A 110,549-nucleotide genomic window follows, 5' to 3' on the forward strand; every position below is an offset into this window, starting at 1 on the left:
ACCACGTGCCCCCGGTGGCCCTCGGGCGCCCTCCAATTGGTGTTATTATTGTCGGGGGGCGGGGGGGTGTTTGTTGCCTTCAACCACTTGTTCTAACCCTGTTTCTCACTCACGACGGCGTGGTGGTGGGTACCGGCAGGTCAGCGCGTCACTACTTCTTCAGGACCTCGATGGACGGGTAGTCCGGCATGCGGCGGAAGTCCAGCGCCGCCGACTTGAGGTTCTTCGACTTCGCCGCGACGCCCTTCTCGTCCCACACCGGGATCGACGGCAGGTCCTGCGCGATCATGTCCTCGGCCTTCTGGTACAGCTTGACCGCGGCGTCCTTGTCGGCGGTGGCGTCCGCCTGCGCGAGGACCGCGTCGACCTGCGGGTTCGAGTAGCTGGAGTCGTTCGAGGACCCGCCGGTCTTGTAGATCGGGTTGAGGAAGTCCTCGATGGACGGGTAGTCCGCCGACCAGTCGGACCGGCCCATGCCGGTCAGCTTCTTGCTGGTCACGATGCTGCGCCACTGGCCGAAGTCGGTGGCCGGCACGAAGTCGCACTCGACGCCGAGGGTGTTCTTGATGCTGTTGCACGCCGCGACCAGCGGTTCCTTGCGGCCACCGTCCGCGTTGGACGCGATGGTCAGCTTGCCCTTGAAGCCGGACTTCGCGAAGGCCTCCTTGGCCGCCGCCGGGTCGTACTTGCAGAACTGGCAGACGCCGGGCCGCGCGCCGGGGATCCCCTGCGAGATGTAGCCGTCGGCCGGCACGTAGGTGTCGTTCATGACGGTCTTGGTGATCTGCGCGCGGTCGATCGCCATCGAGATCGCCTTGCGCAGCTCGAGGTTGTTGTACCCGGGGACGTAGTACGGCACGGCGATGGTGCTGATGCCGAGCAGGTGGCCGGTGACGAGCCGGTCGCCGAGGTCGTTCTTGTACTTGCCGCCCGCGACCGCCGACGGCGGCAGCGCCTCCATGAAGTCGAGCCGGCCGCTCAGCAGGTCCTGGTAGGCCGTCTCCTGGCTCGAGTAGATCTTGATGTCGAGGTCCTTGAAGTGGACCTTGTCGTCACCCTTGTAGTCGTCGTTGCGGGTGAGCTTGATGTCCTGGTTCGGCGTCCGCGAGACGAACTTCATCGGGCCGTTGCCGATGGGGTGCTGCTCGAAGCCCTTGGGGTCCTTGAAGAACGCGTCGGGCAGCGGCGCGAACGCCTGGTAGCCGACCTTGATGTCGAACACCGAGAACGGCGCGTCGAGGGTGACCTGGAACTCGTAGTCGTTCTTCTGCACAAGGCCGGACATCTTGTCCGTGGCAGGCTTGGCGTTCTCGTCCTCGGGGTGGACGTCCTTGTACCCCTGGATGTTCGAGAAGAAGTCGGTGTTGAGCTGGCCGTTCGGCGCGTAGGCGCCGTAATTCCAGGCGTCGATGAAGTTGTGCGCCTTCACCTCGGTGCCGTCGTGGAACTTCCAGCCCTGCTTGATCTTGATGTCGTAGACCTTGGAATCGGTCGTGGTGATGGAGTCGGCCATCAGGTTGAACGGCTTGGCGTCCGCGCCCTTGAAGCCGACGAGCGTGGCGAACATGACCTGGATCGCCTTGGTGCCGCCGAGGTCGTTGATGTTCGTCGGGACCAGCGCGTTCTGCGGTTCGGTGCCGTAGACGCTCACTGTGCCGTCCGGGTTCGTCTCGCCGGCGCCCGCGGAGCTGCCCGACCCGCCGCCGCACGCGGCGAGCACGAGTGCCAGCGAAGTCATCACCACCGTGGGTCCCCAGAGCCTGCGCGAACGACGCATGATCCCCTCCATATCCGGTGTGTCCGAAAGGTGAGACGCACGCTATCGGGGCCGGTGAAGCTGATCACAGGACTGCGGTGTTGCAAATGTGTGACGGTCGTCGGGACCACCTGGTTGGAGCACAACCAACGTAGGAATCCGGATACTCCGGACGGCCTAGCGCGGACAGGTGGTCATCACGCGCTCACCCACGGTTTGCGTTGCGGCACAAGCCCTTTGGGGCGGCCGAACGGTCGGTCAGGCGAGGGAGAGCGCGATGCCGTCGAGGATGTCGTGCTCGCTGACCACCAGCTCCGTCGGGCCGCCGCGGGCCGCCAGTTGCTCGGCCAGGGTCTGGACCACCACCGCGCCGCCGCCGATCACGTCCACCCGGCCCGGGTGGATCACCGGGTTGGCCGCGCGCTGCGCGTGGTTCTCCGACAGCAGGCGGGACGCCAGCCGGTCGATGTCGGCCGGGCTCAAAGTGGACAGGTGGACCCGGTCACTGTCGTACTCCGGCAGTCCCAGCGCGATCGCCGACAGCGTCGTCACCGTGCCCGCGACACCCACCCACGTCTTCGCCCGGGCGACGTCGACCACGTCGAACGCCTCGGTCAGCACCTTGCCCGCCAGGTCGCGGGCGGCGGCGATCTCGTCCGCGGACGGCGGGTCGCTCTTCAGCGCGCGCTCGGTGATGCGGACACAGCCGATGTCGACCGACTTCGCGGCGAGCACCTCGGCCTGGCGGCCGTCCCACGTGCCGAGGACCAGCTCGGTCGAGCCGCCGCCGACGTCGGCCACCACGAACGGGCCGTCGTCCGGGTCCTGCTCGCCCACCGCGCCGGTGAAGGACAGCCGCGCCTCCTCGTCGCCGGTGATCACCTCGGCCTCGACGCCCAGTGTCTCGCGGGTCATGCGGAAGAAGTCGTCGCGGTTCTTCGCGTCGCGGGTCGCGGACGTGGCGACCATCCGCACCTTTTCGACGCCCTTGCGCCGCGCGGCGATCGTGTAGTCGGCGAGCGCGGCGCGCGTGCGCTCGATGGCCTCGGGGGCCAGCTGCCCGGTGGCGTCGACGCCCTGGCCGAGCCGGACGATCCGCATCTCGCGGTGCAGGTCGCGCAGGTCGACCGTGCCGTCGTGGCGCGGCGTCAGCTCGGCGACGAGCAGGCGGATGGAGTTGGTCCCACAGTCGATCGCGGCAACACGAGGCATGCGATCACCCTAGCTGGCGGGTGTCGTCGTCCCGACGGTCGTGGTCGTGGTGGTCGTCGTGGTCGACGTGACCGTCTGCCCGCACGTCGGCGGCGGCGGGGTGGTCTTCGGGGGCGGCGTGGTCTCCCCGGTGCCGGTCGGCGTCGGGGACGGCGGCGGGGTGGTCGTCGTCGACGTTTCGGTCGTGGTCGTGACCGTCGTGGTCGGCGACGGGCAGGCCGGCTTCGTCGTGGTCTTCGGGGTCGTCGTGCCCGAGCCGGTCGGCGTCGTCGTCGGCACCGGCGGGGTCGTCGTCGGGACCGGTGGCGGCGGGATCGCCGGTGGCGCGGGGAGCGCCGCCGCGTTGGGCGCACCGATCGGGACCGTGCTGTCCGGCACCTGCATGATCCCGTTGCGGTAGGCCTCGGCCCACAAGATCACGGTGTTCACGTACGTGTCGGAGTTGTTGTACCGGTAGATCGCGCCGCGCAGCTGGTCCGGGTTCGAAAGGTCGAAGCCGCCGGAGCAGAGGTAGCGGCCGGTCGCCAGTGCCGCGTCGAAGATGTTGTTCGGGTCGGACTTGCCGTCGCCGTTGCCGTCGGAGGCGTAGCCCCTCCACGTCGCCGGGATGAACTGCGTCGGGCCCACCGCGCGGTCCCACACCGGGTCTGTGTCGAGCTCGCCGTGGTCGGTGTCCGGGATCGCGGCGAAGCCGCCCTGGCCGTTGAGCTGCGGGCCGAGGATCGGCTCGCGGGTGGTGCCGTTCGCGTCGACGTACCCGCCGCGCGCGTGGTTGGACTCGATCCGGCCGATGCTGGCGATCAGGGCCCAGTCGATGTGGCACGCGGGCAGCTCGCGGCCGAGGATCTCGGCGGCGTTCTTGTACGCGGCGAGCGCGGTGGCCGGGATGCCGAGCGGGCCGTCGGGGAGTTCGTACGCCGGGAGCGGCAGCGGGGTCGGGGCGCCGGGGAGGGTGCCGTCGACGGCGATCTGCTGGATGGCCGCGTGGCCGGGGTCGTAGCCCTGGCCGAGGGCGGCGTCGCGGGTGTGGTCACCGGTGCCGCCGAGCCAGCCGAGGGTGCCGCCGCCTGCCGCCACCGCGGGGAGCACCGCGAAGATGCCGGTGATCAGGGGGAACGCCGTGCGGTGGCGGATCCCGAATCTTCGGGTGTGACTCCCGACTGCGTCAGGCAGCCGCCGCACGCGCATGTCTCAGAGCCCTCCTGGCCGGATCGGTCACCACGCCCGGGAGACAGCCTGCCGTACCCGACGCGAGGTTTCACCCCTTCGAGAGAACCGAATGGGGTTTTCGCTCACCCAGACCAGTTATCTGTTCACGACGCGCAAGCGTTACGCGGCACAGTCCCCCGTGGGCCACCCGTTCGCCTTAAGGAGCTCCAGCGTCTCGTCACCGAACGGGTTGACGCCGGGGCCGACCGCGAGCGCGTGGGCGACGTGCACGTGCAGGCACTTGACGCGGCCGGGCATGCCGCCGGCGGTGACCTGGTGGCCGAGCGGCTCGATCGCGTCGCGCTCGGCGAGGTAGGTCTCGTGGCAGCGCTGGTACTGCGCGGCCAGCTCGGGATCGGTGGACAGCCGCTCGGTCATTTCCTTCATCAGCCCCGACGCCTCGATGGTGCCGATCATCGAGTTCAGTTTCGGGCAGGTCAGGTAGTAGAGCGTCGGGAACGGCGTGCCGTTCTCCAGCCGCGGACTGGTCTGCACCACCGACGGGTGCCCGCTCGGGCACCGCGCGGCGACGGCCCGCAGCGCCCGCGGCGGCCGGCCGAGCTGCTCCGCGATGATCTCGCGGTCGGCGTCGGTGACGGGCTCGTACCGGTGCTGCTGCGTGCTGTTCACGCGCTCAAGGTTAGTTCAGCCGCCGGAGACCTGGTTCCACAGGTTCTCGTACCAGGAGCCCGCCGCGGCCGGCTGCTGTCCCTGCTGGGGCGCGGCGTCCGGGGCCTTGTCCTCGGGCAGCTGGACGATGTACGGCGTCTCGCCCGGCTTGACGTACCGCAGCCGCCGCCGGGCCTCCGCCTCGATCTGCGCCGGGTCGCTCAGCTCCGCCTTGCGCCCCTGGAGCTGGGCGACCGTCTGCTGCAGCTGGGCCTGCTGCGCCTGCTGCTCGCGGATCTCGGTGCGCTGGGCGAGGTAGGTGCGCAGGGGCACGGCGATGGTGAACGCGAGCGCGCACACCACGATCGCCACCACCGCCGCGCGGCGGGTGGTGGACATGCCGAGCACCTTCGCCGCACCGGACGCCCGCTTCGCCGCCAGGCTCCGGCGCAGCCGGGCCCGGGTCGTCTCCGCGTCGCCGGCGCGGCGCCGCGCCGCCGTCGTGCCGTCGGCGGTCCGGGGTGGGCGGGAGCCGGGGCTCCCCGCGCGCGCGGCCTCGGGGCGGCGGGCCCGCGAAGTCCCACCGGCCCGCGAGGCCCCGCCGCCTCCGCGACGACCGCGCGTCGTCCTCCCCCGGTCCGCCATGCGGGTCAGCCCTCGGCGCTGAACCGCGGGAAGGCCAGCTCGCCGGCGTACCGGGCGGCGTCACCGAGGGTCTCCTCGATGCGCAGCAGCTGGTTGTACTTGGCGATCCGCTCGCCGCGGGCCGGCGCGCCGGTCTTGATCTGGCCGACGCCGGTGGCGACCGCCAGGTCCGCGATGAACGTGTCCTCGGTCTCGCCGGAGCGGTGGCTCATCATCGACTTGTAGCCGAACGACGTCGCCAGCGAGATCGCGTCGAGCGTCTCCGACAGCGTGCCGATCTGGTTGACCTTCACCAGCAGCGCGTTGGCGGCGCGGCGGGTGATGCCCTCCTCGAGGCGGTCCGGGTTGGTGACGAACAGGTCGTCGCCGACGATCTGGACCTTGTCGCCGATCTCGGCGGTCAGGGTGACCCAGCCGTCCCAGTCGTCCTCGCTCAGCGGGTCCTCGATGGACACGAGCGGGTAGCTCGCCAGCAGCTCGGCGTAGTAGGCGGACATCTGCTCGGCGCTCTTCTTCGCGCCTTCGAAGGTGTACGCGCCGTCGCCGAAGAACTCGGTCGCGGCGACGTCGAGGGCGAGCGCGACGTCGCGGCCCGGGGCGTAACCCGCCTTCTCGATGGCCTGGACGATCAGGTCGAGCGCCTCGCGGTTGTTGCCGAGGTTCGGCGCGAAGCCGCCTTCGTCGCCGAGGCCGGTCGAGAGGCCGCGGCCCTTCAGCACCGACTTCAGCGAGTGGTAGACCTCGGTGCCCCAGCGCAGGGCCTCGCGGAAGGTCTCCGCGCCGATCGGCGCGATCATGAACTCCTGGACGTCGACGTTGCTGTCCGCGTGCGAACCGCCGTTGAGGATGTTCAGCATCGGCACCGGCAGCACGTGCGCGTTCGGCCCGCCCAGGTAGCGGAACAGCTCCAGCTCGGCCGACTCCGCGGCGGCCTTCGCGACGGCCAGCGAGACGCCGAGGATGGCGTTCGCGCCGAGGCGGGACTTCGCCGGCGTACCGTCGAGGTCGACCAGCTTCTGGTCGACGATCCGCTGGTCGACGGCCTCGATGCCGACCATCTCCGGGCCGATCTCGTCGAGCACCGCGGCGACCGCGCGCTCGACGCCCTTGCCGTTGTAGCGGCCGGTGTCGCCGTCCCGCAGCTCGACGGCTTCGTGCTCACCGGTCGACGCACCCGACGGGACCGCGGCCCGCGCCAGCGTGCCGTCGTCGAGGGCCACCTCCACCTCGACCGTCGGGTTGCCACGCGAGTCCAGAATCTCGCGCGCGCCTACCTGCTCGATGAGAGCCACGCCATGCTCCTCGGTGCGTCTTGCCTGCGATTACGGGCCCAGCCTAGCCGTCACCGCTGTTCACCCGTTGGAGGACTCACCGCCCGCGCGGACGGCCTGCCAGCCCGGCGGCAGCTCGACGGTCTCGGACGTCTGCTGCCAGAACGTCCAGCTGTTGCCGCCGAGATCGGCGACGGTGAACACGCGGGCGCCGTAGGGCTGGTCCTGCGGCGGCTCCAGCTCGCCCTCGTCGCCGAGGGCGGCCTCGACCCGGGCGTAGGTCTCGTCGACGTCGTCGACGTAGAGGATGTTGAGCTGGCCGACCGGCCCGTCGACCCCCTTGGCCTGCCAGTAGTCCGGGCCGACGCCCGCGATCTGGATCCGCGCTTCGCCCGCGCGCAGGGTCGCCTGGAACACCTCGCCGGCGCCGTCGCAGAACCGGACTTCCTCCGTGAACCCGAAGACCCTGGTCAGCCAGGCGAGCGCCGCGGTGGCATCGGCGTAGTACAGGTAGGGCGCCAGGCCCCGGTACGGGCTGCTCATGGCGGCACAGTCCATCACGTCCCGTTCGGCGGCGTGTGCAACCCCCTCTTCCGAGGTAACGTGGGAGTGACCATGACGGACGCCGCAGCTGCTTCGCAGCCTCCCGAGGAGTCGCGGTTCCATGCCTTCCGCCAGGCCGAGGATCTGGTCGGCCGCCGTCGTCCGCTGGACGCGTTGAAGGCGTTGCAGCCCCTGCTGGAGACCGAGGCGGACAAGCCGTCGGTGCACCTGCTGGCCGGGCGCGCGTACTTCCACTCCGCGCAGCTGCGCCGCGCGGAGCAGGCGTTCACGCGGGTCCTCGAACTGGACCCGACCGACCACTACGCCCGGTTCATCCTCGGCCGGACCCTGCAGCGCCTCGGCCGGTTCGTCGAAGCGCTGGCCCAGATGCGGATGGCGTCGGCGATGAACCCGGTGCCGGAGTACCTCGAGGCGATCGGCGAGGTCAAGGCGCACATCACGCTGCGCGACTCCTGACGGCACCAGGGCCGATCGGCCCCGGGCGCCTCGGACTTTCGGCTGATCGACACGGGCCCCTCGGCCGATCCGCGCGACCCCCGCGAGCGGCGAAGCTGGTTCCAGACCGAACGAGGGAGGAACCGGAAATGTCGATCTTCGCCACCCTGGGCGCCTACGCCGGGTTGCTGTTGCTGGTCCTGATGGCCGTCACGCCGTTCTTCGCCGACCGCGAGCTCTAAGGCGCGACACTCGCTTCCGCGTAGGCGTCCGCCGCGCTGAACACGTCCTGGCCGTACGCCACGGCCTGGTTGTAGAACAGGATCGCCCGCCACCAGCCCGCCGGCGTGCCGAGGTCGTCGCCGCCGGAGCACAGGTAGCGCGCCGCCGTGAAGGCCGCGTCGTCGATGTTCTGGGGGTCCGGCGCGCCGCCGTCGCCGTTGGCCCGCTCCTGGTACTTCTTCCACGTCGACGGCAGGAACTGCAGGGGGCCGATCGCGTGGTCCCACGACTTGTCGCCGTCGAGCTTGCCGCCGTCGGTGTCGTGCACCGCCGGGACGCCCGGCGAGCCGTCCAGCGGCGGGCCGACCACCGGCTTGACGACGCGGCCGTTGGCGGCGATCGCCGAAAGGTCGAAGTCCCCCCGCTCGGTCTCCACGCGGCCGATGCCCGCCAGTGTCGCCCACGACAGGTGGCACGTCGGTTTCTGCCGTTGCATCCACATCTCCGCCCGGCCGTACGCGGCGAGCACGCGCGCCGGGAGGTGCGTCTTGTCCGCGACGCGCGCCGCCCAGGCGTCCAGCTCGGCCTGGTCGGACACCGCGGGCCGGTCGACCGGCGCGGCGAGCCCGGCGCGCGGTGACTCCGCGCCGGGCTGCGGGCGCTGCTGCGGGATGGCCAGCGCCGGCTGGACCGGCGGCGGCGCGGCGGGCGCGTCCGGGTTCCGGACACCGATGGTGACGACGAGGATCACACCGGTGAGCACCAGTCCCACCGCGAGGGCCATCCGGCCGACGTACCGCCTGGGCGGGCCGCCCGGGGGCGACGACGGAGGCGTGACGGTCGGCTGAGCGGTATCGGCCACCCGATCAGGTTACGGAGCCACTCAAGGGGGTCCCCGGACAGGCTGATCAGGCAAGCGGATGGTTAAAACAGGCCCACTGCCAGCGATATCACAGATTTCGTTATCGAGTCGACGCGCAGGCCCCTGACCTGCGGTTACCCTAACCTAACTTCGCATCGACGCCCGGTTTGTCCGGTTGTCTGGTTTCGAGGCGGCGGGCGGGCACTGGACTTACAGGTGAGCCTTACCTAAAACCATCACGGAAGCAGAAACTCAGGGAGGCGGACCGGTGTTGTTCTCGAGCGCGCTGATCGGGCTGCGCGAAGGCCTGGAAGCCGCGCTGGTCGTCAGCATCCTGGTGGCCTTCCTCGTCAAGACCGAGCGGCGGCACGCGCTGCGCTGGGTGTGGCCGGGCGTCGGCGCCGCGGTGCTGCTGTCGGTCGCCGTCGGCGCGGTCCTCACCTTCACGACCGCCCAGCTGTCCTTCGAGCACCAGGAGCTGCTCGGCGGCAGCCTGTCGATCGTCGCCGTCGGGTTCGTCACCGCGATGATCTTCTGGATGCGCAAGGCGTCGAAGAGCATCGCCGCCGAGCTGCGCGGGAAGATGGACGACGCGCTGGACGTCGGCCCGGCGGCCGTGCTGCTGCTGTCGTTCCTCGCGGTCGGGCGCGAAGGGCTCGAGACCGCGGTGTTCTTCTACTCGACCGTCCAGGCCGCGCAGGAAGACACCGTGCAACCGCTGATCGGCTTCGCCATCGGCATCGCCGCCGCCGTCGTGCTCGCCTGGCTGCTCTACAAGGGCGCCGTCCGGTTCAACCTGGGCAAGTTCTTCACGATCACCGGCGTCCTGCTCGTGTTCGTCGCCGCGGGCGTGCTCGGCTACGGCCTCCACGACCTGCAGGAGGCCGCGTTCCTGCCGGGGATCGGCACGCTGGCGTTCGACGCGTCGAGCACGCTGCCCGAGACGTCCTGGTACGGCGCCCTGCTCAAGGGCATCTTCAACTATTCGCAGCAGACGACCGTGCTGCAGGCCGTCGCCTGGGTCGCCTACGTCGCCATCGTGCTGCCCCTCTTCCTCAAGCCCAGCAAGAAGACCGCGCCGGCGCCCGCCGCCGCGGCCGCCTCGAAGGAGTGACCGTGCGCAAGACCCCCTCGCTGGCCGTGCTGGCCGGCGCCGCCGTGCTGGTGACGCTGGCCGCCTGCGACAGCAAGAGCGACACCGCCGGTGCCGCGGCGGACGGCGGCCCGATCAAGGTCTCGGCGTCCGACACGGCGTGCGAGGTCTCCGCCACGACGGCCACCGCGGGCAACGTCACCTTCGAGATCACCAACAAGGGCAGCAAGGTCACCGAGTTCTACCTCTACGCCGAGGGCGACCGGATCATGGGCGAGGTCGAGAACATCGCGCCGGGCCTGAACCGGCGGCTGATCGTCGAGGTCGCCGACGCCGGCAAGTACCAGACCGCGTGCAAGCCGGGCATGGCGGGCAACGGCATCCGCGGCGACTTCACCGTCACCGGCGGCGCGCCCAAGCAGAACGACGCGAACGCGCAGAAGGCGCAGGCGACCAAGAGCTACAACGACTACATCGCGAACAACACCGCCGCCCTCGAAGAGGAGACGGGCAAGTTCGTCGGCCTGGTCAAGGCGGGCAAGGTCGACGAGGCGAAGGCCGCGTACGCGCGCACCCGCGTCTACTACGAGCGCATCGAGCCGGTCGCCGAGAAGTTCGGCGACCTCGACCCGGCCATCGACGTCCGCGAGGCCGACCTCGAGCCGGGCCAGCAGTTCACCGGCTTCCACCGGCTGGAGAAGGATCTCTTCAAGACCGGTCTGCAGGCCGACAGCCCGCAGATCGCGGACAAGCTGCTGACCGACGTCAAGGACCTCGTCGCGAAGACCAAGACGCTGCAGCTGACCGCGCTCGACCTCGCGAACGGCGCGAAGGGCCTGCTCGACGAGGTCGCGACCGGCAAGATCACCGGCGAGGAGGAGACCTTCTCGCACACCGACCTCTGGGACTTCCAGGCCAATGTGGACGGTTCGAAGGGCGCGATCACCTCGCTGCGGCCGATCCTGCAGGCGAAGGACCCGGCCCTGGTGTCCACACTGGACAAGGAGTTCGCGAACGTCCAGGGCCTGCTCGACAAGCAGCGCGCGGGCGACGGCTTCAAGCTCTACACGGATCTTTCCCAGGACCAGGTCAAGGAGTTCGCATCGGCGGTCGACGCGCTGAGCGAGCCGCTGAGCAAGGTTGCGGAGGTCGTGTCGAAGTGACGTCGGCAGAGGGCACGCGGGTTTCGCGGCGGAAGCTCTTCGGTCTGGCGGGCGCGGGGGTCGCGCTCGCCGGGGCGGGGGCCGCCGCCGGGATCGGCATCGACAAGGCGACGGGCAGCGCCGAAGCGGCGGTGAACATCGTCGGTTTCGAGGGCGAGCACCAGGCCGGCATCGTCACGCCGGCCCAGGCGAACCTGCACTTCGCGGCCCTCGACGTCACCACGAAGGATCGCGAGAAACTGCGGCAGCTGCTGAAGACGTGGACCGACGCGGCCCGCCGGATGACGGCGGGCCAGGAGGTCGTGGCGAACGGCGCGGTCGGCGGCGATGAGTACGCCCCGCCCGGGGACACCGGCGAGGCGCTCGACCTGCCGGCGTCGAACCTGACGCTGACCATCGGCTTCGGGCCGTCGCTGTTCGACGGCCGGTTCGGCCTGGCGGGCAAGCGCCCGCCGCAGCTGATCGACCTGCCGTTGTTCCCGAAGGACAAGCTCGACCCGGCCCGCAGCGGCGGCGACCTGTGCATCCAGGCCTGCGCGGACGACCCCCAGGTGGCGGTGCACGCGGTCCGCAACCTGGTGCGGCTCGGCTTCGGCGTCACCGAGGTCCGCTGGTCGCAGCTCGGGTTCGGCCGCAGCTCGTCGACGTCCCGGGCGCAGGCGACGCCGCGGAACCTGTTCGGCTTCAAGGACGGCACGAACAACATCAAGTCCGAGGACACGGACTTCCTGCGCGACCAGGTGTGGGCCTCGGCGGCCGACGGCCAGGCCTGGATGGCGGGCGGCTCGTACCTGGTGGCGCGCCGGATCCGGATGCACATCGAGACGTGGGACCGCGAAACCCTCGACGGCCAGCAGCAGATCATCGGCCGCACGAAGGGCACCGGCGCACCGCTGGGCCAGACCGCGGAGTTCGACGAGCTGGACCTCGACGTCGGCGGCGCGGGCGGCGAGAAGGTGATCCCCGAGGACGCACACGTCCGGCTGGCCTCGCACCAGGCGCTCAACGGCGTCCGGATCCTGCGGCGCGGCTACAACTTCGTCGACGGTTCCGACGGCGTCGGCCACCTCGAGGCGGGGCTGTTCTTCCTGGCGTTCAACCGGGACACGCGCAAGCAGTACGTCCCGATGCAGCAGGCGCTGTCGGCCAAGGACGCGATGATGGAGTACGTGCAGCACACGGGTTCGGCGCACTTCGCGGTGCCGCCGGGTGTTTCGAAGACCGGCTACTGGGGTGAAGGGCTCTTCGCCTAGAGCCGGTCGTCGCTAGCATCCACCGCATGGCCATCAAACTCGAAAACGTCGGCATCGCCGTCCGCGACCTCGAAGCGACGATCGCTTTCTTCACCGACCTGGGTCTCACCGTCCTCCACCGGGACACGGTCAGTGGTGAATGGACCGAGACGGCCGTCGGCCTCGATGGCAACCACGCCAAGATCGCGATGCTCCAGACGCCGGACGGCGCCGGCCGTCTCGAGCTGTTCGAGTACATCAGCCCGGAAGCGATCGAGTCCGAGCCCACTCGTCCCAACGAGATCGGCATGCACCGCGTGGCCTTCTCCGTCGACGACCTCGACGAAGCCCTCGAGATTGCCGCGAAGCACGGCTGCCGCCCGCTTCGCGGCGTGGCGACGTACGAGGACATCTACCGGCTCACCTACGTCCGCGGACCCAGCGGCATCATCGTGATGCTCGCCGAGGAGCTGAAGAAGAACTGAGCGGCACTACTCCACCTGCTCGGTCGGGTAGCGGTCGCGGATGCGGGTGTTGAAGAACCGGCCGATGCTCGGCGACGCCATCAACTCGCGGTGCACGGACTCCGGCACCAGCCGGTACCGGTAGACGCTCTCGTTCACGAACTCGATCTCCAGGAGGTGCTCCTCCCGGTCGTAGCCGATCGACGCGATCGTCGACGAGCTCACGGCGTGGCGGCGCATGTCACCCATTATCTCCTTGCCTAAAGCCTTTAGGTAAATCTACATTGGCTTTAGGAGGTGGTGCCGGTGGTTCGCGCCGGGTTGACGACCGAGCGGCTGGTCCGGGCGGGCGCCGAGCTCGCCGACGAGGTCGGGTTCGACAACGTGACGCCGTCGGAGCTCGCGCGCCGGTTCGGCGTCAAGGTCGCCAGCCTGTATTCGCACGTCAAGAACGCGCACGACCTGCGGACGCGGATCGTGCTGCTGGCGCTGGAAGAGCTCGCCGACCGGGCGGCCGCGGCGCTGGCCGGCCGGTCCGGGCGGGACGCGCTGATCGCGTTCGCCGACGTCCACCGCGACTACGCCCGGGCGCACCCGGGCCGGTTCGCGGCGGCGCAGCTGCGGCTCGACGCGGAGACCGCGGCGGCGAGCGCGGGCGTGCGGCACGCGGAGCTGATGCGCGCGATCCTGCGCGGCTACGACCTGACCGGGCCGGACCAGACGCACGCCGTCCGGCTGCTGGGCAGCTTCTTCCGCGGGTTCGTCGCCCTCGAAGCCGACGGCGGCTTCGACCACAGCCCGCCCGCGGCACCCGAGAGCTGGACCCGCCTCCTCGACGTCCTCGATTCCCTTCTCCGTGATTGGCCACGCTCGTGATCACCACCCCGCTCGACGACCTCGTCCACGGCGCCCTCGAACTCGAACAGACCCCGCGCGGCCTGGTCCCGCACCGGCTGCCGGCCCACGCGCGGGCGCAGAACACCGACCCGCGGCTCGCGATGGCCGAGGCGCAGCCCGCCGGTGTCCGCCTGCGCTTCCGCACGACGGCTCGCCTGATCGAACTCGAGACACTGGCGACGAAGGTGGAGTATCCCGGTGCGCCACCGCGGCCGGACGGCGTCTACGACCTGGTCGTCGACGGCAAGCTCGCCGCCCAGGCGACCGCGCCCGCCGGCGTGCGGTTCGCGGACCTGCCCGGGCACGACAAGGACGTCGAGATCTGGTTGCCGCACAACGAACTGACGACGTTGGTCGCGTTGCGCACGGACGCGCCGGTCACGCCCGTGCCCCCGGCCGGCCGTGTGTGGCTGCACCACGGCAGTTCGATCAGCCAGGGTTCGAACGCGGCGAGCCCGTCGACGACGTGGGCCGCGCTGGCCGCGCTCTCGGCCAGGGTCGAGCTGGTCAACCTGGGCTTCAGCGGGAACGCGCTGCTGGATCCGTTCACCGCCCGCGCGCTGCGCGACACCCCGGCGGACGTGGTCAGCGTGAAGCTCGGCATCAACGTCGTCAACGCGGACGTGATGCGGCTGCGCGCGTTCGGGCCGGCGGTGCACGGGTTCCTCGACACGATCCGCGAAGGCCACCCGACGGCGCCGCTGCTGGTCGTCTCGCCGTTGTACTGCCCGATCCACGAGCGGACGCCGGGCCCCGGCGACTTCGACCACGCGGCATTGGCAGCCGGTGTCGTCCGCTTCCGCGCCACCGGCGAACCGGGTGAGGGGAAGCTGACGCTGGAGGTGATCCGCGACGCGCTGGCGGAGATCGTGGCGCAGCGCGAGGACCCGGCGTTGCACTACGTGGACGGGCTGTCGCTGTACGGACCCGAGGACTACGCCGAGTTCCCGCTGCCGGACGAGCTGCACCCGGACGGCCCGGCCCACCAGCGGATCGCGTCCCGGTTCGCGCCACTGCTTGACTTCAACCTCCCTTGAAGTTGAAGGCTGGTGGCATGTTCACCGAAGCAGAACTCGCGTACCTCGAGGCCCAGCCGCTGGGCCGGCTGGCGACCCAGCAGCCGAACGGAACGCTGCAGGTCAACCCGGTCGGGTTCCGGTACAACCCGGACGAGAAGGCCATCGACGTAACCGGCCACAACCTGAGCGGCAGCAAGAAGTTCCGCAACGTCCGGGAGAACGGCCGGGTGGCGTTCGTCGTCGACGACCTGCCGTCGACGAACCCGTGGCGCGTGCGGTGCCTGGAGATCCGCGGCCACGCGGAGGCGCTGACGGGGGTCAACCTCCCGGACAACCACTTCGACGACGCCGTGATCCGGATCCACCCCGAGCGGATCCTGGCCTTCGGGGTCGAGGACTGGGATCGGGAGCCGCTGGAGCTGGAGCCGAACATCCGCAACGTGTGACGCCGGGCCGCCACGGGGTACTGGGGGTTCCCGTGGCGGCCGCGGCTTCCCTGCGGCGGCCGGGATCAGCGACGGCCGCCGCGAGCGGTGTAGGCCGCCGTGCCCGTGACCGCCAAGGCCACCGCTGTCCACGTGGCCGCCGGCGTCTCCGCCGGCTGCAGCATCCAGGCGACGATCCGGATCGTCGTCGAGCCGTCTTCCGGCACGAAGGGCGTTATCGCCGCCCACAGCAGCGGGAGCGTCCAGCCGAATTGGCCGCCCGCGACGGTCGCCGCCAGACCGGCCAACCCCAGCAGGCCCGCCGCGTCGCGCACGATGATCGACCCGTCGACCGTCAGCACCCCCAGCAGCTGGACCGCCAGCACCGCACCCGCGACCGCCAGGCCGATCAGCGCCAGGTGCGCGAACCGGCGGACCGGCCACCGCAGCGCCGCCGTGCGGTCGAGGTCCGGGTCCTGGCCGCTGAGCCCGGTCGCCGCCACCGCGGTGCCCGCCGTCAGCGCCAGCATGACCGGGATCGCCGACCACGAGCCGCGCGCCAGGAACCACACGCCCGCCGTGGCCGCGAGCAGCGCCGTGAACGCCGCCGGGACCTGCCGCGAACGCGCGTACAGCGTCACCCACCTCATCTCGCGTACCCCGGCACCAGCGTTTCGAGCGGGTCACCCTGGCAGGTCAGGAGCACCTGGCGCAGAGCAGCGACCCGCGCGAACCGGACCTCCGCCGGCAGCGCGCGGAACTTCGCCCACGCGCCCTCGATCGGGCCGGGCTGGCGGGCGACCCACTTCGCGCCGTACTCGGGCAACGGCTTCAGCTCGCCGGTGAAGTACGCCGCCGCGATCATGCGGGCGCCCACATCGGACAGGTCGCCGTGGCTCGGTGGCACACACCCGGGCACCCCGGCGCCGGACAACACCGCGAGCCGCAGGGTTCCGGCGTCCGCCGTGAGCAGGTCCTCGTTGTGCTGGAAGTTCAGGTAGACGACGCCGGGATCCCGAGCGGGCAGCGAGACGAGGGACGCCGACGCCATCTGTTCCTCGATCCGACTGGGCGCGCCGGGCAGCTTCGCCAGCATCGCCAGTGCTTCGCGCCCCGGCCCGGCCAGGGCGGCCAGCCTGTCCTCGTGCGCCCGGCTGACGCAGATCGGCCCGTCGCAGACCTTTTGCGCGGCAACGCCGTCGGGGACCAGGAGCCCGTCGGCGGACGCCGGGAAGACCGGCAGGGCGATCGCGGCCCCGGCCACCACCGGGAGCAGGCCGAGGAGCCGGGCCCGCACGGAGTTCGCCGCCAGCAGCAGGAAGCCCGTCGCGGCCAGCCCCGCGAACCACACCGCCTGCCCGAGGTCCACCGAAGCCGCCGTCGTCACCAGCTGGCCCCGCGGCTGCGCGAGTGGCGGCGCCAGCAAGCCGAACCGGCTGTACGGCATCGACAATGCGGCTCCTTCGAGCGTCGTCCAGGCCAGGATCGACACCACCAGGGTCAGCACGGCCAGCGCGGGCGCGGTCAGCGGGTGCGGCAGCAGCCGGCCGACCGCCAGGCCGGCCCAGCTCCCCGCCACGACGGCGAGCAGCCCGACGAGGACGACCGGCAGGAAGCTCGCCGAGACGAACCCGCCGTGCGCGAGCACCTCTACCAGGCCGACGCCGAACACCAGCAGGAACCCGAGCGCGCTCAGCAGCCCCACCGCGGCCGCCAGCCGGATCGCCCGGTGCCGGCCCGGCCGCGACGTCGTGGCCAGCAGCTCGACCATGCCGGAGCGGCTGTCGCGCATGCCCTGGACCGCCCCGGCGCCGACGACGATCGGCCACAGGAACACCAGCAGGAACCGCAGCCACAGCGCGGTGGTCGTCGTGTTCGCCGTCCACGGCGCGGGCACCTTCCACCACGGCCCGGACAGCAGGAACAGGAAGCCGAGCGCCACCACGAGCAGGGCCAGCCCGGCCCAGGGCGCGATCGAGCGCCGCAGTTCGGTGCGCAGGATCATCACCACGCCCCCTGGCCCGGCCGGTGGTCCAGCAGCGCCGAGTAGCCGCGCTCGATCGGGCTGTCCCCCACGTGCTCCGCGGTGCCGGCCGCGGCCAGCTCGTCCGGCGTCCCCTGGAACACCAGCTTGCCCTCGGCGAACAGGACGACGTCCGAGCACGCCGTCGCCACGTCCTCGACCAGGTGCGTCGAGATCAGCACGCACGAGTCCTGGCCGAGTTCCTGCACCAGTTCGCGGAACCGCACCCGCTGGGCCGGGTCGAGCCCGGCGGTCGGCTCGTCCAGCAGCAGGATGTCGGGGTCGTTGACGATCGCCTGCGCGATCCCGACCCGCCGGACCATGCCACCCGACAGCGTCTTCATCCGGTCGTCCGCGCGGTCGGCGAGACCCACCCGGTCGATCGCGCGCTGCACCGCACCCGGGATGTCCTCTTTGGACATCTCCTTGAGCCACGCGATGTACTCGACGAACTCCCGCACGGTGAACCTCTTGTAGTACCCGAAGTTCTGCGGCAGGTAGCCGATCCGGCGGCGCAACGCGCGCTGCTCCACGCCGCCGAGCAACGTCAACGTGCCCGACGCCGGGCGCAGCACCGTCGCCAGCGCCCGGATCAGCGTCGTCTTGCCCGCGCCGTTGGGCCCGAGCAGGCCGTGCACCCCCTTGCCCAGGGACAGGTCCAGCCCGTCCACCGCCATCTTCCGCCGCCCCACCCGCACCTTCAGCCCGTCCGCCCGGATCTCCCAGGCGTAGGTCGACGGCGCCACCTCGGCCGCTCCGACTGCCCGCATCTCTTCCTCCCTAGTGGTGCGCACCGAGCCGGGTGAACGCCGCCCTGCGCAGGACGACGACCACCGTGGTCAGCGCGAAGATCCCCGCCCACACCGGCAGCGCGCGGGTGCTGAGCGCGAAAGCGTGCTCCGGGACCGCGAGGCTCGGCAGCGCGATGACCGTGATCCACACCCCGAGCAGCGCGTACGCCGCCCGGCTGATCCCGATCAGCCCGCCGAGCGCGAGCGTCCCCGTGGTGAACGCCAGGCTCGGCACCAGCCAGAGCCACGGCGCGGTGCCGGTGATCCACCCGGCGACGCCGAGCGCCGGCAGGACGACGGCGAGCACCGCCACCGTCCGCCGGGCGACGAGGTAGAGCCCGGCCCGCGGGGTCGCCGTGACGACCTCGTACGCCGGGTCGAGCCCCCGCGCCCACGACGCCGCCACCCCGAGCACCGGCAGCACCGGCGCGAAGAGCTGCACGCCGGTCACGTCGTTCAGCGCGACGTGCCAGAGCTGGTCGAGCCCGAGCGCGATCAGCGTCACCAGCACGATCATCCCCAGCCACGGCACCATCGCCGGCGTGACCCAAGTGTCGAGCCACCGCAGCCGGGACGGCCGCGGCCGCGGCAGCAGTTCGACGGCGATCCGGTCCCAGACGGCGTCGACCACCGGCCGCACCGGCGCCACCGCGGCGAGCCGCGCCCGGCACGGCGCGCACGTCTCCAGGTGGGCTTCGAGGCCCCACAGCCGGTCGCCCGGGAGGTCGTCGCCCGCCGCGTACTCGGCGATGAGCCGGTCCGACGCATGGTTCATGACAACGCCTCCCGCATCGCGATCCGCGCCCGGCGGGCGCGGGTCTTGACGGTTCCTTCGGGCAGCCCGAGCAGCACGGCGGTCTCGCGGACGGTCAGCCCGTCGAGCACCATCGCCTGCAGGACCTGCCGCAGCTCCGGCGCGAGGTCGCGCAGCGCGTCACCGACGTCGTCCCCCATCGTCGCCGCCAGCGCGACGTCTTCCGCCGCCGGCACGGGCGCGACGTCGAGGACGACCTCCGCCGGCACTTCGGCGTGGTGCGCCCGGCGCCGGAACGCGTCGACCAGCCGCCGCGCGGCGATCGTCCACACCCAGCCGACCGCGGTGCCCCCGGTCGCGGCGCCCGCGAACGAACCCGCCGCCCGCCACACGGCCAGGTACGTCTCCTGCATGACTTCGGCGACGACCTGCTCGTCGGCGCACCGGCGGCGCAGGCGCACGGCGAGCCAGGGCGACGTGCGGCGGTAGAGCTCCTCGAAGGCCGCGCGGTCGCCCTTGGCCGCGCGGCGGACGAGGTGGTCCTCGTCGGCGTCCTCCAGTGGCGGATTCCTCACACCAGGCAAGACGCCGGGTGCTCGCGAACGGTTCTCACCCGATTGTGTGCTGCGTCACAGTCAGCTGGAGGGCCAGAACTTCCGCCAGCCGTCGGCTTCCAGGGTCGTCGGTTCCAGGCCGGCTTCGCGCGCGGCCTGTTCGGCCGCCCGGATGTCGTCGGCGAACTGCTTCGCCACCGCCCGCAGCTCGCCCTCCGGGTCGACGCCCGCGCGCCGCGCCGTCGCCGCGATCCGGAACAGCTGGGCGGCGGCGCCGGTGCCGGCCGGGAAGAGGTCGAGCGGGATGCCGGCGCGCCCGGAGCGCTGCCCGAGCTTGCCGGCCAGCGCCACCGCGGGCTGGCCGAGCGCGACGCCGTCCACAATGGACTTGCGTTGCTTCTCCTGCTGCTTCAGCTCTTCCCACTTGACGTTCTGGTGCTCGACGGTGTGCACCGAATCGGCGTCGGTGAACACGTGCGGGTGCCTGCCGACCAGTTTCGCGACGAGCTCGGCGGCGACGTCGTCGATGCCGAAGGGGTCGGCGGGGTCTTCGGCCGCGAGGCGCGCGTGGAAGAGCACCTGGAGCAGGACGTCGCCGAGCTCCTCGCGCAGGGCCTCGCGATCGCCCGACTCGATGGCGTCGAGCAGCTCGTAGGTCTCCTCGACGAGGTACTGCCGCAGCGAATCGTGCGTCTGGGCGGCGTCCCACGGGCAGCCGCCGGGCGAGCGGAGCCGGTCCATCACCTCGGCCGCCTCGACCAGCGGCGGCGCCGGCGTCTCGATGACCCCGGCGCCGGTCGCGATGAGCAGCGACGCCGCGGGCTCGTCCCGGGACCCGGCGAGCAGCACGACGTCCTTCAACGAAGGCGCCTCGGTGACGGCCGGGATGCCGAACGCGCTCGCGTCGATGTCCGTCGCCGCGTACACGGCGGTGGAGTCACGGAGGATCTTCAAGGCCGCGGCGGGCAGCGTCTCCCCGCGGACGATTACGACGACACCCGTGCTCACTGCTGGGCGGGCGCGGCACCGCGCAAGGGCACGACGGTGCCCTTCGTGGCGTCCTGGTTCGGCGCGAGGTTCATGCCGACAACATCCCACACGCCGTACCGGGGGTTGACGCGCAGCCCGGCGTCGGCCAGGTACGGCTGCAGCAGCCGGGTGCCGATCGAGGTCAGCTGCTGGTCGGTCGGCTTCTGGGCTTCCTGGTCGGCCGGGACGGCCTTGTCGGTGCCGCGGCTGCGGACGACGAAGACGTACCAGTCGGGCTTGGCGGGCATCCGCGCCTGGAACACGACGACGCTGTTCGCCGGCGAGCCGAAGAGCGGCGTCTGCGCCAGGGAGAGGTACTGGGCGGCGCCGAAGAGCTCGGTCATGCCCGCGTCGGAGAAGCCGCCCGCGCCGGGCATGCCGGTCTGCTGGGCCTGCTGGGCTTCCTGGCCGGCCTGCTGGACGGTCGCCTGGATCTTCCCGGGGTCGGCCGCGAACTGGTGCGCGAGGTCGAACGCGCGGGCGCGGGCCTGGGGGTCGGTCTCGCTGGTGGCGCTGATGCCGACGTAGTCCGCGCCGACGGACAGCTTCGGCAGGTACTTCTGCGCGAGCTGCATTTCGAGGACGACGTCGTGGGCGACCTCGTTCGGGTCGCGCAGCTTCGAGACGATCTGCGTGACGGCGACTGAGTCGCCCTGCCCGGTGTCGGTGACCGGGGAGGACTTCTCCTGCGCGACGAGGGCGGCGACCTTCCCCTGGTCGGCGACGAGGCCTTCCTTGCGCGCGGCGCGCTCGGTGAGCTCGTGCAGGACCGTCTGCCGGACGATCTCGCGGCCCAGCTGGTCGAGCTTGTGCTCGCGGGCGAGCTTCTGGCCGTAGGGCTGTTCCCGGACGGCCTGGTCGATCATCGACTGGACGCGGTCGAGCGAGACCGAGCTGTCGCCGACGATGACGGCGCTGCCGACCTGGCTCGGACCCGAGCCGCAGCCCGCCAGGAGAAGTGCACCGGCAACGACCGCGACCAGCGCGCGAGGGCGCCCCATGATCCGCATCACAGGCCATACCCTCTCACACCATCGCACCCGAAACGCAACACCCACGGGGTACGCGCGGCGGTAATGTCGACTTATGGACCAGTGGCTGACGATCGAGGTGTTCGACGGCGAGTCCACGGCAACGTTGTGGCGCCTGGCGCACGGCGACGCGCTGACGGAAGCGGCGCTGACGAACGGCGCTGAGCAGTGGGTTTGGCACGAGCACCGCTGGGGTGTGGTGCTGGAGATCGAGTTCGCGTCGGAGGAGCGCCGGGACGCGTTCCGGGGGCTGCCGGTGGTGACGGCGGCGTTGGACGCGGTCCCGGATCCGGCTCGCGGGTTGCTGGTGTACCCGGGGCGGGGCGGGGGCGCGGGGTCACGGATGCCGCGCCGGCCCCGGCCATTGCCGATGGCGGGCGCCGGGGCGGTCCCGGTGCCGGTGGAGTCGGTGCGGATGGGGTTGGCGGAGAGCTTGCCGCCGATGTTCAGCGAAGTCGGCTGAGCAGTTCGCGCCAGGTTCGAGCGGAGGCGGCGAGGGTGCCGCCTTCGCGGTCTTTGGTGTCCCGGACCAGGACGGTGCGGGCGAGGGCGACCTCGACACAGTTGCCACCGTTGGCGCTGTAGCTGCTCTTACGCCAGGTCAACATCGTGGTCCGCTCCCGATGAGTAGAGCTTGTTCGCCAGGTCGACGATGAACTCTGACGAAACCCACTGCGCGCCCATCTCCAGCTTGCGAGAAATCTCCCGTACGCCCCAGTTCTTCTCCGCCATGCGCTGGAGCAGCCGTTCGCCGAGCTGCCTGCTACGGATGCTCATGCGGCGAACGTAAAGCCACCAAAAGCAAGAACCCCGGCGCCACAACGGGAGTTCCCCCGAAGTGGCGCCAGGTGTCCGCCGCCCTTTACACCGTCGCCGGCTTCTTCGTCAGTTGCGTCAGCAACTTCGTGCACCAGTCCAGCAGCTCTTCGTCCCGCAGCGTCGGCGCGCCGATTCGCCCTCCCGCCGGGCCCTCCGTCGGCTTCGGTACCGACACCGTGTTCGTCACCGCCTTGAACACCGCCTTCGGGTACAGCCGCTTCAACCGGACCATCTGCGAATCCGCCAGCGGCAACGGCGCGAACCGGATCGTGTTGCCCTGGACCGCCACCTCCGTCACCCCTGCTTCACGACACGTGTGCCGGAACCGCGCCACCGCCAGCAGCCGGTTCACCGGTGCCGGGGGCTGGCCGTAACGGTCGATCAGCTCTTCGCGGACCGCGTCCAGGCCCTCGGTGTCCGGCGCCGCCGCGATCTTGCGGTACGCCTCCAGCCGCAGCCTCTCGCCCGGGACGTAGTCGTGCGGGATGTGGGCGTCGATCGGGAGGTCGACGCGGACTTCCGCCAATTCCTCTTCTTCGGAAGGCTCGGCGCCCGCGTGTCGACGGAACGCGTCCACCGCCTCGCCGACCAACCGCACGTACAGGTCGAACCCGACGCCCGCGATGTGCCCGGACTGCTCCGCCCCCAGGATGTTCCCCGCGCCGCGGATCTCCAGGTCCTTCATCGCGACCGCCATGCCCGCGCCCAGCTCGGTGTTCTGGGCGATCGTCGCCAGGCGGTCGTGCGCGGTCTCCGTCAGGGGGGCCTCCGGCGGATACAGGAAGTATGCGTACCCGCGCTCGCGCCCACGCCCGACGCGGCCGCGCAGCTGGTGCAGCTGCGCCAGACCCAGCAGGTCACCGCGCTCGACCAGCAGCGTGTTCGCGTTCGAGATGTCCAGGCCGGTCTCGACGATCGTCGTGCAGACCAGCACGTCGTACTCGTTCTCCCAGAAGCCCTGGATGATCTTTTCGAGCTTCTCCTCGTTCATCTGCCCGTGCGCGGTGACGACCCGCGCCTCCGGCACCAGCTCCCGGATCCGCCGCGCGGCCTTCTCGATCGAAGACACGCGGTTGTGGACGTAGAACACCTGGCCGTCGCGCAGCAGCTCACGGCGGATCGCCGCGCCGACCTGCTTGTCGTCGTACGCGCCGACGTACGTCAGGATCGGGTGGCGGTCCTCCGGCGGGGTCAGGATCGTCGACATCTCGCGGATGCCGGCCAGGGACATCTCCAGGGTGCGCGGAATCGGTGTCGCCGACATCGTGAGCACGTCGACGTGCGTGCGCAGCGCCTTGATGTGCTCCTTGTGCTCGACGCCGAACCGCTGCTCCTCGTCGACGATCACGAGACCGAGGTCCTTGTAGCGGATGCCGGTCTGCAGCAGGCGGTGCGTGCCGATGACGATGTCGACCTCGCCGCTCGCGAGCTGCTCCAGGATGATGTCGGACTCGGTCTTGTTCGTGAACCGGGACAGGCCCTTGATCGTCACCGGGAACGAGCGCATGCGTTCCTGGAACGTGTTGAGGTGCTGCTGCGCGAGCAGGGTCGTCGGGACCAGCACCGCGACCTGCTTGCCGTCCTGCACCGCCTTGAACGCGGCGCGCACGGCGATCTCGGTCTTGCCGTAGCCGACGTCGCCGCAGATGACGCGGTCCATCGGGACGCCGCGTTCCATGTCGGCCTTGACCTCGTCGATGGCGGCGAGCTGGTCGTTCGTCTCCGTGAACGGGAAGGCGTCTTCCAGCTCGTGCTGCCACGGCGTGTCCGGGCCGAACGCGTGCCCGGGCGCGGCCTGGCGCGCGGCATACAGCTGGACGAGCTCCGCGGCGATCTCCTTGACCGCCTTCTTGGCCTTGGCCTTGGTGTTCTTCCAGTCGGAGCCGCCGAGCTTGTTGAGCGTGGGCAGCTCACCGCCGACGTAGCGGGAGACCTCGTCGAGCTGATCGGTGGGCACGAACAGCCGGTCGCCGGGGTGGCCGCGCTTGGACGACGCGTACTCGAGCAGGAGGTACTCGCGCGTCGCGCCCGCCACAGTGCGCTGCACCATCTCGACGAACCGGCCGATGCCGTGCTGGTCGTGCACGACGTAGTCGCCCGCCTTCAGCGCCAGCGGGTCGACCGCGTTGCGCCGCCGGGACGGCATCTTCGTGTTCAGGTCCTTTGTGGACGTTCCGGCGCCCGCGCCGCGGCCGGTGAGGTCCGCTTCGCTGAGCACGACCAGGGCGCGCTCCGGCGAGACGAAGCCGTCGGTGAGGCCGCCGCAGGTGACCGTGACCATGCCCGGGGCCGGCGCGCCGGTGAGCCCGTCGGTCGCCTGGGTCGCCGGGACGTCGGCGGCCGACAGCTGTTCGACCGCGCGCGCCGCGGTGCCCTGACCGGCCACGACGAGCACCGCCGTGCCCCCCGACGCGGTGTGCGCGCGCAGGTCCGTCATCGCGCGCTCGAGCTCACCGCGGTAGGCGGGCGCGGCCTCGACCGAGACGCGGTAGACGTCGGGGTCTTCGCTGGTCAGCTGGGTGAGGGTCCACCAGGCGCGCTTGGTGTCCTGGGCGTGGGAGGCGATCTCGTCGAGCCCGCGGTAGGCGGACGCGCCGAGGTCGATGGGCGCCTGGCCGCCCGCCGCGGCCGTCGTCCACGAGGCTTCGAGGAACTCCTGGCCGGTGCGGACGAGGTCGGCGGCGCGGGCGCGGATCTTCTCGGGGTCGGTGAGCAGGACGTGGGTGCCGGCGGGCATCGCGTCGGTGAGCAGCTCCAGCTCACCTTCGCAGAGCACCGGGATGAGCGCCTCCATGCCCTCGACGGGGATGCCGTCGGCGAGCTTGGTGAGCATCTCGGCCAGGTGGGCGTCGGCTTCGTACGTCTTCGCCAGCTCCGCGGCCTTCTCCTTGACCGGCGGCGTGAGCAGCAGCTCCCGGCACGGCGGCGCGGTGACGCGCGGGATCTCGCCGGGCAGCGACCGCTGGTCGGAGACGGCGAAGGCGCGGATCTCGCTGACCTCGTCGCCCCAGAACTCGACGCGGACGGGGTGCTGCGCGGTCGGGCCGAAGAGGTCGAGGATGCCGCCGCGGACGGCGAACTCGCCGCGCTTCTCGACCATGTCGACGCGGGTGTAGGCCAACTCGACGAGCCGTTCGAGGAGGCCCTCGAAACTCTGTTCTTCGCCCACGACGAGGTCGACCGGCGCGAGCGAGCCGAGGCCGGGCGCCATGGGCTGGATGAGGCTGCGGACCGTGGCGACGACGACGCGCAGGGTGTCGTCTTCGGTCTTGAGCCGGTGCAGCACCTCGAGGCGGCGCCCGACGGTGTCGGCGCGCGGGGAGAGGCGTTCGTGCGGGAGGGTCTCCCAGCTGGGGAAGTCGGCGACTCTCGCGCTGCCGAGGAGGGCGCCGAGGGACGCGGTCAGCTCGTCGGCCTCGCGCCCGGTGGCGGTGACGGCGAGAACGGGCTTGGCGGCGCCCTGATCGGCGGCGAGAGCGGCGGCGACGAGCTGCCGGGCGGCGATCGGGCCTTGCAGCTCGAGCAGCGGCGCACCGGCGCGCTCGACCACGCCGCGCAGAGCCGGGTCGGGAAGGATGGCGGTGAGGAGTCCGGACAGTGGAGCGTCGGTCACGGTCCCAGCCTACGTGCCACCCCCGACAAGTTTCCGATCACGGCTGGTGACGGGACCCAAGCGCCCCAATGTGGCCTTGGTTGCGTCTGACGCACCCAATGTGGCCTTCGGTGCGTCTCACGCACCGAAGGCCACATTGGGTCGCTGGCGGGCCGTCAAGAGCGCAGCAGGTTCGCCACCTCCGCCAGCCTCGGCAGCTGCTCGTCGAACACCTTCGGGTCCGTGCTCGCGATCCGCAGCAGCACGTGCTCCGCCCCTTCGTACTCGCGCAGCTTCGAAGCCACCTCCGCGGCCGAGCCCGTCACCTGCATCTGGATCCCCTGGACGAACGCCGCCGGGCGGCCGTAGTTGGTCAGGCAGTACTCCTCCAGCAGCGCCTGCCCGCGCGAGACGTCGTCCTCCACCAGGACCGTCGCGAACAACGCCGGCGTAACCGGGCGCGACGCCGACGAACGGATCCGCGCCAGCCCCGACACGTAGTCCGCCGGGTCCGGCGGGTACGGCAGCCACCCGTCGTACAGCCGTCCGATGCGGGAAAGCGCCCCCGGCGTGTACGCCGCCAGCCACACCGGCGGCCCGCCGGCACGCGCGGGCGATGGAAAGACCGGCAGCGAGTCGTAGTGCAGCACCGACCCGTGGAAGGAATCCGAGCCACTCCACGCCGCGCGCCACAACCCCACGATGTCGTCCAACCGGGCGCGGCGACGCGCCCACGGGACTCCCACGAACGCGAACTCCGGCTCACTCCGCCCGGCGAACCCCGCGCCGACCGCCACCGTCAGCCGGCCGCCGCTCAACAGGTCCAGGGAAAGCAGCTGGTTCGCCGAGAGAACCGGGTCGCGCAACGCCGGGAGCAGTGCGGACGTCCCCAACGTCACCCGTGAGGTCCGCGCGGCGAAAGCACCCAGCACGGCGAACGCGTCGAGCGGGGCACGGGCGAGGGTGTCCCCCACCCACACCGAGTCGAGGCCGAGCTCCTCGGCGGTGACGGCGACGTCGACCAGCTCGGGCGCGGTCCGCCCGGCGTCGAGGATGGGCTGGTAGGTCGGTACGACCAGGCCGAATTTCGTCATGCCGGAAGCGTCGCCCACCCCGGGAATACCCTCAATTCCCCGGAGGGAATGGCCCGGCGGAGCAAGATGGACCCGTGGACTTCGGAACGACGCTCAAGGACTGGCGCACCCGGCGCCGCCTCAGCCAGCTCGACCTGGCGCTGCGCGCGGGCACGACGCAGCGGCACGTCAGCTTCATGGAAAGCGGCCGGTCGGTACCCGGCCGCGGCATGGTGCTGCGCGTCGCCGAGTCCCTCGAGCTGCCGCTGCGCGAGCGCAACGGCCTGCTCCACGCCGCCGGCTACGCGCCGACGTACCCCGAAACGCGGCTCGACGACCCGGCGATCCGGCCGGTGCTCGACGGGCTGCGGCGGCTGCTCGACGGCCACCGCCCGTACCCGGCGATCGTCGTCGACCGCTACGGCGTGCTCGTCGCCAAGAACGACGCGTTTTCCCTGCTCGTCGAGGGTGTCAAAGCCGAACTCCTGGAGGAACCGGTCGACACGCTGCGGCTCGCGCTGCACCCGGACGGCATGGCGCCGCGCGTGCGCAACCTCGACGACTGGGCCCGGCACATCCTCGAACGCCTCCGCAACGACCTGGCCCGCACCCCGGACGACCGGCTGGCCGCGCAGCTCGCCGAGCTGGAGTCCTACCTGCCACCGCAACGGCCGCCGACCGACGGTCACCTCGGCTTCGCCGTCCCGGTGCGACTGTCCACTTCGGTCGGTGAGCTGCGGCTGATCACGGCCATCACGACGTTCGCGACCGCCGCCGACGTCACGGTGTCGGAGCTCAAGCTGGAGACGTTCCTGCCCGCGGACGCGGAAACCGCGGAACGCCTTCAGACGACCAGCGCGGTGACGTGACCCGCCAGCAGTTCCGCGCTCGCCCACAGCACCGCCGCGCACACGCTGCCCGCCGCGAACCGGCGGTACGGCATCGCCGCCGAGCCCGCGACGCGCGGCACCAGCGTCCGCAGCCCGGCCAGGCAGCGCCCCGCGATCACCGCCGGGACGCCGTAGCGCGCGACCGCCGCTTCCGCGCGGTCCCAGCGGTCCTGCCCGACGCGGCGGGCGAGCCGGGACCGGCGGAGGCGCCGCCCTTCCAGGTACGCGAGCTGGTCGCCGAGGACGGCCGCGACCACGGCGACCGGCCACGTGAGTCCGAAGTGGAGTGTGCCCCGCTCGGCGAGGAAACCCATCAGCAGCAACGTCGACAGCGTGGGCAGCACGATCCCGGGCAGCAGCGCCGTCTCGGCCGCGATGATCGCGAAGCAGACGAGGTAGACGACCGGCGGCGGCGCGTCAAGCAGTGGCCGCAGCAGGCTGTCCATCCCGCGTCCTCCCCACCGTCACCGGGAGCGCCGCGCGGTAGACGAACGCGGGCGGCAGGTTGCCCCAGACGACCGGAGTGCGCTCCACGACGGCGAACCGGCTTCGCAGTGAAGCGGCGAAGCGGCGCGCGGGTGGCGTCCAGGCCGCGTGGGCGTACGCGAAGGTCGTGAAGCGGCCGTTCGGGGCCAGCGAGGCCGTGACGGCGTCGAGGATGCGGCGCCGGCGGTCCGCGGTCATGGCCGTCCACGGCAGACCCGAGACGACGACGTCGACGCCGTCCAGCGCGAGGTGCTCGGCCGAGCCCGTGACGACGTCCAGGTCCGGAAACCGCTCGCGCAGCGCGGTCGCGAAACGCGGGTTGATCTCGTAAGCCGTCAAGTGTGCTTCGGGGCGAAGCAGCGCGAGGACCGCTTCGGTGAACACGCCCGTGCCCGGCCCCAGCTCGGCGACGCGGGTCGCGCGCTCCAGGCCGAGGCCCGCCGTCATCGTTTCGGCCAGCCGCGGCGAGCTGGGCGCGATCGCGCCCGTCAGCATCGGGTGGCGGAGGAATTCCCTGGTGATCGACATGTCTCCGACGCTAGGAACGACCGGGGTCGCCGCGAATCCGTCGGATCGACCGGTCCCCCTCCTCCCAAGGGAGGACACGATCGGACCGAAGGGATGACGACCCGGCCCCGGTCCCGGCGCTACGTTCGGTGGCGTGGAACGACTCGTGAGGTGGGTGCGGCGGCACCGGTGGACGGTGGACCTGCCGCTGTACGCCGTTTTCGTCTTCCTCGCGCCGAGCTGGGCGGGCGAAGAGCCGTGGGTCACGCGCGCGATCCCGATGCTGTTCCTGCTCCCCCTGCTCGTCCGGCGCCGGTACCCGCGGACGGTCGCCGTGCTGATCATCGCCGGCGCGGTGGTGGTGTACGTCAACGAGATCTGGGCCTACGACCGCGGCCGCACCGAGCTGGCGATGGCGGTCGTGCTGTTCACCCTGGTCAAGCTCGGGCAGCGGCGGTTCGCCGCGGTGATCGCGGTCGCGGTCTTCGCGCTCGGCTGGGAGTGGGGGTTCGCCTGGGGGACCTACACCGACAACCCCACCGCGACGATCGTCGGCATCTGGCCCCTGCACATCGCCGCCTGGGCACTCGGGGAGTTCTTCCGCAGCAAGGAAAAGCTCACGGCGGAAGAAGAGAAGCGCGACGAAGCGCAGGCGCGGGCGGCGGTCGCGGAGGAGCGCACCCGGATCGCGCGGGAGCTCCACGACGTCCTCGCGCACAGCATGAGCGTGATCGTGCTGAACGCCGAGGGCGCGAAGCTGGCCCGGCACCGCGACCCCGAAGCCGTCGACCGCACGCTCGACACGATCGGCCGCACGGGCCGCACCGCGCTCGCCGAGCTGCGGCGCCTGCTCGAAGTGCTGCACGCCGGCCAGGAGGCGCGCAGCCCGCAGCCGACCGCCGACGAGCTGCGCCGGCTCGTCGAGCAGGCCGGGCGGGACGTCACCCTCGACGTCACCGGCGACGCGGCCGGCCTGCCGGCGAGCGCCGCGCTGCAGACCTACCGGATCGTCCAGGAGGCACTGACCAACATGATCAAGCACGCCCCGGCCGACGCGACCGGCCGCGTCGAAGTCGCGTTCGCCCCGGAGGAGATCCGGATCGAGGTGACGAACACCGGCGGGAAGTCGCCGCCGGCACCCGCGTTGCCCTCGTCCGGACGCGGGCTCGCCGGGATGCGCCAGCGCGTCGAGATGTACCACGGCGAGCTGGCGGCCGGGCCGCTGCCGGACGGCGGGTACCGGGTGCGCGCGAGCCTGGTGGTCGGGTCGTGACCACGCGGGTGCTGCTGTGCGACGACCAGGAACTGGTGCGCGTCGGGCTGCGGATGATCGTCGAAAGCCAGCACGACCTGGTCGTCGTGGCCGAGGCGGCGAACGGCGAGGAGGCCGTCGCGAAGGCGCGCGAGCTGCGGCCGGACCTGGTGCTGATGGACGTCCGGATGCCGGTGCTCGACGGCGTCGCCGCGACCGGGCGGATCTGCGCCGAGCTGCCGGACGTGCGCGTCCTGATCATCACCACGTTCGACCTCGACGAGTACGCGTACGCCGCGTTGCGCGCCGGGGCCAGCGGGTTCCTGGTGAAGGACGCGCCCTCGGAGGAGATGCTCGTGGCGGTCCGCGGCGTGCTGCGCGGCGACGCGATGGTCTCGCCGTCGGTGACGCGGCGGCTGCTCGACCGCTACCTCGCCGACGACCGCGACCCGGTCGACGTCGCGAGGCTCGACGTCCTGACCGAGCGCGAGAAGGACGTGCTGGGACTGATCGCGCGCGGGCTGTCCAACGGCGAGATCGCCGCGAAGCTGTACATCGGCGAGACGACCGTGAAAACGCACGTCGGGCGGATCCTCGGCAAGCTGCGGCTGCGCGACCGGGTGCACGCGGTCGTCTTCGCCTACGAGTCCGGGCTGGTCCGGCCGGGCTCGTGAGCGGGTCCGCACGGCGATTTCACCGGTTGCTGGCAGGATGAGCCGTATGCGACGTGTGCTGGGTCTCATCGGTGCGGTGTCCCTGCTGGCCGCGGCCTGTTCGGGGGCCGCGAGCGCGCCGGTCCAGAGCGTCCCGCCGGCGTCCACGCCCCCGGCCTCGACCGGGAAGTTCAAGGTCGAGACGGTGACCGCCGGGCTCGAGCACGGCTGGGACGTCGGCTTCCTGCCCGACGGCGGCATCCTCGTGCCGCAGCGGCCCGGCAAGCTCGCGCTGGTCCGCGGCGGGAAGGCGACCGACGTCAAGGCGGACTTCTCCGACGTCTACGCCAAGGGCGAGGGCGGGCTGCTCGGCATGGTGATCAGCCCGGACTTCTCGACCAGCCGCGAGTTCATCACCTGCCAGGACCACCAGGAAGGCGGCAAGGCCGTCGACATCCGGCTGGTCACGTGGAAGCTCGCCGAGGACGACACGAGCGCGTCGCGCGTCAAGGACCTGCTGACCGGGCTGCCGGTGAACCCGAGCGGACGGCACTCCGGCTGCCGCCCGACGTTCGCGCCGGACGGCGCCCTGCTGGTCGGCACCGGCGACACGGCCCGGGCGTCGATCGCGCAGGACCGGCACTCCCTCGGCGGCAAGGTGCTGCGGCTGGACGCGAAGACCGGGAACCCGTTGCCGGACAACCCGTTCATCACCTCGGCCGACCCGCACGAGCGGCTGATCTACACCTACGGGCACCGCAACGTCCAGGGCGTGGCGATCCGGCCGGGCAGCGGCCAGGTGATCACGGCCGAGCACGGGCCGACGTTCGACGACGAGGTCAACCTGCTCAAGCCGGGTGCGAACTACGGCTGGGACCCGTCGAAGGGCGGCACGGACTCCAGCTACGACGAGAGCGTGCCGATGACCGACCTCAAGCGCTTCCCGGACGCGGTGAGTCCACTGTGGACGTCCGGCAAGATCACCGAGGCGATCAGCGGCGACGCGTTCCTGACGGGCGCGCAGTGGGGCCCGAACGACGGCGCGCTGGTCGTGGTGGCGCTGAAGGGCCAGAAGCTGCTGCTGTACCACTTGGACCAGGCGGGCAAGGTCCTGGACGTCTCGCTCCCGCCGGAGTTCAACGACAAGTTCGGCCGCCTGCGCGCGGTCCGCAGCGGCCCGGACGGCGCCCTGTACGTGACGACTTCGGACGGCACGGACGACAAGCTGCTGAAGGTCACTCCCGCCTGATCATGAGAAACCCACGGCCGTGGCGTGCCGTGGGCACTTCCGCCGGGGTGGCGGATCGCGGAACATGGTGTAAGCCAAGAGTTTTCGCCCGCCCCCGACGAGTGTTGGACGCGGTCCGAAGAAAGCGTTCCCGCGGCAGCACCGCGCCGGTCCTCGATCGTCATCGCCGACCTGACGATCGGGGACCGGTTTCCAAGCGTGCTATTTCCCCAGGTGAGCCCCGCCGTTGACGTGCACCACCTGTCCGGTGACGTGCCCGGCGGCGGGGCTCGCCAAGAACGTCACGACGGCGGCGACGTCGTCCACCGTGCCCGGTCGCTTGTTCATCGTGTTCGCGATCAGCTGCTCGCGCCGGCGGTCGGAAAGCTTGCCGTGGAAGAACTCCGTCTCGCCGATCAGTCCCGGCGCGACGACGTTCGCGGTGATCCCGCGCGGGCCGAACTCCTGGGCCACGCTGACGTTCCAGCCTTCGACGGCGGCTTTGGCTGCCCCGTACGAGCCGGCGCCGCTGCGGGCGGCGATGGACCCGATCGTCACGATGCGCGCGTTGTCGGCGAGCCGCTGGCGCAGCGCGTGCGTCACCAGGGCGGCACTGACCACATTGGACCGGAGGTTCCGCTCGAACGCGGCCGCGAAGCCGGCGAGCCCGTCGCCCTCGGCGTCGAGGAAGTCCGTGTTGCCACCGGCGTTGTTGACGAGCACGTCGACGCGCCCGGGCAACTCCCCGAGTGCGGCTTCGACGGCCGCGGGATCGGCGGCGTCGAAGACGACGGGCCGCGCACCCAGGAGGGTCGCGGCTTCGGCGAGAACCTGCTCGCGGCGCCCGGTGATGGTGACCCGGTCACCGGCTCCGGCGAACGCCGCCGCGACGGCGTACCCGATGCCGGTGCCGCCGCCCGTGACCACGACTTCCCTGCTGTTCCCCATGGCTTCGACCTTAGCGCCTAGGATCGCGGAATGACCGAGATCGACAAGGTGGCGTGGATCGAGGTGGCCGACGGCCGCGTGCTGGCGGCGCGCTCGCGGGGCAAGGACAAGTTCTACCTGCCCGGCGGCAAGCGCGAGCCGGGCGAGACGGACGCCGAGACGCTGGTGCGGGAGATCCGCGAAGAGCTGGACGTGGCGATCGCGGAGGAGTCGATCGCCCCGGCGGGTACGTTCGAGGGTCAAGCGCACGGGAAGGCCGAGGGGACGCTGGTCCGCACGACCGCGTACACCGCGGAGTACTCGGGAACCCTACGGGCGAGCAGCGAGATCGAAGAGATCGCGTGGCTCGGCTACGCGGACCGGCCGCGGGTGTCGCTGGTGGCGCAGCTGATCTTCGACCACCTGCACGAGGCCGGCGCGCTGCGGTGATCGACAAGATCGCCTGGCTGCACCTGGTCGACGGCCGGATCCTGAGCACGCGATCGCGCGGCAAGGAGGTGTACTATCTCCCGGGCGGCAAGCGCGAGCCCGGTGAGTCGGACGCCGAGACGCTGGTGCGCGAGATCCGCGAGGAACTCGACGTGGCGATCGCGGAGGAGTCGATCGCTCCGGCGGGCGTGTTCGAAGCGGAGGCGCACGGCCACGCGGGCACGCTCGTCCGGATGACGTGCTACACGGCGGAGTACGCCGGGACGTTGGCTGCCAGCAGCGAGATCGAAGAAATCGTTTGGCTGGCGTACGCGGATCGGAGTGGAGTGTCGGCGGTGGACCGGCTCATCTTCGACCACCTGCACGAAACCGGCCGGCTTCGATGAGGCCGCCTCGTCGGGCAGAATCACCTGATGGACGCAGCGGCCGACGGTGCTGAACAGTTCTTCGACCTGAACATCGAACGGGTGCTGGAGCACTGGCCGGTCGCGTTCGCGATCCGTGAGATCATCGCGAACGCCCTCGACGAACACGCCCTCACGAAGACCGCCGAGCCGGTGATCAGCCGGGATTCGGCGGGCGTGTGGCACGTCGCCGACTTCGGTCGCGGACTGCGGTACACGCACCTCACGCAGAAGGAAAACGACGAAAAACGCCGTTCCGACGCCGTGATCGGCCAGTTCGGCATGGGCCTGAAGGACGCGCTCGCCGTCTTCGACCGGCACGACGTCGGCGTCGAAATCCGCTCCGCGCACGGCGACATCACCACCCGGCAGCGCGCCAAGGAGACGTTCGCCGACGTGCACACCCTGCACGCCGTGATCCGGCCGCCCGCCGATCCCCGCCGGCCCGGCACGGACGTGCTGCTGCACGGGGTGACCGAGGACGACGTGGCCGCGGCCAAGAAGTTCTTCCTGCACTACAGCGGCGACCAGCTGCTGGAGACAACCTCGGCCGGCCAGGTCCTGGAGCGGGTTTCTCCCACCGCCCCCGGTCGGATCTACGTCAAGGGGCTGCTCGTCGCGGAAGAGCCGAACTTCCTGTTCTCCTACAACATCACGGACATCAACGCGCCCCTGCGGCGAGCCCTCAACCGCGAGCGCAGCAACGTCGGCCGATCCGCGTACACGGATCGGGTCAAGGCGATCCTCAAGCAGTGCCGGTCGGCCGGTGTCGCTTCTCCGCTGGCCGATGACCTCGCCGAATTCGCCACCGGGCGGATGCACGACGAACTGAGCTGGCGCGAGATCGCCGTGCACGCGTGCACGGTTCTCGCGACCGAGGAGGACGTCGTTTTCGTGACGGCGGCGGAGCTGCAGGAGGGCACACCCCAGCTCCGCTACGCCGTCGATGAGGGATACCGGCTCGTCACCGTGCCCGCGGAGGTGTCGGCGAAGCTCGGTCAGCAGGTCGACCTGTCCGGCCGGCCATTGCCCACCCTGAGCCGCTACCGCGCGGCGTGGAACGACAGCTTCGTCTTCCAGGTGGTGAGCACGGACGACCTGACGCCTCGGGAACTTTCCGTCTTCGAACTGACCGACGAGGTCCTGCGCCTCGCGGACATCGAGCGGCCGCGGCCCGGCATCGTGATCTCGGAGACCATGCGCCTGGACGAAACGGGCCACTCCACGGTCGGCCTCTGGGAACCGGGCGAGAACCGGATCGTGATCCACCGGAGCCGGCTGGCCGGTGCCGCCGAATACTGCGCGACGCTGCTGCACGAACTCACGCACGCCGTGTCCGGTGAGCCCGACAACTCGCTGGAGTTCGAGGCCGCGCTGACCGACATGCTGGGAAAGCTCGCCCTCCGCGCGCTGCCCCGCGGCTAACCCAGCCGGAGCTTCGGCTTGTGCTCCAAGTGCGACAACCCGTTCCAAGCCAGATTGACGAGATGCGCGGCCACCTCGTCCCGCTTCGGCTTCCGGGCGTCCAGCCACCACTGCCCGGTCAACGCCACCATCCCCACCAACGCCTGCGCGTACAACGCGGCCAGCTTCTCGTCATACCCCCGAGCCGCGAACTGCTGGGCCAGAATGTGTTCCACCTGGCTCGCGATGTCGTTCAGCACGGTCGAGAACGTCCCCGTCGAACTCGCCACCGGCGAATCGCGCACCAGGATGCGGAAGCCGTCGTGGGAATCCTCGACGTAGGACAGCAACGCCGTCGCCGCCTGTTCGAGCATCACGCGGGGGTGGCCGCCGTGCAGGGTGGACACCATGCGGTCCAGCAGCAGCTGCGTTTCGCGGTCCACCACCACCGCGTAGATGCCTTCTTTGCCGCCGAAGTGTTCGTATACCACCGGTTTCGACACGTTCGCCCGGTGCGCGATCTCCTCGATCGACGTTCCGTCGAAACCCTTCTCGGCGAACAGCGCCCGAGCGACGTTCAGCAACTGCTGACGCCGCTCGGTGCCCGTCATCCGCACCCTTGTCACCGGGGCGGCCGGACGCGCCCCGGTGACCTGCTGCTCACGCTTCGAACGTCGTCTCCCCGCCACCTGGGCAGCCTAGTTGACTAGCCCTTTTCGGTCGCGATACGGGCCAAACGCTGCGGCGTCGGCCAGCGGACGTCGTGCACCCAGCCGAACTTCTCGAAGATCCAGATCAGCCGCGCGGAGATGTCGATCTGGCCGCGCTTGACACCGTGGCGGGCGGACGTCGGGTCGGCGTGGTGCAGGTTGTGCCACGACTCGCCGAACGAGAAAATGGCCAGGGGCCAGAAGTTCGCCGACTTGTCGCGGGCGGCGAACGGGCGCTCGCCGATCATGTGGCAGATCGAGTTCACCGACCACGTCACGTGGTGCAGCACGCAGATGCGCACCAGGCCCGCCCAGAAGAACGCGGTGACCGCGCCCCACGGCGACCACGAGATCAGCCCGCCCAGCAGTGCCGGCAGCAGCAGGCTGACCAGCGCCCAGAGCCAGAACAGGTCGTCGACCTTCTTGATCGCCGGGTCCTTGACCAGGTCCGGCGCGAAGCGCTCGGCGTTGGTCTGGTCGCGCTCGAACAGCCAGCCCATGTGCGCGTGCCAGAAGCCCTTCGCGATGGCCCACGGCGAGGTGCCGAACGCCCACGGCGAGTGCGGGTCGCCGTCGCGGTCGGAGAACGCGTGGTGGCGGCGGTGGTCGGCGACCCAGGTGATCACCGGGCCCTGCAGGGCGATGCTGCCCGCGATGGCCATGAACACGCGCAGCCACTGCTTGGCCTTGAACGAGCCGTGCGTGAAGTACCGGTGGTACGACACCGTGATGCCGAGCCCGCTGATCGCGTAGAACACGACGAAGATGGCGACGTCGACCCAGCTCAGTCCCCAGCCCCAGGCGAAGGGCACCGCGACCAGCAGTGCCACCAGCGGCGCGATCACGCCGAAGTACACCGACAGCTGCACGCCGATGCCGCGCGTGCCTTCGATAACGGGTTTGGGGCCCTTCGGAGCCGAAGGCTCCCCGGCGGGCTGAGAACGGTCGAGCGTGGCCGTCATACGCTTCACTTCTTCCTACGCGGGCGCCCTTACGAAGGGTGACCTAACCTACGATGCCGTAAGTTACGGTACAGGAGGTTTCGGCGGCTGGGGAGAGCCTTCGGTCGGCTCTGGGGTACCCGCCGGACCGGGCGGTAACGCATCCCCCGCGCGGACGACACCCGATCGTCGCTATCCTGACCAGGTTCGATCCGCCGTAGTGTAATCGGCAGCACTTCAGATTTTGGTTCTGACAGTTCAGGTTCGAATCCTGGCGGCGGAGCAGCAGAAGGACCCGAACCCACGACACCGGGAGGTTGGCGCTGACCGACGAGGCGACCGACCCGGTGGCGGCCAGGCGTCCCGCGCTGGCCGAGATGTCCGACGCCTGGCTCGTCGGGCGCGCGCGGGAGCTCATCGCCGCGGTCCAGCGGCAGGAGTACACCCAGCAGCTGCAGATCGTCGAGCTGATGGACGAGCTGCTCGACGAGACCCAGCGCCGCGGCGAGCCGACGATGGTGGCGCAGCTGCTGCGCGCCTCCGCGATCGCCCGGCTGATCACCAAGGGCCTGGCGGCCGAGGCCGAACCGCGGCTCGACGAGATGCTCGCGCACACCCGCCGGCACGGCCTCGCCCTGCTGCGGGCCGACGCGCACGCGCTGCGCGGCCGCCGCCTGGTGATCGCCGCGCAGGAGGACCCCGCGCTCACCGAGATCGCCCGCGCGCTGGCCATCCTCGACGACTCCGCCATCCCGAACCGGCAGGTCGGCATCCGCCAGTGGAACCGGATGCTGTGGTCGACGCTGAACGACTGCTGGATCGTGCTCAACCAGCTCGGCGTCTACGAGGCCGCCGAGGAGGTCATCGGCCGCGCCGCGAGCGCGATCCGCGAAAGCGCGAGCCCGCACGAGATCACGTTGCAGCTGATGAACCGCGTCAAGATGCTGCTGGGCTGGGGCCTGCGGCTCGAGCGCATCGACGAGTACGACGAGAGCGCCGAGAAGTTCCGCACGGCGGCGTCCATGGCCGTGGCCGCCGAAGGCCCGTTCACCGAGTCGCTGTTCCCGCGGAAGGCGGGCGTCCCGGCCGTCGACCAGGTCGGCGTCCTCGCTTCGGCGCAGGCGCTGCACAGCCCGAGCGCCGACCAGATCGACCGGCTCCGGGCGCTGCACGAAGGCACCGGCTACCCGGGCGAACGCGAGATCGTCGCCATCGCGCTGGCCCGCTGCCTCGACCAGGCCGGCCGCCGCGAAGAGGCCCTCGACGTGCTGCGGCACGCCCGCGAGTCGCTGACCGACGACACCTCGCAGCCGTCGATGCGGCTGAACATCGCCCGCGAGCTGGCCCGGCTGGACACCACGCCGGACTACGCGTCCGGCGCCAGCGAGTCGCTGATCGACTACGCGCGGCGGCTCGAGAACGAGATGTGGAGCCTGCGCGAGTCGCAGATCGCCACGCTGAACGCGCGCCGCGAGCACGAACGGCTCTCCGCCGAGCACGGCGCGATCACCCAGCAGGCGCTGCAGGACCCGCTCACCGGCCTGCCGAACCGGCGCGCGCTGGACGAGAAGCTGCGCCAGCTGGCGTCGTCGGCCGACGCGCAACCGCTCGCGGTCGCGCTGGTCGACCTCGACGGCTTCAAGGGCGTCAACGACAAGCAGTCCCACGCCGAAGGCGACAACGTGCTGCGCGTCGTCGCGAGCACGCTGCGTGACGCCCTCCGCGGTGACGACCTCGTGGCGCGCTACGGCGGCGACGAATTCATCGTCCTGCTGCCGGGCACGCCGGCGTCCGCGGCGAAGATGGCGCTCGGCCGCGCGGTCAAGTCCGTCTCGAACCTGCCCCACCACCTCTCGCACGGCGTGACGCTGTCCATCGGGCTCGTCTCGCTGCGGCCGCAGGAGCGCGGCGAACAGGTCCTGGCGCGCGCGGACGCGGCCATGTACCAGGCGAAACGCGGCGGCGGCAACCAGGTGGCGTCGGCCAACTCGATGGCCGCCGACCCGGCCGCGGCGTGGGCGGGCGAGGCCCCACCGACCGACCCCGCGTGGGACGCCGAGGACCACAGTTAGGATCTGAGCCCGACAGAAGCCAGTTTTTGGTAACCGTTGGGAGCGCCGTTGACCGGCCCGCTGAGCACGTTGATCCTCGCCGCGGGTGAGGGCACCCGCATGCGATCCGCGACCCCGAAGGTGCTGCACCCGATCGCCGGGCGGCCCCTCGTGGAGCACGCCGTCCGGGCCGCCGCCGGCCTGGCGCCCGAGCACCTCGTGGTCGTGACCGGCCACGGCCGCGAAGCCGTCGGCGAGCACCTCGCGCGGGTCGGCGAAGCCCTCGGGCGCGCGGTCGGCACCGCCGTGCAGGAAGAGCAGAAGGGCACCGGCCACGCCGTGTCCTGCGCGCTGGCGACCCTGCCGGCCGACCTGACCGGCACGGTGATCGTCAGCTACGGCGACGTCCCGCTGCTCGACACGACGACGCTGCGCGCCCTGCTCGACGAGCACACCGAGGCGAAGAACGCGGTCACCGTGCTCACCGCCGTCGTCGCCGACCCGACCGGCTACGGCCGCATCGTGCGCGACGCGGCGGGCAAGGTCACCGGGATCGTCGAACACAAGGACGCCACCCCGGACCAGGCCGAGATCACCGAGATCAACTCGGGGGTCTACGCCTTCGACGCCGCCGTCCTGCGTGACGGCCTCTCGCGCCTCTCGACCGACAACGCGCAGGGCGAGCTGTACCTCACCGACGTCCTGGGCATCGCGAACGGCGACGGCCTGCACGTCGGCGCCCTCGTCGTCGACGACCCGTGGCTGACCGAGGGCGTCAACGACCGCGTCCAGCTGTCGGTGCTCGGCGCCGAGCTCAACCGCCGGATCGTGCAGCGCTGGCAGCGCGAGGGCGTCACGGTCGTCGACCCGGCCACGACCTGGATCGACGCCGGCGTCACCCTCTCGCGTGACGTCGTCATCGAGCCCGGCGTGCAGCTCAAGGGCACGACGACGGTCGGCGAGGGCACGACGGTCGGGCCGGACAGCACCCTGACGAACATGACCATCGGCGCCCGCGCCTCCGTGGTGCGCGTGCACGGCTTCGACTCCGAACTGGGCGACGGTGTGAACGTCGGGCCGTTCACCTACCTGCGGCCGGGCACGAAGCTGGGCGAGAAGGGCAAGCTCGGCGCGTTCGTCGAGACGAAGTCCGCCGACATCGGCGCCGGCACGAAGGTGCCGCACCTGACCTACGTCGGCGACGCCACGATCGGCGAGCACTCCAACATCGGCTGCTCCAGCGTGTTCGTGAACTACGACGGGGTGAACAAGCACCGGACCGTTATCGGGTCGTATGTCCGGATGGGCGCGGACAACACGTTCGTCGCTCCGGTGCAGGTCGGTGACGGCGCTTACAGTGGAGCGGGTGCCGTGATCCGCGAGGACGTCCCGCCGGGCACACTCGCGGTGTCGGCGCCGCCGCAGCGCAACATCGAAGGCTGGGCGATCCGGCGCAGGCCGGGTACGCCCGCGGCGGAAGCGGCCCAGGCCGCGCTCGACGCCGAGTCAGCAGCAGGAACCGACGGGGAGTCGCCAGCATGAGTCCGAAGTCAGGTACGCCGAAGAAGAACTTGATGCTCTTCTCCGGACGGGCGCACCAGGAGCTCGCCGAAGAGGTCGCGAAGCACCTCAACGTGACGATCACCCCGCAGACGGCGCACACGTTCGCCAACGGCGAGCTGTTCGTCCGCTTCGAGGAGTCCGTGCGCGGCACCGACGCCTTCGTCATCCAGGCGCACACCACGCCCATCAACGAGTACGTGATGGAGCAGCTGATCATGGTGGACGCGCTCAAGCGGGCGAGCGCGAAGCGGATCACCGTCGTGATGCCGTTCTACCCGTACGCGCGCCAGGACAAGAAGCACAAGGGCCGCGAGCCGATCTCGGCGCGGCTGATCGCGGACCTGTTCAAGACCGCGGGCGCCGACCGGATCATGACCGTCGACCTGCACACCGCGCAGATCCAGGGCTTCTTCGACGGCCCGGTCGACCACCTGATGGCGCAGACCGTGCTGGCCGACCACATCAAGAAGACCTACGGCGACGCCGACATCACGGTCGTCTCGCCGGACTCGGGCCGCGTGCGGCTGGCCGAGAAGTGGGCGCAGACGCTGGGCGACCGGCCGATCGCGTTCATCCACAAGACGCGCGACCCGGACAAGCCGAACCAGGCCGTCGCCAACCGCGTGGTCGGCAAGGTCGAGGGCAAGCTCTGCGTGCTGATCGACGACATGATCGACACCGGCGGCACGATCGTGAAGGCCACCGAGGCCCTGATCGACGAGGGCGCGGCCGACGTCGTCATCGCGACGACCCACGGCATCCTGTCCGACCCGGCGACCGAGCGGCTCTCGCAGTGCAAGGCGCGCGAGGTCATCGTGACGAACTCGCTGCCGATCCCGGAGGAGAAGCGCTTCGAGGGGCTGACGGTCCTGTCGATCGCGCCGATGCTCGCCGAGGCCATCCAGCAAGTCTTCGAAGACGGGTCGGTCACGTCCCTCTTCGACGGCAACGCCTGACCACCCTTCCGCCGGGCGCGAAACTCCGCGCCCGGCGGGGGTTGCCGGCGCTAGCGTCGCCGGCATGGGGAACTTCAAGTTCGGCGTCAGCCTCCGCGAAATCGGCAGCCGGGACGCCTGGATCGCCAAGTGCCGCCGGGTCGAAGAGCTCGGCTACGACGTCATCACCGTGCCCGACCACCTCGGCACCGGCCGGTTCGCGCCGTTCCCGGTGCTGGCCATGGCCGGCGCCGTCACCGAGCGGGTGCGGCTGGGCACCCTCGTGTCCAACGTACCCTTCTACAACTTCGCCCTCTTCGCGCGCGAAGCCTCCTCGACGGCCGCGTTGCTCGACGGCCGCCTCGACCTCGGGCTCGGCGCCGGGCACATGAAGAGCGAGTTCGACGCCGCCGGCATCCCTTGGCAGAACGCCGCGACCCGGATCGGCTACCTCGAAGAGAGCCTCGGCTACCTGCGGAAACACTTCGAGGACGAAGGCATCGACCACCCGCCGCTGCTCATCGCGGGCAACAGCGACGGGGTCCTGGAACTGGCCGCCGAGCACGCGGACGTCGTCGGGTTCGGCGGGCTCCGGCAGCAGCCCGGGAAGCCGCCGGGCACCTTCAAGCTCGACAACGCCGAGGCGATGGACGAGCGCGTCGCATACTTCCGTTCGAAGACCAGCCGCGATCCCGAGTACAACATGCTGGTCCAGCACGTCGAGGTCACCGACGACCGGCAGAAGGCCGCCGAGGCGTGGCACGAGCTGACCGAGCGCAGCGCCGTGCCGGACGCCCGGGAGCTCCTCGACGCGCCCCAGCTCCTGCTGGGCACGGTCGAGGAGATCGCCGGACAGCTCGAGACCCGGCGCGAACGCTATGGCTTCTCCTACATCACGGTCTTCGAGCCGTTCTTCGAGACCTTCGCGCCCGTACTGAAAGAACTTCAGTGCCAAACCGAGGCTTCGCCTCGGGCCGGGGGCTCCGCCACCCGGACCCCCGAAAGCCCTTAGTAAGCGACGGTGAACCGCGCGCGGCGGTGCTTCGGCTGCTCGATCTCGTCGACGTACGCGATCGCGAAGTCGTCACCGCCGATGTGCGACTTGCCGTTCTCGTCGGTCAGCAGGACGTCGCCGCCGATCCGGAACTCGCCCCGGCGCTCACCGGGCGCCCAGGCCCCGAACTCGGCGGCGGGGCTGACGTAGAACCAGTCGAGGTCCTCGGGCTGCTCGCGCAGCAGAGCGAGCACCTCGGCGTGGCTGCCGGCCTCGTCCTTGTACTCGTCGGGGAATTCCGGGGTGTCGAACAGCCGCGGGCCGCCCTCGGCGACCAGCAGGCTCGCCGCACCGCCCACGAACGACAGCCGCACGCCGTTCTCGCGCGCGATCCGGACGAGCGACGGCACGGCGTTGATCAGCTTCTTGCCGTCGATCGCGCGGGCCGGGGTGGCGACCACGAACACGTCGGCGTCCTTCGCCAGGCTCGCGACGAACTCCTCGTCGTGCAGGGAGCCCTGCCGCTCGTCGACGCCCTCGGGCGCCGAGCCCGCGTGGCGCGCGACCCCGACGACCTCGTGCCCGCGGCGCAGCGCCTCGGCGCCGATCTTGCCCCCGGCGTACCCGGTGCCCCCGAAAATGACCAGCTTGGCCATGTCTGTTCTCCGTTCGTCTCGGCTGTGCCCACACTTCTTGAGCGGGGTGTGGGGGCCGCGCCCCCACAAAGCAGAGCCGATGCTAAGAACGGAAGATCACCTACTTCAACGGAAGCAACGCACCCCCGGGTAGGTGTCCAGGTCAGCCGCCCAGGCCCGCGAACTCTTCCGCGACCTTCTGCTTCACGGCGTTGACGTCGAGCGCCGCGCGGACCTCCGCGGTCGCGTTCGGCTTGGACAGCACCTGGTAGCTCGCGGTGCGGTTCGGCAGCTTGAACTTGACCGTGCAGGACATCTTGACCGTCGCGTACGGCTCGGCGTCGGCCGCCGTCGTGCAGGTCTGCGAGCCGAGCGAATCGGCGCTCACCTCGACGGAGAGGTTGATGTGCACGACGCTCTTCCCGCCCGAGGACGGCGACCCGACCACGCTGTTCGAGACGTCGACGGTCGTCGTGCAGGAGCCGACGAAGTCCTTGCAGTCGAGGTTGTCGTTCGTGACGACGGCGCTGGCCTGCACCAGCCCTTCGAACGGCTGGCCCAGCCCGCCGACGGTGTTGTCGAGGTCGGTGTGGAACCTCTTGAGCGCGTCGCCGGCGAGCGGCTCGACGCGGAACTCGGCGCCGAACTTCGGGCCGGCCTGCGGGTCGAGCAGCGCCGGGGCGAAGCTGACGACCCGGTTCGGCTTGGCCGTGGTGACGCGCAGGACGCTGGGCGCGGCGCCGAGCTGGTAGACCTCGGTGCCGTCCGGGAGCTTCGCCTTGACCGGGTCGCCCAGCCGGTCGAGGCCGGGCAGCGCCTTGCGGAGCCCGTCGGCCAGCGCCTTCGGGGCGAACCGCGCGGCCGGGTCGAGGGGCAGCTCGGAGCCGAGGGAACGCACCCAGCTCGTGCCGAACTGCGTGCCCTCGTCGATGGCGTGCGCCTTCCAGTAGTCGGCGTCGGCCTGGAGGTAGAACTGCCCCGCGGCGGCGGTCACCTGGACGACCCGGCCCTCCAGCGGCAGCCCGCCGAGCGCGTTGCCGCCGCGGGTGACGCGGAACTGCTGCTCGGCGCCATTGGTCGCGGACTTCAGGGCGAGCGCGGGCGCCTGGCCCAGCGCGGTGAGGGCGGCGTCGACCGCGGTGCGCTGCTCGGCGCGCCGGTCGGCCGTCTGCTGCCCGGCCGCGGAGACCCCGGCGGTGCCGGGGACCGCCACCTGGCAGCCGGCCAGCAGTCCGCCCAGCAGCAGCACCGCCGCCGCGGTCGTGGCCCGTCGAGCCCGCATCTTCCGCCCCCTGCTCTCCCGCTGTACCCGAGGACACCTCGGCCGGTGAAGTCCCGCCACCGGATTTGTGTCGTCACGCACCGGGGTTCAGGAGGGTTCTAGCCTGGGCCGGGCCCCCGCCGCAACCCACCGTGATGAGGTTGGTTTACACTCTTGAGGTTGTCTCGGCGAGGCGGGGCCCTTCTGGGGTGCCCGGCGTGATCGACGCGGCGGCTCGAGAAGCCCCCGTCGTCGTGCACGCCCGGAAACTCGCCGCCGAACGCAACCGCCTGAGCAAAACAAAGACCGGCTTTCCCCGCCGCAGCATGCTGTCTGTCTTGATTTGAAGGAGTGCCACACCGTGTCCGAGGTACGTCTGTCCGTCGAGCCGCGCACCGAGTTCGGCAAGGGCGCCGCGCGCCGCACGCGTCGCGCCGGCAAGATCCCCGCCGTTCTCTACGGCCACGGCTCGGACCCGCGGCACTTCGCGCTGCCGGCCATCGAGTTCGCCCGCGTCGTGCGCGAGAACGGCTCGAACGCCGTCATCACCCTGGACCTGGAGGGCGCCAGCGAGCTGGCCCTGACCAAGACCATCGTGGTGCACCCGCTGAAGAACTACATCGAGCACGTCGACCTGCTGGTCGTCAAGCGCGGCGAGAAGGTCACCGTCGACGTCCCCGTCGTCGTGACCGGCGCCCCGGCCCCCGGCGGTCTGGTCAACCAGGACGTCGACACCCTGCAGGTCGAGGTCGAGGCCCTGCACATCCCGGAGCAGTTCGAGGTCTCGATCGAGGGCGCCGAGGTCGGCACCCAGATCCTGGCGGGCCAGGTCGAGCTGCCCAAGGGCGCGACCCTGGTGACCGACGCCGAGGCGCTCGTCGTGGCCGTCAACGAGCCGCAGCGTGAAGAGACCGGCGAGGAAGAGGCCGGCGAGTCCGGCGAAGAGTCGGCCGAAGCCGCCGAATAACCTTTCCGTATGACGGAGGACCTGCCCGGGGCCGGCGAGCTGATCCTGCTCGCCGGCCTCGGCAATCCCGGACCCCAGTACGCCGGAAACCGCCACAACGTCGGGTTCATGGTGCTGGACGAGCTCGCCGCCCGGATCGGCGGCAAGTTCAAGGCGCACAAGACCGGCGGCGAGGTGCTCGAAGGCCGGCTGGCCGGCCGCCGCGTCGTGCTGGTGAAGCCGCGGTCGTACATGAACCTCTCCGGCGGGCCGGTGGTCGGCGCGGCGCGGTTCTACAAGGTGCCGCCGTCCGGCGTGGTCGTGGTGCACGACGAGCTGGACGTCGACTTCGGCGCGCTGAAGCTGAAGTTCGGCGGCGGCGACAACGGCCACAACGGGCTCCGCTCGATCACGAAGTCGCTCGGCACCCGTGACTACTACCGGGTCCGGTTCGGCATCGGCCGCCCGCCCGGCCGCCAGGACCCGGCGGACTTCGTCCTGAAGGACTTCTCGACGGTCGAGCGCAAGGAGCTCCCGTTCGAGGTGGACCGCTGCGCGGACGCGACCGAGGCCCTGGTCGGCACCGGTCTCGCGGCCGCGCAGAACGCCTTCCATGCCGGCTGACATCGGTGGCAAGGTGAGCTCATGACCCCTGACGAAGTCCGGGCGATCGCGTTCGGCAAACCCCGCTTCGGCCGGCGCGGCTACAACGAGGACGAGGTCGACGCGTTCCTCGACCTGATCGCCGAGGCGCTGTCCGGCCGCAACATCCTGACCGCCGACGACATCCACTACGTCGAGTTCACGATCATGCCGGTCGGTATGCGTTCCTACGACCAGGCCCAGGTCGACCTGTTCCTCGACGAGGCCGAGGCCGCGTTGGTGGAGCTGCGCAACCCGCGGCCGGCGGTCGAGGAGCGGCGTCCGCAGGGCCCGAAGAAGTGGTTCGGCCGGTCCTGACGCTGTGAGTCCGGCCACACAGCGCTGGGTAGTCCCGCCTCACTCGATGGCGGATACGGGCCGCCCGTCGGGGTGAGCTTCGGGGTCTGACCCTTCCGGGGGAACCCGTTCCCGGGTTAGGACGGTGTACGGGAGTTCGCACCGCCAAACCCCGGAATCGGAGAGTTCCATGTCGTTCACCGCCGAAGACCTCGCCGAGGTCACCTTCGGTAACGCCCCGATCGGCCGCCGTGGCTACGCGAAGCACGAGGTCGACGAGTTCGTCCGGCGCATCGCCAAGACGATCGCCGACGAGGACGACCTGACCGCCGCCGAAGTGCACCACGTGGTGTTCGCGAAGCCGCTGATCGGCAAGCGCGGCTACGACGAGAAGGAGGTCGACGACTTCCTCGACCGGGTGGAGGACCAGCTGGCTGCCCGCACGGGCCACGCCCCGGACCTCCCGGGCGCCCGCACCGCGTCGGAAGCCACGGCCGAGCGCGCCACCCCGCCGACCCTGCGCGCGGAGCGCCTCCAGCAGCGCTAGCCCCCAGCGCCCCATGTGGCCTTGGTTGCGTCAGACGTCCCGAAGGCCACATTGGGGCGCTCTGGCTAGGCGTCCGCGTTCTTCTTGATCTTGTCCGCGAACTGCTGGGCCGTCGCCGCGCGCTTGACCTTGCCCGACGGCGTCTTCGGCAGGCTCCCCGCCGGCAGCACCACCACCGCGTACGGCCGCATGTCCACGGCGTCGCGGACCCGCGCCGAGACCTGCTTCATCAGCTTCTTCTCGGCCTCGGCGTCGCCCGCCAGCTTCGACTCCACGACCACCGCGAACCGCTCGCGGCGGCTGCCCGCGTCCAGCCGGACCGCCACCGCGTTGCCCGCCCGGACGCCCTCGACCGACGTCGCCGCGCGCTCGATGTCCGTCGGGTACAGGTTGCGGCCGCCCATGATGATGACGTCCTTGCGGCGGCCGCAGATGACGATCTGGCCGTCCACCAGGTACCCGAGGTCGCCGGTGCTCAGCCAGCCCTCGTCGTCCTGGGTCGCGACCGGGCCCTCCATGGTCAGGTACCCGGGCGTCACGGCTTCGCCGCGCAGCCGGATCTCGCCGACCTCGCGGTCGCCGACCCGCGCCCCCGCTTCGTTGACGATCTCCGCTTCCAGCCCGTCCAGCGGACGGCCGAGCAGCGCGAACGACCGGACGCTGTCGGTCCCGCGCCGCGGGTCGCCCTCGGGCACCGGCACCGCGCGGTTGTCGGCTTCCAGCGCGTCGGCTTCGACGACGTCGAGCGTCAGCCCGGTGAACAGCGGCGCGAACGACACCGCGAGCGTCGCCTCGGCCATGCCGTAAGCCGGGAAAACGCATTCCGCGGGCATCTTGAACCGCGCCCCGGCGTCCACAAAGGTCTGGACGGCGGTCTCGTCGATGGGCTCGGCGCCGTTGAGGGCGATGCGCAGCTTCGAGAGGTCGTAGGCGTTTTCGTCGTCGACGCGGGCCATCCGGCGCCCGACGATGGCGTAGGCGAAGTTCGGCGCGGCCGTCGTCGTGCCGCCGTACTTGGTGATCAGCTCCGGCCAGATCAACGGCCCCGAAAGGAACTCGACGGGCGTGATCTTGACGAGCTCGACGCCGAAGGTCATCGGCACGGTCAGGAAGCCGACCATGCCCATGTCGTGGAAGGTCGGCAGCCAGGACACCATGACGTCGACGTCGAAGTCGAACTCCGCGCGGTCGACCATGGCCTTGACGTTGGAGTACAGGTTCCCGTAGGTGATCCGCACGGCCTTGGGGTCGGCGGTCGAGCCGCTGGTGAGTTGCAGTAGGGCGGTCTCGCCCTCGTCGGTGACGACGACGTCGGCCAGTGGCTCGGCCTTCGTGAGGTCCGTGATGAGCTTGAACCCGATGCCCTTTTCTTCGAGCACGGGCGCGAGCTGGTCGAAGGGCTCGCCCAGGAGCACGAGGTCCGACCCGATCATCCCGAGCACGCGCACGGTGTCTTCGGCCCACTCGGCGAGATCGGTGCGCGGGGTGGGCTGGTGCAGCATGGTGACGCTGCCCCCGGCGAGCCAGACGGCCTGCACGGTGGGCGCGATCAACACGGGAGCGGCGGCGAGCACCCCGACGGCGGTGCCCCGCTCGAACCCGCCGGCGACGAGCCCGCCGGCGATCCGCCGGGCTTCTTCGTGCACTTCGGCCCAGGTCCGCCGGACCGGCTCCTTGGGCTCCCCGGTGACCATGCCACGCTGCTGACCCCGCCCCGCCGCGGTGGCGACGAGCGTGTCCACGAACCTGCTCATGGAGCAGACATTACTGTCTCGCCGTCAACATCCGCCGACCAAGGCGGAAACGGGACCCGCGAGCCACCGGTCGACTTGGCGCTGCCCCCGCAGCCGCACGACGACGAGATCGGGGTGGCGGTTCTCCTCGATGACCTTGCGGACCCGCGCGCGCATGATCGGGTGGTACCGCCACGCGACGCGGACGATGTGCTCCCGGTCGGTGAAGAACGTGTGCAGCGGCCCTTCCACGTTCTCCCCGGCGATCTTCGAGCCCCGCCCGAAGCGGCGCAGCAGCGTGCGCCGGACGACCCGGGACGCCGTCAGCGCACGCGGGTGGTCGAGCCACACCAGCACGTCGAGGCGGGCGGTCATCCGCTCGCGGACCGCCTCGCCCTGCCACTCGATGGCCCAGACGTCGTTCTCCAGGTACTCGAGGACGTCGGCCTGCCAGGTCTCCCGCACCGTCCAGCCGGGCCCGTGGAAGAACGATTCGAACTCGACGTACGGCACCCCAAGTCGCTCGCAGAGCGTCCGCGCGAGGGTCGACTTGCCCGATCCGGCCGGGCCCGCCACCGCGATCCGCCGCAGCTGCCGCACGCCGAGGGGCTCGTCGGGCCCGATCACCCTGGTCATTCCAGCAGCTCGGACGTCTCCAGCCAGCGGCCCTCGACGTCCTCGATCTCGCCCTGGACGCCCTTCAGCTCCGCGTTCAGCTCCATCAGCTTCGCCGGGTCCGTCGCCGCCTCCAGCAACGATGCGTGGAGCTTCTCTTCCTTCGCGTGCAGCTGGTCCAGCTTGCGCTCCAGCCGCCCCAGTTCCTTCTGGGCCGCGCGCAGGTCCGCCGCCGACTTCTTCGCCGAAACCTTCTCCGCGGACGGTGCCGGGCCCGCCGCCGGGACGCTCGCCGCTCGGCGGTTCAGGTACTCCTCGATCCCGCCCGGCAGGTGCGTGATCCGGCCGTCGCCGAAGAGGGCGACGATCGTGTCGCACACCCTCTCCACCAGGTAGCGGTCGTGCGACACCACGACCATCGTGCCCGGCCAGCCGTCGAGGAGGTCCTCCAGCTGCTGGAGCGTGTCGATGTCCAGGTCGTTCGTCGGTTCGTCGAGCAGCAGCACGTTCGGCTCGGCCATCAGCAGCCGGCACAGCTGGAGCCGGCGGCGCTCGCCGCCCGAGAGGTCCTCGACGGGCGTCCACTGGCGGGCCGCCGGGAAGCCGAGCTTCTCGCCCAGCTGCGACGCCGTCATCTCCTGCTTGCCGAACACCACGCGCCCGGCCACCTGCTCGATCGCCTGCAGCACGCGCAGGTCGCCGGGCAGGTCGTCGAGCTCCTGGCGCAGGTGGGCGAGCGCCACCGTCTTGCCCTCGATCCGGCGGCCGGTCGACGGCTCGACGTCCCCGCCGAGCAGCTTCAGCAGCGATGTCTTGCCCGAGCCGTTCACCCCGACCAGGCCGATCCGGTCGCCCGGGCCGATCCGCCAGGTGACGTGGTCGAGCAGCTTCCGCTCGCCCACCTGGTAGGTCGTGTCTTCCAGTTCCAGCACGGTCTTGCCGAGCCGCCGCTTGGCGAACGCCTGCAGCTCGACGGAGTCGCGCGGCGGCGGCACGTCGGCGATCAGCGCTTCGGCCGCTTCGACGCGGTAGCGCGGCTTCGACGAGCGCGCCTGCGGGCCGCGGCGCAGCCACGCCAGCTCCTTGCGGGCCAGGTTCTGCCGCTTCTCCTCGGCCGTCGCGGCCAGGCGCGCCCGCTCGGCGCGCGCGAAGATCCAGTCCGCGTAACCGCCTTCGTACTGCTCGACGCGGCCGTTCGCGACCTCCCACGTCAGCGTCGCGACGGTGTCGAGGAACCACCGGTCGTGCGTCACGACCACGACGGCGATCCGCCGCGCGAGCAGGTGGTCGGCGAGCCAGCGGACACCCTCGACGTCCAGGTGGTTGGTCGGCTCGTCGAGCACGACCAGGTCGAGCTCGCCGGTCAGGGCGGCGGCCAGCGAGACGCGGCGCCGCTCGCCACCGGAGAGGTTCGCGGTCGGCGTGTCCAGCCCGATCGCGGTGATCCCGAGACCGTCCACAATGGACCGCACGCGGGCGTCGGCCGCCCACTCGTGCTCGGCGCCGTAGCGTTCCAGGACGACGTCGCCGACCGTGCTGGCGGCCGGCAGCTCGGTGCGCTGGGTGACCACCGCCATCCGCAGGTCGCGAACATGGCTCACCCGCCCGGAATCCGGCTCGGCGAGTCCGGAAAGGACTTCCAGCAGGGTGGTCTTGCCACCGCCGTTGAGACCGACGACGCCGATGCGCTGCCCGGCCGCGACGCCCAGCGACACGCCGTCCAGGAGCGGGCGAACCCCGTAGGACTTGCTCACCGCCTCCAGGTTGACCAGGTTGGCCATCCGGATCCTTTCCTCAGTAACAGAAGTCCACAGTGGACGATCAGGCGTGCACGCGCGGCGGGGCGGGCCGCGGCGCGTCGTCGCCGCCGACGACGCGGGCGCCCGGGACCGGGCCGTGCGCCACCCGGACCGTGCGGCACACCCCCGCGCCCGACAGCTCGGCCGCGACTTCGACCGCCGACTGCGCGTCTTCGCAAAGGAACGCGCACGTCGGGCCCGAGCCGGAGACCGTTCCGGCGAGCGCGCCCGCGTTGACGCCGGCGCGCAGCGTGCGGCGCAGGCCCGGGCGCAGCGAGACCGCCGCCGCCTGGAGGTCGTTGCCCAGCAGCAGCGCCAGCTGCCGCGGGTCGCCCGAGGCCAGCGCCTCGACGACCGGGGTGTGCGAGCCGATCCGCGGCGGGTTGCCGTCGGCGCGCAGCCGGTCGAGCTCGCCGAACACCTTCGGCGTCGACAGGCCGCGCTCGTCGAAGGCGAGCACCCAGTGAAAGGTGTGCCGGGAGAGCACCGGGACCAGCCGCTCGCCGCGCCCGGTGCCCAGCGCGGTGCCGCCGTAGAGCGCGAACGGGACGTCGCTGCCCAGGCCGGCGGCGATCTCGGCGAGCTCGTCACGCGTGACGTCGAGGTTCCACAGGCTCGCCAGCCCGACCAGGGTCGCGGCCGCGTCGGCACTGCCGCCCGCCATGCCGCCCGCGACCGGGATGCCCTTGCGCAGCACCACGCGGACCTTCGGCTCGCCACTGCGCCCGACGTGCGCGGACAGCGCTTCGACCGCGCGCCAGGCCAGGTTCTCGGGGCCGGTCGGGACCGCGCCCTCGCCCTCGCCGTAGATCTCCAGCCCCGGCTCTTCGGTGACGGCGACGGTCACCTCGTCGGTCAGCGACAGGGCCTGGAACACGGTCACCAGCTCGTGGTAACCGTCTTCGCGCAGGTCGTCGACCGCCAGGTGCAGGTTGACCTTGGCCGGGACCCGGACGGTGACTGGGGGCGGAACTACGGCGAGCACCCGACCAGCCTACGTGGCCGCGAAAACGCCCCGATGCGACCTGCGCATCGGGGCGGTTCCGACGGTGACAACCGGGGCTCCGCCCCGGGCCGGGGGCTCCGCCACCCGGAACCCCCGAAAGCGACGTTCAGCTCAAGCCGCGACACCCTGGGGGCCGCGGGCGGTGTGCGTCACGTGGCCGCCGCGCTCGGCGACCCACGCCAGGGCCGCGTCGGCGCGCTCGCCGCGGACGCCGAGGCGGAAGCGCCCGACCGGGGTGTCGCCGATCCGGGTCAGGCCGCCGCCGATGGTGGCGAACTCGACGTCGAAGCGGCCCGCCGCCTCGGGCAGCAGCGCGCCGACCGACGCGAAGCCGACCAGCACGACGTCGACCGAGCGGTCGTAGCGCGACGACTGCGCGCGCGTGGTCTCGATGGCGGGCAGCAGCGCCTGCGCGGTGCGGCTGGCCGGGTTCGAGATCAGGTCGAGCACCGTGCCGCGCTCGACGACGGTGCCGTCTTCGAGCACCGCGACGTCGTCGCAGACCCGGCGGACCACGCCGGCGTCCGGCGTCGTGACGACGACGGTGGTGCCCAGCTCGGAGCGGGCGCGGTCGAGCACGGTGAGCACCGAGCCCGCCTCCTCCGGGTCGACGCCGGCCGTCGGGTCGTCGGCCAGGAGCACGGCGGGCGCCGCCGCGAGGGCCTTCGCGACCGCGACGCGGCGGAGCTGACCCTCGGTGAGCTCGCCGGGACGCTGCGTCGCGCGCTGCGTCAGGCCGACCAGGTCGAGCAGCGAGCCGACCCGGCTGCGGCGCTGCGGGCCGTCGACGCCGAGCTGCTCGAGCGGGGAGGCGATGTTGCCGGCGATGGTGCGTTCGGCGATCAGCTCCGGCTTCGTCGAGACGACGCCGAGCTGGCGGCGGATCTCCCGCAGGCGGCGGCCGTCGAGGGTGCCGGTGTTGAGGCCGTCGAGCCGGACGACGCCGCGGTCGGGCCGCTCCTGCAGCGCGATGCACCGGGCGAGGACGGACTTGCCCGACCCGGCGGGGCCGACCACGCCGAACAGCGAGCCGGCCTGGACGTCGACACTCACGTCCCGCAGGGCGATGACCGAATTTCCGTTGGTGGCAAAGGTTTTGGACAGGTTTTCGACGGTGATCACGAAGGCTCCAGAAAACGGGGTGCGCGCAGTGCGCGGCACCCGGCCGCAAGCAAGGTCCGTCCGTTGTGGACGGTGCGTGAAGAAGAGGTGGACCGGCTACGACTGGCTCAGTGGGAGCGTCGACATGCGGTCACGGAGCGGCGGCCTTCGTCGACTACGCGACGCCTGGTCAGGAGCAGGGGGCGAGCTACCCTCTTCATCGGAAACGGCCTCCATCGGTCCTGGCGGTAGCACCTGCCCTGTGGAGGGTGGTTGCTGCGACTTCGGCGAGCCAGGTCTCTCAGTCGCTCGGGATGGACGCTTCCGAGTAAAGCCGATCCCGAGGAGCGAAAGCAAGCCCGTTGGCCCAGATCACACGAGTGGCGGTGTCCGAATGGCGGGATCACCGGCGTGGGAGGGGTATTTTCACCGCCTCCACTGTGGATTGCTAACGCGCGGCGGCGATCCGGGCGAAGTCGTGCACGTCCAGCTGTTCACCACGGGTCTTGGGGTCGATCCCGGCGGCGGTGAGCAGTTCCCCGGCGCGCTCGGCGGAGCCCGCCCAGCCCGCGAGCGCGGCGCGGAGGGTCTTCCTGCGTTGCGAGAAGGCGGCGTCGACGAGGCCGAAGAGCCGATCGCGGTCCTCCGACGCCGGAGCGTCACCGCGCTCGAAGGCGACGAGCGCCGAGTCGACGTTGGGCACCGGCCAGAACACCGAGCGCGGCACGGCGGCGACCTTGCGGGCCGGGCCGTACCAGGCGAGCTTGACGCTGGGGACGCCGTAGATCCGGCTGCCGGGGCCGGCGGCCATCCGGTCGGCGACCTCGGTCTGGACCATGACGAGGCCCGACTTCAGCGACGGCACCTCGGCGAGCAGGTGCAGCACGACGGGAACGGCGACGTTGTAGGGCAGGTTGGCGACGAGCGCGGTCGGCTCGCCCAGTTCTTCGCGGGTGACCCGCAGGGCATCGGCCCCGACGACCCGCAGCCGCGCGGCGGCTTCGGGGCCGCGCTCGGCGACGGTCTTGGGCAGCCGCTCGGCGAGCTTGGGATCGATCTCGACGGCGACGACGTGCGCACCGGTGGCGAGCAGCCCGAGGGTGAGCGACCCGAGCCCGGGCCCGACTTCGAGGACAACGTCGTCTTCGGTGACGCCGGCCAGCTCGACGATCCGCCGGACGGTGTTGGGATCGTGCACGAAGTTCTGCCCGAGCTTCTTGGTCGGCCGCACGTCGAGCTCGGCCGCCAGCCCGCGGATCTCGGCAGGTCCCAGCAGTTCAACCACCGGGTGAGCCTACCGAGGCGGCCGGCGCGCGTGGCCGGACGGTCGATCGCACGCGAAACGGCCCCCGTCCACGAAGGACGGGGGCCGCTCCGGAAAGGAAACTCAGGCCTTCTTGCCGCAGACCGGCCAGGCGCTGTAGCCGCCACGCGCGTCGCGGACCTTCTCCGCGATCGCGATCTGCTGCTCGCGCGACGCCTGGTTCGGGTAGGCCGCGTACGCGTCGCCGCCGTAGGCGTCCCACGTGCGCTTGTCGAACTGCAGGCCGCCGTAGTAGCCGTTGCCCGTGTTGATGGCCCAGTTGCCGCCCGACTCGCACTGCGCGATGCGGTCCCACGCGGAGCCGTCGCCGATCGCCGGTGTCGGGGCCTGCTTGGTGCCGACGTGGATGATCTTCGGCTTCGGCTGGGTGATGACCTGCTCGGAGATGCTCTCGCGGGAGACCTCTTTGCCGTTCTTCTGCGTGACCTTGTAGGTCACCATCTTCTCGCCCGGCGTGCCGGGGTCCTCGACCGTGGTCTTGCCCTTGGCGAGGTCCGGGTCGTCGACCTTCTGCTCGGGCGGGTCGATGGACTCCTTCTGGACGACCGTCGAGACGCCGGTGCGGCTGATGTGCACCTCGGCGCCGTCGGTCAGCTTGACGTCCAGGCCGCCCTCGGCCTGGTCCTCCGGGCCCAGGGTGAGCTTGTACTCGCCCAGGAACTCCTTCGTCGTGACCGCGGTCGTCTTCACCTGCTTCGGCGCGTTGGCGCCGTCGTACAGGGTGATGTTCTTGAGGGTCTTGATCTCGACGGTCGCGCCCTGCAGGGGCAGCTCGCCGTCCTTCGGCATCGACATCCACGTGCCGGGCTTGTCGAGCTCGGTCATGCCGAGCTGGCCCAGCGCGTCGCCGAGGTGGGTCGCGCGGACCCAGGAGGTGTGCTCCGCGCCGTCGACGATCATCTTCAGCTGGCGGCCGCGCTCGAGCTTGATGACGCCGCCGTCGCCGACCTCCGCCTGCGGGGACGGGGAGAGCGAGTCGTGCGCGCCCACGGACAGGCCCGCGTCCTCCAGCACCTCGCCGACGGTGTCGCCGAACGAGTGCACGGTGGTCTGCTGGCCGTCGACGTCGACGGTGATGCTCTTGTTCATCGCCAGCGCGGCCGCGCCGCCGCCGGCGACGCTGATCATGACGCTGAGGACGGCGCCCTTGAGGAACCGGCGCTTCCAGACCTTGGTCGTCTGGCGGAGACCCTCGTCCAGAGCCGCACGACGCGCTTCGGGGGAAGCGGTGCGGTCCTCCTCGAGGCCGTCCGGGATGACGATCGGCGGCAGGTACGTCGTCTCCGCGTTGATGAGGCGGATCAGTTCGTCGACGTCGACGTCGATCTCGGCCATCATCGCGTCGGCATCGGGGCCGAGCGCGGCGAGGATGTCCTGCTGCGTGATGTTCGGGTCGTCGGAGAAGTCGAGCTGGCCGTAAGCGGTGTCCTCGTAATGCCGATCGAGGACGGCCGAGCGCGCTCCAGCCTGTCTGCTACCTGTCACCGGGGATCGTTCCCTTTCACGAGGCGGCGGTCGGGGGCGCCGCCTCTACGACTGGGCGTGACGATCGGCAGCTGCTGAGCGCAGTACCGAGCGGCACGATCACGGGACAGTAACGGGTCGCGGCGGGTTGCGCAAACACCCCCCGGAGTGTCGTGATCCCCGTCACTCCATCAGGTGGACGATCAAGGAACACTGTTGTCGCAATGCGTTCAACCCGTTGTGACACTGGGGAGTCGGTAGACCCGCTCGGCGGTGGTCCGGACCGATTCGGCGACTTCGTGGACAGCTTCGCCCCTGAGCGCCGCGAGGTGACGGACGGTGTAGGCAGCGCCGAACGGCTCGTTCGGCCGCCCACGGAACGGGTGGGGGGTCAGAAACGGCGCGTCGGTTTCGACGAGGTACTGATCCGGCGGGCAGAGCCGGGCCGCCTCGTGCAGCCCCTTCGCGTTCTTGAACGTCACCGTTCCCGCGAAGGAAAGGACGTATCCCGCGTCGAGGCACTTGCGGGCCATTTCGGCGTCCCCGGAAAAACAATGGAAGATTACGGCGTTCGGCGCATTCTCTTCGGCCAGGATGCGCAGCACGTCGTCGTGGGCCTCGCGGTCGTGGATCATCAGCGGCTTGTCCAGCCGCTTGGCGAGGTCGATGTGCCAGCGGAACGCCTCCTGCTGGGCGTCGTGCGGCGAGTAGTCCCAGTAGTAGTCGAGGCCGGTCTCGCCGACGGCGACCACCCGGTCGGTCGCGGCCAGGCGCTCCACTTCGGACTTCTCGGCCTCGCCGAACTCCTTGGTCCGCGTCGGGTGGATCGCGACGGCGGCCCAGACTCGGCGGTCCCAGGTCGCCGCCTCGGTGGCCCAGCGCGCGGAGGCGAGGTCGTCCGCGACCGTGACGACGCGGGCGACACCGGCGCGCTCGGCGCGGTCGACCATGGCCGTGACATCGGCCGCGGTGACCGCGCCGCACGCGTCGAGATGGGTGTGCGCGTCCACCACCGACACCGGGAGCCGGTCCGGGACCGGCGGCAGCTCGCGCTTCTCTTCACCCATGCGTACTTCTTACTCCTTGGTGATCGGCGCCCACTCCGGACCGGTCTCGCCGAGCGCCGGGTCGAGCTTGGTGAACAGCGGCGACGGCTTCTGCAGCGGCCGGCCGACCTCGATCGGCGTCGACTCCCACTTCGCCTGCTCGGCCGCGTAGTCGCCGGTCAGGATCGGGTTGACCCGGCCGTCGATGTCGAGGTCGTCGACCTCCTTGAGCTCCGGCTGGGCGGCCCAGACGCCGGTGCCGCCGAGCGCCTCGTGCACCTTCTGCGCCGAGTGCGGCAGGAACGGCGTCAGCAGCGTGTTGGCGTCGCTGACGACCTGCAGCGCGGTGTGCAGCACGGTGTCGCGCCGCGTGGGGTCGTCCTTGAGCTTCCACGGCTCCTGGTCGGAGATGTACTTGTTCGCCGCGGTGACGACCTTCATCGCCTCGCTCGCCGCCAGCTTGAACCGGGACCGGGCCAGGTGCGCACCCGCGGTGTCGAACGCCTTGCGCGACAACGCCTTCAGCTCTTCGTCGGCCGCCGTCGGGGCCTCCGGTCGCGGGATGGCGCCGACGTTCTTGTGCGCCATCGAGATGGACCGGTTGACCAGGTTGCCCCACTCGTTGGCCAGCTCGAAGTTGGTCCGGCGGACGAACTCGTCCCAGGTGAAGTCGGTGTCCTGGGTCTCCGGGCCGGCGACCGAGATGAAGTACCGCAGCGTGTCCGGGCCGAAGTCGCGCAGGAAGTCCTCGACGTAGATCACGCGCCCGCGCGAGGTCGAGAACTTCGAGCCGCTCATGGTGAGGAACTCGCTGGAGACGATCTCGTCGGGCAGGTGCAGGCGGCCGTACTTGCCCGGCTCGCCGCCCTTGTCGCCCTCGCCGTTGTGGCCGAACAGCAGCGCCGGCCAGATCTGGGCGTGGAAGGTGATGTTGTCCTTGCCCATGAAGTAGTACGACCGGGCGTCGGCGTTGTTCCACCACTCCTGCCACGCGTCCGGGTTGCCGGAGCGCCGCGCCCACTCGACGCTGGCCGAGAAGTACCCGATCACCGCGTCGAACCAGACGTAGAACCGCTTCAGCGGCTGGTCGCGCCAGCCGTCGAGGGGGATCTTGACGCCCCAGTCGAGGTCGCGCGTGATCGGCCGCGGCCGCATGTCGTCGATCAGGTTCTTGGTGAAGTTGAGGACGTTCGGGCGCCAGTCGGTCTTGGTCGACAGCCAGTCGCCGAGGGTCTTGGTGAACGCCGGCAGGTCGAGGAAGTAGTGCTCGGTCTCGACGAACTTCGGCGTCTCGCCGTTGATCCGCGACTTCGGGTTGATCAGCTCCGCGGCGTCGAGCTGGTTGCCGCAGTTGTCGCACTGGTCGCCGCGCGCGCCGTCGTACCCGCAGATCGGGCAGGTGCCCTCGACGTAGCGGTCGGGCAGCGTGCGGCCGGTGGACGGGCTGATCGCGCCACGGGTCGTCTTGGGCACGACGTAGCCGTTGCGGTGCAGCGCCAGGAAGATCTGCTGCGTCACCTCGGCGTGGTTGCCGGTCGTGGTGCGCGTGAACAGGTCGTAGGACAAGCCGAGGCCCTGCAGGTCGGCGCCGATCTGGCGGGTGTACTTGTCCGCCGTCTCCTGCGGGGTCGAGTTCTCCTTGTCCGCCTGGACGGTGATCGGGGTGCCGTGTTCGTCGGTCCCGGACACCATGAGCACCCGGTTGCCGGCCATTCGCTGGTAGCGGGAGAAGACGTCGGACGGGACGCCGAATCCGGACACGTGGCCGATGTGGCGGGGGCCGTTGGCGTAGGGCCAGGCCACCGCGGTCAACACAGGGGTGCTCATACCTTATTAGCCTACGGAGGGCGTCACGCGCTTTGTCGAGAGGGAGGCCCGGTTGTCGGCGACACGGTTGCTCGTGCTCGGGGTGGTGCGCATGTACGGCCGCGCGCACGGCTACCAGGTCCGGCGCGAGCTGCTGACCTGGTCGGCGGACAAGTGGGCCAACGTCCAGCCCGGGTCGATCTACCACGCGCTGAAGAAGATGACCGCCGAAGACCTGCTGGAGCAGGTCGACGTCGAACCGGGCGACGGCGGCCCGGACCGCGTCGCCTACCGGCTGACGACCGAGGGCGAGCAGGAGTACCAGGTGCTGCTGTCGAAGGCGCTGTCCGACCCGTCGCTGAACCACCCCGACCTGTCGGCCGCGATCTCGCTGATGACCACCCTGCCGCGCGCGCGGGTGATCAACCTGCTCCGGCACCGGCTGGTGCACCTGGAGGCCGAGCAGCGGCAGGCGGGGCTGATGCTCGAAGAGCTGAAGGTCAACATGGGGCTCGGGACACCGGAGCACGTGGGCGAGCTGTACCGGCTGTGGGGCGGGATCACCGACGCGAGCCTGACCTGGCTGGCGGCACTGATCGCCCGGCTCGAAGCGGGCGAGTACGTGATGGCCGACGAGTCCGGCGAAGCCTTCGGCGAACCGCCTGCCGAGTAATCAAGTTTGACTAGCACATCCTTCTGGGGCAGAGTGTGCGCCTCAGCTAGTCAAGCTTGACTACTTTCGAGAGGGGATTTCATGATCACGGCACGCGGTCTCGAGCGGCGCTTCCGCCGCAAGGGCCGCACTGGGGGCGAAGTACACGCGGTGAAGGGCGTCGACCTCGACGTCGAGGCGGGCGAGCTCGTCGGGTTCCTCGGGCCGAACGGCGCCGGGAAGACGACCACGCTGCGCATGCTGACCACGCTGCTGAAGCCGTCGGCCGGCACCGCGACCGTCGGCGGCCGCGACCTGCTGAAGGACCCGCTGGGGGTGCGCGAGCGGATCGGCTACGTCGCCCAGGGCGGCGGCAGCTCGCCGGAGACCAAGGTCGCCGACGAGCTGGAGCTGCAGGGCCGGCTCTACCGGATGAGCAAGGCCGACGCGATCGCGCGCGGTGCCGAACTCGCCGAGCAGCTCGACCTGACCGGGCTGGACCAGCGGCTGACCAGGACGTTGTCGGGCGGCCAGCGACGGCGGCTCGACATCGCGCTCGGGCTGATCCACTCGCCGGGGCTCGTCTTCCTGGACGAGCCGTCGACCGGGCTCGACCCGCAGAGCCGCGCCAACCTGTGGGAGCACATCCGCCGGCTGCGCGCCGAGCAGGGCGTCACGGTCTTCCTCACCACCCACTACCTGGACGAGGCGGACGCGCTGGCGGACCGGCTGATCGTCATCGACGGCGGCCGGATCGTCGCCGAGGGCACGCCGGACGCGCTGAAGGCCCGGGTCAACGGCGACCGCGTCGAGGTCGGCGTCGACCCGGAGCAGAGTGCCGACGCCGCCGAGATCGCGGGCCGGCTGGCGGGCGCGCACGAGCTGTCCGCCGACGGCGGGGTGGTCCGGTTCCGCGTGCCGCGCGGCGACGTCGCGCTGCCGGAGCTGCTGCGCGCCCTCGACGCGAAGAGCATCCCGATGCTGTCGGTCCAGGTGCACCGGCCCACGCTCGACGACGTTTTCCTCACCCTGACCGGGCGTTCCCTGCGCGAAGCGGAGGAGGGCACCCGTGCTGCGTGACACCTGGCTGATCTTCCGCCGCGACATGAAGGCGGCGCTGCGCAACCCGACCTGGGTGCTGATCGGGATCATGCAGCCGCTGCTGTACCTCTTCCTGTTCGGGCCGCTGATGGTGAAGGCGATGCAGGCACAGGGCCTGTCCGAAGTGGACGGCTGGATGCTGCTCACCCCGGCGCTGATCGCCCAGCTGGCGCTGTTCGGCAGCTCGTTCGTCGGGTTCGGCCTGCTGGCCGACTACCGGTCCGGCGTGGTCGAGCGGTTCCGGGTGACGCCGGTCAGCCGCGGCGCGCTGCTGCTGGGCAAGGTGCTGGCCAACGCGCTGCAGGCGGTCGTCCAGGCGCTGCTGATCATCGCGCTGGCGTACCTGGCGTTCGACCTCGACGCGCCGGTCGGCGGCGTGCTGCTGAGCCTGGTGATCGTGTTCCTGCTGGCGGTTTCGCTGGCGTCGTGCTCCTACGCGCTGGCGCTGACGTTGAAGAGCGAGGAGACCTTCCCCGCGCTGCTCAACGCCGTGCTCATCCCGCTGCTGCTGCTTTCCGGGATCCTGCTGCCGATCACGGCGGGCGTCGCGCCGAAGTGGCTGTACACCGTTTCCCAGATCAACCCGTTCCGCCACGTCGTGGACGTCGAGCGGAACACCTTCCGCGGCGACTTCACGATGGACGCGTTGTTCACCGGCAGCGTCGTGGTGCTGGTGATGGCGGTGGTGTCCGTGTGGTGGGGCACCCGGACGTTCCAACGCGAAAACGCCTGATCAACCAGCGGGTTGTCACTGCGGGTCCGCCTCCGGCGACGTATGGTGTGCTCTCCACCGACGTGCCGGGGGCGGACTGTGACGGAACCGGAGAGCGAACGCGGGATCTCGCTGTCCCACCGGGAGCGGGTGACCGACTGGCACGCCGTCCGCGGGGCGGAGACCCGGTTCGTGTCGGTGACCATCAGCGAGAACGTCAACTGGACCAACTCCGCGGCCGAGCGCAACCTGGCCGGCGCGCAGGAGGCGGGCCTGCACGCCGGCGGCCGCCACTACGCCCGCCCCGGCGCGGCGCACGACCAGGCCGACCACTTCGTCCGCACGGCCAGCAGGCTCGGCGCGTTCGCGCCCGGGTCGCTGGCGCCGGCGCTGGAAGTGGCGGCGCCGAGCGTGGACGACCGGTTCATCAAGACGTGGATCAAGCACGTCCGGCACGCGGCGCGCATCGAGCGGGTGCTCGTCTACGCCGACCACGACTGCTGGGCGAACCGGCTGCACCCGGACCGCTGGGCCGACAGCGAGGTCGTGCTGTGGCTGGTCCGGCACAACGGCATCCCCGGGCGGCCGGGCTGGTTCCACTCGCGGCTCGGCGTGCACCAGCACGCGTACGGCCCGGACATCCGGGGGGTCGACGGGCCGGTGGAGCAGAACGCCGTCGTGTACCCGTTCACATTGGGTGACCTGCTGCTCTGACGTGTGGTGGTATGTCGCCATGCGCGTGACGAGCAGGGCACTCCGGACGGACGTCACGCCCGCGCGCGCTTTTTCGGTACTCGCCCACCACAACGCGTCCCGCGGGCTGCCGCCGCCGGCGATGCTGTCCGGTGACTGGTTTTCGTCGCGGGCGGTGCTCGCGCCTTCGCTCACGGTTTCGCCCCGGGGTTTTCCTTCTTGCCCGGAGGTCGACGCTCCGCCGGAGGTGATCGGTGGCGGGTGGTTCGGGTACCTGGCGTACGACGCCTCCGGCTCGCTTCCGCCGGCGGCGTGGGGCTGGGCGGACCACGTGCTGCGGTGGTCCTCTTCGGGCACCTGCTACCTGGAGTCCCTCGACGGCGGTGGGCCTTCGGTGTCCACAATGGAGTCACTACTGGCTTCTGCGCCTGGGTCGCTCTCGTGGTCCGCGGGACCCCTGCGGCGTCCCCTGCCGTCGGAGCACCGGGACGCGGTGAAGGCGTGCGTGCACGCGATCGAAGCCGGGGAGTTGTTCCAGGCCAACATCTGCAGCCGGTTCACGGGGTCGTTTTCCGGGTCCACCGCTGCTTTGTTCGCGGCCGGGGTGTCCTCTTTGGATCCACGGCGGGCGGCGTACGTCTCGGGGTCGTGGGGCTCGGTGGTGTCGTTCTCGCCGGAGCTGTTCCTGGCGCGCCACGGCCGGGCGGTCCGCTCGACGCCGATCAAGGGCACGCTCCCCCGCCGCGGGCCCGCCGACGACGGGAACGCTTTGTTGTTGCGCCAGTCGGTCAAGGACGTGGCGGAGAACGTGATGATCACCGACCTGGTGCGCAACGACCTCGGCCGCGTGTGCGAGGTGGGGTCGGTGACCGTGCCGTCGCTGCTGCGGGTCCGGCCGGCCCCGGGGGTGTGGCACCTGGACTCGACGGTGACGGGGACCCTCCGACCGTCCGTTTCGGACAGTCTCCTGCTGGAGGCGACCTTCCCGCCCGGTTCCGTGACCGGCGCGCCGAAAATCCGCGCGCTGGACCTGATCGCGTCACTGGAACCCTGCGGACGCGGGGTGTACACGGGCGCGATCGGGTTGCTGTCCCCGGCGGCGGGACTGGAGCTGAACGTCGCGATCCGGACGTTCGAGATCGCGTCGGGCACGGTGTCCTTGGGAGTGGGCGGCGGCATCACGGCCGACTCGGACCCGGAGGCGGAGTGGCAGGAGTGCCTCCACAAGGCGGCACCCCTGGAACGCCTACTTGCCGGGGTCGAGCAGTAGCTTGCCGACGGTCGCGCGGGACCGCAGGGCGTCGTGCGCGCCGCGGGCGTCCGACAGCGGGTACTCGCCGCCCGGGATCGCCTTGAGCTTGCCCTCTTCGACCAGCTGGAACAGCTCGTCGAGGGCGGTCCCGAAGACGTTGCCGGGCAGGCGGAAGACGTGCGGCAGCCACATGCCGCTGATGGTGGTGCTGTGGCCGAGCAGGTTGCGCAGCTCGACGGGCTTCGGGTTCTCCCGGCCGGCCATGCCGTAGAAGGCGAGCCTGCCGAACGGCGCGAGCGCGGCGATGCTCTGGTCGGTGGTGCTGCCGCCGACCATGTCGAGCACGACGTCGACGCGGCGGCCGTTGTTCGCCTCGAGCAGGGTCGCGGTCATGTCCTCGGCACGCGAGTCGACGGCGACGTCGGCCCCGAGTTCGAGCGCGAGGGCGCGCTTCTCGTCGCTGCTGGCGGTGGCGATGACGCGGCCGGCGCCCCAGGCCTTGGCGAGCTGGACGGCGACGGTCCCGACCCCACCGGCGGCGGCGTGCACGACGACCGACTCGCCCTTTTCGAGGTGGGCGTTCCGCTTGAGCAGGACCCACGCGGTGGTGCCCTGGACCAGCATGGACAGTGCGGTGAGGTCGTCGACGCCGTCGGGAACTCCGAAGGTGGTCGCCTCGGGCGCGACGGCCTTCTCGGCGTACCCGCCACCGCCGTTGAGCAGGGCGACGACCCGCTTTCCGCCGGTCTTGCCGACCACCTCGCCACCGGGGACGAGCGGCAGCTTCGACGGCGCGAGGTAGGAGTTCTCGGCCTGGTGGGTGTCGGCGTAGTTGACGCCGATGCGCTCGACGTCGATGAGCACCTCACCGGGGCCGGCCACGGGATCGGGCAGCTCGACCGGCGTGAGCACCTCGGGTCCGCCGAACTCGGTCACCTGCACTGCGCGCATCTGCGTTTCCCTTCCCGTGGTGGCTGTGAGACATTCTGACATATGTCTCACACGGCTGCGTTCGACCTCGCCCGCGACTGGTTCCTGGCCGGTCGCCGGGTGGACATGGGCGAGCTGGCGGAGGCGCTGTCGATCAGCCGGGCGACCCTGCACCGCCGGGTGGGATCCCGGGATCGGCTGTTGGGGGAGATCTTGTGGTCGCTGTCGTCGGCGTCGATCGCCCGCCTGTGGCCGTCGTGCGTCGGGCGAGGGGCAGCGGGGGTGGCGGACTTCGTGAGCGGGTACGTCCGGTTCGCGAACGAGTCCCCGCCGTTCCGCGACTTCCTCCGCCGGGAACCGGAGCGGGCGCTGCGGCTGTTGACGACCCGCGCAAGCGTTTGCCAGCAGCGGACCACGGCGGAGCTGGAGTCGCTTTTGGCCGGTGAGGTCTCGGCCGGGCGGCTGGAGCCGCCGTTGCCGGTGCCGGACCTGGCTTACCTGCTGGTGCGGATCGGGGAGTCGTTCGTGTACACGGACGTGATCACCGGGGACGCCCCTGACGCGGCGAAGGCGCATGCCGCGGTGACGGCGCTGCTCACTTGACCCGCGAGGCCAGCACGGCGTCGTAAAGCTCCTTTTTGGACACCCCAGCGGCCTCGGCGACTTCCGCGGCCGCGGACTTCAGCCGTTCCCCGGCAGCCACCCGCTCGGAAACCTCCGACACCAGATCCGCCACCGAAACCGACCGCGGTGCGGCACCCTCGAGCACCACCGTGATCTCCCCGCGCACGCCCTCCGCGGCCCAGTCGGCGAGCGAAGAAAGCGACCCCCGCTTCACCTCTTCATACGTCTTCGTCAACTCCCGGCACACCGCGGCCCGGCGAGACGCCCCCAGCACCGACGCGGCGTCCGCCAGCAGCGACGCCAACCGGTGCGGGGACTCGAAGAACACCACCGTCCGCAGCTCGGACACCAACGACGTCAACCACCGCGTCCGCTCCCCCGGCTTGCGCGGCGCGAACCCCTCGAAACAGAACCGGTCGCACGGCAAACCGGACAAAGCGAGCGCCGTGGTCACCGCGGACGGACCCGGCAGGCACGTCACCGGAAGAGAAGCAGCAACACAAGCCGCCACCAGGCGGAAGCCCGGATCGGACACACTGGGCATACCGGCGTCCGTCACCAGCACCACCGTCTCGCCCTCGCGTAACGATTCGAGCAGCTTGGGCAGCCGTGCCGTTTCGACGTCCTCGTAGAAACTCACCACCCGGCCGCGCGGGGTCACCTCCAGCGCGGATGCCAGCGAGCGCAGCCGCCGCGTGTCCTCGGCCGCGATGACGTCGGCTTCCGCCAAGGCCGAAGCCAGGCGCGGGGAAGCGTCGCGGACGTCGCCGAGCGGGGTGGCGGCGAGGATGAGACGGCCCGGAGTCACCCGGCCAGCCTAGGCTGATCAGCCGATCCCGACGACGCACGCCCCGCCGCGCCCGTAGGATCGCCCCCGTGACCGCCGTGCTGACCCGTGCCGACGACGAGAGCGTCCGGCCGGACCCCCTCGAGGCGCTCCGGCCGCCGACCGACCGCGAAGTGACCCTGCTCGGCCGCGGCATGCCGACCGACCGGTTGCGCGGCTGGGTCGTCACCATCGTGCTGACCGTGATCGGCGGCATCGTCCGGCTGCAGAACCTCGGCGTGCCGACGGACAAGGGCAGCCCGGTCTTCGACGAGAAGCACTACGTCCCGCAGGCGTGGCAGATGCTGCGCAACGGCGGTTACGAGGACAACTACGGCTACGAGCTGGTCGTCCACCCGCCGCTGGCGAAGCAGCTGATCGCGATCGGCGAATGGCTGTTCGGCTACAACGGCTGGGGCTGGCGGATCATGCCCGCGCTGGCCGGCACGCTGATGGTGCTGCTGGTCGTCCGCGTCGCCCGCCGCCTGACGCGCTCGACGCTGCTCGGCGGCATCGCCGGCATCCTGGTGATCAGCGACGGCGTGCTGCACCTGCAGTCGCGCATGGGCATGCTCGATATCTTCATCGCGCTGTTCGTGCTCGCCGCGTTCGCCTGCCTGCTCGTCGACCGCGACCAGGTGCGCACCCGGCTCGCGACGGCCGTCCGCGAAGGCTGGGTCAACGAGTCCGTGTGGGGCCCCAAGCTGGGCTTCCGGTGGTGGCGGTTCGCGACCGGGCTGATGATCGGGCTCACCTTCGGCGTCAAGTGGTCGGCGCTGTACTACATCGTCGCGTTCGGGCTGCTGTGCGTGTTCTTTGACGTCGCGGCGCGGCGCGCGGCCGGCGTCGAACGGCCGTGGCTGGGCACGATCCGCCGGGACGTGCTGCCCGCGCTGTGGGCGATCCTGCTCGTCCCGTTCCTGATGTACCTCGGCGCGTACTGGGCGTGGTTCGCCAGCGAAACAGCGACCGACCGGCACTACACGGAGATCAAGGACATCGCGCCGGGCATCTGGTCGTGGGTCCCGGCGTCGCTGCGGTCGCTCGCCGACTACACGGGCAACGTCCTGCACTTCCACGAAACGCTGGTCACGCCGAAGGACAACCCGCACCCGTGGGAGTCGAAGCCGTGGACGTGGCCGATGGGGCTGCGCCCGATGCTCTACAGCTACGACGGCGACGTCACCGGCTGCGGCGAGGCCCGCTGCGTCAGCGCGACGATGCTGATCGGCACGCCGGCGATGTGGTGGCTGGCGATCCCGATGCTGGGCTGGTCGGTGTGGCGCTCGGTGTTCCGCGCGGACTGGCGCTACGCGGCGGTGCTGGTGGGCTACCTCGGCGGGTACGTCTTCTGGTTCACCAACATCGACCGCCAGATGTACTTCTTCTACGCGACGCCGCTGGCCGCGTTCCTCGTGCTGGGGTTGACGTTGTGCCTCGGCCAGATCCTGGGCAGCGCGCGGCGCGGGTTCGAAAGACGCGGGACGGGCCTGCTCGTCGTGTCGCTCTACGTGGGGTTGGTGGTCGCGAACTTCGCCTGGCTGTGGCCGATCCTGAACGGGGTCGCGATCACGACGGGCCAGTGGGAAGCCGAGCGCTGGCTGCCGTCCTGGCGGTAGCTCAGCCCGCGAAGTACGCCCCCGGCGTGACGCCGACCGCGCGCCGGAAAGCCGCGACGAACGCGCTCGCCGAGCTGTAGCCGACCCGGTGCGCCACCGTCGCCATCGGTGCGCCTTGGGCCAGCAGCGGCAGCGCCGCCCGCAGCCGCACCTGCGTGCGCCACGTCCCGAACGGCATCCGGCACTCGCGGACGAACAGCCGCGCCAGCGTCCGCTCCGCCGCGCCGACGTCCCGGCCGAACTCGGCCAGACTCCGCGGGTCCGCTGGGTTCGCGACGACTGCGCGCTCGACGTCGCGAGCCCGCGGGTCGGCCGGCGACGGCACCACGATCGGCACCACGTCCAGGGGTTCCAGCAGGTCGAACGCCACCGCCTCGGCGCGCAGGCGGGCGGCCGCGGCCACGCCATCACCGGTCAGGTACTCCAGCAGCTCGCGCAGCAACGGCCGGACCACCACCATCCGCGGCGCCGGCCACGACACCGGGGACAGCTCGGGGTCGGCGTAGATGCCGCGCAGTGCCGCCCGGCCGAGCGCGCCCGTGCGGTGCTGGACGCCCGCCGGGATCCACAACGCGCGGGTCGGCGGGAGGACCCAGCCCGCGTCGCCCGCCTTCACCGCGACGACCCCGCGGGCCGACCAGACCAGCTGGTGGACCGGGTGCTCGTGCCAGGGGAACCAGGTGCCGGCGGGCAGGTCGACCTCGCCGAGCAGCATGGCCTGGCTGTTTCGCGACATCACTTGGCAGGCTATCGGCTACCGGCCACTGCCGCGCCGAAATAGCGTCGGACGCATGCCGATGAACCTGATCCACCGCAAGATCTGCAGCTCGGAGAAGTGGGCGGCGACGGTCGAGGAGCGGCTGACGCCGTGGCTGAAGCAGCGCGACCTCGGCGACGACGTCCTCGAGATCGGTCCCGGCTTCGGCGCCACGACGAACGTGCTGCTCAAGTCGGTCCCGAAGCTGACGGTGCTGGAGATCGACCCGGCGTCGAGCGAGCTGCTGCGGGCGAAGTACGGCGACCGCGCCGACGTCGTCGAGGGCAGCGGCGCGGAAATGCCGTTCGAGGACGGCCGCTTCTCCGCCGTCGTGTGCTTCACGATGCTGCACCACGTCCCGACGAAGGAGCTGCAGGACGCGATCTTCGCCGAGGCCGCGCGGGTCCTGCGCCCGGGCGGCACCTACTGCGGCAGCGACGGCCAGCTCAACCTGCGCTTCCGCCTGCTGCACATCGGCGACACGATGAACGTCGTCGACGCGGCGACGTTCCCGGCGCGGCTCGAGAAGGCGGGTTTCGAGCAGGTGAAGATCCAGCACCACCCGAAGGAGCTGCTGATCTTCGAGGCCGTGAAGCCCGGTTAGCGGCGCGGCACCTGGCCACCCGGCTGGCGCGGCACCACGCGCGTCACCGGGCCGTCGGCCGACTTGCCCGCCCGCGACAGCCACCCCTCGACCTCGCGCCGCACGGCGTTCAGCGTCGGACGGCGACGCGGCTCCGGGTCCAGCGAGGCCGCCAGCAGCCGGGCGTGCGCGCTCCGCTGGGGCAGGCGGGACACCGGTTCGGCCCGGGCCGCGGCCATCAGCGCCGCCATCGGGGTCTCGCGCGTGCCCCGCGGGGGCTGGCCGGACAGGGCGTAGCTGATCGTCGCCGCCAGCTGCCAGGCGTCCGACGCCGGCGAGGCCGCCGCGCCCATCGCCTGCTCCGGGGCCACGAAGTCCGGCGTGCCGATCATCATGCCCGTCGCCGTCATCTTGGAGTCGCCCTGGCTGCGGGCGATGCCGAAGTCGATCAGGTGGGCCAGGCCGCTCGGGTCGAGGATGACGTTCGACGGCTTGATGTCGCGGTGCAGGACGCCCTTCTCGTGCGCCGCGGCGAGCGCGCCCGCCATCGTCGCCCAGAGGCGGCCGGCCGCGACGTCGTCGAGCGGGCCCTGGCCGTCGACCAGCTCGGCCAGCGGGCGGCCTTCCAGGTACTCCATGACCAGGGCGAGCCCGTCCGGCTCCTCGGCCAGGTCGTACACCTTGACGCAGTTGGGGTGGCTGACCACGGCCAGCGCGCGGGCCTCGCGCTGCATCCGCTCGGCGGTGTCACGGTCCGGCGCGTGCGCGATCTTCAGCGCGACCGTGCGGTTGAGCTGGGTGTCGACGGCCTGCCAGACCGTGCCGAACCCGCCCGCGCCGAGCTGCTTGACGCGGCGGTAGCGGCTGCCGCCGGCGTTGCGCGAGCCGGGCGGCGGCGGGATCGGGCCCGGCGCCGCGGCCAGCGCGCCCGCCATCGGCGGCGGCTCGGGCGCGGAGGCAAGCGCCGTCTTCGGGTACGGCCGGTTGACCGGGGGCGGCGGCGGGGGCGGCGGGGTCGGGCGCGGCTGGACCTGCGACGGCGGCGGGCCCTGCGGCTCCTGCTCGCGGCGCGGCGGCGCGTCGGAGCGGTTGATCACCGACCACGGCGGCGGCCCGACCATCGCGACCGGGATCAGACCCAGCACGCTGAACGGCAGGAAGCCGAGCCAGAAGTGCAGTGCCGTGTTCGCCTCCATGCCGACGCTGAACACGAGCGTCGCGGCGAACGGGATCCAGAAGAACCGGGACGGCCACTTCGGGCCGCGGCGGAAGGCGGTCCGGCCCTGCAGCATGACGAACAGCAGCGAGCCCGCGCCCAGGACGATGAACGCCACCAGGTAGACGAAGAAGGGGAGGTCGTCGGCGCCGGTGCTGCGGGAGGAAAAGACGTCGAAGACCGTCTGCCTGCCGCCCAGGTAGTCCACCTGGGAATCGACCCAGCAGCCGCCAGGACCCCGCAGCGTCGAAAGCTCGGTCGCGGACAGGCCGGTCTTCTCCTTGGCGAACGCCGAGCGGTAGACGCCCGAGACGCCGTTGGCCAGCAGCCACGGCAGCACCAGCGCGCTGACCAGGCCGATCGCGCCGAAGACGCCCAGCGTCGTGGCGTCGTACCGGTTGCCGGTGCCCTTCCGGATGATCGACACGGCGAGCGCGCCGGCCGGCGGGATCAGCGCGACGAGCGCGCCGGCCGCACTCGTGGCCCACACCCAGTCGCCGGGGCAGAAGCCCGGGCCGAACAAGGAATGGGCTAGCGAGAGCAACGCGCTCGCGAGTCCGTTCACCGCCGGATCCCCTCACTGTCCGTGTTCACTTCGTACCTTCACGCCGCGTTTCCCCGCGGTCCAGCTTAGGACGCTCCCGGCCGCCGCGAGGTTGCCGGGTCTTCAGGCTGCCCGGAATCCGGCGAGCCCGCCGCTCCCGCGCCATGATGGGGGCCGGCGCGGATGTTCGACGTGAAGGAGCGGCAATGGGCGCGTACGCCGAGGCCTACCGGCGCAGCCTGACGGACCCGGAAGCGTTTTGGCTGGCCGCGGCCGGGAACATCAGCTGGACGAAGGCGCCGGAACGGGCTCTGGACAGCTCGAACCCGCCCTTCTACCGGTGGTTCCCGGACGCCGAGCTGAACACCTCGTACAACGCGCTCGACCGGCACGTCGAGGCCGGTCGCGGCGGCCAGGCCGCGCTGATCTGGGACTCGCCCGTGACCGGACGGCAACGCAGTTACACCTACGAGGAGCTGCGGGACACCGTCGCGAAGTTCGCCGGCGCGCTCGGCTCGCTGGGGGTCACCAAGGGTGACCGGGTGATCATCTACCTGCCGATGGTGCCCGAAGCGGCGATCGCGATGCTGGCCTGCGCGCGGATCGGCGCGGTGCACTCGGTGGTCTTCGGCGGGTTCGCGCCGAAGGAGCTGGCCGCGCGGATCGAGGACGCGAAGCCCAAGGTGATCCTGGCGGCGTCCTGCGGGATCGAGCCGGCCCGGGTGGTCGAGTACAAGCCGATCGTCGACGCCGCGCTCGGGATGACCGAGCACCAGCCCGACCACGTCGTCGTGCTGCAGCGCGAGCAGGCGCCGGCCGAGCTGGCCAAGGGGGATCTGGACTGGCGCGAGCTGACGGCGAACGCCGATCCGGCCGACCCGGTACCAGTCGCGGCCACCGACCCGCTCTACATCCTCTACACGTCCGGGACCACCGGGAAGCCGAAGGGCGTCGTGCGCGACACCGGCGGCCACGCCGTCGCGCTCGCCTACTCGATGGACGCGATCTACGACGTCCACGCCGGCGACGTCTGGTGGACGGCCTCCGACGTCGGCTGGGTCGTCGGGCACTCCTACATCGTGTACGCGCCGCTGCTGGTCGGGGCGACCACCGTGCTCTACGAGGGCAAGCCGGTCGGCACGCCGGACGCGGGCGCGTTCTGGCGGGTCATCGCCGAGCACGGCGTCCAGGCGCTGTTCACCGCGCCGACCGCGCTGCGGGCGATCAAGAAGGTCGACCCGGACGCCCGCGAGCTGGCGAAGTACGACCTCAAGGCGTTCCGGACACTCTTCATGGCCGGCGAGCGGCTCGACCCGGAGACCTACCACTGGGCGCACGAGAAGCTCGGCACGCCGGTCGTCGACCACTGGTGGCAGACCGAAACCGGGTGGCCGATCGCGGCCAACCCGCGCGGCCTGGAGCCGATGGAGGTCAAGCCGGGTTCGGCGACCAAGCCCGTCCCCGGCTGGGACGTCCGGATCCTCGACCAGGCGGGTGAGGAGCTGCCGGCCGGCCGCGAAGGCGCCATCACGGTCAAGCTGCCGCTGCCGCCGGGCTCGCTGCCGACGCTGTGGGGCGACGACGAGCGCTACCGCGAGGCCTACCTCTCCCGCTACGACGGGTACTACCTGACCGGCGACTCCGGTTACCTCGACGAAGACGGCTACCTGTTCGTCATGGGCCGCACCGACGACGTCATCAACGTCGCCGGGCACCGGCTGTCGACCGGGTCGATGGAGGCTGTGCTGGCCGCGCACCCGGCCGTCGCCGAGTGCGCGGTCATCGGCGTCGCCGACCAGCTCAAGGGCCAGCTGCCCCGCGGGTTCGTCGTGCTGAAGGCGGGCGCGGACATCGACCCGGACCAGCTGCGGGACGAGCTGGTGGCGATGGTGCGCCGGGACATCGGGCCGGTCGCCGCGTTCCGCGAAGTGTCCATTGTGGACGCGCTGCCGAAGACGCGGTCGGGCAAGATCCTGCGCAAGACCATGCGCGCGATCGCCGACGGGCGCGACGAGGCCGTGCCGTCCACGATCGAAGACCCGAGCGTCCTCGAAGCCATCCGGCAGGCCCTTCGTTAAGGACTGTTCCAAATGGCCCCGCTGGTCTGTACCTTTGGGAGGAGTCCCCGACCGGAGGTGCCCTGATGCGCTTGTCCAGAGCCGTCTTGACCGCGGCGATCGTGAGTCTCACGGCCGTCGGCGTCCCCGCTGCCGCGGTGGCCGCGCCGGCCGCCCCGGAACGCAGCGTGACCGACGTCGTCCCGGCGCCCGTCTCGGCGAAGGCCGACCCGCGGGGCGGCTTCAAGCTGACGCCGCTCACCGTGATCAGCGCCGGCCGCGGCGCCGGCCAGGTCGCGGACTACCTGCGCGGCCTGCTGCGCCCGGCCACCGGCTACCCGCTGCCGGTCGTGCCGCACGCCGCCGGCCTGCCCGCGATTTCCCTGCAGCTCGGCCACGACGCGCGGATCGGCACCGAGGGTTACGAGCTGAAGGTGTCGCGCGACGGCGTCTCCCTGAAGGCCAACACCGCGGACGGGCTCTTCGAAGGCGTCCAGTCGCTGCGGCAGCTGCTGCCGTCGGCGATCGACGCGAACCGCGTCCAGCACCGGACGTGGACCGTCGCCGGCGGCACGATCCTCGACTACCCGCGCTTCGGCGAGCGCGGCGCGATGCTCGACGTCGCCCGGCACTTCTTCAAGCCGGACCAGGTCAAGCGGTACATCGACCAGATCGCCCAGTACAAGATCAACACGCTGCACCTGCACCTCGCGGACGACCAGGGCTGGCGGATCGAGATCAAGAGCTGGCCGAAGCTCGCGACGGTCGGCGGTAAGACCGCCGTCGACGGCGACCCGGGCGGCTACTACACCCAGGCGCAGTACCAGGACATCGTCGCGTACGCGGCTTCGCGGCACATCACGGTGATCCCCGAGATCGACATGCCGGGCCACACGAACGCGGCGCAGTCGACGTACGCGGAGCTGAACTGCGACGGCAAGGCCGTCCCGGTGCGCACGGACACCGAGGTCGGCTACAGCTCGCTGTGCATCTCCTCGCCGATCACCTACAAGTTCGTCGAGGACGTCGTCCGCGAGCTGGCGGCCCTCACCCCCGGGCCGTACCTGCACATCGGCGGCGACGAAGCGCACTCGACGCCGCCCGCCGACTACATCGCGTTCGAGAAGAAGGTCCAGCCGATCGTCGCCAAGTACGGCAAGAAGGTCACCGGCTGGCACGAGATCGCGAAGTCGGACCCGCCCGCGTCGGCGGTCCCGCAGTACTGGGACTTCGGCGGCGACAACGCCTCGGTGGCGGCTGCCGCGGCGCGCGGCAGCAAGATCCTCATGTCGCCGGCGAACTACGCGTACCTGGACATGAAGTACGACCCCTCGACCCCGCTGGGGCAGGACTGGGCCGCGCTGATCGAGGTGAAGGACGGCTACAGCTGGGATCCGGCGTCGCTGGTGACCGGCGTCGGCGAAAAGCAGGTCGCGGGCGTCGAGGCACCGCTGTGGACCGAGACGATCCGGACGAGCGCCGACATCGAGTACATGGCGTTCCCGCGGCTGCCGGGCATCGCGGAGATCGGCTGGTCCCCTCGTGCCACCCACAACTGGGACGCCTACCGGGCGCGGCTGGCGAAGCAGTCCCCGCGCTGGGTCGCCCAGGGGATCAACTTCTACCGCTCCCCGCAGGTCGACTGGAAGTAGCTACGCACCGGCCAGGCGAGCGTTCATCGCTCGCCTGGCCAAGGCGTAGGCCCGGGTCCCGCCGTTGAGGACCGCGTCCGCGTTGGCCGCGCGGCCCAGCGCGTGCAGCTCGAACGCCAGTACCTCCGGGTCCGCGTCCACGTGCCCCAAGGCGACCGCTTCGACGGCCGTCTCCCGGATGAACGCGGCGAACGAGCCGCTCGCCGCGGCCACCGCGTCGTGGACCCGGCCGGGCCGCGCGTCGAACTCCGCGCCGACGTTGAAGAAGAAGCACCCGCCCGGGAACACGCGCTTTTCCGAGTAGTCCAGCCAGTTTTCGCAAATCGCCCGCAGGCGCGGCAAGCCGGGCGAGACCGCCGCGGCCGGGGTCACGACGTACGACCGGAAGATCTCCAGCGCGGCCTCGATCGTCGCGAGCTGCAGTTCCTCCTTGGAGCCGAACAACGCGAACACGCCGCTCTTGCTCAGCTCCAGTTCGGTCGCCAGCCGGCCGAGGGACAGCCCGTCGAGGCCGTCGACCGACGCGACGTCCACCGCCCGGCGCAGCACCACACGCCGGGTCGCGTCGCCGCGGGCGAGCCTGCCGTCAGCCGGCACGCCGCGCCCGCCAGCGGTCCACAGTGGACTGGACGCCGTCGCGGTAGGCCGCCGAGAGCGCGGGCGTCGCCAGCACGCGGTCCGCGAGGTCCAGCGCCGCCTCGACCCGGTCCGGCGGCAGCTGCCCGTAGTTGGCGAAGGTGATCAGGTAGACCTCGGTGATCGTCGGCCCGTCCGCGCGCTCCACCAGGTCGATCGTCCCGGCCGTCGGCACCGTGCCGGGCCGCAGCACGCGCAGGTACCAGCCGCAGCGGCCGGAGTCGATCATCAGCGGGGTGACGTCCTTGCGGCCGGTCTTCATGGCGAGCTTGAAGCACGGCTGCCGCGGCTGCGAGACCTGCACCAGCGCGTCACCCCAGGCCCAGACGTCCCCGACCCGGACGTCGTCCTCGGTGGCCCCGCGCAGCGAGACGTTCTCGCCGAAACCGCCCGGCTCCGCGTCGAGGCCGTCCGCCGCCCAGTTCGGGTAGTGCTCGACCGGGTAGACGTACACGGCCTTGTCGACCCCGCCGTGCACGGTGAGGTCGGCCTGCCGGTCGCCGTCGAGGTTCAGCTCGGTCAGCCCCAGCTCCGGCGCCGTGACCGGCGCTTTCGTGATCGCGCTCAGCACCGGCCGCTCCCGCCGGTAGCCCAGCACGCTCGGTTCGCCCACATACACGCCCGCCAGCTCCATGCCATGAAGATAGCACGACCGTTCGTATTGTTTTCTCCCTCTAGGCTGACGGTCATGGAACTGCTCGACCAGGCCCGCGCCCACGTCGACTCCGGCGCCTTCTTCACCGAACTCGCCCGGCTCGTCTCCTACCCCACGGTCAGCGACGCACCCGAAGGCCGGGAAGCGATCCAGGCGTACCTCGACGAAGTCCTGGCGCCCGCGCTGGCCGGCCTCGGCTGCGAAGTCACCGAGCACCCCAACCCGGACCTAGCGGGCGGCCCGTTCCTCCTCGGCGTCCGGACCGAAGGAGAAGACCTGCCGACGCTGCTGTGCTACGGCCACGCCGACGTCGTCGGGGAAGCGGGGCAGTGGCGCGACGGGCTGGACCCGTGGACGCTCACCGCGGACGGCGACCGCTGGTACGGCCGCGGCACCGCCGACAACAAGGGCCAGCACCTGGTCAACCTCACGGCGTTGCGGCTGCTCCTGGCCGAACGCGGAAAGCTGGGCTTCAACCTCAAGTTCCTCTTCGAAACCGGCGAAGAGATCGGCTCCCCCGGCCTCACGGAGTTCGCGGCCCAGGAGAAGGACCTGCTCGCCGCGGACGTCCTCATCGCCTCCGACGGCCCGCGCCTCGACGCGGCGACCCCGACGCTGTTCCTCGGCGCCCGCGGCGGCATCCGCCTCACCCTCGACGCCGACCTGCGCCCGGATGCCGCCCACTCCGGCAACTGGGGCGGGATCCTGCGCAACCCGGCGACGACGCTCGCCGCCGCGATCGCGAGCCTGGTCGACGGCCACGGCCGCGTCCAGGTCCCCGAGCTGCTGCCGCCGGAGCTGCCGGACAGTGTGCGCGCCGCGCTGGCCGTTGTGGTCGTCGACGCGGACGAGGGCTGGGGCGACCAAAACCTGACGCCCGCCGAGCGGCTCTACGGCTGGAACACCCTGGAGGTGCTCGCGCTCGGCGCGGGTGACCCCGCCCGCCCGGTGAACGCGATCCCCGGCCGGGCGCGAGCGGTCCTCCAGCTGCGGTACGTCGCCGGCACCGACGTCGACGGCGTCGCACCCGCCATCCGGAAGCACCTTGCCGCACAAGGTTTTTCGATGGTCGACGTGCGAGCCGACGCCACCTTCCTCGCCAGCCGGACCCCGGTCGACGACCCGTGGGTGACCTGGGCCCGCGAAGCGCTGGGCGAAGTCACGGACAAGCCCGTCGCCCTGCTGCCCAACTTCGGCGGCGGGCTGCCCAACCACGTCTTCACCGACGTCCTCGGCATGGCGACGCTGTGGCTGCCGCACTCCTACCCGGGCTGCCTGCAGCACGCGCCGGACGAGCACCTGCTCGCCCCGGTCGCCCGGGAGGGGCTGGTGCTCGCCACGGCGTTGTTCGCAGCGCTCAGTTCAGCGCCGCCGACTCCTCGTCGGTGAGCAGCCGGGAGCGGATCAGGAAGCGCACGCCTTCGGGCGCCTCCAAGGAAAACCCGCTCCCGCGGCCGGGCACGACGTCGATCGTCAGGTGCGTGTGCTTCCAGTACTCGAACTGCGGCCCGGACATCCAGACCGGCACGACAGCGCCGTCCTTGATGCCCTCGACCTCCAGGTCGCCCAGGAGCACGTCGGACGCGCCGGTGCGGAACTCCCCGGCCGGGTAGCACATCGGGGCACTGCCGTCGCAGCACCCGCCGGACTGGTGGAACATCACCGGGCCGTGGAGCGACACCAACCGCCGCAGCAGCGCCGCGGCGGCCGGTGTCAGGTCCACCCTTTGCGGCGGTCGCGTCATCAGAAGAACCCGAGCGCCTGGTCGGAGTAGGACACGAGCAGGTTCTTCGTCTGCTGGTAGTGGTCGAGCATCATCTTGTGGGTTTCGCGGCCGATCCCGGACGCCTTGTAGCCACCGAAGGCCGCGTGCGCCGGGTAGGCGTGGTAGTTGTTCACCCAGACGCGGCCCGCCTGGATGTCGCGGCCGGCGCGGTAGGCGGTGTTGCCGTCGCGCGACCAGACACCGGCGCCGAGGCCGTACAGCGTGTCGTTGGCGATCTTCAGCGCGTCGGCGTAGTCGTCGAACTTCGTCACCGAGACGACCGGGCCGAAGATCTCCTCCTGGAAGATCCGCATCTTGTTGTCGCCGGCGAACACCGTCGGCTCGACGTAGTAGCCGCCGGACAGCTCGCCGCCGAGATCGGACCGCGTGCCGCCGGTGAGGATCTCGGCACCTTCCTGCTTGCCGATGTCGATGTAGGACAGGATCTTCTCGAGCTGGTCGTTGGACGCCTGCGCGCCGATCATCGTCTCGGTGTCGAGCGGGTGGCCCTGCTTGATCTTGCGGACCCGCTCGACGCCGTCCCCGAGGAACCGGTCGTAGATGCCGGACTGGATCAGCGCCCGCGACGGGCAGGTGCAGACCTCGCCCTGGTTCAGCGCGAAGAGCGCGAAGCCCTCCTGCGCCTTGTTGTAGAAATCGTCGTTGTGCGCGGCGACGTCGTCGAAGAAGATGTTGGGGCTCTTGCCGCCCAGCTCGACGGTCACCGGGATGATGTTCTCGCTGGCGTACTGCAGGATCAGCCTGCCGGTGGTGGTCTCGCCGGTGAAGGCCACCTTGCGGATGCGGTTGCTGGAGGCCAGCGGCTTGCCCGCCTCGACGCCGAAGCCGTTGACGATGTTGACCACGCCCGGCGGGATCAGGTCGCCGATGATCGAGAACAGCAGGTGGATCGACGCCGGCGTCTGCTCGGCCGGCTTGAGCACGATCGCGTTGCCCGCGGCCAGCGCCGGGGCCAGCTTCCAGACCGCCATCAGGATCGGGAAGTTCCACGGGATGATCTGCGCGACCACGCCGAGCGGCTCGTGGAAGTGGTAGGCGACGGTGTTCTCGTCGATCTGCGAGATGCCGCCCTCCTGGGCGCGCAGGGCGCCGGCGAAGTAGCGGAAGTGGTCGATGGCCAGCGGGATGTCGGCGGCCAGGGTCTCGCGGACCGGCTTGCCGTTCTCCCACGACTCGGCGACCGCGATGGCCTCGAGGTGCTGCTCCATCCGGTCGGCGATCTTCAGCAGCGTGTTCGCGCGCTCCTCGATCGAGGTCCGGCCCCAGGCCGGCGCCGCGCCGTGGGCCGCGTCGAGGGCCTTCTCGACGTCCTCGGCGTTGCCGCGGGCGATTTCGCAGAACGTCTTCCCGGTGACGGGGGTGGGGTTTTCGAAGTACCGGCCGCTCGCGGGCGGCACGTACTCGCCGCCGATGTAGTGGTCGTAGCGCGACTCGTAGCTGACGACGCTGCCTTCGGTGTTCGGTGCGGCGTACTGGACCATCTTCCCTGCCTCGTTGCTCGGAGTGACGGTTGAGCTGGTGGCGGCGAAGGTAGGCGCGGCAACGTTGCACGCGCGTTGCAGCGCTGCGCGCCGGCTATCTACCCTGGTGAACGTGGCAGAGGCGCCCGAACCGGAGATGCTGCGGGACCCCGAGTCCTACGCGCGGCTGCTGGCGCACGTCCGCGACGCGGTGCTCCAGGGCGTCCCCGGACCGCGGCCGCCACGCTCCGTGGTCTCCGACTCGTGGCACCGTTCGCTCGCCGCCCGCGTCGACCCGGACGAGGGCGAAGCGCCGTTCGTCTACTCCGCCGAAGCCCTCTCGTCGCTGCGCGAAGCCCATCCGCTGGCCCCGGTGCTGCCGGTGCTGCGGCAGATGCTGGTGAGCATCGCCGACGACGCCGAGCACGTGATGATCGTGACCGACGCCGAAGGCCTGATCCTGTGGCGCGAGGGCGCGGTGAGCCAGCTGCTGCGCGGCGACCGCGTCGGGCTCACCGAGGGCACCCGGTGGAGCGAGGCGGCGATCGGCACCAACGCCATGGGGACGGCGCTGGCCACCGGCGAGCCGGTGCAGATCCACTCGGCCGAGCACCTGGTCCGGCGCTACCACACGTGGACGTGCGCGGCGGCGCCCGTGCGCGACCCCGAAACCGGTGTCCTGCTCGGCTCGATCGACGTCAGCGGGCCGCTGCGCACGGTGCACCCGGCGATGATCTCGCTGGTCACGGCCACGGCCCAGCTCGCCGAGGGCCAGCTGCGCGCCCAGCTCGCGATCCGCGACGAACACCTGCGGCGCGTCAACATGCCGCACCTGGAAGCCCTGCGCGGCCGCCCCGGCGCGCTGCTGTCGGCGGGCGGCCGGGTGCTGGCCGCCCAGTCGTGCCTGCTGCCGTCCACAGTGGACGTCCGGCGCGGCGGCGGGACGGTCGCCCTGCCCGACGGCAGGCTCGCCACGGTCGAGCCGCTCGACGAGGGCTACTTGCTCCGGCTCGCTTCCGGTGGTGGCGGCGGCCAGCGGTCACGGCTGCGGCTGGAGTACCTTTCGGACGGTCCGCACACGACCACTGTGGACGGTCGCGAAGTCCCGTTGACGTTGCGGCACGCCGAAATCCTGACGCTGCTCGCGTTGCACCCCAACGGCCTTTCGGCGGAGCGGCTGGCCCTGCAGCTCTACGGCGAGACCGGCAACCCGGTGACGGTCCGCGCCGAGATCCACCGCCTGCGCTCCCAGCTGGGCGCGTCGGTGGTGCAGACGCGCCCGTACCGCCTGGCGGCCGACGTCGACGCGGACTTCGCCACGGCGCGGGCGCGCCTGCGCACCGGGTCGCCGTCCGACGTACTGCGCCTATTCCGCGGGCCGCTGCTGCCCGAGTCGGAGGCGCCCGCGATCCGCGAGGAGCGCGAGACGCTGACGGCCCAGGTGCGTCAGGTGGCGCTGAACAGCGGCGACCCGGGCGTGCTGTGGTCGTTCTGGGAAACCGCCTGCGGCGTCGACGACTTCGCCGTGCTGGACGCCCTGCTGCGGACGCTCCCGGCGGCCGACCCGCGGCGGGCCGCCGTCTCGGCCCACCGCGCCCGGCTCGCCTGAGCGTCACGGCTCGAGGTCGGTCACGCCCTTGCCGGTCGCGAAGTCGAACGGCACCGACGCCTGGTCGTGGACGATCACCCAGCCGTCGCCGGCCTTGCGGAGGACGAAGGTGGCCCGGACCCACATGCCGTTCGCCGCCGTCCCGTCGCGCAGCGTGCCGCTGACCCGGCCGAAGCCGTGGCCGACGGCCAGGTCGGTGTCCAGAAGGACGGTCAGGTCGCGCAGCTCGTAGTCCACCTCGTCGAAGAGGGCGAAGACCTTCGCCCAGTTCTTCAGCTTCGCGTCGACCCCGACGTGCTGCAGCGGCGGCTCGACGTCGTAGGACACGACGTCCGGGGCGTAGAGCTTCCGCAGCGCGTCGAGGTCCTTGGCGCGCAGCCCTTCGACGATCTTGCCGATGTGCTGCCGGATTTCCGGTTCGAGTGTCATGCCGGTCTGACGAAGCGGGCCTGGTGTTTGTGACGACCCAGGTAGACACCGTCTACAGAAGTTTGATAGACAGTGTCTACAAGGTGAACCAGGGGTTACGGAGATCGGGATGAGCTACCACCGTTTCGTCGTCCTCGGCGACAGCTGCGCCGAAGGGCTCGACGACCCGTACCCCGACCGGCGCGCCTATCGGGGCTGGGCCGACTTCGTCGCCGCCCGCCTCGCCCAGGACGAGCCGGACTTCCGCTACGCCAACCTGGCAGTCCGCGGCCGGCGGCTCGACCAGATCGTCCCCGAGCAGGTCCCGGCGGCGACCCGGCTGGCACCCGACCTCGTCGCGCTGTTCGGCGGCGGCAACGACGTCATGAGCCGCGGGTGGGACGCGCGGACCGTGGCCCGGCGGGTCGACGCCGCCGTCCGCGCGTGCACGGAGATCGCGCCGGTGGTGGTCACGTTCACCCTCAGCGACGTCTCCCACCGGATGCCGCTCGGCCGCCGGATGCGGCCGCGGATCGTCGCGCTCAACGAGGCCATCCGCGAGGCCGCCGTCAGCTACGGCGCGCTGCTGATCGACCTGTGGCCCGACCAGGCGGTCACGGATTCGCGGTACTTCGGCGCCGACCGGCTGCACCTGTCCGCGCACGGCCACCGCCGGCTCGCCGCGTACGTGCTCGGCCTGCTCGGCGTCGCGCACGACCCGGCGTGGCTCGAACCGCTGCCGGGCGTCGCGGCGCCGGGGAGCAGGCGCGCCGACGTGCAGTGGCTGCTGCGCGAGGTCCTGCCGGTAGCGGTGACGCGCACGCGCAACCGGCTGATCGGCCGCCAGCCCGGCGACGGCTTCTTCCCGAAGCGCCCGGAGCTGCTCCCCATGACCCGGGACGAGGCATGGGCACCCGGCAACGCCTGATCGACACGGCATCCGAGCTGCTGGCGGACAGCGGCGTCGAGGCGGTGACGCTGCGCGGAATCGCGAAGGCGGCGGGCGTTTCGCACGGCGCACCGCTGCGGCACTTCTCCGGCCGCGCCGAACTGCTGTCCGCCGTGGCGACGCGCGGGTACGCGGAGCTGCTTTCCCGGAGGGACACGCTGCCGGGCAACTCACCACGGGAACGGCTGACGGCGGCGTGCCACAGCTACCTCGACTTCGCGCTGAAGAACCCGGCGATGTTCGAGCTGATGTTCCGCCGCGACCTGGTGGACGCGGAGGACCCGGCGCTGTCGGCGGCGGCGAGCGCGGTGTTCGACACGTTCGCGGTGCTGGTGGCGGCGGTCCCGACCCCGCTCGCCCGCTCCGGCGCCGACCTGCGCCTGGTCGCGGCCTCGCTGTGGGCAGCATTGCACGGGCTGGCCCAGCTGTGGCTGTGGGGCGGGCTGGCGGGGGCGAGTTTCGCGCCCTCACCGGAGTCGGCGCTGGCCGTCACGCTGGACGCGTACCTGGGCTGACGTCCCGCTGCACGGCGATCATGGATGGCAGCGTCGTGAAGCCGATTTCCCGGTTGACGCGGATCATGTGCGCGTTGTCGGCCCCGGTGGTGGTGCTGATCCACGCGACGGCGGGACGCTCGGCAAGCAGCCACCGCACCATGTGCGCCTTGACGCAGCGGCCGAGGCCCCGGCCCCGGTGCGCGGCCACCACGGCGGTGTCCCGCTGGTACGCCCAGTCCGGGCGGCGCGGGTGCACGCAGACTTCGGTGAAGCCGGCGATGTCCCCGGTGCGCTCGTGGACCGCGGCCACGATCCGCTGGTCGAGACCCTGTGCCCGCGCCTCGGCTTCGGTGGCGCGCACCCGCGCGGGCGTCCACTGCGGCCAGCGGTAGCCCGACTCCCCGAGTGGGGCGTCGTGGATCGCACCGCGCGCGGCAGCGTAGGACTCGAGCACAGCCACCGGCGCGGCACCGGCCCACCGCAGAAGCCGGTAGCCCGCCGGCACCGGCACGTCCCAGCGCGACCGGTCGGCCACGGCGGTCACCAGCGCCTGCCGCACGATCGTGCGGACCGGGCGGAAGCCCATCGCCGCGGCCCACGGCTCGCCCGCGGTGCCGGCGACGACCTCCCAGCCCTCGATGACCCGCCGACCCCGCTCCCGGAGAGCGGGCAGCACCGCCCGCAGCATCGCGCCGCCGATCCCCGCGCGCCGGGCGGCCGGGTGCACGACGACGTGCGTCACCCCGATCGCGCTGTTCTCGGCTTCGAGGAAGTGCACTTGGGCGAGCGCGACGAGGGCGTCGCCGCGGAAGCCCAGCCAGCGCGCGGCCTCGCCCATGCCCGGCAGGGGCCGGGTCCACCGCCCCGCCAGTTCCGCCAGGGGCAACGGGGCTTCGCCGGGCCGGTCGACGAGGTGGCTCGCCACCAGCAGGTCGTGGCAGCGGGCGAAGTCGGCCGCCGCCGGGTCGAACCGCGTGATCTCCAAGTCCACCGCTCCCCCTCCGGTCGTTCGCCCAGTCTTCCAGGACACGCCGCCCCCGGTGCGGGCGTCCGAACACCTGATCGAATACCCTGCCCTCCATGACCGAGTCAGACCCGCAGCTCGAGCGCATCCGGAAGCTGCTGGCCAAGGCCGAGGACCCGGCGGTCACCGAGGCGGAGGCCGAGGCCTACAACAAGAAGGCCGCCGAGCTGGTCGCGCGGTACGGGATCGACCAGGCGATGCTCGCCGCCGCCGGCGCGACCTCCGATGACATCGGCACCCTGAAGATCCCGATGAACGACCCCTACAGCCGCGACAAGGCGAGCCTGCTGACCTCGGTCGCCTACCCGCTGCGCTGCCGGACGCTGCTGCACCGGTTCGGCCAGAAGGTCGACAGCGTCACGGTCTTCGGCTTCCGCTCCGACCTCGGCCGGGTCGAGCTGCTGTTCACCAGCCTGCTGCTGCAGGCGAGCACGCAGCTGACGCGCGTCCGGCCGGACGGCTTCTTCCCCGGCGAGTCGCTCGCCGCCTACCGGCGCACCTGGCTGCACGGCTTCGCCCGCGCGGTGCACGAGCGGCTGTCCGAGGCCGAGCAGGAAGCGGTCCGCACCGCGGCGTCCGGCGCGAAGTCGGCCGAGCTGGTCGTCCGGGACCGCGCGCAGCTGGTGCAGCACGCGTTCGACGCCGAGTACGGCGGCTTGCGCTCGGCGGCGCCCCGGCGGCTGTCCGGCAGCGGCTACCTCGACGGCCACGATGCCGGCACACGCGCCAACCTCGATCCGTCGGCGCTCACCCGCCGGCTCAAGGCCCTGCGCTGAGCGTCGCCCGGTTGCCGGTGTCCGGCCGGTGATCTTTTCGCTTCACTGAACTCATGCGCGTTGTCGATCTTGCCGCTCGCCCCGATCTGCTCGACGCGGCACTCGGCCTCGGCGACGTCGGCGGCCAGTTCATCTACCAGGGTGCGAGCGGCCGGATGATCACCGGCGAGCGGTTCTCGCGCCACTGGGCGCGCTACTTCCTGATCGCCCTCGACGACGACGGCGTCCCGATGGCACGCGCGTTGTCGGTCCCGCTCGCGTTCCCGGCGGAAGACCGCGCCGAACTCCCGGACCACGGCTGGGACCAGGCGATCGAGTGGGCTGCCCAGGACGTGATGGACGGCCGTGAGCCCACCGCGTTGTGCGCGCTGGAAGTCGTCATCGCGCCACACCTGCGTGGCCGCGGACTGGCCGCGCCGATGCTGAAAGCGCTGAAGGCGCGGGCCGCGGAAACGGGACTGCGCAAGCTGATCGTGTCGGTCCGCCCGATCGGCAAGGAGGCCGAGCCCGCCGTCCCGATGCCGGAGTACGCGGCCCGCCGCCGCGAAGACGGCCTGCTCGCCGACCGCTGGCTGCGCACCCACGAGCGTCTCGGCGCGCGAGTCGTGAAGGTGTGCCGTTCGCCGTGACGCTGTCCGGTTCGCTCGCCGACTGGCGTGCCTGGACCGGCGTGAAGCTCCAGGAGGGCGAGAACTTCATCCCGGGCGGCATCGCCCCCGTGTACGCGTCGACCGCCTACGACACCGCGACCTACGTCGAGCCGAACGTCTGGATGGACCACCCGATGTGAAATCGGGGATCACCCTGATATCCCCACGCGAACCCACCTGCTAACTTTTGTTGGCATGTGGACCACGGGCGACGAGCTCCTGCGGCAGCTGGGCGCCCTCGGCAACCCGCACCGGCTGCGGATCATCGCCGCCCTGCGCGCCGAGCGCACCTACGTCAGCAAGCTCGCGCGCGAGCTGCGGATCAGCCGCGCGCTGCTGCAGGTGCACCTGCGCAAGCTCGAAGCCGCCGGTCTGGTCGAGTCCGGCTTCGAGGTCGGCGAAGACGGCAAGACCCTGCGGTTCTACGAGCTCACCCCGTTCTCCGTCGTGCTGACGCCGGAGACGATCGCGGCCGCCGTGCCGACGCTGACCACACCGGAATCCGTCCAGGGGGACGGCGAGGAGGGACGGACATGAACTGGCACCAGTGGCAGGAGATCATCGGCGTGACCGGGGTCTTCGTCCTGATCACCGTCGTGCTGTCGATCGCGATCGTGCAGCTGGCCTCGACCTGGCGCGCCAAGGCCGCGCTCGCCCGCGAGAGCGAATACCGGAGCCTGGCCGAGAAAGCCGTCCGGACGCAGGAGGAAACCGAGCGGCAGCTGAAGGACGTCCAGGACCGGCTGCGGTCCATCGAACACGTGCTCAAGGAGGTCGACTAAGCCTGAGGCCCTGGACCGCCGAGCGGCAACTCGGCGGCCCAGGAGGAAGAAGCACCCACTCGCCCGAGGGCGAGCTCTCATCGGATCACTCCTTCACGCAAAGGACTTTAGTTCATGCTGCCCGTAAAACCCCCGGTGGTCGAACGCGTCACGAACTGGTCGTTGCGCCACCGGCCCGCCGCGATCCTCGGCTGGCTGGCGCTCGTCGTCTTCGCCTGGGCGATCGGCACGTTCGTGCCCGGCACCGACGCGCGCTCGAGCCCCGCCGGCGACGCCGGGACCGGCCAGGCCGTCCTCGACCGCCAAGCCACCCGGGAACCGTTCTGGGAAAACGTCCTCGTACCCCGCGACTCCCCGGCGGTGGCCGACCTGGTGACGGCGTTGAAGGTCGCCGGCGTCGCCGACATCCGTTCCCCGCTCGACGACCCGGCCCAGGTCTCCGCCGACGGCCGGTCCGGACTGGTCACCTTCCGGATCCCCGGCACCGGCACGGAGATCCGGGACCACCTCGCGACGGCGACCGCCGCCGTCCAGGCCGTCGCCGCGCGGCACCCGGACGCCCACCTCGCCCAAGCCGGCGACCTCAGCGTGTCCGGCGCGGTCGACCAGAGCATCAAGGAGGACATCAAGCGGTCGGAGACCCGGTCGCTGCCGTTGACCGTGCTGATCCTGCTGGTCGTCTTCGGCTCACTGGTCGCGGCCGCGATCCCGGTGCTGCTCGCCGGCACGACGGTCGCCGCCGCGTTCGGCTTCCTGTCCCTTGTGGACAACTGGATCCCGGTCAACAGCGCCACTTCCGCGATGACGCTCCTCATCGGCATGGCGGTCGGCGTCGACTATTCGCTGTTCTTCCTGCGCCGGGCGAGGGAAGAGCGCGCCCACGGCGTCGACGAGTCCATCCGGATCGCCGCCCGGACGTCCGGGCACGTGATCGTCGTGTCGGGACTGACGGTCGTGCTGTGCGTGACCGGGCTGCTGTTCACCGGCCTCGACAACCTGCGGGGCTTGACGGTGAGCACGGTCCTGGTCGTCGGGCCGGCCGTCTTGGCCGCGGTGACGGTGTTGCCGGCCACGCTCTCCCTGCTCGGCCACCGCGTCGGCCGCGGCCGGATCCCGCGGCTCGGCGACCGGAGCACGCGCTCGCGGTTCTGGGCGGTGGTGGCCGGAGTCGTCACCCGCCGCCCGGCGCTCTGGAGCGGGGTCGCGACCGCGCTCCTGGTGTTGCTCGCGTTGCCCGCCTTCGGGATCCGGCTGCAGGACCCCGCGCCGACCGAAAGCCTGCCGCGCGACATCCCGGTGATCGACGCGGCCGCGCGCGTCCAGGAAGCGTTTCCCGGTGTGACGATGCCCGCGCACGTCGTCGTCTGGAACGAACGCGGCGGTCCGGTCGACACGCCCGCGGTCCGCCAGGCCATCGGCGAACTCACCGCGAGCACCCCGAAACCGGTCATCGTCGTCCCGGTCGGCCAGGCGCTCGTCGTCCGGATCCCGCTCGGCGGCAGCGGAAACGACGAAACCGCGAGCCGCACGCTCACGACGTTGCGGGAAAGCCTGTTGCCCCAGACGATCGGGCGGCTCGACGGCGTCGGCTACGCGGTGGCGGGCCGGACCGCGGAAGCGCACGACTTCACCGCGCAGGTGCTCGCGCGGGCGCCGTACGTCTTCGGGTTCATCCTGCTGCTCGCGTTCGTGCTGCTGTTCGCCGTCTTCCGGTCGGTCGCGGTGCCCGCGGTGTCGATCCTGCTCAACCTGCTCTCCGTCGGCGCCGCGTACGGCGTGCTCACGCTCGTGTTCCAGGACGGTTTTCTCGCGCCACTGCTGGGTTTCACGCCCTACGGCGGGGTGCTCGGCTGGCTCCCGGTGTTCCTGTTCGTGCTGCTGTTCGGGCTCAGCACCGACTACCACGTCTTCATCCTCAGCCGGATCCGCGAACGGCGGCAGGCGGGCGCATCGGCGCGGGACGCGATCGTGGAGGGGACCGCGCGCAGCTCCGGCGTCGTGACGAGCGCCGCGCTGATCATGACCGGCGTGTTCGGCATCTTCCTGAGCCTGGCGGCCATCGAGTACAAGATGCTCGGGCTCGGAATGGCGTTCGCGGTCCTCCTCGACGCGACGCTCGTGCGCGGCGTGCTGCTCCCGGCGGCCCTTGCTTTGTTCGGCGAACGGCTCTGGCGGCCCAAGGATGTAGCAAGCCTTAAAGATCGGTCCAGAACTCTTCACTTGTCCTGACGGGTTCGGTTCGGCACCGTGGATCACGTGATGCGCATAGCCGTGCTGGCCCTGCTGTGGGGCTCCGGATTCCTCTGGATCAAGCTGGCCCTGACCGGGCTGAGCCCCGTCCACCTCACGTTGGTCCGCTGCGCCCTCGGCGCGCTGACGCTGCTGGTCCTGGCCCTCGCGGCCGGCCAGCGGCTTCCGCGTGACCGCCGGACGTGGGGGCGGCTGGTCGTCGCCGCGTTCTTCTGCAACGCCCTGCCGTTCGCGCTCTTCGGCATCGGGGAACGCACGGTGGACTCCGGCGTCGCGGGCGTCATGAACGCGACGACGCCGTTGTGGTCATTGCTGATCGGCGTCCTGCTCGGCGCGGACCGCCGGCTCGGCCCGGCACGGCTGGCCGGACTGGTCCTCGGGTTCGCCGGCGTGCTGGTGATCTTCGCACCCTGGGAACAGTCAGGGCTGCTGAGCGCGGGCGCGCTCGCGTTGCTCGGCGCCGGCCTCAGCTACGCGATCGCTTTCGCTTACATGGCCCGGAAACTGCCGCCCGGCGGGGCACCGCTCGCGGTCTCGGCCGCCCAGCTGACGACGGCAACTGCGTTGACCGCCGTGGCACTACCGGTGGCGGGCCCGGCCCCGCACGTGAACCTGACGGCGCTGCTGGCGGTGACGGTCCTCGGCGTGTTCGGGACCGGCATCACCTTCTACCTCAACTACCAGGTCCTCACGGAGGAAGGCCCGACGGCGGCGGCGACGGTCGGCTACCTGCTCCCGGTGGTCTCCGTCGCCCTGGGCGCGCTCTTCCTCGGCGAACCGCTGTCCCCGCGGGTGCTCGGCGGCATGGTGATCGTGCTGGTCGCCGTCGGCCTGACGCGCCGGCCCGTTCAGGTGAAGGCCAGCTCACCCGGTGCCCTCGCGACCCCGAAGTAGTCGCCCGTGGCCAGTTCCGCGCCGGCCGTACGCCACCAGCCCGCCTGGACCTCGGTGTGGATCCCGTCGACGACCAGGGTGGCGCCGACCTGGCGGACCAGCGGGACCAGCGCGCTCAGGAACGTCGAATCCGACCACGCCTGCCACTCCGCGAGCCTGCGGTCGACGCGGACGATGCCGACCGGCAGGTCTTCGACCGCGCGCAGGTCGTCCGGGCCGAGCCCGAACTCGTCGAGCATCACCGACACCCCGAGCGCGGCGAGCGCGGTGACGTTCTCGTGGACACCGGACACCTTCAGCGCGCCGACCGGGACGCCGAGCATCAGCTGCTCCGGCGGCAGGCCGGTGTCCGAAAGCAACCGCGTGACGCGCGTGCCGAGCGCTTCGTCCGACACCTGGTGGCCGGTCAGCCCAGCGACCACCGGTAGCCGCGAACCAGCGCGCCGGCGCCACCATTCGCCCTGCCGGGCGGCCGCGCGCAGCAGCCAGTCCCCGAGCGGCAGCACCAGCCCGGTCGACTCGGCGAGCTCCGCGCAGCGTTCGTGCGGGAGCGGCGCTTCGCCCGGGCGATCCCAGTGCAGCCGGGCCTCGTACCCGGCGACCTCGCCGTCCGCCAGCCGCGCGAGCGGCCGGTAGCGCACGGCGATCTCGCCGTTCTCCCAGGCCCCGGCCATGCCCACGGCCAGCGCCTGCGTCCGGCGGTCTTCCGCGTCGGCGTCGCGGTCGAACATCTTCCACTGGCCGCGCCGCCGCACCTTGGCGCGCCGCAGTGTCTGGTCGGCCGCGCGCAGCAGCTCCGCCGGGTCGATGCTCTTGGCGGGCCGGTGGACCACGCCCGCGCTGGCCGACAGCGCGAGGCCGTGCCCGTCGACGAAGAACGGCTCGGCGAGCTCGTCGTTGATCGCGCGGACGGTGGCGTCGATGTCCGGCGTCGTCGCGGTGTTCTCGACCAGGATGCCGAACTCGTCGGCGTGGAACCGCGCGATCATCGCCTTTTCGCGGGCCATCACGGACTTCAGCCGCTGGGCGAAGTGCACCAGCAGCTGTTCGCCGACGCGGCGGCCGAGGCTGTTGCAGACCATGCCGAACGCGTCGAGGTCGACGTGGAACAGCGTGACCCCGTACTCCGGGTCGGCGCGCCGCAGCGCCGCTTCGAGGTGGGTGCCGAAGTACTGGCGGTTCGGCAGGCCGGTCAGCACGTCGTGCAGGGCCTGACGGCTCAGCTCGCCCTGCAGCAGCATCAGCTCGGTGCCGTCCTCGACCACGACGACGAAGTGACCGGGCTGGTCGTCGGCGTCGCGCAGCAGCGACGCGGTGAGCGAGATGCGGGCGACGTCGCCGTCCTTGCGCAGCAGCCGCTGGGACTGCCGGATCCGCTCCTTGCCGCCGCCGACCAGCTCCGCCATCGCCTCGCGGAGGACCTCGACGGTTTCCGGGTGCACGTGGTCGGCCAGCTGCGACCCGGTCAGCTCGCCCGCGGGGTGCCCGAGCATCTCGGCCAGCGCGGCGTTCGCGCGCACGATCCGGCCGTCGAGGGCGACCAGCGCGATGCCGCTCGCGGACGAGGTCACGACCTCGTCGAACCGCGCCTCGCTCAGCTTCAGGTTCCACTGCGCGTCCCGCACCGCCTTGAGCAGCGACAGGTGCATGATTTCCTGCTGGTCGAGGATGCTTCGCTCGTGCGCGAGCAGGAACCCGCACGAGAGCGCGCCCAGCGCCACCACGATCCGCTCGGTGAAGCGGTCCGCCGTCCGCAGTTCCGGCAGCGCCGGCAGGCCCTTCCCGAGGACGTCGAGCGTGCACCGCAACCCCGGCTCGCCGACGTAGCCGAGCCCGACCAGCCGCGCGCCGATCCGCTCCGCGGGCGCGGTGTCCGCGGAGGTGCCCCGGAGCGACTCGACGAGCGTGTCGAGCATTCCGCGCAGTTCTTCGTCGAGGAGCTCGCGGCTGAGCGAAACGACGGTCACGCCGCTGAGCAGGTAGGCCCATTTCCGGGCGAGCAGGGTCCGCGCGCGTTCGGGGTCGGGCCCCGCCGGTTGTTCCGGCCGTTCTTCGATCATCGGCATGTGGGTGCGCCCGTTCAGCTCTTTCGGCCGATACCGGCGTAGACCAGCATGTTCATCTCCGCCGCCGAGGAGATGTCCGCCGGCCCGGACGGACGCCATTCACCGCAGCCGACCAGCCCCGGTTCGACGATTTCGAAACCGCCGAAAAGCGCGGTCACCTGGGCGTGCGTCCGCAGCGTCACCTGATCGGGACTGCGGCTTTCCTTGATCACGTCCGTCGCTTCTTCGAGGTTTTCGCCCTGGTGGTCGCCGGTGACGTGGGTGATCGCGAGAAAACTGCCCGGCGCGAGCGCCGAAGCGTACCGGCCCACGAGGTCGAGCGGCCCGGATTCGTCCGGGACCCAGTGCAACATCAGCAACATCAGCAGCCCGATCGGTTTTTCGAGTTCGAGCAGCCCGCGCACCTGCGGTGAATCGAGGATCTTCTCCGGATCCCGCATGTCGGCCTGCACGATCGCCGCGTGATCGTTTCCGGCCAGGATGAGTTCGCTGTGCGCGACCGCCACCGGGTCGCGGTCGACGTACACCACGCGGCAGTCCGGATCCTGCGCCTGCGCGACTTCGTGGACGTTCGCCACGGTCGGGATCCCCGAACCGATGTCGAGGAACTGGCGGATCCCGTTGGCCGTCATGAACCGCACCGCGCGCCCGAGAAACGCGCGGTTCACGCGCGCCGCGTCGCGCAGCCCGGGCATCGCGCGCTCGATCTGCTCGCCGACCGCGCGATCGACGGCGAAGTTGTGGCCGCCGCCGAGCATGAAGTCGTAAGTGCGCGCCATGCTGGGCACGGAGATATCGACACCCGGTGGAACCCATTCCGGTGATCGTGTCACGAGAAACACCTTCTCAGCCGCGTCGGACCGGAAAGAGCTTAGCGATTCCCGAACGACCGGCGACTGCGCCATCCGCGTGAGGGCACACCACCCGATCGGGCACTGTCCCGTTCCGCCGGACGCGCCTACCGTAGGCCGTCTCCTTGGGAAATCCACACAATGGCGTAACGAGGAGTCCGCATGACCGTCCCGGAAGCCCCGGGCCGGTGGCCTTTTCTCGGGCACACTCCGGCACTGCTGCGACGACGCTTCGCATTCACCGATTCCCTGCACGAACACGGAGAAATCGTCAAACTCCACCTCGGCCCGATGCCCGCCTACTTCGTCACCAGTCCCCGGCTGGCCCACGAAGTGCTGGTCACGGCGGGCCCGAAGTTCCGCAAGGGCGTCATGTTCGACAAGTTCAAGCCGTTCGTCGGAAATGGCTTGGTGCTTTCGAACGGCGACTTCCACCTCCGGCAGCGGCGGCTGATGCAGCCGGCGTTCCACCGCGACCGCCTGGCCGCGTACGCGGAGACCATGCGGCGCGCGGCGACCGAACTGAGTGATTCGTGGCAGCCCGGCGAAGTGCGTGCGCTCGACGAAGACCTGCAGGAACTCGCGGTGACGATCGTCGGCGAGGCCCTGTTCCACACGGAAATCGGGAAGCAGGCGGTCGACGAGGCCCGGCGGTCCATTTACCTCATCATCCAGCAGGGGATGATTCGCGCGTTGTCGCCGAAGTTCGTCGAAAACCTGCCGGTGCCCGGCAACCGGCGGTTCGACGAAGCGATCGAGCGGATGCGGGAAATCGTCGTCGCCGTGATCCGCGACTGGCGCACCGAGAGCGTGGACCACGGCGACCTGCTGTCCACGCTCCTGCTGGCCGGGATGACCGACGAGCAGGCCCGCGACGAGGTGCTCACCCTGCTCACCGCCGGCATCGAGACGACCGCGCTCGCGCTGGCGTGGACGTTCCACGAGCTCGGCAGGCACGCGGACGTGGAAGCCCGGGTGCACGCCGAGGTCGACGAGGTGCTCGGCGGCCGTCCGGTCACCGTCGACGACCTGCCGCGGCTGACCTACGTCCGGCAGGTGGTCGACGAGGTCCTGCGCTGCTACCCGCTGTGGATGCTGATGCGCCGCACGCTGGCGGAGGTAGACCTCGGCGGCACGCGGATCCCGGCGGGCGCCGAGGTGATCGTCAGCCCGCACGCCCTGCACCACGACCCCGCGTCGTTCCCCGACCCGGACCGGTTCGATCCCGGCCGCTGGGAGCCGGAGCGGGCGGCGCGGCTGCCCAAGGGCGCGTTCATCCCGTTCGGCGCCGGCGGACGGCAGTGCATCGGGAACCGCTTCGCCCAGAACGAAATCGTCATCACGGTGGCCACGGTGGCCGCGCGCTGGCGGCTGGTCCCGCTCCCGGGCCGGCCGGTGCGCGTGAAGTTCACCTCCGCCGCCTACCCGGACAGCCTGCCGATGACGGCTGTCCCCCGTCGCTAGTTGGAGGTTCTTCCCCGTGCTACGCCGAATTTGCGCTGTCTTCGTGCTGTTCGCGGCCACGTTGTGCGTGCCCGCCCCGGCTTACGCGACGACGTGCGAAGACCTGTACGTCCCGGTCACGGTGGCACTCCTGCCGCAGACGATGCACGGCCGCCTGTGCGCCCCGGCCGGCGCGACGACGGTGGCGGTCCTGATCCCCGGCGGTACGTACAACGCGTCCTATTGGGACATCGGCTACATCCCGGAGACCCGCTCGTTCCGCCTCGCGATGAACCAGGCCGGGATCGCGACGCTCGCGCTCGACCGCCTCGGCACCGGGCAGAGTTCCAAGCCGTTGAGCACTTTGCTGAGCGCGTCCGTCCAGGCGACGGCGGCGCACCAGGTGGTCCAGGCGGTGCGCCCGCGGTTCGCGAAGGTGGTCATCGGCGGCCACTCGATCGGCTCGGCGATGGCGATGATCGAGGCCGGCCGCTACCGCGACGTCGACGGCGTGCTCGTCACCGGGATGACGCACCGGATGAACCTGGTCTCGGTGATCCCGACGCTGGCGGGGATGCACCCGGCCGCACTGGACCCCGCCCTGCCGGGCCGCGACGCGGGCTACCTGACGACCGACGCGGGCACCCGCTACACGGCGTTCCACACCCCGGGCCCGTACAACGACGGCGCGATCGCCTACGACGAGTCCACAAAGGACGTCTTCGCGGCGACGGAGGCGGTGGACAGCCTGACGCTGACGACGGTGGTCACCCCGGCGTCCCAGCAGATCACGGCCCCGGTCCTGCTGGTGGTCGGCAACGACCCGAACTTCTGCGGCCTGCTGGGCAGCGACTGTTCGTCCCCCGAAGCGTTGCGCGCGTCCGAAGCCCCGTTCTTCGGGACGCCGAACCTCCAGACGTACATCCTGACCGGCTACGGCCACGCGATCGACTACGCCCCGAACGCGCCGCTGTACTTCGGCGTGGTGGGAAACTGGCTGAAAACCCTGCCGTAACGGTGGATCGGACGGGCGCGACCCTCATTCGGCGACGAGGGGAGCGCCCGCCATGCCCGACTACGCAGAACAGCACGAACTTCTGGACGAATGCGTCCGCGGCACGCACCGCGACGAGTCGTTGGCGTCGCTGCGCCACTATTTCGACGACTGCACGGGTCGCTGGTTCGACCGTTACGCCGGCGGCGGCGACGAACCGTCGGTCGCGCACACGGTCACGGAAGCCGACGTCCTGGCGCTCAACTTCCTGAGCATCACCAGCCTGGCCACGGTGGCGATCGACGCGACGATGACGCACGCGCTGCGGATCAGGGAGCTGCTGGAGCAGATCCCCCCGGACCTCCCGATGCACGAGGCCCCGTGGTCGACGTACGAACCGGGCGCCCCGGCCTTCCGGCTGTGGGAACTGTTCCGCCAATGCGGAGGCAACCACCGCCCGGTGACGGCGTCGAAGCTGCTGGCCCGCAAACGCCCCCACTTGACCCCGGTGTACGACAGCCAGGTGCGCGCGGTCCTCAAGGCCCCGGCAAGCCCGTGGCACTGCTTGTGGACGTGGTTCCACACGGACCCCACGAGAGCGCGAGCGGTGGAGGAGCTGCGAAAGGAGGCGGGCGGCATCGACGACATCAGCTTGCTGCGCTGCCTCGACGTCGTCCTGTGGATGCGCGCCCGCCGCACCTGAGTAGCCATTTTGTTGACATCTCAAGGACAGTGCGCACTCGTCCCTCGTCGACGAGCACCCCCGGCCACACAATCGGTCCGTCGAGCACGAGACCACCGGGGAGAAGCGCATGCAGGTCGTGGCGGTCATGAACTACAAGGGCGGCGTGGGCAAGACGACGCTCACCGCGAACCTCGGCGCCGTCGCCGCGCGCCGCGGTCTGCGCGTCCTCCTCATCGACCTCGACCCGCAGACCAACCTGACCTTCTCCTTCTACTCGATCGACGAGTGGCACCACCAGCTCAAGGACACCGGCCGCACGATCAAGCGGTGGTACGAGGACGAACTGCCCGGGCGGGACACGCCCCTCGCCGACCTCGTCGTCACGCCGGAGCGGATCAACGCGGTCCTCGGCGGCGCCGGCGGCTGCGTCGACCTGATCTCTTCACACCTCGGCCTCATCGACATCGACCTGGAACTCGCCGCCCGGCTCGGCGGGGCCACCACCCTCGAAGGCTCGAAGCGGAAGTTCCTGGACCTGCACGGCTGTCTGCGGCGCGCACTCGCGGACGACCAATTCGCCGGGTACGACCTCGTCCTCATCGACTGCGCCCCGAACTTCGGGCTCGTCACGAAGACCGCGATCGTCGCCAGCGAGCAGATCCTCGTGCCCGCCAAAGCCGACTACCTGTCGACGCTGGGACTCGACTACCTGGTCGGCAACCTGAGGGCACTGGTGGACCAGTTCAACGACTTCGTCCACCACAAAGGCGGCGACCGGAGTCACCGCCCGATCGATCCCGGCGTCCTGGGAGTCGTGTTCACCATGGTGCAGATCTATTCGCAGCAGGTCGTCCTCGCCCAGCACAACTACATCGAGGAGGTGCGCCTGAACTCGCGGGTGCCCGTGCTGGAGAGCAAGATCCGCAACAGCCCCCGCCACTTCGGGGACGCCGGGGAAACCGGGGTGCCGGCGATGCTGCGGGCCACCGGCCGCGACGACGTGGTCAAGGAGTTCGACCAGCTGACCGACGAGGTGCTGGGCGCGCTCGGCGTGAAGCCGGAGGAGAACCGGTGAGCGACCTGAAGAGCTTCGCCGCCTTGCAGGCTCGGGTGTTCGAGTTCCTGGAGCAGCAAGACGAGGCGACCCTGCAAGCCATCGCCAGCGGTGCGGCACGGCTGGCCGTCGCCGGCGCCGACGCGGCTCCACCCGTCCGCCTCCCGGTGAACTCGCCGGGTCCGTGGCAGGTGGCGCAGGAGCTTTCGGCGCTGGCGTCCGAAGACGAGCGGCTGCGGTACCTGAACTCCGCGAAGCTGCCGGTCAAGGCGTTGCGGGACGTGGCGAGGTCGGTCGGGCTGCGCGGCTACAGCGGCCTCACCCGCGCCAAGCTCATCGCGGTGCTGGCGAGCCACGGGCCGAACGGGGCCGCCCCGGACGTGACCGAGGCGAGCACCCCGGCGCCGCCACCCGCACCGGCCGAGACGACAAGACCGGACGTCGACGTCGACGTCGCCGCCGTCGCCGCGCGCCTGCGTGAGCTCGACAGCGAGGCACTTGGCGCCGCCTACCTGCACGACCAGCGGCTCGACCGGGAAACCCTGCTGGCGGTCGCCGCCGAACTGCAGCTGACGCGCGTGACCCGGCTGAGCCAGCCGGAACTCGAGAAGAGGGTGCTCAAGCAGGCGATCGGCGCGCGGCGCAAGTTCGCCGGTCTCCGGAACTGGTGAGGCCCGTGACCGGTCAGGTGACACCGACGCGGAACGACGAGCCCGCCGGCCGCTCGATGTACTTGCTCGGCAACCGCCGGGTGACGGTCTCGGATCTGCTGGAAGCCGGCCTGCTCCGGGCCGGCGCGAGACTCCGGTTCAAGCGCAACCGGATCGGCGTCACCTACGACGCGACGGTGACGGGCGAGGGGCGGATCCGGCTGGAGCCCGACGGTGAGGAGTTCCGGTCCCCTTCGCGCGCGGCCATGGTGGCGGCCGGGATGAGGGCCGTCGACGGCTGGCGGGCGTGGGTCGTGGTCGAGCAGGATCGGCTGCTGGACGCCGTGCGCCAGGAACTGCTCGACCGGGCGATCTCGTCGGCGGCGCACCAGCAGAACGAGGATCGGGCGCGTCAGCGCATCCACGAACGCCTCAGGCAGGCACGAAGCCGCGCCGACCTGCGGGATCCCGAACGCATCTCCGTCCGCGACCTCCTGGCGCTCTGGGGGGTGACCGACCGCGGCGACCAGGTCAGCCGGATCGAAGCCGACCTGGCCAACCACGGACTGGTCACCTCGCCCAGCTTCCGAGCGGTCACCCTCGACACGGTGGTTTCGCTGACGACGCCCCGAGAAGAGCCGGCGACCGCGGAGCCCGAGATCGACGACCTTCCGGGTGGCGAAGACGAGGGCGACGAGGATCTGAACGTCCGCCTGACGGTGGGGAACCTGACGCCGCTGGACGGTGTCGACTCCGTCGGCGCGAACAGCACGGTCCACGAGGCCGTCACCAGGATGCTCCTCAACGACTACTCCCAGCTCGCGGTCCTCAACGGTCCCCGCAACGTCCGCGGTGCCGTGACGTGGCGCTCGATCGCCCAGGCGCTGCACCAGAAACCCGACGCGACCGTCACCGACGCGGTCGACACCCGCGTCGAGGTCGTCGCGTACGACCGCGACCTCTTCGACGTCCTGCCCACCCTGCAGCAGCGCGAATTCGTGTTCGTCACCGACGTGAGCAAGGCTGTGATGGGCATCGTGACGACCGCGGACGTGGTCCGTCGATACGGCGAAATGGCCACGCCGTTCTTCCAGCTCGGCGAGTTGGACCAGACCCTGCGCTGGATCTTGAAGGGTGCGCTGGACCTCGCGACGGTCCAGCCGCTCTGCAACCGGAAGATCAAGAACTTCGATGATCTCTCCTTCGGCGACTACCAGCGCATCCTCGGGAACAAGGACATCTGGCAGGAGCTGGGCTGGCCGCTGGACCGCCAGGCCTTCATCGCCCGGCTCGAAGAGATCCGGCTGATCCGCAACAAGGTCATGCACTTCCACCCGGACCCGGTGCCCGAGGACGCCATCGAACGACTGCGGAACTTCAACAGCCTGCTGCACCAGTACCGCGATCCGGCATGAGCCGTGACACGCGATCGGCGTGTCACGGCCGCGGCTCACCAGCTGACCGGCAGCTCGTGCACCCCGTAGATGTTCATGTCGGTCCGCAGCTTCACCTCATCAGCGGCAACCGCCAGCCGCAGCGTCGGGAACCGCCGTAGCAGCCCCTCGAACCCCGCCCGCATCTCGATCCGCGCCAGCTGCTGCCCGAGACACTGGTGCACGCCGTGCCCGAACGACAGCAACCCCCGCGCATTGCGCCGAAAGTCCAGGGTATCCGGCTCCGGGAACCGTTCCGGGTCTCGGTTCGCGGCCAGCAGCGACACCACGACCGTCGACCCCGCAGGGATCGTTTCGCCACCGAGCGAAAGGTCCTCGGTCGCGTAGCGGAAGAAGATGTCGGCCACCGACAGGTACCGCAGCAGTTCCTCGACCGCCCCAGGCATCAGCGAAGGGTCCGCACGCAGCGAAGCCAGCTCGGCCGGGTGCTCCAGCAGCGCGAACGTCCCCAGCGACAGCATGTTCGCCGTCGTCTCGTGGCCGGCGATCAGCAGCAGGAACGCGGCCCCGGTCAGCTCCTCGATCGTCAGGTCCTCGTGGCGGGCCAGGTCGGACAGGATGTCCTCCGTCGGCGAAGACCGCTTGCGCGTGACCAATTCGGACAGATACGTGTTCAACGCGATATACGCGCCCATCTTCTCCTCGAGCGTCTGGTCGCGGACCATGAACTGCGCCGAGTTGGCCTGGAAGCTCTCGCGGTCCTCGTACGGGACGCCGAGCAGTTCGCAGATCACCAGCGACGGCACCGGGAGTGCGAACTCCGCCACCAGGTCGACCGGCGGCGTCAAGCGGGAAAGGTGGTCCAGCTGCTGCTCGACGACCTCGGCGATGCGTTCTTCGAGCTGCTTCATCCGCTTGACGGTGAACGCGCCCGTGAGGCGCTTGCGCAGCCGGCCGTGGTCCGGCGGGTCCATCGCGATGAACATGCCCGGCAGCTGCGGGGACGGCTCGGTCGCGACGGGCATGCCGGGCGTCTCGTACGGCACGTGGACGACGTCGAGGTCCAGCCGCGAGCTGAACCGCGTGTCGGCCATCATCTGGCGTACCGCTTCGTAGCCGGTGACGAGCCAGCCCTCGTGCCCGTCCGGGAAGACCATCGGGCTGACCGGTCGCACCGAGCGCAGCCGGGTGATCTCGCGGGGCGGGTCGAAGGGGCCCGCGTCGCGCTCCATCGGCAGACCCTGCGGGATGTCGCTCATCGGAGGTCCTTTCGTGGTGGTTGTGCCGACCACCATCGCCGCGGGGCCTGACACGGCGCTGACACGGACCGGCCACCACCCCGCCCGTGGCATGATCGGCCGGGTGCACATCGGGATACTGGGGTCCTTCGAAGTCCGCACGGACGACGGCGTCGTCGCCGACGTCCCGGGCGCCCGCCTGCGCGGACTGCTGATCGCCCTCGCGCTGGATCCGGGGCGAGTGGTCCCGAAGGCGACGCTCATCGACTGGATCTGGGGCGAACAGCCGCCGGCCGACGCCGCGAACGCGTTGCAGCGCTTGGTTTCCCGGTTGCGGAAGGTGCTTCCCGACGGCGCGGTCGAGGGCCGCCCGGCCGGCTACCGGCTGGTCATCGACCCCGACGCCGTCGACGCCGTGCGGTTCGAACGCCTCGTCGCCCAGGCCGGCGACGACGTCCGGCAGCTGCGTGCGGCGCTGGCGTTGTGGCGGGGCGCGGCCATGCAGGACGTCGGCCTGACCGAGAGCGCCGCGTTCGACGCCACGGTCACCCGGCTCGAGGGACTCCGGCTGGCCGCCCTCGAAGACCGGTTCGACGCGGAGACCGACTTCGGCCAGGGCGTCGTCACCGAGCTGACCGACCTCGTGGCCGCGCACCCGGCCCGGGAGCGGCTCGTCGGCGCGCTGATGCGCGGCCTGGTCGCGACCGGCCGGGACACCGAGGCCCTGCGCGTCTACGAGCGCACACGCGAGACGCTGGCCGACGAACTGGGCGTCGACCCGTCGCCGGAGCTGGCCGCACTGCACGTCGCGCTGCTGCGCGGCGAGCTGACCCGGCGCGAAGAGCCGCGCAAGACGAACCTGCGCGCCGAGCTGACCAGCTACGTCGGCAAGGACGACGACGTCGCCGCCGTCCGCGGGCTCGTCACCGGACACCGGCTCACCACGCTGGTCGGACCGGGCGGGTCGGGCAAGACCCGGCTGGCCACCGAAACCGCCCGGACCATGCTCGGTGACTTCCCGGACGGCGCCTGGCTGGTGGAGCTCGCGCCGACCGAAGGCGACGTGGCCCAGGCGACCCTCGCCGCGCTCAAGCTGCGCGACGCCCTGCTCGGCGACGCCCCCGAAGCCGAACCCACCGACCGGGTCATCGCCGCGCTGCAGGACCGCGACCTGGTGCTGGTCCTGGACAACTGCGAGCACGTGATCGAGTCCGCGGCGGCCTTCGCGCACCGGGTGCTCGGCGAGTGCCGCCGGCTGCGCATCCTCGCGACGAGCCGCGAACCCCTCGGCATCACCGGCGAGGCGCTGTGGCCGGTCGCCCCGCTCGTCGTGCCCGCCGAGGACGCCGACCCCGCGAAGATCGAAGAAGCTCCGGCCGTCCGGCTGCTGCGGGACCGGGCGGGCGCGGTGCGCAAGGACTTCGTGGCCGACGCCCCGACGCTGGCCCGCGTCTGCCGGGCGCTGGACGGGATGCCACTGGCCATCGAGCTCGCCGCGGCGAGGCTGCGCACGATGTCCCTCGAGCAGCTCGCCAACCGGCTCGACGACCGGTTCCGCCTGCTGACCGGCGGCAGCCGCACCGCGCTGCCGCGGCACCGGACGCTGCGCGCGGTGATCGACTGGAGCTGGGAACTGCTGTCCGACGACGAACGCGCCGTCCTGGGCCGGCTCTCGGTGTTCGCCGGCGGGGCGAGCCTGGAGGCGGCCGAGCGGGTCTGCGCGAACGACGCCGTCGAGGAGCTCCTGACCGCGCTGGCCGAGAAGTCGCTGGTGGTCACCGAAGGCGACCAGGCGCCGCGCTACCGGATGCTCGGCACGATCAAGGAGTACGCCTCGCAGCGGCTCGCCGAAGCGGGGGAAACGGAGCCGGCGCGGCAAGCGCACCTCGCGTACTTCACCCAGCTCGCCGAGACCGCGGAGCCGCACCTGCGCCGGGCCGACCAGCTGAAGTGGCTCGCCACCCTCGACGCCGAACACGACAACATCGCCGCCGCGATGCGCGGTGCGCTGGCGGCGGGCGATGCGGCCGGGGCGATGCGGCTCGCCGCGAACGCCGGCTGGTACTGGTGGCTCGCCGGGCACAAGTCCGAAGGCAACGAACTGCTGATGGCGGCCACCGCCGTCCCGGGCGAAGTGGCCGAGGAGACCCGGGCGACGGTCTACGCGTTCGTCACGGGGTTCCTGACCGCGGGCCGCGAGAGCGACCAGAACCAGGCGGTCGAGTGGATCCACCAGGTGCACGAGATCGCCTCGCGCCTGGCGCACCCGCACCCGGCGGTGTCGCTCGTCGCCGCGCTGGAACGCATGGTGCAGGCGTCGGAGGCGTTCGCGTCCGCCTGGGAACCGCTGATCACCGACGAGGACCCCTGGGTCCGCGCCCTGGCCCGGTTGCAGCTGGGCAAGATGCGGATCCAGCTCGGCCGGGACGGGCGGGACGCGGAGACGTACATCGAGACGGCCCTCGCCGAATTCCGCGCGCTCGGCGAGCGGTGGGGCACGTCGTTCGCCCAGACCGAGCTGGCCGACCTGATCGCCATGCGCGGCGGCTTCGCCGAGGCGTGCGCGCACTACGAAGCCGCGATCGCGATCGTCACCGAGGTCGGCGCCGTCGAGGACGTCGTGCGGATGCGGGCGCGCCAGGCCCAGCTGTACTGGCTGGCCGGGGACGAAGAGGCCGGCGCGACGGCCATCGCGGAGGCGCAGCGGCACGCGGAACGGGTCGCCTGGCCGGAGGCGCTGACCGAGCTGGCCCTGTCGAAAGCGGAGCTCGCCCGCTGGAGCGGCGACGCCGAGCAGGCCCGCCGCCAGCTCGACGTCGCGACGTCGATGCTGGGCACCGCGGCCGAGCGGGCCCAGGTCCGGGCGGTGCTCCACGACCTGCTCGGCTACCTCGCCGAAGATCCCGCCGAGGCCCGCGAGCACCGGGCCGAGGCGTTGGCGGCGGCGGCCGAGGTGGGCCACCCGCCCCTCACCGCCCAGGTCCTCGTGGGGATCGCGGATCTGGCGCTGCGGCGTGAAGAGCACGCGCAGGCCGCGCGGCTGCTGGCGGCGAGCGCCGGCGTGCGCGGCCTGCCGGACCGGTCCCGGCCGGACCTGGCCCGCATCGAGCAGGCCGCGCGAAGCCGCCTCGGTGACGAGGGGTTCACCGAGGCGGCCGCGGAGGGAGAGCGGGCGGACTGGCGGGAACTCGCCGAGGTCACGCTCGCTTCTTGAACGTCGACCGCGCCCAGAAGTAGCCGGCGAGGGCGATGCCGAGGCACCAGGCGACGGCGGTGATCGCGTAACCGGTTGACGGGGTGCCGTTGAGCAGCCCGCGCACGGTTTCGATGATCGGCGTGAACGGCTGATACTCCGCGAACTGCCGCAGGCCCGGGCCCATCTTGTCCGCCGGGGCGATCGCGCTGCTGAAGAACGGCAGCATGACCAGCGGCACGGAAGCGAGGCCCGCCGTCTCCGGCGACTTGGCGAACAGTCCCAACGCGACGGTCAGCCAGCCGGCCGCGAAAGCCAGCAGCACGACCATGCCGAGCACGCCGAGCCAGTCGAGGAAGCCGGCGTGGGGACGGAATCCCAGCGCGAAGGCGACGCCGACGAGGGCGGCGATGGCGACCAGGTTCGTCAGGACGCTCGCGACGACGTGCCCGGTCAGCACCGCGCCGCGCGAGACGTCCATGACCTTGAAGCGGTTGATGATGCCCTTGGTCATGTCGGAGTTCACCGACGTCGCGGTCGCGCCGAGGCCGTAGCAGACGGCCAGCAGCATCAGGCCGGGCGTCGCGTAGTCGACGTAGTTCACGCCGACGTCGAACGCGTCGCCGAGCATGTAGACGAACATCAGCATGATCACGATCGGCATCAGGACCGCGTTGAACACCGAAGTCGGGTTCCGGGCGATGTGCTTGAAGTTGCGGCGCAACATGACGGTCTGGGCACTCATTTGGCTGCTACCTCCGTGGTGTGGCCCGTCAGGGCGAGGAAAACGTCGTCGAGGTCGGGGGTGTGGACGGAGAACTCTTCGGCGCCGATGGCGTACTCGTCGAGCCGGTCGAGCAGGTTGCGCAGCGACTTCGTGCCACCGTCGCCGGGAACCCGCAGGGTGAGCGACTCCTCGTCGCGGGTGGAATCGGCGATGACCCGCGCGGCGGCGTCGAGTTCGGCGACGGAGGTGAACCGCAGCCGGACGTGCGTGCCGGGGATCTGGCGCTTGAGCTCGTCGGGCGTGCCTTGCGCGACGAGACGCCCCCGGTCGAGCACGGCGATCTTGTCGGCGAGCTGGTCGGCTTCGTCGAGGTACTGGGTGGTGAGGAAGATGGTGACGCCGTCGGCGACGAGGTCCTTGACGATGGACCACATGGTGCGCCGGCTGCGCGGGTCCAGCCCGGTGGTGGGCTCGTCGAGGAAGATGATCCGCGGGTCCCCGACGAGCGTCATGGCGAGGTCGAGCTTCCGCCGCATGCCCCCGGAGTAGGTGGAGGCGGGCTTCTGCGCGGACTCGGTGAGTTCGAAGCGCTCAAGCAGGTCCGCGACGACCTTCTTCCCGTTTTTGACGGGGCTGAGATCAACCATGAGCTGCAGGTTTTCCTGCCCGGTAAGCAGTTCGTCGACGGCGGCGAACTGCCCGGTGACGCCAATGGCCTTCCGGACGGCCTTGGCATCGGAGTCGAGGTCATGCCCGGCGACGCGCACGGTCCCGCCGTCGGCCCGGGTGAGCGTGGTGAGGATGTTGACGGTGGTGGTCTTCCCGGCACCGTTGGGCCCGAGAAGCGAGAAAACACTGCCGGAGGGGACATCAAGATCGATGCCATCGAGGACGACTTTGTCTTGATAGGCCTTCCGCAGGCCCATCGCGGTGATCGCTGAGGTGGTCATGGGGAGAACTTTGAAGGCCGCCCCTGACACCAACCTGACCCCGAACTGACACGGCTCCTGTCACGAACCGCCGGCGGTCATCACCGGGAACTGCCAGGTCTGGCGGATCGCGGTGAGGGCGCCCCAAGCCGGGTCCGCCTCGGCGAGGCCGCGGCGGCGTTCGGTGGCCAGTGCGTCGAGCGAGCCGGGAGCCGACGGTTCCGCCGCTCGGTCGAGCACGTCCTGGGTCAGGTCGTCTGTGAAGATGCGACGGAGGGTGTCGTGGAAGACGAGGTCCCACGGGCGGTCGAGCCCGTGCTCGAGGTCTCGGGCGATCAGGCTCGAGGTGATCGCGGTCAGGCCACGGCCGAGGGACGCCGGCGTGACGGTCACTCGCGCGATCCTCAGCAGATCGCGGGGCACACCACCGGCGAGGCAATGGAACAGGGCGCTGAAGGGCCGTGGGAAGCCGATCACCCGTCGGTCCAAGAGCTTCACCGAGTAGTCGTAGGTCAGCGGTTCCACCCGGACGACCTCGTCGACGGCGCTGTCGAACGCGTCTTTGCGCCCGGGCCGGGCCAGGTCGGCCTCTTCGAGGGCTTCGTCGGAGACGGACAGCAAGAAGAGGCAGTCCGGCACTTCGAACACGGCTTTGACCTCGTTGAGGAAGTCGCGTGCCCGGTCGATGGGTTCGATCCGGTCTAGCTCGTCGATGCCGATCACCAGCCGTTTGTCCTGCTGGAGGAACTGCTGCGCGACCACGCCGAGGAAACCCCTCAGGTCCGCGATGAGCTCCGGATGGGTGAACGGCTGACGGTCCCTGCTGACGCTGTGGCTGCGGCCGAGGGTGAGCCAGTTCAAGCCGAGACCGGCGGTGGTTCCGGTGGTGTCGGAATGCAGGTACCGGATGCGTTGCCGGTGCGCCCGTGCTTGCTCAGGCACGACACCATGGGTCTCCGCGAGGTCGCAAACGAGGCCGAAGAGGTGGAGGAAGAATTCGCGTCGATCGAACACGGTGGGTGCGCCCACGACGATTCCGACGTTGTCCCGGCCGCGCAGGCAGAACTGCTTGAGCAGCTCCGACTTCCCGGCCCCGCGCGGTCCGGACAGCGCGATGCTGCCGTCGCCCATTCCTGCGGTGATGACCGCGAGCCGCTGGTCGGCCGGCGTTTCCGCATGGTGCTCCCCGCTGCGCACCTGGCGCAGGCTGCGCGCGCCGGCCGGGAGGTCCAGGGTCGTGAGGTACCGGCGGACCACGTGGTCGCCGAGGTGCTGCCGCAGGAACGTCAGGACGCCGTCTAGCAGCACCGACCGCCACAGGCGCAGCCGTTCCTCGCGATGCTGCTCCGCCAGCGCCACCGACGTCACGTCGCGTCCGAGCCACCGCGCCAGCAGCGCCACGGCAGTGAAGTAGGCGATCAGGACGACCAGAGCGACCAGCCACAACCAGCCCGGCGCGGCGTCGGTCCGAAAGGTGGGTCGGTGGCTGGCCGACATCGCCACCACGCCCGCGATGTCGGCGATGTTGAGCAGCATCAGCGCCACGCCGAGGGGGACGGCGGGTATCCACACGGCCAGGTGCGCCCTGATCCGGATGGCGGCGGGTTCACGCCGCCTGACCGCGGGCGAAAACGTGGCGAGCCACCAGATCAAGCGGCCGAGGAGCAAGGCGGGCAGGGTGGTCAGCACCTGAATGAAGAGCAGCCCGAAGAGGACCTCCCACAGGTTCACCTCGGCCGAAGGGCCCCGCGAATAGGCCGAGTTCAGCGCCATGCTCCAGCCGAAGAAAACCCCGAAGCCGACCAGCAGCAGCACAAGGAGGCCCCGCGCGACGGCAGCAGCACGCCGGCTCCGTCGCCCGGCTTGCGCCAGCTCATCAGCAACGGCGGCAGCGGCGGCATACGCCTTCTCGGCAGCGTCGGCCTTGATCGTGATGTCGGCTTTCCGGGCAGTGGCAGCGTCTTCGAGCGCGCCGACCGACGGCGCACCGTCCTGCTGCACAGCGGTCCGGATCTCGGCAGAGTCCAGGGCCACCCGAAGTTGCCGCTCGAACTCCCCGTCTCGTTCGGCGCTCAAAGCGTTACGCACAGCATCGAACCGTACGGCAACCGAAGACGGCGCGTTTGCCTTTTCCCGAAACGAAAAGGCCCGCACTCCGGCGAGTACGAGCAACGGTGCCTGTTCGCACAAGGTGACCACGGACGGGGGTCCGGGGGCGAAGCCCGCCGGGCGGGGTCTGGGGGCGAAGCCCGCCGGGCGGGGTCTGGGGGCGAAGCCCGCCGGGCGGGGTCTGGGGGTTGCACCCCCAGAAAACAAAACGAGCGAGGCAGGTCAGCGCTTTCCGCTGACATACCTCGCCCACTCGCGAGTGGAGCTGAGGGGAATCGAACCCCTGACCTTCTCGATGCGAACGAGACGCGCTACCAACTGCGCTACAGCCCCTTGGTCGTGCTCGTAGAGCGTATCAGTGCCCTACGAGCACCGAACACGGGGGGTCACTCGCCGACGGCCCGCCGATAAGGGCCGGTCCCGGGCTCGTCGAGCTCCTCGAACGCCGGGTCCTCGTCGTCCAGGTCGACGACCACCGCGCTGCGCCGGACGCGCGAAGTCGGCGACGGGCGCCGCTCGACCACCTCGCGCCGGACCGGCTCGACGACGTCCACGTCCTCGGCGTCGTCGACCGGCTCCTCCTCGGGAACCTCGGGAAGCGGTGCCGGCCGGCGGGGTGCCCGCGTGCTGTTGAACCGGGCCAGCCGGCGCTGCCGGATCTCCTCCTCGATCCGCACCTGGCGGCGCAGGTACACGAGGTACCCCACCAGCACGAGGTCGGCGGCCGCGTGGCCCCACCAGACCAGCGGCACGAGGAAACCCGCGATACCCGCCGTGGCCACCGCGATCACCAGCAGGATGACGACGACGCGCTGCCGGAAGCTGTACTTCGCGCGCGCCGCGATCTCGGCCGCTTCCGGGTCGAAGCCGCCGCGGCCAGGGCGGTAAGCGGCGCGTTCGGCCCGTTCCGCCCGCTCGGCGCGGGACGGCTGCGGGAGCGGCTCGGGTTCGGGCTCCGGTTCGTCGACGTCGTCTTCGAGTTCGAGCTCGGCTTCGAGCTCCGCGAGGTCGTCCTCGACCGAGGGCCGGGACTTCCCTGGCTCGTCGGACATGGCGAATTCCTCCCGGTCTTCGTTGCGTCCACTGCGTACGACCCTGGCCGCGAGCGCGGAGTCGGCCGTGCGGGCCACCTGCTGCCGCTTTCGCGCGACCATGGGCACGAGAACGACGAGCCATGCCGCGGCGAGCGCGACGATGATCACGGAGCTGGGCATCTCCCGTCACCTCCCCCGATCCTTCACCTGAAATCACGCTAGTCACAGGAGTAACAGATCGGGCGGAGGCTCGCCGGGTTCGATCACGGAAATGCCTCACCGGATTAGGTGAAACACATAGCATGTGGTAACGCGCTCACGGCCCCGGGTGGGTAATCACCCTCAGGCGTGATCGGCACGCCCCGACGAGACCAGCCGCGACACCAGCCCGGCCCCGGTCTCCTCGCGCGTGATGGCGAAGCAGTAGTGGTCCCGCCATGCGCCCGCGACGTCGAGGTACCGCTCGAACAGGCCCTCCTGCCGGTAGCCCGCCTTGGTGAGAACCCGCAGGCTGGCGACGTTTTCCGGGCGCACGGTGGCCTCCAGCCGGTGCAGCCCGCCGGGACCGAAGGCGTGGTCGGTGACGAGCGCGACGGCGGCCGTCGCGACCCCGCCGCGGACCACCTCCGAAGACACCCAATAGCCGATCCAGGCCGACCGCAGCGACGCCCGGATGACGTTACCCACAGTGATCTGGCCCGCGAGCCGCCCGTCGAGGGTGATCGTGAAAGGGAGGCACTGACCACGCCGAGCGAGCGAACGTAGCGCAGCCCACTGCGAAGGCCACGACCAGAAGGCGTTGCGTTCCGGCCACGGGCCGACGCCGGTCGGCTCCCACATCTCGAGGTGCGCCCGGTCCCGGAGCCGGATCCGGCTCCACTCGCCCGCGTCGCGCAGCCGCACCGGCCGGATCGCGACCACCCCGGCGGGCACCCGCAGCGGGCCGAGCCGGGCCGGCCAGCCCGGGTGCCGGCTTTCGACCGGGTAGGACACGCCCGACACGGCGTTCATCAGGCCCGCTGCGCCAGGAAGGTGACCTGGACCTGCTCGCCCGCGGGGACGTCGGTCAGCTCTTCCGGCACGTTGATCAGGCAGTTCGCCTCGGCCAGCGACGCGAGCAGGTGCGCCCCGGACTGGCCGAGCGGCTGGACGAGGTACTCGCCGTTGGCCTCGTCGCGCAGGAGCTGGCCGCGGAGGAACCCGCGCCGCCCTTCGGTCGAGGTGATCGGCGACAGCAGCCGCGCCCCGACGATCCGGCGGTGCGGGTTGCGCGTCCCGCGCGCCGCCCGGATCAGCGGCCGCACCAGGACCTCGAACACGACCAGCGCGCTCATCGGGTTGCCGGGGATGAGGAACGTCGGCACCGAATCGGGCCCGAGCCTGCCGAACCCCTGCACCGAGCCCGGGTGCATCGCGACCCGCGTCATGTCGATCCGGCCGAGGTCGGACAGGGCGGCGTGGACCTCGTCGCCGGTGGCGCCCCCGGCGCCGCCCGCGACCACGACAATCTCCGACATCAGCAGCCGGCCCTCGACGATCTCCCGCAGCCGCTTCGGCTCGCTCGGCACGATGCCGACCCGGCTGACCTCGGCGCCCGCGTCCCGCGCGGCCGCGGCGAGCGCGTAGGAGTTGACGTCGTAGACCTGCCCGACCGACGGCGTCCGGTCGATGTCGACCAGCTCGTCGCCGACCGACACGATCGACACGCGCGGCCGCGGGTAGACGAGGACCTTCGCCCGGCCGACCGCGGCCAGCAAGCCGACCTGCGCCGAGCCGATCGTGTCGCCGCGGCGGACCGCGACGTCACCGATCTGGACGTCCTCGCCCGCCCGGCGCACGTACCCCGCCGACGGCACCGAGCGGTGCACCGTGACCTTGGCCTGGTGCCCGTCGGTGTAGGCGAGCGGCACGACGGCGTCGGCGAGCGTCGGCAGCGGCGCGCCGGTGTCGACGCGCACGGCCTGGCCCGGCTGCAGGCGCCGCGGCTGGCGCGAGCCCGCCGCGATCTCGCCGACGACCGGCAGCTGGACGGGCTCCTGCCCGGCGGTGCGCACGTCGACGCTGCGCACCGCGTAACCGTCGATCGCGGCCTGGTCGAAGCCGGGCAGCGCGTGCTCGGCGACGACCTCCTCGGCGCAGAGCAGCCCCTGGGCCTCGGAGATCGCCACGCGCACCGGCTGGGGCCGGACGGCGGCTTCCAAGGTCATCGAGATCTGCGCGTCGACCGAGCGCAGCTCGGCTTCTTCCCCGGCCGTTTCCGGCCGCGCCGCGTCGAGGGATTCCGTCATGGGCGATCTGTCCCGATCCGTTCCGTGAGCCACGCCCGTAAAGATGGACCGTACTCGGGCGTTTCAAGCGCGAAGTCGACCGCGGCGCGCAGGAAACCACCCGGATTCCCCAGGTCGTGGCGTCCACCGCGGTGGACGACGACGTGCACGGGGTGCCCTTCGGTGATCAGCAAGGCGACCGCGTCGGTCAGCTGCAGCTCGCCGCCGCTGCCCGGCGTGATCCGCTTCAGCGCGTCGAAGATCGCCCGGTCGAGCAGGTAGCGCCCGGCCGCGGCGTAGGTCGACGGCGCGTCCTCCGGCTTCGGCTTCTCGACCATGCCGTGCACGCGCTTGACGTCTTCGTCGTCGGTGTCGGTGACGTCGAAGACGCCGTACGGCGAGATCTCGGCCTTCGGGATGTCGAACGCGCAGAGCACGCTGCCGCCGAACTGCGCCCGGACCGCGCTCATCTTCTCCAGCACGCCGGTGGGCAGCACCAGGTCGTCCGGGAGCAGCACGGCGACGGCCTCGTCGTCCGGGCGCAGGTTCGGCTCGGCCTGCGCGACGGCGTGGCCGAGGCCGAGGGCCTGCTCCTGGATGGCGGTCTCGACGGCGAGGAGGTCGGAGCCGCGGCGGACCTTCTCCAGCAGCTCGTCCTTGCCCTTGGCCTCGAGGTTCTGCTCCAGCTCGGGCTGCTTTTCGAAGTACCGGACGACGGCGTCCTTGCCCGGTGAGGTCACGATGACCAGGCGTTCCGCGCCCGCGGCGGCGGCTTCGGCGGCGACCAGCTCGATCCCCGGCGTGTCCACCACCGGCAGCAGTTCCTTGGGCACGGCCTTCGTCGCCGGGAGGAAGCGTGTCCCCAGGCCGGCGGCCGGCACGATGGCGGTTCTGAACGTCTGGGAGGTTGCGGCGCCCGTCATGGGCGCAAAGCCTAACGTGAGGTCATGCACGCGCTGGGCAATGAGCACTTGAGCAAGGCGGAGTGGCGTGAGCGGCTTACGCGCGCGCGGGCGGACCAGACGGCCGAATCGCACGCCCAGGAGGCGTCGGCGCTGGTCAGCGCGGTGTCGAACGTCACATCCGGCACGGTGTGCGCGTACCTGCCGTTCGGCACCGAACCGGGCACGGCGGCGCTCGTCGACGCGCTCGCGGCCGGCGGTGCGCGCGTGCTGCTGCCCGTCATCGTGTCGCGGACGGATCCGCTCGACTGGGCCGAGTACACGGGCGAGGCCGATCTGGTGCCCAGCAAGTTCCGCGGGATCCGCGAGCCGGGCGGAAAACGCCTGGGTAGCGCGGCCATCGGGGCCGCGGAGCTGATCTTGGTGCCCGCGCTGGCCGTCGACCACCGGGGCATCCGGCTCGGCCGGGGCGCCGGCCACTACGATCGCTCGCTGGTGTTCGCGGCGGCCGGTGCGGCGCTGCTGGCCGTCGTCCGGGACGAAGAGCTGGTCGAACGGCTGCCGGGGGAACCTCACGACGTGCGCATGAGCGGGGCCCTGACGCCGGGTCGAGGCGTGCTCGAGCTGCCGATGTGAGCAACGAGGAATTGCCTTCGGGGAATGCTTTCAAGCACAATTGGGTTAGCACTCTGGTCGGATGAGTGCCAGCAAAGGAGCCGTCAGTGCCTACGTACCAGTACGCCTGCAAAGAATGCGACCACCGGTTCGAAGCCGTGCAGTCGTTCTCGGACCCCAGCCTGACCGTGTGCCCGCAGTGCTCCGGCGCACTGCGCAAGGTCTTCAGCTCGGTCGGCGTGGTCTTCAAGGGCAGCGGGTTCTACCGCACCGATTCGCGCGACTCGAGCAAGTCGAGCACCGCCGCGACCCCGGCGAAGACCGAGACCAAGACCGAGACGAAGTCGGACACGAGCTCGGCATCTTCCTCCTCGAGTACGACGAAGACGACCGCCGCGGCCTCCTGAGGCGCGGAGTTGTCCACAACACCCCAGTTGTCCACA

109 protein-coding genes, 2 tRNA genes, 1 pseudogene and 1 riboswitch are annotated in these 110,549 nt (G+C 71.0%); of the genes and pseudogenes, 55 read left to right on the forward strand and 57 right to left on the reverse strand.

The features are described 5' to 3' along the window. Positions 1–151: 151 nt before the first annotated feature. The 7 genes from AB0J40_RS12500 to AB0J40_RS12530 all read right to left on the reverse strand — a co-directional run bounded on the left by AB0J40_RS12500 (position 152) and on the right by AB0J40_RS12530 (position 7,245). Positions 152–1,777, reverse strand: a complete 1,626-nt coding sequence (locus tag AB0J40_RS12500) for an ABC transporter substrate-binding protein (protein ID WP_364451391.1) — start codon at positions 1,775–1,777, stop codon at positions 152–154. 237 nt (positions 1,778–2,014) lie between these two features. Next, positions 2,015–2,968 (reverse strand): Ppx/GppA phosphatase family protein, encoded by a 954-nt coding sequence (locus tag AB0J40_RS12505; protein ID WP_364451393.1) that lies wholly within the window; start codon positions 2,966–2,968, stop codon positions 2,015–2,017. A 9-nt stretch (positions 2,969–2,977) separates the two neighbouring features. Further along, positions 2,978–4,156 carry a lytic murein transglycosylase gene (locus tag AB0J40_RS12510; RefSeq protein ID WP_364451395.1) on the reverse strand — a complete coding sequence of 393 codons (1,179 nt, stop codon included), beginning with the start codon at positions 4,154–4,156 and terminating at the stop codon, positions 2,978–2,980. 141 nt (positions 4,157–4,297) lie between these two features. Further along, positions 4,298–4,807 carry a DUF501 domain-containing protein gene (locus AB0J40_RS12515; protein WP_364451397.1) on the reverse strand — a complete coding sequence of 170 codons (510 nt, stop codon included), beginning with the start codon at positions 4,805–4,807 and terminating at the stop codon, positions 4,298–4,300. A gap of 15 nt (positions 4,808–4,822) precedes the next feature. Next, the gene (locus AB0J40_RS12520) at positions 4,823–5,185 is read right to left on the reverse strand and encodes a septum formation initiator family protein (RefSeq protein ID WP_364452528.1); all 363 of its coding nucleotides are present in this window, start codon (positions 5,183–5,185) and stop codon (positions 4,823–4,825) included. Between the two features lie 251 nt (positions 5,186–5,436). Then, the gene (eno, locus tag AB0J40_RS12525; protein WP_364451400.1) at positions 5,437–6,723 is read right to left on the reverse strand and encodes a phosphopyruvate hydratase; all 1,287 of its coding nucleotides are present in this window, start codon (positions 6,721–6,723) and stop codon (positions 5,437–5,439) included. 60 nt (positions 6,724–6,783) lie between these two features. Beyond that, the gene (locus AB0J40_RS12530) at positions 6,784–7,245 is read right to left on the reverse strand and encodes a VOC family protein (protein WP_364451403.1); all 462 of its coding nucleotides are present in this window, start codon (positions 7,243–7,245) and stop codon (positions 6,784–6,786) included. Between the two features lie 72 nt (positions 7,246–7,317). Here AB0J40_RS12530 and AB0J40_RS12535 point away from each other — a divergent pair, with 72 nt between their 5' ends. Beyond that, positions 7,318–7,722, forward strand: coding sequence for a tetratricopeptide repeat protein (locus AB0J40_RS12535; RefSeq protein WP_364451405.1), 405 nt, complete (start codon positions 7,318–7,320; stop codon positions 7,720–7,722). A gap of 217 nt (positions 7,723–7,939) precedes the next feature. On the opposite strand, the gene AB0J40_RS12540 is transcribed toward AB0J40_RS12535, so the two are convergent. Beyond that, entirely contained in the window at positions 7,940–8,686 is a 747-nt protein-coding gene (locus AB0J40_RS12540; RefSeq protein WP_364452531.1) for a murein transglycosylase, read from the reverse strand. A gap of 367 nt (positions 8,687–9,053) precedes the next feature. On the opposite strand from AB0J40_RS12540, the gene efeU reads away from it, so the two are divergent. The 4 genes from efeU to AB0J40_RS12560 are packed head-to-tail and all read left to right on the forward strand — an operon-like array spanning position 9,054 to position 12,758. Further along, positions 9,054–9,899, forward strand: a complete 846-nt coding sequence (gene efeU, locus AB0J40_RS12545; RefSeq protein ID WP_364451406.1) for an iron uptake transporter permease EfeU — start codon at positions 9,054–9,056, stop codon at positions 9,897–9,899. Further along, positions 9,896–11,041: an iron uptake system protein EfeO gene (efeO, locus tag AB0J40_RS12550; protein ID WP_364451408.1), complete on the forward strand. Its 1,146-nt coding sequence runs from the start codon at positions 9,896–9,898 to the stop codon at positions 11,039–11,041. The genes efeU and efeO overlap by 4 nt, the downstream gene beginning before the upstream one ends. Then, positions 11,038–12,294: an iron uptake transporter deferrochelatase/peroxidase subunit gene (efeB, locus tag AB0J40_RS12555; protein WP_364451411.1), complete on the forward strand. Its 1,257-nt coding sequence runs from the start codon at positions 11,038–11,040 to the stop codon at positions 12,292–12,294. The genes efeO and efeB overlap by 4 nt, the downstream gene beginning before the upstream one ends. Before the next feature lie 26 nt (positions 12,295–12,320). Beyond that, a complete protein-coding gene (locus tag AB0J40_RS12560) occupies positions 12,321–12,758 on the forward strand; it encodes a VOC family protein (RefSeq protein ID WP_364451414.1) in 438 nt (145 codons plus the stop codon). A 6-nt stretch (positions 12,759–12,764) separates the two neighbouring features. On the opposite strand, the gene AB0J40_RS12565 is transcribed toward AB0J40_RS12560, so the two are convergent. Continuing rightward, complete coding sequence (locus AB0J40_RS12565) at positions 12,765–12,977, reverse strand: KTSC domain-containing protein (RefSeq protein WP_364451416.1); 213 nt, start codon at positions 12,975–12,977, stop codon at positions 12,765–12,767. Between the two features lie 66 nt (positions 12,978–13,043). On the opposite strand from AB0J40_RS12565, the gene AB0J40_RS12570 reads away from it, so the two are divergent. From AB0J40_RS12570 to AB0J40_RS12580, 3 genes are read left to right on the forward strand one after another with little or no spacing between them, the layout of a single operon-like run. Next, positions 13,044–13,613, forward strand: coding sequence for a TetR/AcrR family transcriptional regulator (locus tag AB0J40_RS12570; protein ID WP_364451419.1), 570 nt, complete (start codon positions 13,044–13,046; stop codon positions 13,611–13,613). Then, complete coding sequence (locus AB0J40_RS12575) at positions 13,610–14,671, forward strand: SGNH/GDSL hydrolase family protein (protein WP_364452534.1); 1,062 nt, start codon at positions 13,610–13,612, stop codon at positions 14,669–14,671. Before AB0J40_RS12570 ends, AB0J40_RS12575 begins: the two co-directional genes overlap by 4 nt. A 17-nt stretch (positions 14,672–14,688) precedes the next feature. Further along, positions 14,689–15,099, forward strand: coding sequence for a PPOX class F420-dependent oxidoreductase (locus AB0J40_RS12580; protein ID WP_364451421.1), 411 nt, complete (start codon positions 14,689–14,691; stop codon positions 15,097–15,099). 65 nt (positions 15,100–15,164) lie between these two features. Here AB0J40_RS12580 and AB0J40_RS12585 read toward each other — a convergent pair whose 3' ends face one another. The 7 genes from AB0J40_RS12585 to AB0J40_RS12615 are packed head-to-tail and all read right to left on the reverse strand — an operon-like array spanning position 15,165 to position 21,230. Further along, positions 15,165–15,728, reverse strand: a complete 564-nt coding sequence (locus AB0J40_RS12585; RefSeq protein WP_364451424.1) for a hypothetical protein — start codon at positions 15,726–15,728, stop codon at positions 15,165–15,167. After that, a complete protein-coding gene (locus AB0J40_RS12590; RefSeq protein ID WP_364451427.1) occupies positions 15,725–17,083 on the reverse strand; it encodes a hypothetical protein in 1,359 nt (452 codons plus the stop codon). Before AB0J40_RS12590 ends, AB0J40_RS12585 begins: the two co-directional genes overlap by 4 nt. Then, positions 17,083–17,871, reverse strand: coding sequence for an ABC transporter ATP-binding protein (locus AB0J40_RS12595; protein WP_364451430.1), 789 nt, complete (start codon positions 17,869–17,871; stop codon positions 17,083–17,085). Before AB0J40_RS12595 ends, AB0J40_RS12590 begins: the two co-directional genes overlap by 1 nt. A 10-nt stretch (positions 17,872–17,881) precedes the next feature. Then, positions 17,882–18,667: a zf-HC2 domain-containing protein gene (locus AB0J40_RS12600; protein WP_364451433.1), complete on the reverse strand. Its 786-nt coding sequence runs from the start codon at positions 18,665–18,667 to the stop codon at positions 17,882–17,884. Beyond that, positions 18,664–19,221 carry a sigma-70 family RNA polymerase sigma factor gene (locus AB0J40_RS12605; protein ID WP_364451435.1) on the reverse strand — a complete coding sequence of 186 codons (558 nt, stop codon included), beginning with the start codon at positions 19,219–19,221 and terminating at the stop codon, positions 18,664–18,666. The genes AB0J40_RS12600 and AB0J40_RS12605 overlap by 4 nt, the downstream gene beginning before the upstream one ends. A gap of 60 nt (positions 19,222–19,281) precedes the next feature. Next, positions 19,282–20,208 (reverse strand): MazG family protein, encoded by a 927-nt coding sequence (locus tag AB0J40_RS12610; RefSeq protein WP_364451438.1) that lies wholly within the window; start codon positions 20,206–20,208, stop codon positions 19,282–19,284. Beyond that, positions 20,205–21,230: a hypothetical protein gene (locus AB0J40_RS12615; protein WP_364451441.1), complete on the reverse strand. Its 1,026-nt coding sequence runs from the start codon at positions 21,228–21,230 to the stop codon at positions 20,205–20,207. The genes AB0J40_RS12610 and AB0J40_RS12615 overlap by 4 nt, the downstream gene beginning before the upstream one ends. A gap of 85 nt (positions 21,231–21,315) precedes the next feature. On the opposite strand from AB0J40_RS12615, the gene AB0J40_RS12620 reads away from it, so the two are divergent. Then, a complete protein-coding gene (locus AB0J40_RS12620) occupies positions 21,316–21,723 on the forward strand; it encodes a hypothetical protein (RefSeq protein ID WP_364451444.1) in 408 nt (135 codons plus the stop codon). Here AB0J40_RS12620 and AB0J40_RS12625 read toward each other — a convergent pair. From AB0J40_RS12625 to AB0J40_RS12640, 4 genes are all read right to left on the reverse strand, one after another. Continuing rightward, a complete protein-coding gene (locus tag AB0J40_RS12625; RefSeq protein ID WP_364451447.1) occupies positions 21,707–21,868 on the reverse strand; it encodes a DUF397 domain-containing protein in 162 nt (53 codons plus the stop codon). The genes AB0J40_RS12620 and AB0J40_RS12625 overlap by 17 nt on opposite strands. After that, a complete protein-coding gene (locus tag AB0J40_RS12630) occupies positions 21,852–22,037 on the reverse strand; it encodes a hypothetical protein (protein ID WP_364451450.1) in 186 nt (61 codons plus the stop codon). Before AB0J40_RS12630 ends, AB0J40_RS12625 begins: the two co-directional genes overlap by 17 nt. An 85-nt stretch (positions 22,038–22,122) precedes the next feature. Next, a complete protein-coding gene (mfd, locus tag AB0J40_RS12635) occupies positions 22,123–25,677 on the reverse strand; it encodes a transcription-repair coupling factor (RefSeq protein WP_364452537.1) in 3,555 nt (1,184 codons plus the stop codon). A gap of 170 nt (positions 25,678–25,847) precedes the next feature. Then, positions 25,848–26,765, reverse strand: a complete 918-nt coding sequence (locus AB0J40_RS12640; protein WP_364451453.1) for an LLM class flavin-dependent oxidoreductase — start codon at positions 26,763–26,765, stop codon at positions 25,848–25,850. A gap of 74 nt (positions 26,766–26,839) precedes the next feature. Between AB0J40_RS12640 and AB0J40_RS12645 the strand changes: the two genes are divergently transcribed. Continuing rightward, positions 26,840–27,613 carry a helix-turn-helix transcriptional regulator gene (locus tag AB0J40_RS12645; RefSeq protein ID WP_364451456.1) on the forward strand — a complete coding sequence of 258 codons (774 nt, stop codon included), beginning with the start codon at positions 26,840–26,842 and terminating at the stop codon, positions 27,611–27,613. Here AB0J40_RS12645 and AB0J40_RS12650 read toward each other — a convergent pair. Continuing rightward, positions 27,589–28,080, reverse strand: a complete 492-nt coding sequence (locus AB0J40_RS12650; RefSeq protein WP_364451459.1) for a DedA family protein — start codon at positions 28,078–28,080, stop codon at positions 27,589–27,591. The two genes, AB0J40_RS12645 and AB0J40_RS12650, sit on opposite strands and share 25 nt — an antisense overlap. Then, positions 28,052–28,648 (reverse strand): methyltransferase domain-containing protein, encoded by a 597-nt coding sequence (locus AB0J40_RS12655; protein ID WP_364451461.1) that lies wholly within the window; start codon positions 28,646–28,648, stop codon positions 28,052–28,054. Before AB0J40_RS12655 ends, AB0J40_RS12650 begins: the two co-directional genes overlap by 29 nt. Positions 28,649–28,781: 133 nt before the next feature. Between AB0J40_RS12655 and AB0J40_RS12660 the strand changes: the two genes are divergently transcribed. The 3 genes from AB0J40_RS12660 to AB0J40_RS12670 are packed head-to-tail and all read left to right on the forward strand — an operon-like array spanning position 28,782 to position 31,781. Next, complete coding sequence (locus AB0J40_RS12660) at positions 28,782–29,900, forward strand: histidine kinase (RefSeq protein WP_364451464.1); 1,119 nt, start codon at positions 28,782–28,784, stop codon at positions 29,898–29,900. After that, a complete protein-coding gene (locus AB0J40_RS12665) occupies positions 29,897–30,553 on the forward strand; it encodes a response regulator transcription factor (RefSeq protein ID WP_364451467.1) in 657 nt (218 codons plus the stop codon). The genes AB0J40_RS12660 and AB0J40_RS12665 overlap by 4 nt, the downstream gene beginning before the upstream one ends. Before the next feature lie 46 nt (positions 30,554–30,599). Then, a complete protein-coding gene (locus tag AB0J40_RS12670; RefSeq protein WP_364451469.1) occupies positions 30,600–31,781 on the forward strand; it encodes a PQQ-dependent sugar dehydrogenase in 1,182 nt (393 codons plus the stop codon). Positions 31,782–31,982: 201 nt separating this feature from the next. Here AB0J40_RS12670 and AB0J40_RS12675 read toward each other — a convergent pair whose 3' ends face one another. Next, positions 31,983–32,708, reverse strand: a complete 726-nt coding sequence (locus AB0J40_RS12675) for an SDR family oxidoreductase (RefSeq protein ID WP_364451472.1) — start codon at positions 32,706–32,708, stop codon at positions 31,983–31,985. Positions 32,709–32,738: 30 nt separating this feature from the next. On the opposite strand from AB0J40_RS12675, the gene AB0J40_RS12680 reads away from it, so the two are divergent. From AB0J40_RS12680 to AB0J40_RS12690, 3 genes are read left to right on the forward strand one after another with little or no spacing between them, the layout of a single operon-like run. Then, a complete protein-coding gene (locus AB0J40_RS12680) occupies positions 32,739–33,137 on the forward strand; it encodes an NUDIX domain-containing protein (RefSeq protein ID WP_364451475.1) in 399 nt (132 codons plus the stop codon). Continuing rightward, on the forward strand, positions 33,134–33,523 hold the full coding sequence (locus AB0J40_RS12685; RefSeq protein WP_364451478.1) for an NUDIX domain-containing protein: 390 nt from the start codon (positions 33,134–33,136) through the stop codon (positions 33,521–33,523). The genes AB0J40_RS12680 and AB0J40_RS12685 overlap by 4 nt, the downstream gene beginning before the upstream one ends. 27 nt (positions 33,524–33,550) lie before the next feature. Further along, positions 33,551–34,966 carry a hypothetical protein gene (locus tag AB0J40_RS12690; RefSeq protein ID WP_364451481.1) on the forward strand — a complete coding sequence of 472 codons (1,416 nt, stop codon included), beginning with the start codon at positions 33,551–33,553 and terminating at the stop codon, positions 34,964–34,966. Here the strand turns inward: AB0J40_RS12690 and AB0J40_RS12695 are convergent. After that, positions 34,963–35,556 (reverse strand): TetR/AcrR family transcriptional regulator, encoded by a 594-nt coding sequence (locus AB0J40_RS12695; protein WP_364451484.1) that lies wholly within the window; start codon positions 35,554–35,556, stop codon positions 34,963–34,965. The genes AB0J40_RS12690 and AB0J40_RS12695 overlap by 4 nt on opposite strands. Before the next feature lie 95 nt (positions 35,557–35,651). Then, positions 35,652–36,617, reverse strand: a complete 966-nt coding sequence (locus tag AB0J40_RS12700; RefSeq protein ID WP_364451487.1) for an acyl-CoA desaturase — start codon at positions 36,615–36,617, stop codon at positions 35,652–35,654. 190 nt (positions 36,618–36,807) lie between these two features. Here AB0J40_RS12700 and AB0J40_RS12705 point away from each other — a divergent pair. The 5 genes from AB0J40_RS12705 to AB0J40_RS12725 all read left to right on the forward strand — a co-directional run bounded on the left by AB0J40_RS12705 (position 36,808) and on the right by AB0J40_RS12725 (position 42,157). Continuing rightward, positions 36,808–36,879, forward strand: a tRNA-Gln gene (locus AB0J40_RS12705). Between the two features lie 34 nt (positions 36,880–36,913). Further along, positions 36,914–38,668, forward strand: a complete 1,755-nt coding sequence (locus AB0J40_RS12710; protein ID WP_364451490.1) for a GGDEF domain-containing protein — start codon at positions 36,914–36,916, stop codon at positions 38,666–38,668. A 48-nt stretch (positions 38,669–38,716) separates the two neighbouring features. Then, the gene (glmU, locus tag AB0J40_RS12715) at positions 38,717–40,189 is read left to right on the forward strand and encodes a bifunctional UDP-N-acetylglucosamine diphosphorylase/glucosamine-1-phosphate N-acetyltransferase GlmU (protein WP_364451492.1); all 1,473 of its coding nucleotides are present in this window, start codon (positions 38,717–38,719) and stop codon (positions 40,187–40,189) included. Then, complete coding sequence (locus AB0J40_RS12720) at positions 40,186–41,166, forward strand: ribose-phosphate diphosphokinase (RefSeq protein ID WP_364451495.1); 981 nt, start codon at positions 40,186–40,188, stop codon at positions 41,164–41,166. Before glmU ends, AB0J40_RS12720 begins: the two co-directional genes overlap by 4 nt. A gap of 64 nt (positions 41,167–41,230) precedes the next feature. Further along, complete coding sequence (locus AB0J40_RS12725; RefSeq protein ID WP_364451497.1) at positions 41,231–42,157, forward strand: TIGR03621 family F420-dependent LLM class oxidoreductase; 927 nt, start codon at positions 41,231–41,233, stop codon at positions 42,155–42,157. Here the strand turns inward: AB0J40_RS12725 and AB0J40_RS12730 are convergent. Both AB0J40_RS12730 and AB0J40_RS12735 read right to left on the reverse strand, forming a co-directional pair. Beyond that, positions 42,154–42,795, reverse strand: coding sequence for an NAD(P)H-binding protein (locus AB0J40_RS12730; protein ID WP_364451499.1), 642 nt, complete (start codon positions 42,793–42,795; stop codon positions 42,154–42,156). The two genes, AB0J40_RS12725 and AB0J40_RS12730, sit on opposite strands and share 4 nt — an antisense overlap. A gap of 142 nt (positions 42,796–42,937) precedes the next feature. After that, complete coding sequence (locus AB0J40_RS12735; protein ID WP_364451501.1) at positions 42,938–44,056, reverse strand: hypothetical protein; 1,119 nt, start codon at positions 44,054–44,056, stop codon at positions 42,938–42,940. Between the two features lie 197 nt (positions 44,057–44,253). On the opposite strand from AB0J40_RS12735, the gene AB0J40_RS12740 reads away from it, so the two are divergent. From AB0J40_RS12740 to AB0J40_RS12760, 5 genes are all read left to right on the forward strand, one after another. Next, a complete protein-coding gene (locus AB0J40_RS12740) occupies positions 44,254–44,382 on the forward strand; it encodes a hypothetical protein (RefSeq protein ID WP_364451504.1) in 129 nt (42 codons plus the stop codon). Positions 44,383–44,396: 14 nt separating this feature from the next. Further along, entirely contained in the window at positions 44,397–45,002 is a 606-nt protein-coding gene (locus AB0J40_RS12745; RefSeq protein ID WP_364451507.1) for a 50S ribosomal protein L25/general stress protein Ctc, read from the forward strand. 9 nt (positions 45,003–45,011) lie between these two features. Beyond that, the gene (gene pth / locus AB0J40_RS12750) at positions 45,012–45,605 is read left to right on the forward strand and encodes an aminoacyl-tRNA hydrolase (RefSeq protein WP_331657871.1); all 594 of its coding nucleotides are present in this window, start codon (positions 45,012–45,014) and stop codon (positions 45,603–45,605) included. 21 nt (positions 45,606–45,626) lie between these two features. After that, positions 45,627–45,941 carry a DivIVA domain-containing protein gene (locus tag AB0J40_RS12755; RefSeq protein WP_364451510.1) on the forward strand — a complete coding sequence of 105 codons (315 nt, stop codon included), beginning with the start codon at positions 45,627–45,629 and terminating at the stop codon, positions 45,939–45,941. A gap of 169 nt (positions 45,942–46,110) precedes the next feature. After that, the gene (locus tag AB0J40_RS12760) at positions 46,111–46,467 is read left to right on the forward strand and encodes a DivIVA domain-containing protein (protein WP_364451513.1); all 357 of its coding nucleotides are present in this window, start codon (positions 46,111–46,113) and stop codon (positions 46,465–46,467) included. A 65-nt stretch (positions 46,468–46,532) separates the two neighbouring features. On the opposite strand, the gene AB0J40_RS12765 is transcribed toward AB0J40_RS12760, so the two are convergent. The 9 genes from AB0J40_RS12765 to metG all read right to left on the reverse strand — a co-directional run bounded on the left by AB0J40_RS12765 (position 46,533) and on the right by metG (position 58,382). After that, positions 46,533–48,221 carry a fatty acyl-AMP ligase gene (locus tag AB0J40_RS12765; protein WP_364451515.1) on the reverse strand — a complete coding sequence of 563 codons (1,689 nt, stop codon included), beginning with the start codon at positions 48,219–48,221 and terminating at the stop codon, positions 46,533–46,535. 24 nt (positions 48,222–48,245) lie between these two features. Continuing rightward, complete coding sequence (locus AB0J40_RS12770) at positions 48,246–48,836, reverse strand: (d)CMP kinase (RefSeq protein WP_364451517.1); 591 nt, start codon at positions 48,834–48,836, stop codon at positions 48,246–48,248. Beyond that, positions 48,833–50,596, reverse strand: a complete 1,764-nt coding sequence (locus AB0J40_RS12775; protein ID WP_364451519.1) for an ABC-F family ATP-binding cassette domain-containing protein — start codon at positions 50,594–50,596, stop codon at positions 48,833–48,835. Before AB0J40_RS12775 ends, AB0J40_RS12770 begins: the two co-directional genes overlap by 4 nt. 40 nt (positions 50,597–50,636) lie before the next feature. Beyond that, positions 50,637–51,599, reverse strand: coding sequence for a 4-(cytidine 5'-diphospho)-2-C-methyl-D-erythritol kinase (locus AB0J40_RS12780; RefSeq protein ID WP_364451522.1), 963 nt, complete (start codon positions 51,597–51,599; stop codon positions 50,637–50,639). A 132-nt stretch (positions 51,600–51,731) separates the two neighbouring features. Then, entirely contained in the window at positions 51,732–52,742 is a 1,011-nt protein-coding gene (locus AB0J40_RS12785) for an ATP-binding cassette domain-containing protein (protein ID WP_364451525.1), read from the reverse strand. 209 nt (positions 52,743–52,951) lie between these two features. Continuing rightward, positions 52,952–53,042, reverse strand: a riboswitch (SAM riboswitch). Positions 53,043–53,169: 127 nt separating this feature from the next. After that, positions 53,170–54,006, reverse strand: a complete 837-nt coding sequence (rsmA, locus tag AB0J40_RS12790; RefSeq protein WP_364451528.1) for a 16S rRNA (adenine(1518)-N(6)/adenine(1519)-N(6))-dimethyltransferase RsmA — start codon at positions 54,004–54,006, stop codon at positions 53,170–53,172. Between the two features lie 102 nt (positions 54,007–54,108). Beyond that, the gene (locus AB0J40_RS12795) at positions 54,109–55,530 is read right to left on the reverse strand and encodes a transglycosylase family protein (RefSeq protein WP_364451531.1); all 1,422 of its coding nucleotides are present in this window, start codon (positions 55,528–55,530) and stop codon (positions 54,109–54,111) included. 209 nt (positions 55,531–55,739) lie between these two features. Continuing rightward, positions 55,740–56,576 (reverse strand): TatD family hydrolase, encoded by an 837-nt coding sequence (locus tag AB0J40_RS12800; RefSeq protein ID WP_364451534.1) that lies wholly within the window; start codon positions 56,574–56,576, stop codon positions 55,740–55,742. Between the two features lie 9 nt (positions 56,577–56,585). Then, positions 56,586–58,382: a methionine--tRNA ligase gene (gene metG / locus AB0J40_RS12805; protein WP_364451537.1), complete on the reverse strand. Its 1,797-nt coding sequence runs from the start codon at positions 58,380–58,382 to the stop codon at positions 56,586–56,588. 52 nt (positions 58,383–58,434) lie between these two features. On the opposite strand from metG, the gene AB0J40_RS12810 reads away from it, so the two are divergent. The 5 genes from AB0J40_RS12810 to AB0J40_RS12830 all read left to right on the forward strand — a co-directional run bounded on the left by AB0J40_RS12810 (position 58,435) and on the right by AB0J40_RS12830 (position 62,789). Next, positions 58,435–59,034 carry a PadR family transcriptional regulator gene (locus tag AB0J40_RS12810; RefSeq protein WP_364451539.1) on the forward strand — a complete coding sequence of 200 codons (600 nt, stop codon included), beginning with the start codon at positions 58,435–58,437 and terminating at the stop codon, positions 59,032–59,034. 81 nt (positions 59,035–59,115) lie between these two features. Next, positions 59,116–60,093 carry an ATP-binding cassette domain-containing protein gene (locus tag AB0J40_RS12815; RefSeq protein ID WP_364451541.1) on the forward strand — a complete coding sequence of 326 codons (978 nt, stop codon included), beginning with the start codon at positions 59,116–59,118 and terminating at the stop codon, positions 60,091–60,093. Next, positions 60,083–60,847, forward strand: coding sequence for an ABC transporter permease (locus tag AB0J40_RS12820; RefSeq protein ID WP_364451543.1), 765 nt, complete (start codon positions 60,083–60,085; stop codon positions 60,845–60,847). The genes AB0J40_RS12815 and AB0J40_RS12820 overlap by 11 nt, the downstream gene beginning before the upstream one ends. 78 nt (positions 60,848–60,925) lie before the next feature. Further along, on the forward strand, positions 60,926–61,540 hold the full coding sequence (locus AB0J40_RS12825) for a GH25 family lysozyme (protein WP_364451546.1): 615 nt from the start codon (positions 60,926–60,928) through the stop codon (positions 61,538–61,540). 19 nt (positions 61,541–61,559) lie between these two features. Further along, positions 61,560–62,789 carry an aminodeoxychorismate synthase component I gene (locus AB0J40_RS12830; RefSeq protein ID WP_364451549.1) on the forward strand — a complete coding sequence of 410 codons (1,230 nt, stop codon included), beginning with the start codon at positions 61,560–61,562 and terminating at the stop codon, positions 62,787–62,789. On the opposite strand, the gene AB0J40_RS12835 is transcribed toward AB0J40_RS12830, so the two are convergent. Further along, the gene (locus tag AB0J40_RS12835) at positions 62,766–63,722 is read right to left on the reverse strand and encodes an NADPH:quinone oxidoreductase family protein (protein WP_364451551.1); all 957 of its coding nucleotides are present in this window, start codon (positions 63,720–63,722) and stop codon (positions 62,766–62,768) included. The genes AB0J40_RS12830 and AB0J40_RS12835 overlap by 24 nt on opposite strands. A gap of 42 nt (positions 63,723–63,764) precedes the next feature. On the opposite strand from AB0J40_RS12835, the gene AB0J40_RS12840 reads away from it, so the two are divergent. Then, a complete protein-coding gene (locus AB0J40_RS12840) occupies positions 63,765–64,304 on the forward strand; it encodes a QsdR family transcriptional regulator (protein ID WP_364451554.1) in 540 nt (179 codons plus the stop codon). Here the strand turns inward: AB0J40_RS12840 and rsmI are convergent. Further along, on the reverse strand, positions 64,297–65,133 hold the full coding sequence (gene rsmI, locus AB0J40_RS12845; protein WP_364451556.1) for a 16S rRNA (cytidine(1402)-2'-O)-methyltransferase: 837 nt from the start codon (positions 65,131–65,133) through the stop codon (positions 64,297–64,299). The genes AB0J40_RS12840 and rsmI overlap by 8 nt on opposite strands. Before the next feature lie 68 nt (positions 65,134–65,201). Here rsmI and AB0J40_RS12850 point away from each other — a divergent pair, with 68 nt between their 5' ends. Further along, positions 65,202–66,770, forward strand: a complete 1,569-nt coding sequence (locus AB0J40_RS12850) for a phospholipid carrier-dependent glycosyltransferase (RefSeq protein WP_364451559.1) — start codon at positions 65,202–65,204, stop codon at positions 66,768–66,770. Position 66,771: 1 nt separating this feature from the next. Here the strand turns inward: AB0J40_RS12850 and AB0J40_RS12855 are convergent, their stop codons facing one another. Next, a complete protein-coding gene (locus AB0J40_RS12855) occupies positions 66,772–67,485 on the reverse strand; it encodes a helix-turn-helix transcriptional regulator (protein ID WP_364452540.1) in 714 nt (237 codons plus the stop codon). A gap of 76 nt (positions 67,486–67,561) precedes the next feature. Between AB0J40_RS12855 and AB0J40_RS12860 the strand changes: the two genes are divergently transcribed. Then, positions 67,562–68,131, forward strand: a complete 570-nt coding sequence (locus AB0J40_RS12860) for a methyltransferase domain-containing protein (RefSeq protein WP_364451562.1) — start codon at positions 67,562–67,564, stop codon at positions 68,129–68,131. Here AB0J40_RS12860 and AB0J40_RS12865 read toward each other — a convergent pair. Then, the gene (locus tag AB0J40_RS12865) at positions 68,128–69,891 is read right to left on the reverse strand and encodes a serine/threonine-protein kinase (RefSeq protein WP_364451564.1); all 1,764 of its coding nucleotides are present in this window, start codon (positions 69,889–69,891) and stop codon (positions 68,128–68,130) included. The two genes, AB0J40_RS12860 and AB0J40_RS12865, sit on opposite strands and share 4 nt — an antisense overlap. A gap of 185 nt (positions 69,892–70,076) precedes the next feature. Here AB0J40_RS12865 and AB0J40_RS12870 point away from each other — a divergent pair, with 185 nt between their 5' ends. Further along, positions 70,077–71,948, forward strand: a complete 1,872-nt coding sequence (locus AB0J40_RS12870) for a propionyl-CoA synthetase (RefSeq protein WP_364451567.1) — start codon at positions 70,077–70,079, stop codon at positions 71,946–71,948. Between the two features lie 65 nt (positions 71,949–72,013). Further along, positions 72,014–73,579: a beta-N-acetylhexosaminidase gene (locus AB0J40_RS12875; protein ID WP_364451569.1), complete on the forward strand. Its 1,566-nt coding sequence runs from the start codon at positions 72,014–72,016 to the stop codon at positions 73,577–73,579. On the opposite strand, the gene AB0J40_RS12880 is transcribed toward AB0J40_RS12875, so the two are convergent. Continuing rightward, positions 73,580–74,176 (reverse strand): TetR/AcrR family transcriptional regulator, encoded by a 597-nt coding sequence (locus AB0J40_RS12880; RefSeq protein ID WP_364451571.1) that lies wholly within the window; start codon positions 74,174–74,176, stop codon positions 73,580–73,582. Then, positions 74,166–74,849: an MOSC domain-containing protein gene (locus tag AB0J40_RS12885; RefSeq protein ID WP_364451573.1), complete on the reverse strand. Its 684-nt coding sequence runs from the start codon at positions 74,847–74,849 to the stop codon at positions 74,166–74,168. The genes AB0J40_RS12880 and AB0J40_RS12885 overlap by 11 nt, the downstream gene beginning before the upstream one ends. 54 nt (positions 74,850–74,903) lie before the next feature. On the opposite strand from AB0J40_RS12885, the gene AB0J40_RS12890 reads away from it, so the two are divergent. Next, the gene (locus AB0J40_RS12890; protein WP_364451575.1) at positions 74,904–76,259 is read left to right on the forward strand and encodes a M20 family metallopeptidase; all 1,356 of its coding nucleotides are present in this window, start codon (positions 74,904–74,906) and stop codon (positions 76,257–76,259) included. Here AB0J40_RS12890 and AB0J40_RS12895 read toward each other — a convergent pair. Together AB0J40_RS12895 and adh are read right to left on the reverse strand one after the other, a co-directional pair. Continuing rightward, a complete protein-coding gene (locus AB0J40_RS12895; RefSeq protein ID WP_364451577.1) occupies positions 76,228–76,614 on the reverse strand; it encodes a DUF779 domain-containing protein in 387 nt (128 codons plus the stop codon). The genes AB0J40_RS12890 and AB0J40_RS12895 overlap by 32 nt on opposite strands. Continuing rightward, positions 76,614–78,137 carry an aldehyde dehydrogenase gene (gene adh / locus AB0J40_RS12900; RefSeq protein ID WP_364451579.1) on the reverse strand — a complete coding sequence of 508 codons (1,524 nt, stop codon included), beginning with the start codon at positions 78,135–78,137 and terminating at the stop codon, positions 76,614–76,616. Before adh ends, AB0J40_RS12895 begins: the two co-directional genes overlap by 1 nt. Before the next feature lie 136 nt (positions 78,138–78,273). On the opposite strand from adh, the gene AB0J40_RS12905 reads away from it, so the two are divergent. Beyond that, positions 78,274–79,725, forward strand: a complete 1,452-nt coding sequence (locus AB0J40_RS12905; protein ID WP_364452542.1) for a GAF domain-containing protein — start codon at positions 78,274–78,276, stop codon at positions 79,723–79,725. A gap of 3 nt (positions 79,726–79,728) precedes the next feature. On the opposite strand, the gene AB0J40_RS12910 is transcribed toward AB0J40_RS12905, so the two are convergent. Continuing rightward, the gene (locus AB0J40_RS12910) at positions 79,729–80,154 is read right to left on the reverse strand and encodes a nuclear transport factor 2 family protein (protein WP_364451581.1); all 426 of its coding nucleotides are present in this window, start codon (positions 80,152–80,154) and stop codon (positions 79,729–79,731) included. A 109-nt stretch (positions 80,155–80,263) separates the two neighbouring features. On the opposite strand from AB0J40_RS12910, the gene AB0J40_RS12915 reads away from it, so the two are divergent. Both AB0J40_RS12915 and AB0J40_RS12920 read left to right on the forward strand, forming a co-directional pair. Continuing rightward, positions 80,264–81,061, forward strand: a complete 798-nt coding sequence (locus AB0J40_RS12915; protein ID WP_364451583.1) for an SGNH/GDSL hydrolase family protein — start codon at positions 80,264–80,266, stop codon at positions 81,059–81,061. Then, the gene (locus AB0J40_RS12920) at positions 81,040–81,597 is read left to right on the forward strand and encodes a TetR/AcrR family transcriptional regulator (protein ID WP_364451586.1); all 558 of its coding nucleotides are present in this window, start codon (positions 81,040–81,042) and stop codon (positions 81,595–81,597) included. The genes AB0J40_RS12915 and AB0J40_RS12920 overlap by 22 nt, the downstream gene beginning before the upstream one ends. On the opposite strand, the gene AB0J40_RS12925 is transcribed toward AB0J40_RS12920, so the two are convergent. Then, a complete protein-coding gene (locus AB0J40_RS12925) occupies positions 81,572–82,570 on the reverse strand; it encodes a GNAT family N-acetyltransferase (RefSeq protein ID WP_364451589.1) in 999 nt (332 codons plus the stop codon). The two genes, AB0J40_RS12920 and AB0J40_RS12925, sit on opposite strands and share 26 nt — an antisense overlap. Positions 82,571–82,659: 89 nt before the next feature. Here AB0J40_RS12925 and AB0J40_RS12930 point away from each other — a divergent pair, with 89 nt between their 5' ends. The 6 genes and pseudogenes from AB0J40_RS12930 (at position 82,660) to AB0J40_RS12955 (ending at position 87,955) form a co-directional block, all read left to right on the forward strand. Continuing rightward, positions 82,660–83,379, forward strand: a complete 720-nt coding sequence (locus AB0J40_RS12930) for a DUF2786 domain-containing protein (RefSeq protein ID WP_364451592.1) — start codon at positions 82,660–82,662, stop codon at positions 83,377–83,379. A 53-nt stretch (positions 83,380–83,432) separates the two neighbouring features. After that, positions 83,433–84,169 (forward strand): annotated as a pseudogene (locus AB0J40_RS12935) (Long-chain-fatty-acid--CoA ligase). A gap of 55 nt (positions 84,170–84,224) precedes the next feature. After that, positions 84,225–84,566 carry a winged helix-turn-helix domain-containing protein gene (locus AB0J40_RS12940; RefSeq protein ID WP_364451595.1) on the forward strand — a complete coding sequence of 114 codons (342 nt, stop codon included), beginning with the start codon at positions 84,225–84,227 and terminating at the stop codon, positions 84,564–84,566. Further along, complete coding sequence (locus AB0J40_RS12945) at positions 84,563–84,811, forward strand: hypothetical protein (RefSeq protein ID WP_364451598.1); 249 nt, start codon at positions 84,563–84,565, stop codon at positions 84,809–84,811. The genes AB0J40_RS12940 and AB0J40_RS12945 overlap by 4 nt, the downstream gene beginning before the upstream one ends. A gap of 114 nt (positions 84,812–84,925) precedes the next feature. Continuing rightward, positions 84,926–87,040 (forward strand): MMPL family transporter, encoded by a 2,115-nt coding sequence (locus AB0J40_RS12950; RefSeq protein WP_364451601.1) that lies wholly within the window; start codon positions 84,926–84,928, stop codon positions 87,038–87,040. Between the two features lie 30 nt (positions 87,041–87,070). Next, positions 87,071–87,955 (forward strand): DMT family transporter, encoded by an 885-nt coding sequence (locus AB0J40_RS12955; RefSeq protein ID WP_364452544.1) that lies wholly within the window; start codon positions 87,071–87,073, stop codon positions 87,953–87,955. On the opposite strand, the gene AB0J40_RS12960 is transcribed toward AB0J40_RS12955, so the two are convergent. Both AB0J40_RS12960 and AB0J40_RS12965 read right to left on the reverse strand, forming a co-directional pair. Continuing rightward, positions 87,910–90,015: an EAL domain-containing protein gene (locus AB0J40_RS12960; protein ID WP_364451604.1), complete on the reverse strand. Its 2,106-nt coding sequence runs from the start codon at positions 90,013–90,015 to the stop codon at positions 87,910–87,912. The genes AB0J40_RS12955 and AB0J40_RS12960 overlap by 46 nt on opposite strands. A gap of 20 nt (positions 90,016–90,035) precedes the next feature. Beyond that, the gene (locus AB0J40_RS12965; protein WP_364452545.1) at positions 90,036–90,800 is read right to left on the reverse strand and encodes an SAM-dependent methyltransferase; all 765 of its coding nucleotides are present in this window, start codon (positions 90,798–90,800) and stop codon (positions 90,036–90,038) included. 234 nt (positions 90,801–91,034) lie between these two features. Here AB0J40_RS12965 and AB0J40_RS12970 point away from each other — a divergent pair, with 234 nt between their 5' ends. The 6 genes from AB0J40_RS12970 to AB0J40_RS12995 all read left to right on the forward strand — a co-directional run bounded on the left by AB0J40_RS12970 (position 91,035) and on the right by AB0J40_RS12995 (position 97,113). Next, positions 91,035–92,336 (forward strand): cytochrome P450, encoded by a 1,302-nt coding sequence (locus AB0J40_RS12970; RefSeq protein ID WP_364451607.1) that lies wholly within the window; start codon positions 91,035–91,037, stop codon positions 92,334–92,336. Between the two features lie 43 nt (positions 92,337–92,379). Then, positions 92,380–93,330: an alpha/beta fold hydrolase gene (locus AB0J40_RS12975; RefSeq protein WP_364451610.1), complete on the forward strand. Its 951-nt coding sequence runs from the start codon at positions 92,380–92,382 to the stop codon at positions 93,328–93,330. 52 nt (positions 93,331–93,382) lie between these two features. Continuing rightward, positions 93,383–94,012 (forward strand): DUF6308 family protein, encoded by a 630-nt coding sequence (locus tag AB0J40_RS12980; RefSeq protein WP_364451612.1) that lies wholly within the window; start codon positions 93,383–93,385, stop codon positions 94,010–94,012. A 109-nt stretch (positions 94,013–94,121) separates the two neighbouring features. Then, entirely contained in the window at positions 94,122–95,069 is a 948-nt protein-coding gene (locus tag AB0J40_RS12985) for a ParA family protein (protein WP_364451615.1), read from the forward strand. Then, entirely contained in the window at positions 95,066–95,719 is a 654-nt protein-coding gene (locus AB0J40_RS12990) for a hypothetical protein (protein WP_364451618.1), read from the forward strand. The genes AB0J40_RS12985 and AB0J40_RS12990 overlap by 4 nt, the downstream gene beginning before the upstream one ends. Before the next feature lie 5 nt (positions 95,720–95,724). Continuing rightward, entirely contained in the window at positions 95,725–97,113 is a 1,389-nt protein-coding gene (locus tag AB0J40_RS12995; protein WP_364451621.1) for a CBS domain-containing protein, read from the forward strand. Positions 97,114–97,148: 35 nt separating this feature from the next. On the opposite strand, the gene AB0J40_RS13000 is transcribed toward AB0J40_RS12995, so the two are convergent. After that, on the reverse strand, positions 97,149–98,351 hold the full coding sequence (locus AB0J40_RS13000) for a cytochrome P450 (RefSeq protein ID WP_364451624.1): 1,203 nt from the start codon (positions 98,349–98,351) through the stop codon (positions 97,149–97,151). Between the two features lie 103 nt (positions 98,352–98,454). On the opposite strand from AB0J40_RS13000, the gene AB0J40_RS13005 reads away from it, so the two are divergent. Beyond that, a complete protein-coding gene (locus AB0J40_RS13005) occupies positions 98,455–101,544 on the forward strand; it encodes a BTAD domain-containing putative transcriptional regulator (RefSeq protein ID WP_364452547.1) in 3,090 nt (1,029 codons plus the stop codon). Here the strand turns inward: AB0J40_RS13005 and AB0J40_RS13010 are convergent. The 8 genes from AB0J40_RS13010 to AB0J40_RS13045 form a co-directional block, all read right to left on the reverse strand. Beyond that, positions 101,528–102,268, reverse strand: coding sequence for an ABC transporter permease (locus tag AB0J40_RS13010; protein ID WP_364451626.1), 741 nt, complete (start codon positions 102,266–102,268; stop codon positions 101,528–101,530). The two genes, AB0J40_RS13005 and AB0J40_RS13010, sit on opposite strands and share 17 nt — an antisense overlap. Continuing rightward, positions 102,265–103,200 carry an ATP-binding cassette domain-containing protein gene (locus tag AB0J40_RS13015; RefSeq protein WP_364452549.1) on the reverse strand — a complete coding sequence of 312 codons (936 nt, stop codon included), beginning with the start codon at positions 103,198–103,200 and terminating at the stop codon, positions 102,265–102,267. Before AB0J40_RS13015 ends, AB0J40_RS13010 begins: the two co-directional genes overlap by 4 nt. A gap of 60 nt (positions 103,201–103,260) precedes the next feature. Then, complete coding sequence (locus AB0J40_RS13020) at positions 103,261–105,267, reverse strand: P-loop NTPase fold protein (protein ID WP_364451628.1); 2,007 nt, start codon at positions 105,265–105,267, stop codon at positions 103,261–103,263. Positions 105,268–105,548: 281 nt separating this feature from the next. Then, positions 105,549–105,621: transfer RNA gene (locus tag AB0J40_RS13025), tRNA-Ala, on the reverse strand. Between the two features lie 53 nt (positions 105,622–105,674). Beyond that, positions 105,675–106,502, reverse strand: a complete 828-nt coding sequence (gene glpR / locus AB0J40_RS13030; protein WP_364451631.1) for a gephyrin-like molybdotransferase receptor GlpR — start codon at positions 106,500–106,502, stop codon at positions 105,675–105,677. Positions 106,503–106,664: 162 nt separating this feature from the next. Continuing rightward, positions 106,665–107,333, reverse strand: coding sequence for a GNAT family protein (locus AB0J40_RS13035; RefSeq protein ID WP_364451634.1), 669 nt, complete (start codon positions 107,331–107,333; stop codon positions 106,665–106,667). Further along, complete coding sequence (gene glp, locus AB0J40_RS13040; RefSeq protein ID WP_364451637.1) at positions 107,333–108,610, reverse strand: gephyrin-like molybdotransferase Glp; 1,278 nt, start codon at positions 108,608–108,610, stop codon at positions 107,333–107,335. Before glp ends, AB0J40_RS13035 begins: the two co-directional genes overlap by 1 nt. Continuing rightward, positions 108,607–109,512, reverse strand: coding sequence for a UTP--glucose-1-phosphate uridylyltransferase (locus AB0J40_RS13045; RefSeq protein ID WP_364451640.1), 906 nt, complete (start codon positions 109,510–109,512; stop codon positions 108,607–108,609). Before AB0J40_RS13045 ends, glp begins: the two co-directional genes overlap by 4 nt. A gap of 24 nt (positions 109,513–109,536) precedes the next feature. Between AB0J40_RS13045 and AB0J40_RS13050 the strand changes: the two genes are divergently transcribed. Both AB0J40_RS13050 and AB0J40_RS13055 read left to right on the forward strand, forming a co-directional pair. Next, on the forward strand, positions 109,537–110,127 hold the full coding sequence (locus AB0J40_RS13050; protein ID WP_364451642.1) for a 5-formyltetrahydrofolate cyclo-ligase: 591 nt from the start codon (positions 109,537–109,539) through the stop codon (positions 110,125–110,127). An 86-nt stretch (positions 110,128–110,213) separates the two neighbouring features. Next, complete coding sequence (locus tag AB0J40_RS13055; RefSeq protein WP_364451644.1) at positions 110,214–110,513, forward strand: FmdB family zinc ribbon protein; 300 nt, start codon at positions 110,214–110,216, stop codon at positions 110,511–110,513. Positions 110,514–110,549 lie beyond the last annotated feature (36 nt).

It is taken from the genome of Amycolatopsis sp. NPDC049691 (assembly GCF_040675005.1).
Classification (GTDB): Bacteria; Actinomycetota; Actinomycetes; order Mycobacteriales; family Pseudonocardiaceae; genus Amycolatopsis.

What these genes read in the sequence shown, in the direction of transcription:
- AB0J40_RS12565 (WP_364451416.1), bottom strand. Translation starts at nt 12,977, where the DNA reads ATGCGCCGCCACGCCGTGAGCTCGTCGACGATCGCGTCGATCGGCTAC.
- AB0J40_RS12630 (WP_364451450.1), bottom strand. Translation starts at nt 22,037, where the DNA reads ATGAGCATCCGTAGCAGGCAGCTCGGCGAACGGCTGCTCCAGCGCATG.
- AB0J40_RS12945 (WP_364451598.1), top strand. Translation starts at nt 84,563, where the DNA reads ATGAACTGGCACCAGTGGCAGGAGATCATCGGCGTGACCGGGGTCTTC.
- AB0J40_RS13000 (WP_364451624.1), bottom strand. Translation starts at nt 98,351, where the DNA reads ATGAGCGACATCCCGCAGGGTCTGCCGATGGAGCGCGACGCGGGCCCC.
- AB0J40_RS12920 (WP_364451586.1), top strand. Translation starts at nt 81,040, where the DNA reads ATGGGCACCCGGCAACGCCTGATCGACACGGCATCCGAGCTGCTGGCG.
- AB0J40_RS12725 (WP_364451497.1), top strand. Translation starts at nt 41,231, where the DNA reads ATGGGGAACTTCAAGTTCGGCGTCAGCCTCCGCGAAATCGGCAGCCGG.
- AB0J40_RS12585 (WP_364451424.1), bottom strand. Translation starts at nt 15,728, where the DNA reads ATGAGGTGGGTGACGCTGTACGCGCGTTCGCGGCAGGTCCCGGCGGCG.
- AB0J40_RS12530 (WP_364451403.1), bottom strand. Translation starts at nt 7,245, where the DNA reads ATGAGCAGCCCGTACCGGGGCCTGGCGCCCTACCTGTACTACGCCGAT.
- adh (WP_364451579.1), bottom strand. Translation starts at nt 78,137, where the DNA reads ATGGTCCAGTACGCCGCACCGAACACCGAAGGCAGCGTCGTCAGCTAC.
- metG (WP_364451537.1), bottom strand. Translation starts at nt 58,382, where the DNA reads ATGAGCACCCCTGTGTTGACCGCGGTGGCCTGGCCCTACGCCAACGGC.
- AB0J40_RS12970 (WP_364451607.1), top strand. Translation starts at nt 91,035, where the DNA reads ATGACCGTCCCGGAAGCCCCGGGCCGGTGGCCTTTTCTCGGGCACACT.
- AB0J40_RS12835 (WP_364451551.1), bottom strand. Translation starts at nt 63,722, where the DNA reads ATGCGCGCAGTGCAGGTGACCGAGTTCGGCGGACCCGAGGTGCTCACG.
- AB0J40_RS12915 (WP_364451583.1), top strand. Translation starts at nt 80,264, where the DNA reads ATGAGCTACCACCGTTTCGTCGTCCTCGGCGACAGCTGCGCCGAAGGG.
- AB0J40_RS12910 (WP_364451581.1), bottom strand. Translation starts at nt 80,154, where the DNA reads ATGACACTCGAACCGGAAATCCGGCAGCACATCGGCAAGATCGTCGAA.
- AB0J40_RS12960 (WP_364451604.1), bottom strand. Translation starts at nt 90,015, where the DNA reads ATGATCGAAGAACGGCCGGAACAACCGGCGGGGCCCGACCCCGAACGC.
- AB0J40_RS12770 (WP_364451517.1), bottom strand. Translation starts at nt 48,836, where the DNA reads ATGACCAGGGTGATCGGGCCCGACGAGCCCCTCGGCGTGCGGCAGCTG.
- AB0J40_RS12535 (WP_364451405.1), top strand. Translation starts at nt 7,318, where the DNA reads ATGACGGACGCCGCAGCTGCTTCGCAGCCTCCCGAGGAGTCGCGGTTC.
- AB0J40_RS12595 (WP_364451430.1), bottom strand. Translation starts at nt 17,871, where the DNA reads ATGCGGGCAGTCGGAGCGGCCGAGGTGGCGCCGTCGACCTACGCCTGG.
- AB0J40_RS12870 (WP_364451567.1), top strand. Translation starts at nt 70,077, where the DNA reads ATGGGCGCGTACGCCGAGGCCTACCGGCGCAGCCTGACGGACCCGGAA.
- AB0J40_RS13010 (WP_364451626.1), bottom strand. Translation starts at nt 102,268, where the DNA reads ATGAGTGCCCAGACCGTCATGTTGCGCCGCAACTTCAAGCACATCGCC.
- AB0J40_RS12730 (WP_364451499.1), bottom strand. Translation starts at nt 42,795, where the DNA reads ATGGCCAAGCTGGTCATTTTCGGGGGCACCGGGTACGCCGGGGGCAAG.
- AB0J40_RS12955 (WP_364452544.1), top strand. Translation starts at nt 87,071, where the DNA reads ATGCGCATAGCCGTGCTGGCCCTGCTGTGGGGCTCCGGATTCCTCTGG.
- AB0J40_RS12860 (WP_364451562.1), top strand. Translation starts at nt 67,562, where the DNA reads ATGCCGATGAACCTGATCCACCGCAAGATCTGCAGCTCGGAGAAGTGG.
- AB0J40_RS12560 (WP_364451414.1), top strand. Translation starts at nt 12,321, where the DNA reads ATGGCCATCAAACTCGAAAACGTCGGCATCGCCGTCCGCGACCTCGAA.
- AB0J40_RS12775 (WP_364451519.1), bottom strand. Translation starts at nt 50,596, where the DNA reads ATGGCCAACCTGGTCAACCTGGAGGCGGTGAGCAAGTCCTACGGGGTT.
- AB0J40_RS12980 (WP_364451612.1), top strand. Translation starts at nt 93,383, where the DNA reads ATGCCCGACTACGCAGAACAGCACGAACTTCTGGACGAATGCGTCCGC.
- AB0J40_RS12590 (WP_364451427.1), bottom strand. Translation starts at nt 17,083, where the DNA reads ATGATCCTGCGCACCGAACTGCGGCGCTCGATCGCGCCCTGGGCCGGG.
- AB0J40_RS12840 (WP_364451554.1), top strand. Translation starts at nt 63,765, where the DNA reads ATGTCTCACACGGCTGCGTTCGACCTCGCCCGCGACTGGTTCCTGGCC.
- AB0J40_RS12505 (WP_364451393.1), bottom strand. Translation starts at nt 2,968, where the DNA reads ATGCCTCGTGTTGCCGCGATCGACTGTGGGACCAACTCCATCCGCCTG.
- AB0J40_RS12815 (WP_364451541.1), top strand. Translation starts at nt 59,116, where the DNA reads ATGATCACGGCACGCGGTCTCGAGCGGCGCTTCCGCCGCAAGGGCCGC.
- AB0J40_RS13035 (WP_364451634.1), bottom strand. Translation starts at nt 107,333, where the DNA reads ATGAACGCCGTGTCGGGCGTGTCCTACCCGGTCGAAAGCCGGCACCCG.
- AB0J40_RS13045 (WP_364451640.1), bottom strand. Translation starts at nt 109,512, where the DNA reads ATGACGGGCGCCGCAACCTCCCAGACGTTCAGAACCGCCATCGTGCCG.
- AB0J40_RS12580 (WP_364451421.1), top strand. Translation starts at nt 14,689, where the DNA reads ATGTTCACCGAAGCAGAACTCGCGTACCTCGAGGCCCAGCCGCTGGGC.
- AB0J40_RS12500 (WP_364451391.1), bottom strand. Translation starts at nt 1,777, where the DNA reads ATGCGTCGTTCGCGCAGGCTCTGGGGACCCACGGTGGTGATGACTTCG.
- AB0J40_RS12940 (WP_364451595.1), top strand. Translation starts at nt 84,225, where the DNA reads ATGTGGACCACGGGCGACGAGCTCCTGCGGCAGCTGGGCGCCCTCGGC.
- AB0J40_RS12890 (WP_364451575.1), top strand. Translation starts at nt 74,904, where the DNA reads ATGGAACTGCTCGACCAGGCCCGCGCCCACGTCGACTCCGGCGCCTTC.
- AB0J40_RS12615 (WP_364451441.1), bottom strand. Translation starts at nt 21,230, where the DNA reads ATGGGGCGCCCTCGCGCGCTGGTCGCGGTCGTTGCCGGTGCACTTCTC.
- AB0J40_RS12765 (WP_364451515.1), bottom strand. Translation starts at nt 48,221, where the DNA reads ATGAGCAGGTTCGTGGACACGCTCGTCGCCACCGCGGCGGGGCGGGGT.
- AB0J40_RS12885 (WP_364451573.1), bottom strand. Translation starts at nt 74,849, where the DNA reads ATGGAGCTGGCGGGCGTGTATGTGGGCGAACCGAGCGTGCTGGGCTAC.
- AB0J40_RS12760 (WP_364451513.1), top strand. Translation starts at nt 46,111, where the DNA reads ATGTCGTTCACCGCCGAAGACCTCGCCGAGGTCACCTTCGGTAACGCC.
- AB0J40_RS12830 (WP_364451549.1), top strand. Translation starts at nt 61,560, where the DNA reads ATGCGCGTGACGAGCAGGGCACTCCGGACGGACGTCACGCCCGCGCGC.
- AB0J40_RS12520 (WP_364452528.1), bottom strand. Translation starts at nt 5,185, where the DNA reads ATGTCCACCACCCGCCGCGCGGCGGTGGTGGCGATCGTGGTGTGCGCG.
- AB0J40_RS12930 (WP_364451592.1), top strand. Translation starts at nt 82,660, where the DNA reads ATGACCGAGTCAGACCCGCAGCTCGAGCGCATCCGGAAGCTGCTGGCC.
- AB0J40_RS12675 (WP_364451472.1), bottom strand. Translation starts at nt 32,708, where the DNA reads ATGGGGAACAGCAGGGAAGTCGTGGTCACGGGCGGCGGCACCGGCATC.
- AB0J40_RS12965 (WP_364452545.1), bottom strand. Translation starts at nt 90,800, where the DNA reads ATGGCGCGCACTTACGACTTCATGCTCGGCGGCGGCCACAACTTCGCC.
- glp (WP_364451637.1), bottom strand. Translation starts at nt 108,610, where the DNA reads ATGACGGAATCCCTCGACGCGGCGCGGCCGGAAACGGCCGGGGAAGAA.
- AB0J40_RS12620 (WP_364451444.1), top strand. Translation starts at nt 21,316, where the DNA reads ATGGACCAGTGGCTGACGATCGAGGTGTTCGACGGCGAGTCCACGGCA.
- AB0J40_RS12800 (WP_364451534.1), bottom strand. Translation starts at nt 56,576, where the DNA reads ATGGGTGAAGAGAAGCGCGAGCTGCCGCCGGTCCCGGACCGGCTCCCG.
- AB0J40_RS12735 (WP_364451501.1), bottom strand. Translation starts at nt 44,056, where the DNA reads ATGCGGGCTCGACGGGCCACGACCGCGGCGGCGGTGCTGCTGCTGGGC.
- AB0J40_RS12700 (WP_364451487.1), bottom strand. Translation starts at nt 36,617, where the DNA reads ATGACGGCCACGCTCGACCGTTCTCAGCCCGCCGGGGAGCCTTCGGCT.
- AB0J40_RS12650 (WP_364451459.1), bottom strand. Translation starts at nt 28,080, where the DNA reads ATGGACAGCCTGCTGCGGCCACTGCTTGACGCGCCGCCGCCGGTCGTC.
- AB0J40_RS12905 (WP_364452542.1), top strand. Translation starts at nt 78,274, where the DNA reads ATGCTGCGGGACCCCGAGTCCTACGCGCGGCTGCTGGCGCACGTCCGC.
- AB0J40_RS12720 (WP_364451495.1), top strand. Translation starts at nt 40,186, where the DNA reads ATGAGTCCGAAGTCAGGTACGCCGAAGAAGAACTTGATGCTCTTCTCC.
- AB0J40_RS12985 (WP_364451615.1), top strand. Translation starts at nt 94,122, where the DNA reads ATGCAGGTCGTGGCGGTCATGAACTACAAGGGCGGCGTGGGCAAGACG.
- AB0J40_RS12655 (WP_364451461.1), bottom strand. Translation starts at nt 28,648, where the DNA reads ATGTCGATCACCAGGGAATTCCTCCGCCACCCGATGCTGACGGGCGCG.
- AB0J40_RS12875 (WP_364451569.1), top strand. Translation starts at nt 72,014, where the DNA reads ATGCGCTTGTCCAGAGCCGTCTTGACCGCGGCGATCGTGAGTCTCACG.
- AB0J40_RS12510 (WP_364451395.1), bottom strand. Translation starts at nt 4,156, where the DNA reads ATGCGCGTGCGGCGGCTGCCTGACGCAGTCGGGAGTCACACCCGAAGA.
- AB0J40_RS13015 (WP_364452549.1), bottom strand. Translation starts at nt 103,200, where the DNA reads ATGACCACCTCAGCGATCACCGCGATGGGCCTGCGGAAGGCCTATCAA.
- AB0J40_RS12600 (WP_364451433.1), bottom strand. Translation starts at nt 18,667, where the DNA reads ATGAACCATGCGTCGGACCGGCTCATCGCCGAGTACGCGGCGGGCGAC.
- AB0J40_RS12695 (WP_364451484.1), bottom strand. Translation starts at nt 35,556, where the DNA reads ATGACGGGCACCGAGCGGCGTCAGCAGTTGCTGAACGTCGCTCGGGCG.
- AB0J40_RS13050 (WP_364451642.1), top strand. Translation starts at nt 109,537, where the DNA reads ATGCACGCGCTGGGCAATGAGCACTTGAGCAAGGCGGAGTGGCGTGAG.
- AB0J40_RS12855 (WP_364452540.1), bottom strand. Translation starts at nt 67,485, where the DNA reads ATGCTGCTCGGCGAGGTCGACCTGCCCGCCGGCACCTGGTTCCCCTGG.
- AB0J40_RS12895 (WP_364451577.1), bottom strand. Translation starts at nt 76,614, where the DNA reads ATGACGCGACCGCCGCAAAGGGTGGACCTGACACCGGCCGCCGCGGCG.
- AB0J40_RS12640 (WP_364451453.1), bottom strand. Translation starts at nt 26,765, where the DNA reads ATGACGAAATTCGGCCTGGTCGTACCGACCTACCAGCCCATCCTCGAC.
- AB0J40_RS12690 (WP_364451481.1), top strand. Translation starts at nt 33,551, where the DNA reads ATGGACGCAGCGGCCGACGGTGCTGAACAGTTCTTCGACCTGAACATC.
- AB0J40_RS12950 (WP_364451601.1), top strand. Translation starts at nt 84,926, where the DNA reads ATGCTGCCCGTAAAACCCCCGGTGGTCGAACGCGTCACGAACTGGTCG.
- AB0J40_RS12680 (WP_364451475.1), top strand. Translation starts at nt 32,739, where the DNA reads ATGACCGAGATCGACAAGGTGGCGTGGATCGAGGTGGCCGACGGCCGC.
- glpR (WP_364451631.1), bottom strand. Translation starts at nt 106,502, where the DNA reads ATGCCCAGCTCCGTGATCATCGTCGCGCTCGCCGCGGCATGGCTCGTC.
- AB0J40_RS12755 (WP_364451510.1), top strand. Translation starts at nt 45,627, where the DNA reads ATGACCCCTGACGAAGTCCGGGCGATCGCGTTCGGCAAACCCCGCTTC.
- pth (WP_331657871.1), top strand. Translation starts at nt 45,012, where the DNA reads ATGACGGAGGACCTGCCCGGGGCCGGCGAGCTGATCCTGCTCGCCGGC.
- AB0J40_RS12625 (WP_364451447.1), bottom strand. Translation starts at nt 21,868, where the DNA reads ATGTTGACCTGGCGTAAGAGCAGCTACAGCGCCAACGGTGGCAACTGT.
- AB0J40_RS12670 (WP_364451469.1), top strand. Translation starts at nt 30,600, where the DNA reads ATGCGACGTGTGCTGGGTCTCATCGGTGCGGTGTCCCTGCTGGCCGCG.